We start from the raw sequence: 98,419 nt of genomic DNA, 5'->3' as shown, positions 1-98,419 counted from the left end.
ACCTTGGTGTTCTTCTCGCCTTTCTGGCCGTCTTCCTGCCCCTCACCGCCTTCGCCGCCGATCTCCCCACGCTGACCGGCCGCGTCGTCGATAACGCCGGCATTATCGACGCGGGAACCAAAGCCGCGCTCACCCAGAAACTCGCCGACTTCGAGACAAAAGGCTCCGACCAGATCGTCGTCGCCACCATCCCCAGCCTCGACGGCGAGGAGATTGAGCCTTACGCCAACCGGCTGTTCCGCTTCTGGAAGCTCGGCCAGGCCAAGGAAAACAACGGCGTGCTGCTGCTGGTGGCGCCGAACGACCGCAAGATGCGCATCGAGGTCGGCTATGGGCTGGAAGGCACGCTGACCGATTTGCACACCAAGCTGATCATCGAAAACGACATGGTGCCGGCGTTCCGCGCCGGCGATTTCTCCGGGGGCATTTCCAAGGCCGTCGACGACATGGTGATGGTGCTGGAAGGCAATCCGGAGGAATTGGAGGCGCGCGGCGAGCGCAACAAGAAGCCGCCCATCAATACCGACAATCTGTTCTTCGGCGTCTTCATCAGCATCTGGGCGATCATCTTCTTCGGCAGCATGGCTGCCTCCATCCTGCCGCCGATCTTTGGCAAAAAGCTCGGTCCCCGCCGCTATCGCTGGCTGGGCATGACATTCGAGCCGGGCCGGCGGTCGTCCAGCGGCGGGTCTTCGGGCGGGGGCGGCTGGTCGGGTTCAAGCGGTGGTGGCGGCTTTTCCGGCGGCGGCGGTTCGTCCGGCGGCGGCGGCTCCTCGGGAAGCTGGTGACGAGATGACCACACGCATCGCCAATCCCTGGCATGGCCGTTTCGCCACGATGACCGGCGCTGCCTTGCTGGTCTTGCTCGTCAGCTTCGCGGCGCTGGCGGCGGAACTGCCCGCCCTCACCGGTCGTGTCGTCGACAATGCAGGCATCATCGACGCCGCGACCGAGGCGGCGCTGACGCAGAAGCTGGCCGATTTCGAGACCAAAGGCTCCGACCAGATCGTCGTCGCGACGGTTCCCAGCCTCGACGGCGAGGAGATCGAGCCTTACGCCACCCGGCTGTTCAACGCCTGGAAGCTCGGCCAGAAGGCCAAGAACAATGGCGTGCTTCTGCTGGTGGCCGTGAACGACCGCAAGATGCGCATCGAGGTCGGCTACGGGCTGGAGGGCACACTGACCAACCAGCAGGCTACACGGATCATTGAAGATGACATGGTGCCGGCTTTCCGCGCCGGCGATTTCTCCGGCGGTATTTCCAAAGCGGTCGACGACATGATCATGGTGATCGAGGACGGTCATGGTGGTTGAGGGGAGCTGGTGACGGCATGACAGTACGCGTCTTCAATCCGCCAAAACCTGGCCGCGCAGCCGCGACGATCGGCATCGCCTTGTTGACGATGCTCGCCATGCTGTTCGTAGCCTTGGCGGCAGACCTGCCGGCACTCACCGGGCGGGTGGTCGACAATGCCGGTATTATCGACGCCGCGACCAAGGCGGCACTAACGCAGAAGCTCGCGGATTTTGAGACCAAAGGCTCCGACCAGATCGTCGTCGCCACGATCAACAGCCTGGACGGCGAGGAGATCGAACCCTACGCCAACCGGCTGTTCCGCTTTTGGAAACTCGGCCAGGCCGGCGAAAACAACGGCGTGCTTCTGCTGGTGGCCAAGAACGACCACAAGATGCGCATCGAGGTCGGCTACGGGCTGGAAGGCACGCTGACCGACCTGCACACCAAACTGATCATCGAAAATGACATGGTGCCGGCGTTCCGCGCCGGTGATTTCTCCGGCGGCATTTCCAAGGCCGTCGACGACATGGTCATGGTGCTGGAAGGCAACCCGGAAGAGCTGGAGGCGCGCGGCAAGCGCAACCCGGCCGACCACAGCACGCCCGTCGATCCTATAGTCGCGGTCTTCCTGATCCTGTGGGCGGCGATGTTCTTCGGCGGCCTGGCGATGGCCTTCCTGCCGCCGATCTTCGGCACCAAGCTGTCGCCGGGCGTGTATAAATGGCTGGGCATGACCTTTCGCTACGGCCAGGGGCCGAGCGGATCGTCCTCGGGCTCCAGCAGTTGGACAACAAGTTCGTCGTCGGGCAGCGGATGGTCATCGGGAAGTTCGGGCAGCAGCTGGGCTTCGGGCTCAAGCAGCGGCGGCGGGTTTTCTGGCGGCGGCGGTTCGTCCGGCGGTGGCGGGTCTTCAGGGAGCTGGTGAGAGAAGATGGCAACACGACCGATCAGCCCACAGGACCATGAGCGCATCGCCACCGCGATCCGCGCGGCCGAGGCCAAAACCGACGGCGAGATCTACTGCGTCGTTGCGCATGCCAGCGACGGTTATTTCTTTCCCGCCGCCTTCATGGCGACATCAGGCATGCTGATTGCCAGCCTCGCCGTCGCCTATGGGCTGGAAGCCTGGTGGCTGTCGATCCGGCTGCCGCATTTCGTCATTGTCCAACTGCTGGCACTGGCCTCGGTGTTGGTGCTTTTGTGGGCGCTGCCCGGCTTGCGCATCCATCTGGTGCCGCGCCGGCAGCGTTACCAGGCGGCACATGACAATGCGCTCAGGCAGTTCCTCGCCCGCAATGTCCACCGCACCACGGCGCGCACCGGCGTGTTGGTCTTCGTGTCGATCGCCGAGCGTTATGCCGAAGTGGTCGCCGATTCGGGCATCGACAGCAAGGTCGGCCAGCATGTCTGGGACGGCGTGGTGCGCGATCTCCTGCAGCATGCCGGCGACGACCAACTCGCCGACGGCTTCGTCAAGGCGATCGGGCAGGTCGGCGCGGTGCTGGCCGAGCATTTCCCGGTGACGTCGGGCGACGCCAATGAACTGGACGATCATCTCGTCGAGATCTGAAAAGCCTGCCTGCAAAGCTACTCAGCCGGACGCCTGACGCGGGTTTTCTGCGCTTCCGGTGCTCACGTACAAAAAGTACGCTCCGCTCCGGTTCTCGAAAACCCACGCCATTCGCCTCGGCTGAGCGCGTTATCAGGCAGGCTTTGCCCATTGTCAGCAGTGTCGCGATCGGCTGTGAGAAAGCGGTCGGCGGGCTGACCTCGACTCTTGCAAATGGCCGATCCGGGTTTATGGTTAACAAATCATGAATACGCTGAGCATCGACATCAGGAAAGCCGAACCGCGCGACGCTGGCGCCATTGCGGACGTGCACCAGCAGGCTTGGGAGGGCGCCTATTCCGGCATCATCCCGCATCGCTCGCTGACCTCCATGATCAACCGCCGCGGCGCCGACTGGTGGGCCAACGCCATCCGCCGCGCCGCCACCGTTCTGGTGGTCGAGATCGGCGGCACCATCGCCGGCTATGCCACGATCGGCAAGAACCGCGCCCGCGAGCTGAAGCAACAGGGCGAAATCTACGAACTTTACCTGCGTCCGGAATATCAAGGCATCGGGCTCGGCAGCCGGCTGTTCAAGGCGGCGCGGGCGCGGCTTGCCGACCACGGACTGAAGGGAATGGTGGTGTGGGCGCTGGAAGACAACCAGAACGCACTTTCCTTCTATGCCGGCGCGGGTGGCCGTGACGTCGCCGAAGGCGTCGAGATTTTCGAGCAGAGGGCGCTCAAGAAGGTCGCCTTCGTCTGGGAATGACCGGCCTCGGTTACAAATCATCATAAACCGTGCGCTTCCGTTAGCGCTTCGCACCAATCGCCGCATTGCACCATGCCGCGCCGCCCGCTATCGATCTTGGACATCGAGAGAGGGATTTAAGCCATGCGAATCGAAGCCATTGCCATCGGAAAGAACCCGCCCGAGGACATCAACGTCATCATCGAGGTGCCGATCGGCGGCGAGCCGATCAAGTACGAGATGGACAAGGAGGCCGGCACGCTGTTCGTCGACCGTTTCCTGCATACGTCGATGCGCTACCCCGGCAATTACGGTTTCGTGCCGCACACGCTGTCGGGCGACGGCGACCCGATCGACGTGCTGGTCTGCAACACGCGCGCGCTGGTGCCGGGCTGCGTCATCAATGTGCGACCGATCGGCGTGCTGGTGATGGAAGACAATGCCGGCCAGGACGAGAAGGTCATTGCCGTGCCGTCGCCGAAGCTGACGCTGCGCTACGAAAACGTCACCGAATACACGCAGCTGCCCGAGATCACCCGCGACCAGGTCCAGCACTTTTTCGAGCACTACAAGGATCTCGAGCCCGGCAAATGGGTCAAGATCGAAGGCTGGCACGATTCCAAATACGCCAAGAAGATGATCGTCGACGCGATCGCACGGGCGAAGGCGGCAAAGTAGCGCCGAGAGAGGCCTGCGTCTCGTTCAAGTAAGCGGCAAACGCCACCGCGAGGCACCCCCCTCTGCCCGGCAGGGCGGGGGGGGTGCCTTGCACCCACGTGGCTAGTTATCCACCCGACCAAACGCCGGCACGTTGCCGATGACGGCGTGCTTGTCCCTGCCACAGGCGAAACTCTTCGCCTCGTCCGCCAGCTTGCGCGCCTGGTCGTTGGCCTGCGGGTTGCCGGTGGCCAGCACGAGGCCGATGGTGCAGCCGTCGCGGGCTTCCATCTGGGCGACCTTGGCGACGAGCAGCACTTCGGTCGGCTTGTTCTCGTCCTCGGGATTGCTGATCAAGCGGCGGTGGATGACGGCAAAGGGAACGGCAACGTCGCCCTTGGTCTCGATGCGCCATTCGACCCTGGCGCCGGACGAGTTGAAGCCGGAAAAGCTCTCCCAGACCGAGGTCATCTCGCCGCCGGGCGGAAACCCGTAGAACAGCGATTCACGCGCATCGTCATAGGCGATCAGCACGGGATAGCCGCGATAGCCGGAGCAGGCGAGTTCGGCCCAGTCGCCGTCACCTTCCTCGGCCTGCGCATAGGTGGCGCAATCCTTTTGCGAGTCGAGGTCGGTGTAGACGCTGGATATTCCGTCGGCATGGGCGACCTGGCAGAGGCCGGCAAGGGCAAGCGAGAGCAGAAGTGCGCGCATGGCGAATAATCCCTGTGGCTATTTCGCTATCGGGCTCTGAGCCTCGCAAAAAAATATAGCGCGTACAAAGCGGAAAACGAAGCGGCTGCAACGAACGCCTGGTAGTCCATCCAGCAGATTGCGAGGAGTGACGCGCAGGCGGCAAGCAGGACGACGGGAACAAAAACATCCAGGTATAAAAATACCAAAGCGACTGCGCTTATCGACGCGATCAGAATGCGCGCCGTTTGGGTAATGCCGTGTGCCTTGCCGTCGAAATACATCCCAACATACATCGCAACCGATGCGACCAAAAACAGAAAAAGCACTCTGCGCAGAACGGCCTCCTTGACCCTGTACTCATTCAGGTCGAAGACCGTGGCAATATCCCTCTTTTCCTCGTGCGAGATCAATGCCAGGTCGCCCCGCTTGATGTAATTAATCCTGAACATTTTTTTGAGATCGTCCAAAATCGTCTGAGCAATGTTCAAGTCGTTACCTGCGATTCTGTTTTGATCGCTGACATGACAGCGATATTGCTTGCGGTTGGAATGGATCGCAAGAGGTCTATTTCTTCAAGCTCGCCTCGATCAGCAGGTCGGCGTTGCGGGCCACCGATTGCGCCGGGCCGCCGAGGCCGAAGAGCTGGCCGCTGATATAGGCGCCTTCGATCAACAGCAGCAGGCCGTCGCCGAGCGTGTCAGGGTCTTTAGCGCCCATCGCTGCGGCCATGGCGCGCAGGCGGTGGCGCAACTCCTGCTTGTTGGCCTCGCTGACGACACGCGCCGGATGGCCATGTTCGGGATATTCCACCGCCGCGTTGGTCATGCCGCAGCCGCGATAGTCCGGCCTTTGCGTGCGCTTGCCGACGCGAGTCAGAAAAGCCCTGAGCTGTGCGCGCGGGCCGCCGGGATGGGCAGCCACGGCTTCGTCGAAACGCTCCCAATACTCACGGTCATATTGCCTGAGATAGGAAGCGGCGAGCTCGTCCTTGGAGGGAAAGCTGCGGTAGAGGCTGGGCTTGGTGACGCCGGCGCGCTTGACGATCTCGTCGACGCCGATCGCCCGGATGCCGCGGCGGTAGAACAGGTCGTACGCCACGTCGAGGATTTTCTTGGCAGCCTTGGGCGGTGCGGCTGCATGACCGCCCTTGATGATCAGTTCAATATTTTTGTCCGTTGGCATCATGCGACTCGATTGACGTGTTACCGATCGGTACGTATACATGTCCTCACCCTGCAACGTACCGGTCAGTAACATGATAGCTCAATCCCGTCCCTTTGGCCAGCGCTACGCTTTCGTCGTGGTTGGCGTCATCTTCCTCTGCTTGTTGATCGCGGCCGGGCTTCGTTCCGCACCCTCGGTGATGATGCTGCCGTTGGATAAAAGCTTCGGCTGGGGGCGCGATACGGTTTCGATTGCCGCCGCGATCGGCATCTTCCTTTACGGCCTGACCGGGCCGTTTGCCGCCGCATTGATGGAGCGTATCGGCTTGCGCCGCACGCTGCTTGCCTCGCTTGTGATCATGTCGGGCTCGACCGCGCTCAGCCTGCTGATGACCGAGCCATGGCATCTGTTCCTCACCTGGGGCGTGTTTTCAGGTATCGGCTCCGGCGCGGTCGCCACCGTGCTCGGCGCCACCATCGTCAACCGCTGGTTCAAGACCAATCGCGGCTTGGTGATGGGGCTGATGTCGGCCTCCAGCGCCACCGGCCTCTTGGTGTTCCTGCCGCTGCTGGCATCGCTCGCCCAGTCGGGCGGCTGGCAGCCCGTCGCTACCGCCGTCTCGATCGCCACCGCCTGTCTTCTGCCGCTGGTCTGGCTGTTGGTTCCGGAGCGTCCCGCTTCGATCGGCATGGTGCGCTATGGCGCCGGGACCGATGACGTGCCGCCGGTATCGCCGGCATCGCAAGGCAATTTCCTGGCGCATACGCTGAACACGCTGCGCCGCGCTGCCGGCACCCGCGTCTTCTGGTATCTGTTCGCCACCTTCTTCATCTGCGGCTTCACCACCAACGGGCTGGTCGGCACGCATCTGATCTCCTTCTGCGGCGATATGGGCATCCCCGAGGTGCAGGCCGCGGGCCTGTTGTCGCTGATGGGCATTTTCGACCTGATCGGCACGACTTTGTCGGGTTGGCTCACCGACCGTTTCGACCCGCGCAAGCTGCTCGGCGTCTACTACGGCATTCGCGGCCTGGCGCTGATCTATCTGCCCTATTCCGGCTTCTCGGCGACCAGCCTGATCATCTTCGCGGTGCTCTACGGTCTCGACTGGATCGCCACCGTGCCGCCGACGCTCAGGCTCGCCAACGAGGCCTTCGGTGACCGCAGCGGCCCGATCGTGTTCGGCTGGATCGTAGCCGGCCACCAAGTCGGCGCCGCCACCGCCGCCGCCTTCGGCGGCACCATGCGCGAATTGCAGGGCAATTACGAACTGGCATTCCTGATCGCCGGCATGACGGCGATCGTGGCTGCGTGTCTGTCGCTGCTGATCAATACGAGCAGGCCGGCTTTCGATCCGGAGCCGCAAGCGGCGTAAGGCGCGGTACTAATCTCCCCCTGGTGACGCTCGATCGGTGCGGTCGGCGTAAGCCTTTGGGTCGGTGCGAAGGATCGCTATGCCTGGAATGGGCAACCGTCAGTCCGGGTAGCAAACCGTCGGAATCTTCGGCCACACCGCGCTGTCGCAGCCTGCAACCTGCTGCCTCTGCTTGAAAGAGGCGCTGACCGGGCCGGTGACCACGGGGTCGACGCCATCAGGGGCGTCGGCAAACACCTGCTCGGCCGTCCGGTCGGACGACGAAGCCGGATTGGCTTCCTTCACCGTGGCGGCCGATTGAGCGGCATTGGCCGCCAGCACGGCAGCGAATGCGACCGAAGTGATGAGGGGCCAAAATCGGTTAAGTTTGTCGGTCATGAATTTCGAACTACCCGGGCCCAGAAAGGTTCCCGCCTTGGTTAACAAAACCATCTCACACCGAGATGCTTAAGATTTGATGAGTATTTGGTGGTGCGCCTCCTCTTTCGCAATTGCGAAAAACCCTGTATGAGCCGCGCAACCGAAAGAGGCGGCGCCTTTTGGCCTGCTGCCTGCAACGCTCCCGAGACCACAAAATGAAAATTCGTAATATCGCGATCATCGCGCACGTCGACCATGGAAAAACCACCCTCGTCGACCAATTGCTGCGGCAATCCGGTTCCTTCCGCGACAATCAGCGCGTCGCCGAGCGCGCCATGGATTCCAACGACCTCGAAAAGGAACGCGGCATCACCATCCTGGCCAAGGCGACCTCGGTCGACTGGAAGGACACCCGCATCAACATCGTCGACACACCCGGCCACGCCGATTTCGGCGGTGAGGTCGAGCGCATCCTGTCGATGGTGGATTCGGCGATCGTGCTGGTCGACGCCGCCGAAGGCCCGATGCCGCAGACCAAGTTCGTCGTCGGCAAGGCGCTCAAGGTCGGCCTGAAGCCGATCGTCGTCATCAACAAGATCGACCGTCCGGACGCCCGCCACGTCGAAGTGGTCAACGAGGTGTTCGACCTGTTTGCAGCGCTTGACGCCACCGACGAGCAGCTCGACTTCCCGATCCTCTACGGTTCTGGCCGCGATGGCTGGGTCTCGGAAAATCCGGAAGGCCCGAAGGACCAGGGCCTGGCGCCGCTGTTCGACCTCGTCATCAAGCATGTGCCGGAGCCGACCGTTCATCCCGGCCCGTTCCGCATGATCGGCACCATCCTGGAGGCCAATCCCTTCCTCGGCCGCATCATTACCGGCCGTATCGAGAGCGGCACGCTGAAGTCCAACCAGGCGGTCAAGGTGCTGCACCATGACGGCACCCAGATCGAAACCGGGCGTATTTCGAAGATCCTCGCCTTCCGTGGCCTCGAGCGCCAGCCGATCGAAGAGGCGCAGGCGGGTGACATCGTCGCCATTGCCGGCCTATCCAAAGGCACCGTCGCCGACACGTTCTGCGACCTGGCGGTGACCGAGGCGTTGCATGCGCAACCGATCGATCCGCCAACGGTGACCATGTCTTTCCTGGTCAACGATAGCCCGCTGGCCGGCACTGAAGGCGACAAGGTGACCAGCCGCGTCATCCGCGACCGCCTGCTGCGCGAAGCCGAAGGCAATGTCGCGCTCAAGATCGAGGAATCGCCTGACAAGGATTCGTTCTTCGTTTCCGGCCGTGGCGAATTGCAGCTGGCCGTGCTGATCGAGACGATGCGCCGCGAAGGCTTTGAAATCGCCGTGTCGCGTCCGCGCGTCGTCATGCAGAAGGGCGAGAACGGTGAATTGCTGGAGCCGGTCGAGGAAGTCGTCATCGACGTCGACGAGGAGCATGCCGGCATCGTCGTGCAGAAGATGTCGGAGCGCAAGGCCGAGATGGTCGAGCTGCGGCCTTCGGGCGGCAACCGTCAGCGCATCGTCTTCCACGCGCCGACGCGCGGCCTGATCGGCTACCAGTCGGAACTGTTGACCGACACGCGCGGCACCGCCGTGATGAACCGGCTGTTCCACGCCTACCAGCCCTACAAGGGCGAACTGCCGGGCCGCACCAACGGCGTGTTGATCTCCAACGAACAGGGCGAGGCGGTGGCCTACGCCATGTGGAACCTCGAAGACCGCGGCCCGATGGTCATCGACCCGGGCGTCAAGGTCTATCAGGGCATGATCATCGGCATCCATAGCCGTGACAACGACCTCGAAGTGAACGTGCTGAAGGGCAAGAAGCTGACCAACATCCGCGCCGCCGGCAAGGATGAGGCGGTCAAGCTGACGCCGCCGATCCGCATGACGCTGGAGCGCGCGCTGGCCTGGATCCAGGACGACGAGCTGGTCGAGGTGACGCCTAAGACCATCCGCCTGCGCAAGCTCTATCTCGACCCGAACGAGCGCAAGCGCTTCGAGAAGTCGGCCAAGGTTGTGGGCGCGGCGTAATCGTCTGATTGTCTAGATTCAAGAGGGGCGAAGCACCGGTGCTTCGCCCCTCTTGTCATTCACCCACGGCAGCCGAAATGATGGCTTCACGATCCGGCTCGTCGGCCAGGTCAATGCGAATCGCCGTGCCGTCGCGGGCCGGCTTGTGCAAAGCCCTGGCGCCTTCGGGAACGACAACCAGCAATCGTTTCTCCTCCAGCGCCTGAAGCCTTGATCGCGAGATGCCGAGTTCGCCGGCGAGCAGACGGTCTAGCCGCAGCGATGTCGGCATTTCCAGCCCAAGCCTGATTTCAAGCGCAGTTGCGCCGCCGCCTGTGTCATCGTGCCTTCGCTTTTGAACGGCGACATCGGGAAACTCCTCGACGCGGCCGACCCGGTTTCGCAACGCCACGACATCGAAGGCATGGCGGCGGGCGAGGGCCGGATCGTTGCTTTCGAGCGCTGCCAGCAGCGCGGGTTCGATGTCGCGGCGGTTGCAGCGTTCGAAAATGCCGCAATTCCACGAATTGTCGCAGTCGATGCAGCGATAGATCAGCCAGACATCAATGCGTTTGCCATTGGCGTTGACGCGGAATTTGCCGCTGCAGCGATAGGCTTTCACGGCGCCGCAGCGGTTGCAGTGGACCAGGGGTCGAGGTGCGATTTCGGGCGCGATTGCCCAGTGGATAGCGAGATGTTGGGACAAGCCGGAAGACCTTCCAGGGTGGAAGTTCTTCAGGTCGGCAATGGCGAGATGCCCATGCGGGCACGGCGTGGCGAGAGCTAGCTATGTCGGAAATCAGCTGTCACGGGCGGCAAAGCGCGCGACAACGGTTCAGCAGTGCCAAACCGGTCTCGAACCGCCGCCTGAGGAACACGTGAAATGGAGCAGGCACCGCTTAATGCGGCGCCCTGCCAAGTGTGATCAGGGGAGTTGGCGAGACCGGCGGTTACTGAGGCAAAATGAAGCTCGAAATGAATGTCGGGACGGTTCTTCTAGCGGCAAGATGCCGAGCGGGCAAGGTTCATGGCGGTGTCTCGCCCTGCTCAGGCGAAGGCGATCTGTACCTTCATCGATTTGTTGCGGTCGCCGGCGATCTCGAAAGCCGCAACCGCCTCGTCCATTGGATAGATGCCGGTCAGCAGCGGCTTGACGTCGACGCGACGGTTGTTGATCAGATCGACGGCCAGCGCGAACTCGTCGTGGAAACGGAAGGAGCCGCGCATCTCGATTTCCTTGGCGACGATGAGATTCTGAGGCAGCGACATGTCGCCGCCAAGGCCAAGTTGCACGAGCACCCCGCGCGGCTTCAGCACATCGAGCCCGGCTCGCACCGCGCGCTCATTGCCTGAACACTCGAACATGACGTCGAAACTGCCCTTCTCGACATTGTAGCCAGCGAGCTTGTCGGCATCTGTGGCGACATTGATGGTGCGGTCGGCGCCGATCTCGTTGGCCTTGGCCAGAACCGCGTCCATGACATCGGTTACGACGATCTCACGCGCGCCGTGGACACGTGCGGCAAGGATGCTGAGCGCACCGATCGGCCCGCAGCCTGTGACCAAGACCCGCTTGCCGAGCAGCGAGCCGGCGCGGTTGACGGCATGCAGCGTTACCGCGAGCGGCTCGGCAAAGGCGGCTTCGTTGATGGAGACATGGTCGGCGATCTTGTGGCACTGCCAGGCCTCGGCGACGAGGCGCTGGCGGAAGGCGCCCTGTATATGTGGCATCGGCATGGCGCTGCCGTAGAATCGCATGTTGAGGCATTGGTTCTGCACGCCCTGCAGGCAGTACCGGCACGCATTGCAGGGCCGGCTGGGCGAAATAGCGACGCGGTCGCCGACCACGAGGCTGGAGACGCCGGCGCCAAGCGCCTTCACCGTGCCGGCGACCTCATGTCCGAGGATCATCGGCTCGCGCAGGCGCACCACGCCGAAGCCGCCATGATTGTAATAGTGCAGGTCCGAGCCGCAGATGCCGCCGGCCTCGACCGATATTTCGACCTGTCCGGCGCCAGGCGCGCCCGAATCGGTCTCTTCGATGCGCAGGTCTTTTGCGGCGTGGATGACGATTGATTTCACGGCCGCGATCCTTTCTCAAACCGCTGGCACGGGCAAGTCCGATCTCCGAAATGTGTCGCGTTCGTTGGCCCATCAGGCAGAGGGGTGCCAAATTGACGCCGATCGGATATTCTTCGCCATCCAACGCTCGAAGGCTCCGTCATGCACCTCACCTCGCTCCTGATCTTCGCCGCCGCTTTGTTCGTCGCCGCCGGTTCGCCCGGACCGTCGATCGCAGCCCTTGTTGCCCGCGTCATCTCGAAGGGCTTTCGTGACGTGTTTCCGTTCCTGCTTGCCATGTGGATCGGCGAGGCCATCTGGCTGTCGCTGGCGGTGTTCGGGCTGGCGGTCGTGGCGCAGACCTTCCATTTCGCCTTCGTCGTCGTGAAATGGATCGGCGTCGCTTACCTCGCCTACCTCGCCTTCAGGATGTGGACCGCACCTGTCGACGCAAAAGAAGGCGAGATGCCGCGCGAGGATTCGCCGGCAAAACTGTTCTTTGCCGGCATGGCGGTGACGCTCGGCAACCCCAAGATCATGATGTTCTATCTGGCGCTGCTGCCGACGATCATCGACCTCGCTTCGGTGAGTGTCATCGGCTGGGTCGAACTGACGGCGACGATGGCGGTGGTTCTGATCGCCATCGATCTCGCCTGGGTCGTCGCGGCCTCACAGGCGCGCAAGCTGCTGAAAAGCAGGCGCGCCATGAAGATCGCCAACCGAATCAGCGCCACGACGATGGCCGGCGCTGCCGGGGCCATCGCGGCGCGTTGACCTCTCCTACGAGGAGAAGGAAACTTTCACCTCGCCATGGCGTGGTATTCGTCGTTCGGCTGCATGTCGATGGCCGCCGACACGCGGTTCGACATGTTGAAGAAGGCGGCGGTCGAGGCGATGTCCCAGATGTCGCGGTTGGTGAAGCCGGCGTTGCGCAGTGCTTCCCTGTCCGCCTCGACGATCTTTGCCGGCTCTTCCGTCAGCTTGACGGCGAATTCGAGCATCGCCGTCTGTTTCGGTGAAAGATTGGCAGCGCGGAAGTTCATCACCATCATCTCGCCGAGAGCCGGATCGCCGGAGAGCTGGCGCACCGCCGCGCCATGCGCGGTCAGGCAATAATAGCAGTGATTGATCGAGGAAACGACGACCGCGATCATCTCCCGTTCGAGCTTCGACAGGCCGGATTCACCCAGCATCAGATCATTGTAGGTGTCGGTAAAGGCGCGCAGCTTCTTCTCGTCGAAGGCATAGGCAAGAAGCACGTTAGGAACCAGGCCGAGCTTTTCCTCGCATTTGGCGAAATAGGCTTTTGTCGCCTCGCTCAGTTCCGCGATACCGAGGTCAAGTGCGCTGATTTTGCCGGACATGGGGTCTTCCTCCTGGTTCACCGCCGCCTGACCGTCGAATTCCTGTAATTCTTATCGAGCCGTCAAACCTTTGTCGCCAAACAGCGGTCATCTGCTACCATAGTCGTAAAAGCATGTGACGGGAGGACGACATGGCGAGCGTGAAATCCGCAGCTAAGCCGAAGAAAACAGCCACTGCCGGGGTGAAACCCGACGGGAAGCCGGCCAGGCTCGCCGACTATCTGCTGGCCCGCGCGCCGGCCGAAGACATTGCCGCCTATGACGCCGCCGACCTCAAGCGCGCCGCCGATCTGGCGGGACGCGCGGTCGCCGCCCACAAGAAGGGTCAAAGCGTCGTCGCCGTCGATGCCGAGTCGGGCGTCTCCCGCGAGGGCCGCCCGATGACGATCATCACCGTCGTCAACGACAACATGCCGTTCCTGTTCGATTCGATCCTCGGCGAGATCACAGAAACTGCCGGCGAACCGACTTTGGTCACCCATCCGGTCATCGTCGTGCGCCACGGCAAGGCCGGCGTCGACGAGATCCTCGGCGACGGCAGCGCCCTCAAGGACGATGGCAATCACGACCGCCTGAGCGTTGTCCATGTCCATATTCCGCGCCTGACGGCGGAGCAGGCCGACGCGCTGGCCGACCGCCTGCGCAAGATGCTCAACCAGGTGCGCGCCGCCGTCAGCGACTGGAAGCCGATGCTCGCCCGTCTTGACCAAGCGATTTCCGAATTCCGCTATTCCGCCGTGCCGCTCGACAAGAAGAGCGTTGCCGAGGCCATCGCCTTCCTTGAATGGCTGCGCGACGACAATTTCACTTTCCTCGGCATGCGCGAGTTCAAATATTCCGGCGGCACGGAGAGCGGCAATCTGGAGCGCGCCGACAAGCCCGGTCTCGGCATCCTCGCCGACCCGGATGTGCTGGTGCTCCGGCGCGGCACCGAGGCGGTGACGACGACGCCCGAAATCCGCGCCTTCCTGCATGGGCCGGAGCCGCTGATCGTCACCAAGGCCAACGCCAAGTCGCTGGTGCACCGGCGCATTTATCTCGATTATATCGGCGTCAAAACCTACACCGCCAAGGGCACGCTTGCCGGCGAGTTGCGCATGGTCGGCCTGTTCACCTCGACTGCCTACACGCGCTCGGTGATGAAAATCCCGTATCTGAGGTCAAAGGCCGAGACCATCATCGCCAAGTCCGGCTTCGACCGGCACGACCATTCCGGCAAGGCGCTGATCAACGTTCTGGAGAGCTATCCGCGCGACGAACTGTTCCAGGTGCCGGTGCCGATCCTGAAGAAGCACGCCGCGGCCATTCTCGGCCTGGTCGAGCGGCCCCGGGTACGGGCGCTGGTGCGCGCCGACCAGTTCGACCGCTTCGTCTCGATCCTCGTCTTCGTGCCGCGCGACCGCTATGACAGCGTCGTGCGCGAGAAGATCGGCACCTATCTCAAGACCGTCTTCGAGGGCCGTTTGTCGGCTTACTATCCGGCTTTCCCCGAGGGCGGGCTGGCGCGTGTGCATTTCATCATCGGCCGCTCCGGCGGCAAGACGCCGAAGGTCGAGCAGGCGGTGATCGAAGCGGCGATCCGCGACATCGTGCGAACCTGGGACGACGCGCTGGCCGAAGCCGCGGAAGCCGTCGGCGGCGATCCATCGCTGAAGGCGATCGCCGCGCGTCTGCCTGAGAGCTATCGCGATTCCTTCAGCGCGGCCGTCGCGCTGAAGGATGCGGGCCGCATCGCCGGCATCAGCACCGCCAACCCGATCGCCATCGACTATTACCGCCATGCCGAGCAGAAACCGCATCAGGCAGCGCTGAAGATCTACCACCACGGCAGCCCGGTAGCGCTGTCGCGTCGCGTGCCGGTGCTGGAAAACATCGGCTTCCGCGTCATCAGCGAGCGCACCTTCGAGGTTGGCGAGGACGGCGGCGACACCGTCTTCGTCCACGACATGGAACTGGAGAACAGCTACGGCAAGCCGATCGACCTCAGCGATGGCGGCGCGCTGTTCGAGGACGCGTTCCTGTCGGTCTGGCGCGGCGACATCGACAATGACAGCTATAACGGGCTTGCCCAGACCGCCGGCCTGTGGTCGGGCGAAGTCAGCATTCTGCGCGCCTATGGCCGCTACCTGCAGCAAGCCGGTATCCCGCAGAGCCAGGATTTCATCGCGGCCGCGCTCAACCGCTATCCCGACATTGCGCGCGGCCTGCATGCGCTGTTCGACGCTCGTCTCGGCCCGACCGCCGAGACGGAAGGCGCGATCGCCGCCAAGCACCTCAAGGCCAAGATCAAGGACGCGCTGGAGGAAGTCCCTAACATTGATGACGACACGATCATCCGCCGCTATCTCAACCTGATCGAAGCCTCGTTGCGCACCAACCATTTCGTTGCGGGAACGAAGGCGCGGGGCCAGTCGCTGGCGATCAAGCTGGACTCGCAGGCGGTCGAAGGATTGCCAGCGCCGCGGCCGTGGCGCGAGATCTTCGTCTATGGTTCCGAGGTCGAAGGCGTGCATCTGCGCTTCGGCCCGGTTGCGCGCGGCGGCCTGCGCTGGTCGGACCGCGCCCAGGATTACCGCACCGAGGTGCTCGGCCTGGTCAAGGCGCAGCAGGTCAAGAACGCCGTCATCGTGCCGGTCGGCGCCAAGGGCGGCTTCTATCCGAAGAAGCTGCCGATGAGCGCCGGCCGCGACGCCATCTTCGAGGCCGGCACCTCGGCCTACAAGAATTTCGTTTCCAGCCTGCTGTCGATCACCGACAATATCGGCCTCGATGGCGTCATACCCCCAGCCGGCGTCGTCAGGCGCGATCCTGACGACCCCTACTTTGTCGTCGCCGCCGACAAGGGCACGGCAACCTTCTCCGACACCGCCAATGCCATTTCGGAGAAACACGGTTTCTGGCTCGACGATGCCTTCGCCAGCGGCGGCTCGGCCGGGTACGACCACAAGAAGATGGGCATCACCGCCAAGGGCGCCTGGGAAGCGGTCAAGCGGCATTTCCGCGAGATCAACCGCGACATCCAGGCCACCCCCTTCACCGTCGTCGGCGTCGGCGACATGTCGGGCGACGTGTTCGGCAACGGCATGCTCTTGTCGCCGCAGACCAGGCTGATCGCCGCCTTCGACCATCGCGACATCTTCATCGATCCCGATCCAGACAGAGTGGCGTCGATGGCCGAGCGCGAGCGCATGTTCGCGCTGCCGCGTTCGTCCTGGCAGGACTACGACAAGACCAAACTGTCGGAAGGCGGCGTCATCGTCTCGCGCAGCCAGAAGTCGATCACGCTGCCTGCGGCAGCGGCGGCGGCGATTGGCCTCGCCAAGACCACCGCGACCCCGGCCGAGATCATGACCGCCATCCTCAAGGCGAACGTCGACCTTCTGTGGTTCGGCGGCATCGGCACGTATTTACGGGCCTCGATCGAAACCAATGCCGAAGTCGGCGACCGCGCCAATGACGCCATCCGCATCACCGCGCTCGATGTCCGGGCCAAAGTGATCGGCGAGGGCGCCAATCTCGGCGTCACGCAGCGCGCCCGCATCGAGTTCGGTCTCGCCGGCGGCCGCTGCAATTCCGACGCCATCGACAATTCTGGCGGCGTCAACTGCTCCGACGTCGAGGTCAACATCAAGATCGCGCTGGCGTCCGCCATGCGCAAGGGATCGCTGACCCGGCCGGCGCGCAACAAGCTGCTGGCCGAGATGACCGACGAGGTCGCCGGCCTCGTGCTGTCCAACAATTACGAACAGACGCTCGCGCTCTCCATCGCCCGCAAGCGCGGCCTTGCCGACATCGCGCACCAGAGCCGGTTCATGGCGGCGCTGGAGGCTCGGGGCCTGCTCGACCGCGCTGTCGAGACGCTGCCGTCGCCGGCCGCCCTTGCCGAGCGCGAGGCGCGTGGCGAGCCGCTGACTCGGGCGGAGCTTGGCGTGCTGCTCGCCTATGCCAAGATCGTGCTGTTTTCCGACATCGTCGCCAGCGACGTGCCTGACGACGCGCATTTCGACCGCGACCTGATGGGCTATTTCCCTGACCGGATGGCGAAGAAATATGCGGCCGAGATCCATGGCCACCGGCTGCGCCGCGAAATCATCGCCCGCGTCGTCGCCAACGATCTCGTCAATCGCGGCGGACCGTCCTTCGTCAACCGGCTGCAGGAAGCCACGGGGCGCAGCGCGGCCGACGTGGTGCGCACCTTCGCCGTGGTGCGCGACGGCTTCGCGTTGCCGGCGCTCTATCGGGAGATCGATGCGCTGGACAGCCACATCGACGGCCAGGCACAGCTCGATCTCTACCAGTCCGTCAGCCGGCTTATCTTCGTGACCAGCGGCTGGTATCTGAAGAACGATGCCGGCACCGCAGCGCTCGGCCAGCGCATTGCCGAACTGCAAGAGGCGCGCATGGCGCTGGAGCCGAAGCTGCTCTCGCTGCTGCCGGCCTTCTCGCGCGAGCGGGTCGAAGAGCGGCGGCACGGCCTCTTCAAAGCCGGCGCCCCGGAAAAGCTCGCCGGGCAGCTGGCAATGGCCGATGTGGCGGGACTGATCCCGGACATCGCACTGACGGCGCGCACGGCCAATGCCGACGTCGTCGCCTCGGCCAAGGCGTTCTTCGCCGTCAGCGATGCCTTCCGCATTCCGCGCGTCGAAGAGGCGGCGCGTTCGATCACGCCGTCGGACTATTACGACCAGCTGGCGCTGTCGCGCGCCACCGACACGATCGGCGCGGCGCGGCGCGGCATCGCGGTGGCGGCTCTCGCCGGCCATGCCGGGACGGCGGATCCTGTGGCGGCCTGGCTGGAAGCCGGAGGCGAGCGCGTGGCGCGCATCCGCGAGCGGCTGCAGGCGCTGACCGAAGGCGGGGATATCACCGTGTCCAGGCTGTCGGTGGCTTCGGGGCTGATGAGCGATCTGACGGGGATGTGAACATCTCCGAAACGCCGGCGCCGCCCTCATTGCCCTGCCTGGCATTTCTCTCCGTATAGTGACGAGGAGAAAGGGCGGGCCGTAGCCTTGGCGCCCTTGTTGCAACGCTGGCGACTAGCGAAATCATCGATGAGAGCAACCCTCTCCCCGTCACTATTCGGGGAGAGGATGCTGGCAGGCAGGTGAGGGGCAGCGCGAATCTTTGGCGGTTTGCATGAGCATTCGAAACATGCAGACATGGCATCCGACAAGCGCGGTGTCCCGGGGGAATCATCATGGCGGCGGTAGAAACAGTGCAGCGGGCATCCGGGCACGGCATCTGGGGATGGATGTTCTTCGACTGGGCGGCGCAGCCGTTTTTCACCGTCGTCACCACCTTCATCTTCGGGCCTTATTTCGTCTCGCGCATGGCGAGCGATCCGGTCTCAGGCCAGGCGGCCTGGGGCTACGGCATCGCTGTTGCGGGCCTGGTCATTGCCGTGCTGTCTCCCATCCTCGGCTCGATTGCCGACCAGACCGGGCCGCGCAAGCCGTGGATTGCGTTCTTCGCCTCGATCAAGATCATCAGCCTTTGCCTGCTATGGTTCGCCGCTCCCGGCTCGAACCTTTTCCTGGTGGTGCTGTTCTTTTCTCTCGCTTCGGTCGCGGCGGAATTCTCGACCGTGTTCAACGATTCGATGATGCCGCGCCTGGTGCCGAAGAGCGAGATCGGCCACGTCTCCAACATTGCCTGGGGACTTGGTTATCTCGGCGGCATGATCGCGCTGATCTTTGTTGTCGCCTGTCTTGCGGGTTCGCCGGAGACCGGCAAGACGATCATCGGCATCGACCCGCTCTTTGGGCTCGACCCGAAACTCGGCGAGGACGCGCGCGCCACCGGGCCGCTGTCGGCCGGCTGGTATTTCCTGTTCATCCTGCCGATGTTCTTCTTTACGCCGGACGCCATCAAGGGGATTCCGATCGGGCCCGCGGTGCGCGAGGGGCTGTCGGAACTGAAGTCGACGCTGACTGAAGTGCGCCGGCGCAAAGGCATCTTCCGCTTCCTTGTCGCCCGCATGATTTATCAGGACGGCGTCAATGCGCTGCTCGCTTTGGGCGGCACCTTTGCGGCAGCGATGTTCCACTGGTCGATCACTGAGATCGGCATGTTCGGCATTATCCTCAACGTCGTCGCCATCGTCGGCTGCCTGGTTGCCGCATGGCTGGACACCGCGCTTGGCTCCAAGACCATCGTGATGATTTCGCTCGTCCTGCTCAGCATCGCCACCATCGGCATCGTTTCGACCGGGCCAGGCTACACATTGTTCGGCGCCTGGATGATGCCGGGAGCCGATAGTGGCGGCCTGTTCGGCACGGCGGCGGAAAAGGCCTACATTTTCTATGGCCTGTTAATCGGGCTGGCGTTCGGACCGGTGCAGGCGTCGTCACGCTCCTACATGGCGCGCAGCGTGACCGCAGCCGAATCCGGCCGCTATTTCGGCATCTATGCGCTGGCCGGAAGGGCCACGAGTTTCCTGGCGCCGTTCATGGTGGCGTCGATCACGCTCGCCAGCGGCTCGGCGCGGCTCGGCATGGCGGCCATCGTGCTGTTCCTGGGCGTTGGGATCGCGATATTGATCTGGACGCCGTACCCGGCGGATCAGCCGGTGGAATAGCGCCGCACTTTTCCTTCTCCCCTTGTGGGAAAAGGCAGAGGCGCTCAATGCCTGAAATGCCTCACGCCGGTAAACACCATAGCAATGCCATGCGCGTCGGCAGCGGCGATAACGTCGTCGTCGCGCATCGAGCCGCCGGGCTGGATCACCGCCGTGGCGCCGGCTTCGATGGCTGAGATCAGCCCGTCGGCGAAAGGGAAGAAAGCGTCGGAGGCGACCACCGAGCCCTTGGTCAACGGCTCCGCGAGGCCAGCTGCTTCCGCCGCGTCGAAGGCCTTGCGGGCGGCGATGCGCGAGGAATCGACGCGGCTCATCTGGCCGGCGCCGATGCCGACGGTAGCGCCGTCTTTTGCATAGACGATGGCGTTCGACTTGACGTGCTTGGCGATGCGGAAAGCGAATTTGAGGTCGGCCATCTCGGCCGCACTCGGTGCGCGCTTGGTCACCACCTTGAGCTCGAGATCGTCGACCACCGCGTTGTCGCGGCCCTGGACGAGCATGCCGCCGGCGACGGATTTCACAGTGATGCCGCCGGCGTGCGGATCGGGCAGACCGCCGGTGACCAGCAGTCGCAAATTCTTTTTGGCGGCGATGATGCGGACAGCGTCCTCCGACGCGTTCGGCGCGATGATCACCTCGGTGAAGGTTTTTACGATCTCCTGCGCCGCTTCCGCATCGAGGATGCGGTTCATGGCGACGATACCGCCAAAGGCCGAAACCGGGTCGCAGGCCAGCGCTCTCGCATAGGCAGCAGCCAGCGAAGCGTCCTCGGCGACGCCGCACGGGTTGGCGTGCTTGATGATGGCAACGGCGGCGCAGCGGTTGGGGTCGAACTCGCCCACCAGCTCGAAGGCGGCATCGGTGTCGTTGATGTTGTTGTAGGACAGCTGCTTGCCCTGCAACTGGCGAGCCGTGGCGACCCCCGGCCGCTTGTCGCCATTGACATAGAAGCCGGCGCTCTGATGCGGGTTCTCGCCATAGCGCATGACACTTTCCAGCCTGCCCCCGAAGGCGCGCCAGGTCGGATGCTCGATCTCCAGCGTTTCGGCGAACCAGCCGGAGATCGCCGCATCGTAGCTGGCGGTGCGGGCAAAGGCCTTTGCCGCCAGCTTCTGGCGGAAATCCAGCGACAGCGAGCCGATGTTCATCTCTAGCGCGTTCAGCACCGAGGCATAATCGCCGGGATCGGTGACGATGGCGACATAGGCATGGTTCTTGGCCGAGGCGCGGATCATCGCCGGGCCGCCAATGTCGATGTTCTCGACAACAGCGGCATAGTCGGCGCCGGAGCGGCGGACCTCCTCGAACGGGTAGAGATTGGAGACGAGCAGATCGATCGGCTCGATGCCGTGATCGTGCATCGCCTTGGCGTGTTCGGGATCGTCGCGCACGCCGAGCAGTGCGCCATGCACCGACGGGTGCAGCGTCTTGACGCGGCCGTCCATGATCTCGGGAAAGCCTGTCAGTTCCGAGACGTCACGCACCGCCAGCCCCGCCTCGGCGATCGCCTTTGCCGTACCTCCGGTCGAGACCAGCTCGACGCCGGCCGCGACCAGCCCTTTGGCGAAGTCGGTCAGGCCGGTCTTGTCGAAGACGGAAAGCAGGGCGCGGCGGACCGGAAGGAGGTCGGGTGCCGGAATGTTCTTGGCGGCGACGGCCATGGGCTGGCGGCCTTTCAGGGCTGATTGGAGAGCGTTGCCGGGCCGTAGCACATGAGGTCAGGAAATCAAGCCGGAAGCTCGATCAAGCCGGCGCCGGCAACGACGCTCAGCTGTTCTCGGGATAGCCGGCGATGCCGGTGCGCGTGAGCTGCCAATGCACCTCGGCGATCTCCGAGGCCTTGAAGGCGAGCACGATCTGGCGGCTGCGGCGCGGGCCGCCAAGGCCGGCGAAATAGATCGATTCCTCGACCTCCGGCACCACTTCGGTGCAGGTGAACACCCATGTGTCGGCCTGGTCGGCGGTCAGCACCAGGCGGTCATGCTCGTCCTGCAAAAGGTTGATATCAGGGTGGATGTGGAAGCGCACCACGACGAAGTCGCGGCCATTGTTGCGGATCGCCGCACCGCCCGGGCGGAGGAAGCGATCCCTGCCGGCGAGCACATTGCCCTCGCTCGACAGTTTCAGCTCGCGCTCATGCAGGAAGCCAAAGCGCTGCATATAGCCGTCATGGCGGGCGATGAAGCCTTGCGTGCCCTTCTGGTCGATGCGCTTGCAAGGCACATGCTGCGGGCCGCCGAGCAAGGGTGAGCCGAGCAGGTCGTTGACGCGCAGCGAATGGGAAAACCGCGCCGACGAGGTGTCGTTGATGGTGGCGGTCGAATGCGCCGCGGTGGCACGGGCCAGCGGCCGGAACTCGGCAGCGCCATAGGTGTCGATGCCGGCATTGACGATATAATGCTGGCGACCGGACGAGAGTTCGAAGGCCAGGCACCCGGCATGCGCGGCGTTGGACACATCGACGGCCGGCGACGGGCCGGTATCGGCAATCACCGTCACGCCGCCCATCGACAGGCGCTCATAGCCGGAATGCGGCGCGTGCAGCAGCGGCGCGCCGGCGGTGTCGTCGTGGCGCAAGATGGTGGCTATACGGTCGTGGATGGTGGCGCCCATGCCGTTGAAGCGGGCGAGGCTGCCATCCTGATGGCGGAAGAAGCGCAGCGCCGGCAGCATGCGGTCGATGGCGCCCATCAGGGCGGCCGGTGGCGTTTCGGCCTGGTTGGCATAGGTCTGACGCAGCGGCAGGAGATCGGCGAGCAATTCGAGCACCGCCATCGGGTTGCGCGAAATATGGCCGCCATCGGGAAGGATCTGGCGGTCGAGTTCTTCCGCCAGGTTGCGGGTGGCGCCGCGCAGTGCCGAGGCCGGCGCCGGCAGCGACAGCGCGGCGAAGGCAAGCGCGATACGAGCGCGCAGCCTGTCCTTGCCGTCCGGCATCTCGCGCGCCATCGAGCGGAGATAGCGGATCTGCACGGCGAGCGATTTCAGGAAGGCGCGATAGAACGGAAATTCGGCCCCTTGTAGGACAACCGAGGAGTGTTGCAACCAGGCAATGACTCGCTTGGCGGTGGTGCCGGGCTCCCAGGCTATGCCGGAAATCTGGTTGCCATGCATGGCGATCCAGTCGGAGACAAGCGCGCGTGCATTGGCGGCGGCCAGCTCGGTGCCGGCGGCGCGCATATGGCGCAGCCAGCGAAAGCCGTGCAGCGTCTTCACCCAGCCGCGATTGGCGACATCGATCTGGAATGGCGATTTGCCGCCGGTCTCGACCAGATGTCCCGACAGCGGATAGCGGCCATAGTAGATCTCGAGCGCGATCTGCGGATCGGCGAGCCTGAGGTCGGGCGGTGCAATCAGGACGCGTTCGGGCGTGCGCCCGGAATAGCGCCAGCGATAAACTGGCCCCGCGCGAAGGCGCCGGCGCGTCTTGCGCCAAAACTCCTTAGCGACAAGCGTCCACAGACGTGTCGTGCTGCCGGCAGCCAGTGCCAAAACCCCTCCTCGTCGCCTGGAGATAGAGCATGCTGTCGCCCGAAAACCGCGTCACACTTTTCGGCATCATGTTCCGGTACCCCAGCACAAGCTTATATGATTCAAGAACTTATGCGAAGTCGAATTCCGCCGACGTGAAGCGCCTCACGCTGCCGGCCACCGACCCACCCCGAAAAAAGTCAAGCGCTTCGCGGGTTTAAGCCCGGCAATCCTGCACTCACTTGCGGTTGTGGCGAGACCGAAATTCGCTGGGCGAACAGTTTTCGCGGTCGCGAAACAGACGGGAGAAATAGAAGGCGTCGTGGATGCCGACGGCGGCCGCAATGGACTCGATGGGCGAATCGGAGGCGGCCAGCATCTGTTTGGCGCGGTCGAGCCTCGTGCGCAGTTGGAAGGCCTTGGGCGACATGCCGGCTGCCCGCGCAAATCTGCGCCGCAAGGTTGCCGGCGACATCGAGAATTTCGCGGCGAAGGCATCGAGATCGACCGGGTCGCACGCGCAGCGGCGCAATTCGTCGACGATGGGCTGCATGTCGGCGGCATCCTGGAGGCTGTGGTTTCGTTGACGGCTGTTCCAATCCATTGCCTGGCGGGCAGCACGCACGACGATGCGATGCATCGTGGCGGCGGCTTCTGCCTGGCTCAGCATCGTATCGAGCGACAGCTCACCATGCAGCCTGTCGAACAGCCGCTGCATTTTGCCGAGGTCGCGCAAGGGGACGACAGGGGCGTCCTCGGCAATCAGCCGCAGCCGGGTGAAATCGCGTATCAAGGCCCCGTCGAAGAGTGCCCAGCGTTCGAGCCAGCCCGATGCGTCCGGGCCGTAGGAATGCATCCTCCCGGGAAGCAGCCAGAACAGGGCCGGCGCTTGGATCGTCTGCATGCCGGCAGTCCTGGTTTCAAGCCAGCCTTGACCGTTCTCAATCAGCACCACGGCGAATTCCGGCAATTTGCGCGCTTGGATCGCCTGCGTGACGCGATGCCGACCAATCCCTGTAACCGACAGGCCGCCGGCCGCGGCCGGTGCGGATCTGTAGAGTGCGTAAGAGAGATCGTTCATGAGCGAAAAGTCCATGGCTTCGTTCCGTCCATGGGCGAGTGTGCGAACAGTATGGCATTTCCAGCTAAGGATGGAAAATCGCAGGTGGCTGAAATGTCAAGCTCAACAGGTGGCATGCAACGACGGAGTCCTGTTGCGTCAATCGATCTGAACGCCAACGGCAAGACATTATCGATGGCGCCGAACCGGTTGGGTCATCTCGTGCCAACCGACGCCGGGATCGGCATCGATGCCATTCGAGGCCTCCTTGCCGAGCAAGGCTATGTCTGGCTGAAAGGTATGCTGCCGCGCCGCGACGTCATGGATTTTCGCGGCTGGGTGTTTTCGTATCTGGCCGACACCGGCTTGCTGCAGCCCGGGTCCGATCCCGCGCTTGGCCTGGCGGCCGGCACGTTCGACCGTCAGCTCGCCGATCGCCGGTTGATGGCGCTGGTTCGCTCCACCGCCTATGAAGGGTTCTGCGCACAGCCCCGGATGGCCCGGCTGATGGATGCGTTCGTCGGCGGGCTGTCCTATTTGCACAAGCGCAAGATCATGCGCTTCACCCAACCGGGCACCACCGTGGCGACGCCGGCGCACTACGATCTCGTCTATCTTCGCGGCGGCACCAGCCGCATCGTCACGGCCTGGATCCCGATCGGCGACGTTCCCGTCGACATGGGCGGCCTGGTCTATCTCGAGCGATCGCACGCCATCGGCCTCGACATGGAGGCCCGGTTCGCCAGGGACAATGCCGGGCTGAGCCCGCAGGAGCGCATCAGCGCCTACAACAGGAACATGAGCGAGGGCGGCTGGGTGTCGAAGGACCTGCCCGACATGGCGGAGCGGTTCGATACACGCTGGCTGATCGCGGACTTCGAGGCCGGCGATGTCGTCCTCCACTCGCCCTATATGATCCACGCCTCGACGACCAACCAGAGTGCGGAGGGGCGTATCCGGCTCTCCACCGATATCCGCTACCAGAATGTCGATGATGAGATCGATGCAAGGTGGGGGAAGCACTGGTCCTTGGACGACATGCTTTAGGGGGCGCAGCCGTTCGGGATTAGTCGAGGCATTCGCACTTCGTCATCCCAGGGCGAAGCAGGAGCGAAGCTCCGTCGCGGAGGCCCTGGGATCCATTCCGTGACCTTGGCCGTGGGTTGCAGCGGAGCAGAATTCTGCGTCGTAGCGGCGCTCATGTGTCGCGGCATGGCATCCTCGGGTCTGCGCTGCGTCGCTACGCTCCTTGCTCCGCCCGTGGATGACGAAGTCACGAAGGGCTGCGGCTCTGCCGACAAAATCCTAGGCGACACGTCGCATGCGGGCGGCGAAGAAGCCGTCCAGGCCGGAAACCCCTGGCGAACCACGGTCAAGATCGGCGGGTGTGGTGCGCAGCGTGCCTTGCGGGGTCAGGAAGGCGTCGATGCCGGCGATTTCGCCGGGCTGCAGCGGATCGTCGGCGACGGTCTTGTTGCCGGCCAGAAAGACGCGATACAGATCCTCGCCTTCGATCGGGTCCAGCGAACAGTTGGAAAAAACAATCCGGCCGCCCGGTTTGACCAAAGTGACGGCGCGGGCGAGCAGCTTTGCTTGCAGATCGGCTAGCTTTTCGACGTCGGCTACCGTCTTGGTCCATGGCACGTCCGGGTGGCGCCGAACCGTGCCGGTGGAAGAGCAGGGCGCGTCGAGCAGGACGGCGTCGAAAAGCTCCGCCGGCTGGTATTTCAGCAGATCGGCCTGCACGATCTCGGCGGACAGCCCAAGCCGTTCGAGGTTCTGCGTGAGCCGCGCCAGCCGGTTCTTCGAGGTGTCCAAGGCGGTGACTTTGGCGCCGGCAAGGATAAGCTGAGCGGTCTTGCCGCCGGGGGCGGCGCAGAGGTCGGCGACGCGTAATCCTTTGACATCGCCGAACAGCCGCGCCGGAAAACTGGCGGCGGCGTCCTGGACCCACCATGCGCCTTCGCTGAAGCCCGGCAGTTCGGTGACGGAGGCGCTGAGCTTTTCCACTCGCACCGTGCCGGTCGGCAGCACGATGCCGCCGAACTTTTCGGCCCACAATTCGGGATCGGCCTTGACCGTGAAATCGACCGGCGCCTCAACGCGATGCGCCGCCAGGATCTGTCTGGTCATCTCGGCGCCATAGGCGGCCTTCAGCCGGTCGGAGAACCATTTTGGCGCCTCGTCGGTGGCGGCAAGAGCTGCCGGCAGTTCGGTCTCCTTGGCGCGCACCAAAGTGCGCAGCACGCCATTAACGAGGCCGGAAAAGCGCTGCGTGCGTGGGTCCGACTTGGCGTGGGTCACAGCCAAATCGACGGCGGCGCTGTCGGGGATGTCGAGGAACAGGATCTGCGCCGCCGCAACATGCAGGATGTGCGACAAAGCTGTGGCGTTGGGCGGCAGCGGCTTTTCAAGGCGGCGGGCGAGGAGCCCGGCAATGGTCATGCGGTAGCGCAGCGCGGTCACCAGTATGGCGCGCACCAGGCCGCGGTCGCGCAGGTCGAGCACCTTGTATTGCGGATGGCCGTTCTCGTGGTCCGTCAGCCCGTCGAGCGGCGTTTTGGCGTCGATAACGGCGGCCAGGAGCCGCGCCGCTGCCTTGCGCGCGGCGAGGCCGGCGACGAATTCGTCCGAGCTGTTTTCGCGATCGCCTGAATGTGCGGGCCGGGATCTGGCGCCGCTCACGACCACGGACCTTTGGGTCCGGTCGGATTGCGGCCCCACGGATTGGCTTTCGGCTTGGCCGGTTTGGTCGGCTGCGTGGGGCGTGCTGCCTTACCCCACGGACCTTGCTCGGCATCGGCCGGGAATTCTTCTGTTTGCTCTGGCGTCGGCGCCTGGCGCGGCGCCGGCTGGAGGCCTGCCATGTCGCGCGCCATCGCCTGCAGCGCGGCGATGCGGTTGTCGGTGTTCGGGTGGGTCGAAAACAGGCTGTCCATGCGCTCGCCGTGAAGAGGATTGATGATGAAGAGATGCGCGGTCGCGGGATTGCGTTCGGCATCCGGGTTGCGGATGCGTTCGGCGCCGCGGGCGATCTTGTCAAGCGCCGATGCCAGCCAAAGCGGATTTCCAACGATTTCGGCGCCGCGCCGGTCGGCCTCGTATTCGCGGGTGCGGCTGACCGCCATCTGCACGATCATGGCGGCGAAGGGCGCGACAAGCATCGCCACCAGCACGCCGACAAAGCCGAACGGGTTGTTGTTGTCGCGGCTGCCGCCGAAGAAGAAGGCGAAATTGCCGAGCATCGAGATGGCGCCGGCGAGTGTCGCGACAATGGTCATGGTCAGCGTGTCGCGATGCTGGATGTGGGCCAGCTCATGCGCCATGACTGCCGCCACCTCCTCATGCGAAAGGCGCTCCAGCAGCCCGGTCGAGGCCGCGACTGCGGCGTTCTCTGGATTGCGGCCGGTGGCGAAGGCGTTCGGCTGCGGATTGTCGATCAGATAGGTCTTGGGCATCGGCAGGCCGGCCTGCTTGGCCAGCGCCCCGACGATGGCGTGGAATTCGGGTGCGTTCCTGGCATCGACCTCGACGGCGCGGTTCATCGACAGCACCATCTTGTCGGCATTCCAGTAGCTGAACAGATTGGTGCCCGCGGCGACCAGGAAGGCGATCATCATGCCGCCGGTGCCGCCGATCAGAAAACCGACGCCCATGAACAGCGCCGTCATCGCGGCCAGGAGCATGGTGGTGCGTAGCGTGCTCATCATCTGCTCCCTGTGCGGCCGTGGCGAAAAAAGGTCGATCGGGGTGAACTCATGGCTATATGATGGGAAACGCCGCCCTTCGTTTCAATCCGCCCGGACTATCGCATGACCGACCAACCCAGCAAAGCTGATGCCGACCGGGAGAAGGACCTGACGCCGGCGGCCAGCCGGGCGCTGGCTGAAGCCGAGGCGCGCCGTGAAGCGTATCGCCAGAAGGAAGCTGCGTTGCCGAAGGAAATCGGCGGCCGCGGCGGCAAGGAACCCGGCCGCTACGGCGACTGGGAAGTGAAGGGACTGGCTAGCGATTTCTAGGGGTTCAGGAACGGAAGAACTGGGGAACTGGTGAACTGAAGAGTTGAAGAAAAAGGCGCATAGCAGTCCTCCAGTCCTCCAGTCCTCCAGTCCTCCAGTCCTCCAGTTCCTCAGGCCGCGCTGCGCTGTGCCCCCAGCGTCATCCAGCCGCTGTCATCGATGGCGATGGAGACGGTTTCATAGCCGCCAATCGAGTTGTGCTGAGTCGTCATTGGATGCTGGTGAGTGGCGCTGATCACCATCACCGACGCGCCCGCTGCTTCCGCCGCCGCGATACCGGCCGGTGCGTCCTCGAAGACCAGACAGTCGCCGATATCGACGCCGAGCCGTTTTGCCGCCAGCAGGAAACAGTCGGGCGCCGGCTTGCCGTGCGACACATCCTCGGCCGCGACCACCAAGGCGGGAACCGGGATGCCGGCGGCCCGCATGCGCAGCAGCGCCAACGGGCGCGGCGCCGAGGTGACGATCGCCCAGCGCTCTGGCGGCAAAGCGTTGAGGAACGGCACGGCGCCGGCGATCGGCAGCACGCCTTCGACATCGTCCGACTCGGCCTGCAACAGCACAAACGCCTCATGAACAGGGTCGAGGCCGGGAAGCGCCAGCCTGGTGATGGTCTCGACCGCCCGCACGCGATGGATCGTCGGCAGGAAGGCTTCGACGTCGAGACCGTGCTTAAGCGCCCACGCCGCCCAGACGCGCTCGGCCGAGGCGATCGAATTGAGCACCGTGCCATCCATATCGAACAGGAACGCGGCGAATTTTCTGCCTGCAAACATCAGATTTTCCACGGGGTTAGGGATCGTTTCGGGAGGGTCGAAACATGTCGTGCGACCGTAACGTCGCCACGCCTGCCTGGGAAGCCGCGGGAGAGCCTTTTCGATAGTTCCAGGGAACCATGGTCCCGCCTCTGGCGTTTTGAGCATACTGTTTTCCACGGGATCGAAGGGGCAATCATTGTGCTGATCCGGCTCGGCTACGAAATCGCCATTGAATGCGTCGGCGCCACGCCGGTCATCTCGCTGCTTGATATCCACAGGGATCGTCAGGCCGACATCAAACGGCAGACGCGCGTGCTGACGTCGCCTTCAGTGCCGAGCAAGGTCTATCACGATCTGTTCGGCAATACCTGCCGCCGCTTCACCGCACCCGCCGGCAGTTTCCGCATTCTCTATGACGCAGCCGTCGAGGACAGCGGGGAGCCTGACGCGGTCAACACGCTGGCCAGGGAAGTGCCGGTGGCGGAACTGCCGGACGATGTGCTCGGCTACCTCCTCGGCAGCCGCTATTGCGAGACCGATCATCTGAGCAGTCTGGCCTGGCAGCTTTTCGGCCATGTTCCCTCCGGCTGGGCGCGGGTGCAGGCGATCGTCGACTATGTCCACAACCGGCTGTCCTTCGGCTATGGCTATGCGCGGTCGACGCGCACCGCAGCCCAAGCGCATGAGGAGCAGGTTGGCGTATGCCGCGACTTCGCCCATCTGGCGATCACGCTCTGCCGCTGCATGAACATCCCGGCCCGCTATGTGAACGGTTATCTCGGCGACATCGGCGTACCGGCCGACCCGGCGCCGATGGATTTTTCGGCCTGGATGGAAGTGTTCCTCGACGGCAAATGGTACACGTTCGACCCGCGTCATAATCGTCCGAGGATAGGCCGCGTCGTCATCGCGCGCGGTCGTGATGCCACGGATGTCCCGCTGCTGCACAGCTTCGGCCCGCACCAACTTTCGCTGTTCAAGGTCTGGACCTACGAGCAGGAAGGCAATCTGTTCAACCCGCCCTATCACGGCGTCGACAAGACGGTGAGCGCGCGGATGCTGGCGTGACCGGATTCTGATCCGCTTCGACACACAATCCGGAAATGGAAAAGGCCGCCGCTCCTTGACGAAGCCGGCGGCCTTCCGTGTTTCCGTCCGTGGCGCGGCCAATGGCGGCGACCGAGGTCACCCGCCGCGCTTATCGCGCCTTAACGGGAAGACTGCTTCCCGAAAGTGCAATCCGCTGAGGCCACGTTCTGGAAAACGAAATCACTCGACATCGGATCACCTCCTTTCGATTTGTTGAACACGTACAGATGATGGGGTGCGTTGCAGCAAAAAACAAGATGCCGATTTGAAATAGCTGGCGAGCCGCCTTTTGCGCCGGGTTGCGAAGAGCCGCGAGGGCGGGCAAAATCCATGCAAGGTGGATTGTCAGGACTCGGGAGGATGGCCATGGAGGCAGCCGAGAAGGCCGCGCGCATCGTGCGAACGGTGATCGAAACGCTGAAGCCGGGTTTTGCGGTCAAGCTGTGGACCGGCGAGCGGATCGGTCCCGCCACCGGGCCCGTGCTCACCATCAACGACCAGGACATCGTCTGGCAGGTGGTGAAGCGGCCATCGTTGTCGACGCTGATCGAGATGTGGATTTCCAAGACGATAGACATCGAAGACGGGACGATTTTCGATTTCTACGCACTGCCGTCGCAAGGCAAGCTCAGGACCAAGCTCAAGTCACTGCCGAAGCTGGCGATCCTGCGCGACCTGCCGGCGGTGCTCCTGTCACGCAAGCAGATGAGTGCACGCACCGATCTGTCGGGTCGCAACCCCTATGTCAGCGGGTCGAGCCAGGAGGCGATCCAGCATCACTACGACATTTCGAATGCCTTTTACCGGCTCTTCCTCGACGAGCGCATGGTCTACAGCTGCGGCTACTTTACGGATTTCGCCAATGGCATCGACCAGGCGCAGGCCGACAAGCTCGACCATATCTGCCGCAAGCTCAGGCTGAAATCGGGCGAAAAGCTGCTCGACATCGGCTGCGGCTGGGGCGCCATGCTGATCCATGCGGCCAAAAATTACGGCGTCGTCGGCCATGGCGTGTCGCTGTCGCAGGCGCAGACCGATCTCGCCCGCGAGCGCATCCGCGCCGAAGGGCTGCAGGACCGCATCACCATCGAGATCAAATCCTATGCGGAACTCAAAGGCTCCTTCGACAAGATATCGTCGATCGGCATGTTCGAGCATCTCGGCCTCGCCAACCACGCCAGCTATTTCAAGACCATCCATCGCTTGCTGAAGCCCGGCGGCATCTATCTGCACCACGCCATCACCAGGCGCAGCAAGGGCGACTTGAAGAAAACCTTGCGCAAGGGGCCGGAGTTCAAGGCGCTGCTCAAATACATTTTCCCAGGCGGCGAACTCGACACGATCGGCATGACGCTGGGCAATCTGGAGGCGCATGGCTTCCTGGTCTACGACGTCGAGAATCTGCGCGAGCACTATGCGCGCACCTGCCGGCTGTGGGCCGAGCGGCTGCAGGCTCGCTTCGACGAGGCGGTCGCCGAAGTCGGCGATGCCAAGGCACGGCTGTGGCTGCTTTATCTCACCGGCTGCTCGATCACCTTCGAGCGCGCCTCGGCGCAGATTTTTCAGACCGTCGTCACCAAACGCGCACGCGGCCCGAGCGGGCTGCCGCCGACACGGGCGGATCTGTATCGGTAGAGATAGGATTCGGGGCCGAACCCCACGCTTTCCAAGGTCTGCGATTCGCTGCCTCGCGGTAGAGGCCTACACGAACCGCATCGGCGCGCCGATCTCGACGCGGGCAGGCCTGTCCACAGTGCAATAGACGCCGAGATTATGGGCGTTGTGGCGGACCAGATTGCGCAGGATGCCGGGATCGTGGTCGAAGCCGTCCTGGCTGATGATGGTGAAGCCGCAGCGGCGGCACGGCTCCGAGACGGTCACCAGCAGGTCGCCGATGGCAAGCTTGCGGCCAATCCATTCGGTCTCGGGAAACGAGCTTTCGACCGCCGCCATGTCGATAACGATGTTGGGGCGGAAGCGGCGCGGATCGGGAATGCCTTCGGGGTGCAGCGCCTTGAGCCGCGCCAGCGATGCGGTGGTCAAGAGATGGATCGGCGCTTTGCGGTAGCGCGCCGCGGTGAGCGGGCCGGTGTAGCCGGGGGCGTTGTCCTGGCTGAACGGCCGGATCGAGGCGGCGAAGCCGAGATAGGTCGAGACGGCGCTGTCGCATTCAGCGCCCGGCGCTACCAGCCAGTCGCCGTCGGGAACGGCGATCTCCAGCTTGCGGTCCTTGCTCAGCCGGGTGCGGATGCGCGGCACCTTGTGCCACTTGGCGTCGCGGTCGGGCCGCGCGATCTCATTGTCCGAGACATCGACAAGGCCGAACAGCCGGTCGCCGTCGATGGTTTCAAGGCCGACCGAAATGGCGTCCTGGCGTTCGCCGGCAAGCGAACTTGCAGGGTAACGCCAGAGCTCCGTGACTGCGCCCAGTGCAGCCATCAAATCCCCTCAGCCCTTCTTGTTCTGGCGGTTGGCGATCAGATCATCGACCACGGCCGGATCGGCCAGTGTCGAGGTATCGCCGAGTGCGGAAAAATCGTCCTCGGCGATCTTGCGCAGGATACGGCGCATGATCTTGCCGGAGCGGGTTTTCGGCAGTCCGGGCGCGAACTGCAGCTTGTCGGGCGAGGCGATGGCGCCGATCTCCTTGCGGACATGGGCCACGAGCTCCTTGCGCAGTTCCTCGCTCGGCTCCACGCCTTTCATCAAGGTAACGTAGCTGTAGATGCCCTGGCCCTTGATGTCGTGGGCATAGCCGACGACAGCTGCTTCCGACACCTTCTCATGGCTGACGAGCGCCGATTCGACCTCGGCCGTTCCCATGCGGTGGCCGGAAACGTTGATGACGTCGTCGACGCGGCCAGTGATCCAGTAATAGCCATCGGCGTCCCGGCGACAGCCGTCTCCGGTGAAGTATTTGCCCTTGTAGGTGGAGAAATAGGTCTGCACGAAGCGGTCGTGATCGCCATAGACCGTGCGCATCTGGCCGGGCCAGGAATCGGCGATGCAGAGATTGCCGTCGGCCGCCCCTTCCAGCACCTTGCCTTCGCCGTCGACCAGCTGCGGCTCGATGCCGAAGAAGGGCCGCGTCGCCGAACCCGCCTTGAGGTCGGTGGCGCCGGGCAGCGGCGTGATCAGGATGCCGCCGGTCTCGGTCTGCCACCATGTGTCGACGATCGGCACCTTGCCGTTGCCGACGATGTTGAAATACCACTCCCAAGCTTCCGGATTGATCGGTTCGCCGACCGAGCCCAGCACGCGCAGCGACTTGCGCGAGGTCTTCTTCACCGGTTCGTCGCCGGCGCCCATCAGCGCGCGCAGTGCCGTCGGCGCGGTGTAGAAGATGTTGACCTTGTGCTTGTCGATGACTTCCCAGAAGCGCGACTGCGAGGGGTAATTCGGCACGCCCTCGAACATCAGCGTGGTGGCGCCGTTGGCGAGCGGGCCATAGACGATATAGCTGTGGCCGGTGACCCAACCGACATCGGCGGTGCACCAGTAGATATCGCCATCATGGTAGTCGAAGACATATTGGTGGGTCATCGAGACATAGACGAGATAGCCGGCGGTGGTGTGCAGCACGCCCTTCGGCTTGCCGGTCGAGCCTGAGGTATAGAGGATGAACAGCGGATCCTCGGCCTTCATCTTCTCCGGCTTGCAGTCGCCTTTCACCGTGGCGATCTCGTCATGGTACCAGATGTCGCGTCCCTGGACCCAGCCGGTCTTGCCGCCGGTGCGGCGAACGACGACCACCTTTTCGACCTTGGTGCCGGCCTTGGCGGCGATTTCGATCGCTCTGTCGGTGTTTTCCTTCAGCGGGATCGGCTTGCCGCCGCGCAGGCCTTCGTCGGCGGTGATGACGAAGGTCGACTTGCAGTCATCGATGCGGCCGGCCAGCGCGTCCGGTGAAAAGCCGCCGAAGACGATCGAGTGGATGGCGCCGATGCGGGTGCAAGCCAGCATCGCGTAGGCGGCTTCCGGGATCATCGGCATGTAGATGGTGACGCGGTCGCCCTTCCTGACGCCGTGCTTCTTCATCACATTGGCGAGCCGGCAGACATGCTCGTAAAGTTCGTTGTAGGTGACCTTCTTGTCGTCGTAGGGATTGTCGCCTTCCCAGATGATGGCGGTCTGGTTGCCGCGCTTCTTCAAGTGGCGGTCGATGCAGTTGTAGGAGACGTTGGTTTCGCCGTCCTCGAACCATTTGATCGAGACCTTGCCCTCGAAGGAGGTGTTCTTGACCTTGCTGAACGGCTTGAACCAGTCGATGCGCTTGCCGTGCTTGCCCCAGAACTTGTCCGGATTCTTCACGCTGTCAGCATACCATTTGAGGTAGGTGTCATTGTCGATCAGCGCGTTCTTCTTCCACGCCGGCTGGACGCGGTGGATCTTAACCTCGGACATGTCTTCACTTTCCTCCCAAACCACCCCGCCGGCTTGACCACAGCCAGGATCACGGCGACGCAGCCGCGAATTCGGCGGCATTATTAACAGTTCCGCGCTGACGGCAACATTAGACGTTGGATTCGCGTGGCGGGATGCCGCAGCTCCCGTTTCGGTTGTATCAGCACTCGGCAGCGGTCGCTGCTAACTGCATGTTTTCGTGCATAAAACCCGCCTGGGATCAGGAAAATCATAGACAGTTAAGGAACGGCGCGCACAATTCGGTGTTGGGAGGAATGGAGAATCAACTAGGCCAAGGGGCTGTCATGCGCGATCATTCCGAAATGGACCTGATGCTCAAGGGGTATGGCCTGACCACGGCCAAGATTCTGTACCATTTTCCCGACCACCCGCATCTGCTGCAGAGCTTCATCTGGCAGGATTACGATCTGGCGCCGAAGTTTCCGGTGCTGATCAAGTTCATCGAGTTCTGGAAGGCCAGGCTCGACGGGCCGCTGCATTCGATCAGCTACACCCACCAGAAGCTGATCGCGCCGAACGAATGGCGGAAGGTGGATGGGGAGTTCGTGCTGCACTGAGCGGCAGTATAGCTGATCTCCCCCGCAAGGGGGGAGATTGGCAGCTTCAACGTCGTGCGATCACACCGCAGGCGGGTTCAGTCGGGCGAAACCTTCCTGGCGGCGATAAGGGAAGTACGGGTAGGGCGCGGTCACTTCGCTTGCGGCGTCGAGCTTTTTGACCTGCTCCGGCGTCAACGCCCAGCCGACGGCGCCGAGGTTCTGGCGCAGCTGTTCCTCGTTGCGGGCGCCGATGATGACCGAGGACACGGTCGGGCGCCGCAACAGCCAGTTGATGGCGATCTGCGGCACGGTCTTGCCGGTCTCTTCAGCCATCGCATCAAGCGCATCCATGACCCGGTAGAGATGTTGGTCCGCGACCGGCGGGCCGAAATCGGCGGTGTCGTGCAGCCGGCTCTTTTCCGGCAGGGGCTGGCCGCGGCGGATCTTGCCGGTCAGGCGGCCCCAGCCGAGCGGGCTCCACACCAGCGCGCCGATGCCCTGGTCGATACCGAGCGGCATCAGCTCCCATTCATAGTCGCGACCGACCAGCGAGTAGTAGACCTGATGCGCGGCGTAGCGCGGATAAGCATGCTTGTCAGCTTCCGCCAGCGATTTCATCACCTGCCAGCCGGAGAAGTTGGAGACGCCGACATAGCGCAGCTTGCCGGCGCGCACGAGGTCGTCCAGCGTCGACAACACCTCCTCGATCGGCGTGCCGGCATCGAAGGCGTGCAGCTGCAACAGGTCGATGTAATCGGTGCCCATGCGCTTCAGGGCGGCGTCGACGGCTTTGATCAGCCGCGAGCGCGACGAGCCGTAGTCGGCCGGTCCGTCGCCCATCGGCAGCGAAGTCTTGGTCGAGATCAGCACCGCGTCGCGGCGGCCTTTGATGGCTTCGCCAAGCACTTCCTCGGAGGCGCCGTTCGAATAGACATCGGCGGTGTCGAACAGATTGACGCCGGCCTCGAGGCAGATGTCGATCAGCCGCCGCGCTTCCTTGGCATCGCTGTTGCCCCAGGCCCCGAACAGCGGCCCGGAGCCGCCGAAAGTGCCGGCGCCGAAAGAGAGTGCGGGCACTTTCAGGCCCGATGCGCCGAGACGTCGATAATCCATTTTATGCTCCTTGATGATGTCGAAGAAGGATTGCGCGTGATGCTCATGACTGGGCGCAGACCGGCACCCCGATTGTGGGGGCGCGATCGAGGCGCAGCGCCAGGGCAGCGACGCCAAGAGCCGCGACCGGCAGCAAAGCGGCGATCCAGGTTAGTGAGCCGAGGCCGAGGTCATGGGCAATCACCGCGCCGCCAAGCCAAGCGCCGGCGGCATTGCCGAGGTTGAAGGCGGCGATGTTGAAGGACGAGGCGAGGCTCTGGCCCGCGCCTTGCGCCTTTTCCAGCACCCACATCTGCAGCGGCGCCACGGTGGCGAAGGCGGCGGCACCAAGCAGGCCGACATAGATGACGGCCAGGATTTGGCTGTGGACGGCGAAGGTCATTGTGGCCAGCACCAACGCCAGCACCACGAGGCTGCCGAGCACCGCCGGCACCAGCCAGCGGTCGGCGACCTTGCCGCCAAGCAGATTGCCGGCGATAAGACCGCCACCGAAGACGAGCAGGATCGGCGACACGGCGGCTTCCCCAAAACCGGTGATCTCGGTGAGCAGCGGGGCGATGTAGGTGAAGACGGCGAAGACGCCGGCATAGCCGAGCACGGTGGTGGCGAGGCCGAGCAGCACCGGCGTGCGGCGCAGCACTGCGAGGTCGGCGCGCAGATTGGTCTTCTCGGGCGCTTCCTTGCTGCGCGGCACCAGAAGCAGGATGACGGCAAAGGCTGCCAAGCCGACCAGGGTTACGGCCCAGAAGGTGGCGCGCCAGCCGAAGGTCTGGCCGAGCCAAGTGCCGAAGGGCACGCCGAGGATGTTGGCGATAGTCAGGCCGGTGAACATCAGCGCGATCGCCGAGGCTTTCTTGTTGGGCGCGACCAGGCCGGTGGCGACCACCGAGCCGACGCCAAAGAAAGTGCCATGGGCAAAGGCGGTGATGATGCGGGCGCCCATCAGCGTCCAGTAGTCGGGGGCGATCGCACAGGCGAGGTTGCCGAGCGTGAAGATCGCCATAAGGGCCAGAAGGACGGTCTTGCGGGGCCAGTTGCCGGTGGCGATGGTCAAAAGCGGCGCGCCGATGACGACGCCCAACGCGTAGCCCGAAATCAACTGGCCGGCGGCCGAGATCGAGACTCCGAGATCTTTGCTGACATCGATCAGCAGCCCCATGATGACGAATTCGGTGACACCGATGCCGAAGGCGCCGGCAGCGAGGGCGTAGAGAGCAAGAGGCATGGCGGTTTCCAGTTCGAACTCGATGAACGCGACCAGACCCGCGCCCCGACCGCAGAGATCGTGTTGCCATGCCTTGTGAACCAGACTTGCCTTGGGCATATTTCCTGTGAAATAGATTCACAAATGGCCAGACCCGATATCAACCGTTCCGGCGAGATCGAAGTGTTCGTCCGCGTCGTCGAGGCGGGCAGTTTCTCGGCTGCGGCTCGTTCGCTGCGTATGACACCGTCGGCGGTGAGCAAGCTGATCGCGCGACTGGAGGCAAGGCTCGGCGCGCGGCTGGTCACGCGCTCGACGCGCAAGCTGCAGCTGACGCCGGAAGGGACGGCGTTCTATGACAGCGGGGTGCGCATCCTGGCCGATATGGCGGCGGCCGAGCGCGAGGCGGCCGTGGGTGCCGCGCCGCGCGGACGGCTGCGCGTCAACTCCTATGTGCCCTTCGGGGTGCATCGGCTGATCCCGCTGCTGCCTGATTTCCTCGAACGCTACCCCGGGATTTCGGTCGATCTGGTGCTGACCGACAGCGTCATCGATTTGATGGCTGAGCGTGCCGACGTCGCCATCCGCGCCGGGCCGCTCGGCGAGTCGCGGCTGGTGGCGCGCAAGCTCGGGCAAAGCCGGATGACAGTCGTTGCCGCACCGTCCTATCTCAAGACGCATGGCACGCCGCTGGTTCCAGCAGATCTCGACCGGCACAATCGCATGGCTTTCGGCTTTGTCCGGCATGTCGATGGCTGGTCGTTTGTCGATGCAACCGGGAACGCCGTCATGGTGCCGATCACCGGAAACACGCTGGTCGGCGATGGCGAGTCGATGCGGTTGATGGCGGTCGGCGGCGCCGGCATCGCCCGGCTGGCACACTGGCATGTGGCCGATGACATCGCGGCGGGGCGGCTGACGGCGCTGCTGGAGGATTTCAATCCGGGCGACGAGGAGCCTACCCACGCCGTCTATGTCGGCCAGGGCCGGCATTTGCCCGCACGGGTGCGGGCGTTTCTCGACTTTCTGGTCGAGAGCGTGCGGATGAGCTGAAAAGACGTTGGGGAGCCAGATGACCCCCCAAGCATCAGGCGACAGCGATGACTATTTCTTCGGGGTGAACGGCGCCGGGCGGCGACCGGCGCCCTGACGCTCCAGCATCCAGCCGGGATATTCGGCCGGCAGCGCGCTGACCTCATCCAGTTTGGCGAGATCGTCGGCGTCGAGCTTCACCTCGGCCGCGGCTAGGTTCTGCTCGAGCTGCTCCATGCGGCTGGCGCCGATGATGACGCTCATGACGAAAGGTTTGGCCAGGACATAACCGAGCGCGACCGTAGCGACGCTGACATCGTGCTTTTTGGCGATGTCGCGCATGACGGCGACGGCTGCCCAGGCGCGGTCCTCATCGACCGGCGGGAAGTTGAAGGCGGCGCGGCGGCCCTCGCCATTGCCGGGCGCGCCGGGACCGTATTTGCCCGACAGCAGGCCGCCGGCCATCGGCGACCAGACCATCAGGCCGAGCTTTTCCTCGTTGATGAGCGGCACGATCTCACGCTCGAGATCGCGGCCGGCGATCGAGTAATAGGACTGGATGGTCTCGAAGCGGGAGAACCCCTTGCGCTCGGCAATGCCCAGAGCCTTGGCGATGCGCCATGCCTGCCAGTTGGAGACGCCGACATAGCGAACCTTGCCGCTGGCAACCAGGTCATCAAGTGCCCGTAGCGTCTCGTCGATCGGCGTCACCGTATCGGTGCCGTGCAACTGATAGAGGTCGATATGGTCGAGCTGCAGCCGCTCCAGGCTGCCCTCGACCGAATCCATGATGTGGCCTCGCGAAGAGCCGCGCTCGTTCGGGCCCTGGCCCATGGCGCCATGCACCTTGGTGGCAATGACGACGTCCGAGCGCTTGACGCCGAGATCCCTGAGCGACTGGCCGAGCAGGCGCTCGGACTGGCCGAAGGAGTAGACGTCGGCGGTGTCGAAGAAATTGACGCCGGCGGCGATCGAACGGCCAACGATGTCGTTGACGCCCTTCTGGTCGAGGCTGGCGATCAGACCCCATTGGGCATTCTCGCCGGCGGCGCCGAAGGTCATTGTGCCGAGGCAGAGTTCGGAGACGAACATCCCCGTATTTCCGAGTTGATTGTAGCGCATGGTGGCAGCTCCAGAAGATTTGGTGATTACGCAAAGCAAATAGGAACGGTACGTTTCGTTTCCAGTGGTGGCGTAATCGACCGGATGCATCTGGCCCCATAGAACTCGTCAACCGTGGCGAGATGCGCGAGGCGATGTTTGTGTCGAAAATCTATCAGAATTCCACGGGTCGGATCATCGTCTCTGAGCGGCGGTTGACCTCCTCGACGAAATCGTCGTCCCATGCGGGACCGGAGAGGAGATATTCCGCAAGCGAAGGCTTTGCGCCGATCAGTTGGTCATAGTCATCAGGAGACAACACGACGGCAGCTGGCTTTCCGCGCAAGGTGATGGTTTGCGGCCCTTCTTCGCGCGCCTGTCGCACAAGCTTCGAAAGATTGTTTCGTGCGTCCCTGAGGTGCCAGTCCAAGAAGAATAGTCCTCGCTAACTCGGCCGGATGTGCTCGATACATTAGCTCGAAAAATCGGGGATCGACAGGTGTCTCGCGAAGCCGACGACTACCGGCTCCCAAAAATCGCCGAGCCGACCCGGACGCTGGTGGCGCCGAAGGCGATCGCGGTCTCGTAGTCGCCGGACATGCCCATCGACAGTTTGGCGACGCCGGCCTCCTTGCCGAGCTTTTCCAGCAGGGCGAAATGCGGGCCGGGATTCTCGTCCGCCGGCGGGATGCACATCAGGCCTTCGATGGCGAGGCCGTGGACATCGCGGCAGCGGGCAACGAAGGCAACGGCGTCGCGCGGCTCGATGCCGGCCTTTTGCGGCTCCGAGCCGGTATTGACCTGGACATAGAGTTTTGGTGCACGGCCTTGCCTAGCGATCTCCTTGGCGAGTTCGGCGGCGATCTTCTCGCGGTCGACGGTCTCGATGACGTCGGCGAGCGCGACGGCTTCCTTCGCCTTGTTCGACTGCAGCGGGCCGATCAGATGCAGCTCGATGTCGGGGAATTCAGTTTTCAGCGCCGGCCATTTGCCTTGCGCCTCCTGCACCCGGTTTTCGCCAAAGACGCGCTGGCCGGCCTCGATGACCGGGCGGATGGCGTCGGCCTCAAAAGTCTTCGACACAGCAACCAGCGTCACGGAGCCGGCGTCGCGGCCGGCCTCGCGCTCGGCGGCAGCGATCCTCGTCCTGACGGCGAAAAACTGTTCGACGGCGCTCGCCATGCCTATATCCTGCCTGTCTTTCTAGCCCTCGCCGGCTCACCGCAGTTGACGGGTCCGGCAATCCATGGTGAACACCGCCACGACATTTACCTTGGCCACCGGGCCTTGTCCGGCGGTCTGCGCCTGCTTTTAAGTGAAAATCATCCGATGGCAACCGAACGATACAATCCGCGCGCGTCAGAGCCCAAATGGCAGAAGGCCTGGGCCGAAAAGAAGCTGTTCGAAGCGCAGAACGACGACCCGAAGCCGAAATACTACGTGCTGGAGATGTTCCCCTATCCCTCGGGGAAGATCCATATCGGCCACACCCGCAACTACACGATGGGCGACGTGGTGGCGCGCTACAAGCGGGCCAAGGGTTTCAACGTGCTGCACCCTATGGGCTGGGACGCTTTCGGCATGCCGGCCGAAAATGCGGCGATGCAGAACAAGGTCCATCCCAAGGAATGGACCTACGCCAACATCGCCGCCATGCGCGAACAGCTCAAGATGATGGGCCTGTCGCTGGACTGGACGCGTGAGTTCGCCACCTGCGACGTCGACTATTACCACCGCCAGCAGATGCTGTTCCTCGATTTCGTCGAAAAGGGGCTGGTGACGCGCAAATCCTCCAAGGTCAACTGGGACCCGGAGGACATGACGGTGCTCGCCAACGAGCAGGTCATCGACGGCCGTGGCTGGCGCTCGGGCGCGCTGGTCGAACAGCGCGAGCTGACGCAGTGGTTCTTCAAGATCACCGACTACGCGCAGGACCTGCTGGACTCGCTGAATGGTCTCGGCGAGTGGCCGGAAAAGGTCAAGCTGATGCAGCAGAACTGGATCGGCCGCTCGGAAGGGCTGCTGATCCGCTGGCCGCTGGCCGCTCCGGTTGGCGATGCGAAGGAACTGGAGGTCTACACGACCAGGCCCGACACCATTTTCGGCGCGTCGTTCATGGCGGTTGCCGCCGACCATCCGCTGGCCAGGAAGGCCGCCGAGAACAATGTCGAGCTGGCCAAGTTCATCGACGAGGTCCGTCACATGGGCACCTCGGTGGCTGCGCTTGAGACGGCCGAGAAGAAAGGCTTCGACACCGGCATCCGCGTCGTCCATCCGTTCGATGACTCGTGGACGCTGCCGGTCTATGTCGCCAATTTCGTGCTGATGGAATACGGCGCCGGCGCCATATTCGGCTGCCCGTCCGGCGACCAGCGCGACCTCGACTTCGCCAACAAATACGGCCTGCCGGTGATCCCGGTGGTGATGCCCGAAGATGCCGACGCCAAGACCTTCCAGGTCACGGAAGAGGCCTATGTCGACGATGGCGTGATGATCAATTCGCGCTTTCTCGACGGCATGAAGCCGGAGCAGGCGTTCGACGAGGTCGCGAAACTGCTGGAGCAGAAGACCATCGGCGGCCGGCCGATGGCCGTGCGCAAGGTCAACTTCCGCCTGCGCGACTGGGGCATTTCGCGGCAACGTTATTGGGGTTGTCCGATCCCGATGATCCATTGCGAGGATTGCGGCGTGGTGCCGGTGCCGAAAGCCGACCTGCCGGTCAAGCTGCCCGACGACATCGAGTTCGACCGTCCCGGCAATCCGCTCGACCGTCACCCGACCTGGCGGCATGTGAAATGCCCGCAATGCGGCAAGGATGCGCGGCGTGAGACCGACACGATGGACACGTTCGTCGATTCGTCGTGGTATTTTGCGCGCTTCACCGCGCCCTGGGCCAATGAGCCGACCGAGCCGAAGGCTGCCGATGACTGGCTGGCAGTCGACCAGTATATTGGCGGCATCGAGCACGCGATCCTGCATCTGCTCTATTCGCGCTTCTTCACCCGCGCCATGCGCGCAACCGGTCATCTCGACCTCGCCGAGCCATTCAAGGGCCTGTTCACGCAAGGCATGGTGGTGCACGAGACCTACCGCGTCGGCGGTGCGTCGAACAATGGCCGCTGGCTGTCGCCAGCTGAGGTCAGGATCGAGGATGCCGGCGGCACGCGCCGCGCCATCGAGATCGCTACCGGCGAAGAGGCAGCGATCGGCTCGCTCGAAAAGATGTCGAAGTCGAAGAAGAACACGGTGAGCCCGGAAGACATCACCGACGGCTACGGCGCCGACACCGCACGCTGGTTCATGCTGTCGGATTCGCCGCCCGAGCGCGACGTCGAATGGACAGACGATGGCGCCGCCGGCGCGCATCGCTTCATCCAGCGCGTCTGGCGCCTGGTGTCGATCGCCGCCGAGACGCTCGATGGCGTCAAGCCACAGGCGGCGCAGGATGGCGAGGCCGGTGCCGTTTCCAAGGCCGCGCACAAGATCCTGAAAGCGATCGGCGAGGATATCGAGAAGCTCGGCTTCAACCGAGCCATCGCCCGCATCTACGAACTTGCCAATGCCTTGAACACGCCGCTCAACGACGTTGCCGAGGGCAAGGCCGATGCGGCGCTGAAAGGCGCCTGCCGCGAGGCGGTGGAGATCCTTGTGCATGTGGTCGCGCCGGTCATGCCGCATCTGGCCGAAGAGTGCTGGCACACGCTCGGCGGCACCGATCTGGTCGCCGAACGGCCATGGCCGGTCTACGACCCGGCGCTGGTGGTCGACAACGAGATCGTGCTGCCGGTTCAGGTCAACGGCAAGAAGCGCGGCGATTTGACAATTGCCCGCGACGCGGACCAAGGTGCGGTCGAAAAAGCGGTTCTGGCTCTCGACTTCGTGCAGAAAGCGCTGGAAGGTAAGGCGCCCCGCAAGGTGATCATCGTGCCGCAGAGGATCGTCAATGTCGTTGCCTGATTTCAAAAAGACGGGGCTTGACTTCGGAAAGACGACGCATGTGCTGCGCCGCACCGCGCTCTGCGGGCTGGTGGCCTCGATGACGCTGGTTTCGGCCTGCACTGTCAGGCCGCTCTATTCGAGCGCGCCGCTGACGGCAGGCTCGACTGTCAGCGCGTCGGCGGAGCTCGCCTCGATCGCGGTCAAGCCGGTCAAGACCCGCTATGCCCAGCAGGTCCGCAACAATCTGATCTTCGCCTTCGGCCAGGGTGCCGGCGAGACGACGGCACCGGTCTACATGCTCGATCTCGGTGTCACCGAACTGGTCGAATCGGCCGCGGTGGTGCAGATTCAGACCGACGAAGACGAGCCGACGGCAGGCACGGTGACGCTGACCGCAAACTATGTGCTGACCGATGCCAGGACCGGCGTGGTGATCGCCACCGGCAAGCGGTCGATCCCATCATCCTTCGACAAGCCGACGCAGGAGTTCGCCTCCTACCGGGCGCAGCTCGACGCCGAGAACCGCGCCGCACGCGAACTGGCTGAAATGGTGAGCCTGTCGGTCGCCCAGGACTTGGTCAGGCACGGCAAGAAGGCCTGAGCGTTTCCTAGCCTTGCCAACTCGACTTTAGCAGTCCGCAATAAAAAGGCCGGTTTCCCGGCCTTTTTGTAGCGAACCCGATCTCAGCCGATCTTCTGGCCGGTCTTGGCCCAGTCGGCAGCGAACTGATCCAGGCCCTTGTCGGTCAACGGGTGCTTGACCAGCGCCTTCAGCGTCGCGGCCGGCGCGGTAACGACATCGGCGCCGATCAGGGCTGCCTGCTTGACGTGGTTCACGGTGCGAACCGAAGCGACGAGGATCTCGGTGTCGAAATCGTAATTGTCGTAGATCTGCCGGATCTCCTGGATCAGCTCCATGCCGTCCGCGCCGGTATCGTCGACGCGGCCGACGAAGGGCGAGATGAACGAGGCGCCGGCCTTGGCCGCCAGCAGCGCCTGGTTGGCCGAGAAGCACAGCGTTACATTGACCATGCGGTTCATCTCGGTGCGGATCGTCTTGCAGGCGCGCAGGCCGTCGAGCGTCAGCGGCACCTTGATGCAGACATTGTCGGCGATCTTGGCCAGGATGTTGGCCTCGGCCATCATGTCCTTGTATTCGACCGCAACGACCTCGGCCGAAACCGGGCCCTTGACGATGTCGCAGATCTGCTTGGTGACCTCGGCGATCTTGCCGCCGGATTTCAGGATCAGCGAGGGATTGGTGGTCACGCCGTCGAGCAGCCCCAGGTCGTTCAGTTCCTTGATGTCCTTGATGTCAGCGGTGTCGACAAAAAATTTCATGGGGGTCTCCTGAAAGATTTCCATGTGCATGCCATGCACATTCGGGGTTGCCCTTTGATCTAGACCAAAGTCGGGGCAAGGTCACGCCCGATGATCGAAGATTCGCCCTTTGTCGCAGCCGCGCCGGTGCTGGTGCCGATGCCGGCCGAACGGCCCTACACCTACGCTTTGCCTGCCGGCGTGCGCGTGGTGCCGGGCTCGATCGTGCGCGTGCCGCTCGGCCCGCGCCAGGTTGCCGGCATCGTCTGGGATGGTGCGGTCGAGAATATCGACGCCAAAAAGCTGCGCCCGATCGAACAGGTCTTCGACTGCCCGCCGATCGACCGCGGCATGCGCCGCTTTGTCGACTGGCTGGCGCAGTACACGCTGTCGCCGCCCGGCATGGTGGCGCGCATGCTGTTGCGCGCGCCGGAGGCGTTCGATCCCGAACCATGGATCGAGGGCCTGCAGCGGACCCTCGTCATGCCCGACCGGATGACGGATGCCAGGACGCGCGTGCTGGAGACGGCGGAAGGGGGGCTTGCCTGGACGCGATCCGGCCTGGCGCACGCGGCGGGCGTGTCGTCGACGGTGGTCGAGGGGCTCAAGGCGCAAGGCGTGTTCGAGACAGTGATGATCCCGCCTCGACCGGTGGTCGCCGCGCCCGATCCCTCCTACGCCATGCCGGAGCTGATGCCGGACCAGGCAGACGCGGCCGCCATGCTGCGCGCCAATGTCACGGCCGCTGCTTTCAACGTCACGCTGCTCGACGGCGTCACCGGCTCGGGCAAGACGGAAGTTTATTTCGAAGCGGTGGCGGCAGCCCTGGACCAGGGCAGGCAGGTGCTGATCCTTTTGCCGGAGATCGCGCTGACGCATGCCTTCCTCGAACGCTTCCAGCAGCGCTTCGGCGCCAAGCCGGCGGAATGGCATTCCGACCTGCCGCCCCGAATGCGCGAAAAGGTCTGGCGGCAGGTGGCGGAAGGCGGCGTGCGCGTCGTTGCCGGGGCGCGTTCGGCGCTGTTCCTGCCGTTCCGCGAGCTCGGGCTGATCGTCGTCGACGAGGAGCACGACCCCGCCTACAAGCAGGAGGATCGCGTCTTCTACAATGCGCGCGACATGGCGGTGGTGCGCGGCCATATCAGCGGCTTCCCGGTGGTGCTGGCGTCGGCGACGCCATCGGTCGAAAGCCGGGTCAATGCGCAGCAGGGCCGCTACAGCAGGGCGGTGCTGTCGGCGCGCTTTGCCGAAGCCGCGCTTCCCGATCTCAAGACGATCGACCTGCGGCGCGCGCCGCCGGCCCGGGGCGGCTTTCTGTCGCCGCTGCTGATCGACCAGATGCAACGTACGCTGGAGAAGAAGGAGCAGTCGCTGCTGTTCCTCAACCGGCGCGGCTATGCGCCGCTGACGCTGTGCCGTGTCTGCGGCCACCGCTTCGGCTGCCCGGTCTGTTCGGCCTGGCTGGTTGAGCACCGCTTTCGCGGCCAACTCGTCTGCCATCATTGCGGGCACAATGAGAAGCGGCCGGAGGCTTGTCCGGAATGCGGCACGCTCGACCATCTGGTCGCCTGCGGGCCTGGCGTCGAGCGGATAGCTGAAGAAGTCGTGGCGCATTTCCCCGACGCGCGCACGATCGTCCTGTCGTCCGATTTGATGGGTGGAGTGCGCCGGCTGCGTCTGGAGCTCGAGGCCATTGCCAATGGCGAGGCCGACATCGTCATCGGCACGCAGCTGGTCGCCAAGGGCCATAACTTTCCCAACATGACGCTGGTCGGTGTCGTCGATGCCGATCTCGGCCTCGCCAATGGCGATCCGCGCGCCGCCGAACGGACCTTCCAATTGCTCAGCCAGGTGACTGGACGCGCCGGCCGCACCGGCAAGAAGAGCCTCGGCCTGCTGCAGACTTTCCAGCCGGACCATCCGGTGATGCGGGCGATCGTCTCGGGCGATCCCGAGGCCTTTTACGAACGCGAGATCACTGAGCGCGAACGGGCAGCCCTGCCGCCCTTCGGCAGGCTTGCCGGCGTCATCGTCAGTGCGGTGACGCGGGCCGAGGCCGAAGGCCACGCGCGCGGCCTGCGCCGTGCAGCACCCCAGGCCAGCGACCTGTTCGTGCTCGGCCCGGCCGAGGCGCCGCTGTCGCTGCTTGGTGGGCGCCATCGTTTCCGCTTGCTGATCCAGGGTGAAAAGCGCGCCGACATCCAAGGCTTCATCCGCACCATGCTGGCCGAAGGGCCGAAGCAGCGCGGCTCGGTTCGCGTGCAGGTCGACATCGATCCGCAGAGCTTCTTGTAAGCACAAAGGCTGACGACGCCGCCGGCTGCCCTATGCCGTTTTGTCAAGAAAGCTCAACATCTTAGCGCCCGCTAAAATACGTTCTGCTCATATGCACAGCCCCCGTCCGTTGCGGAACAATCCTGATCAAAGAACTCATGAAATAAATGTTGACTCCTTTTGTCATGAATTATAACTGGGCCTTTCCGCTCTGGCACTGGGGACCAGGGCATGGATGGGGGCAGCATGCGCAGATTTTACAGTTCACTTCTTTGGTCATCGGCTTTGGGTTGGTCGATCCTGGCAGGCGCGGCATTTGCCCAGGAAGCCGCCCCGACAGGCAAGCAGGAAGCCACGGTGCTCGACCAGATCCTGGTCACCGGCCGCAATGAAAGGTCCATTTCCAGCGTTGCCCAGTCGGTCCAGGTCGTGGAACGGCAACAGGTCGAGGAAGCCGCGCAGGAAAATATCGACGCCGCGACCCTGATCAGCCGCATCGTCCCCGGCTACGCGCCACGCAACCAGACCATTTCCGGCGCTTCGGAAACCTTCCGCGGGCGCAGTCTTCTCATCATGGTCGACGGTGTGCCGCGCAACACACCGCTGCGGGACGTCTCACGCATCCTGTCGATGATCGACCTGAATTCGGTCGAGCGCATCGAAGTCATCAATGGCGCGTCCAGCCTTTATGGCGCCGGCGCCACCGGCGGCACGATCAACTTCATCACCAAGCGCGGCGACAGCGACAAGCCGAAGGTGACGGTGCGCACCGGCGTCACCGCCTTCACCGAAAACCCCGGCAAGTCGGCCGGGCCAAGCACCAGTGTCTCGGTCGAGGGCAAGAAAGGCGATTTCGACTATTTCTTCTCGGCGTCCGGTGATCTGTCGCGCCGCACCTATGACGGCCACGGCAACGAGATGGCTTCCGACGCCATGCTTGGGCAAGGCGGCGGCGACCGCACCGGCACGGGCAATCTCTTCGGCGTGGCCGGCTACCAGTTCGATTCCAGGCGCTTCGAGGCCAGCGTCGACTGGACCTATGCTAACCAGAAGCCGGACTGGTTCACCGATTACACGACCAATCCCGTCTCCCCGGATTTCGGCGATCCCTATGAAGGCAAGCCGCTGAAGGAAGATTCGAAATATCTGACCGCCAAATACACCGACAGCGACTTCGCGCTCGGAAACCTCGAGGTCAAGGCGTTCTACAACGACATCTTCAAGCAGTCGCCCTTTACCAAATTCTCGGCCGTCAACAGCCAGGTGTATTTACCGACGAACCCGACGCGGCCGGTGATCCTGCCGCCGGGTACGGACCCGACCGCCGACTTCAACCAGACGGCGCTGCAATCGCGGCGCAGCGGCGTCAACCTGACCGTCAACACGCCGATGGACTTTATCACTCAGGGCAGCACACTGACCTGGGGCGCCGACTACGTTTTCGATGCCACCGATCAGCAGCTGACCAACGGCCAGGACGCCATCTCGCCCACGACCCAGAACTCGGTTGCCTTGTTTGCGCAGGGCGAAATTTCGGTAACGGATCGCTTTCGCATCAGCGGCGGCGCGCGCTACGACCAGTTTTATCTCAACGTTGAAGACTTCACCCGGCCTGCCGCTGCCGTTCTGCTAGGCCGGAACATTATCGGCCTGCCGGCGATCCAGGTGACCGGCGGCTCGTTCGACTACGACGCCGTCACCTTCAACGCCGGCGCCGTCTACGATCTGACCGAAAGGATGCAGCTTTTCGGCAATTTCTCGCAAGGCTACAGCCTGACCGACATTGGCGGCTTCACCCGCCGGGCCGGGTTGAACTCCAACGCCGAAACCTGCGACGCCTATGGCACCGCCATCCGGCCGCTGCTGCCATGCACCAACGCGCCGGATTACGCGATCAGCTATGCCGATATCGCGCCTGAACCCCAGCTGGTGAACACCTGGGAAGCCGGTCTGCGCGGCGATTGGGGCGACTATCGCGGCGGCGTCAGCACCTATCTGTCGACCTCGGACAACGGCGTCAGCTACGACATCGTCAACAACCGGGTATCGCAGCAGAAGGAACGTATCTGGGGCGTCGAAGCCAATCTCGAGGCAGACCTCAGCGGCATGTTCACGCTGGGCGGATCGGTCGGCTATGTCGAAGGCAAATACGACGCGGATCGCGACGGCCACATCGAAGCGAACGAGTATCTGCCGAACAACCGTGTCCCCTCGACCTACAAGGGCCTGGTCTATCTCACCACCCGTTTCGAGAACGAGCTGACCCTGCGCAGCGAGTTGGAGCTGTTTTCCGGACGCGACCGCATCGCCACCCAGGAACTGGACGGTGCAGCACTGGTCAATCTCGCCGTCTCGAAGACGTTCGGCAATGAAAGCGTGCTGAACCTTGCCGTGCGCAATGTGTTCGACACCTACTACATCAACCCTTCCGCATCGGCGACCCGCGGCGCCGACGTTCCGGGTCTGGGACGTTCGGTTGCGTTGTCCTACCAGATCACATTCTGAGGGGCGGCGGTGGCGGTGTCTCTCCAACGAAACGGTGCATTAGTCTCGCTGCTGGCAGAAGCGCCAGCCGATCCGGCGGATGGCGCGCGCTATATCGAGGCGCTCGGCCGCCTTTCGCAGGAACGGGAGCCGTTCGTGCTCCTGGTCGATATCCGCATCGAGATCGCGCTGAGCGACGCCCAGCGCAAGGCGCAAAACCTCTGGTACAAGGCGGAACGCGAGCAGCTCGAAAAAGCCTGCCGCGCCTGTGCGCTGGTGCGCCCCGCCGCCGACGAGAACATGCAGCGCGTCTGGCAAAGCCTGTTCGGCTTTCCAGTGCTCGTCACCCGCAGCCGGGCGGAGGCCGGCGCCTTCCTGAACGGTTACGCACCGAAGGACTATGACGAATGAGCGCCGACGCAGACAGGCTGGCGCCTGCTGGGCTTTCGCGCTTGCGGCTTTTCGTCGTCCTGGCCTGTCTCTATCTGGCGCAGGCCGTCCCGAGCTATCTGTTTGCCGCGGCGATCCCGCCGATCCTGCGTGAGCAAGGCGTGTCGCGCACCGCCATCGGCATGATGGCGCTGCTGATGCTGCCGCTGGTGCTGAAATTCCTGTGGGCGCCGCTGGTCGATCGCTTTCGGCCAGTGGTCCGCGCCCATCGCGCCGGCTGGGTCATCATCACCCAGATCGGCGTCATCGCCGGCATCGCGGCCATGCTTTGGATCGAGCCGACGGATGTCGCCGGTATCTTTGCCGTCGGCCTTGTCGTGAGCCTGTTGATGTCGACCCAGGACATCGCCACCGACGGCTACGCGGCCAAATATCTCGACCCGAAGGACAGGCCGATCGGCAATGCGATCCAGGGCGGCGCCGTCGCGCTCGGCGTCGTTCTCGGCGGCACGCTCGGCCTGTTGGCTTATCATCATGCCGGCTGGCAAACCATGGTGGCCATGGTGGCCGCGTTGTCCATCATCCCGCTGGTCGCCGCCTTCGCCATGCGCGAGACCGATCCCGTCGCCAGCGCGCCGCAGGCGGCCATCGACCGCCCCTCGATCCTGCGCTTTCTGCGCCGGCCGGAGGCACGCCAGATCCTGTGGATCGCGCTCATCTACCGCGCCAGCGAGGGGCTGGTGAAGTCGATGGAAGGCTCCTATCTCGTCGATGCCGGCGTGCCGCTCGATATCATCGGTTATCTCTCGGGCGGTGCCGCGCTCACCGTCGGGCTCGGCGGCTCGGCGCTGGCGGCGTGGCTGCTGCACAACAGGGGCGCCCCCTCGGTGCTCGGCCTGCTCGGCGCGCTGCGAACCATCTGCTTCCTGATCTTCGCGCTGCACGCTTTCGGCGCTATCGCCGGCTTCTGGCCGATCTTCGGCGCCTCGTTCCTGCAGACGCTGGTGCGCTACATGGAGATCGTGGCGCTCTACAGCCTGTTCATGTCCGTCACGTCGTCGGACCAACCCGGCACCGATTTCACCATCCTGTCCTGCGCCCAGCTCATCGTCTACCTCGTCGGCTCCATGCTTGCCGGCCGCCTTGCCGACATGCTCGGCTACTCCGCGTTGTTCACCCTGGCGACAGTGCTGTCGGGCATCGCCGTGGTGGCGACCTATCGCATGCTGAATGCCCATTTCGCCGATGCCGCAAAGACCCAGCCAGGAACGCCGATGCCGCTGCCGGAGGTCGCCGAATGAGCGCGGGTTCGCTAGTGCTTATGAACCATGGCTGCAAGACCGGCGGCGGCCAGAGCCAGCGCCGCGCAGCCGGCCAGCGGCGCAAAGGGCCAGAGCGTGAAGGCGAAGCCGCCGGCCAATGCGCCGATGCTCTGGCCGAGCACATGGGTGCTGGTGAGCCAGCCGGCCGCCGCGCCCTGCTCGCCGGGCTCCAGGCGCTTCATCAGCCAGGCGGTGTAGCCGGGTGTAGCCAGGGCAATGCCGGCCGCTGCCACCACCAGAGACGCTGCCGAGGCAACATGGCTGGCCGTGACGGCCAGCGCCGTCATGCCGACGCAAACCATGAGACAGCCGACGATGACGCTGTTGCGCTCCGCCAGCCGCAGGCGCGCCATGAGCAGTCCCTGGACCAGAACCATGACGACGGCGACCAGCATCAGGGCCAGGCCGGTCAACGTCGTGGCCTGCGTCGCACCAAGGCCAAAACGCTGCTGGGTCATCGGGCCGAGCATCATCTGCACCTGTCCGAAGCCGAGCGTCAGGCACAAGCCCATCGCCAGGCAAGGCAGAGCGCGGCGATCGAAGGGCGATATTCCACGGCCGACGTCGGCCGCCCTGCCGTCGGTCCGTCCGCCGGCTTCCCCTTTGCCCCGCGCGAGCCACAGCAACAGCGGGCTGAACAGGAACAGGATGGGCGGCAGCAGCGGCGACAGGACGGCAGCCGTTGCCGCCAGCGCGCCGGCCAGCCGCCCCATGCTGACGCCGGCGCCAAGCAGTCCCAGCGCGGCCTGTCGCCTGTCATCGGCAGCCGAGCGGCTGGCCCAGACCTGCGCCGTCGGCATGACGCCGGACGCGGCAAAACCGTACACGGTTCGCGAAAGCATCAGCAAAGCGATGCCCAGCGCGGCTCCCGTGCCGGCCATCAGCAGAATGGCGAACACCGCCTGGCCGGCCAGCATGGCGAGGCCGAGCAAGCGCAGCAGCCTGGCATGGCCAAGCCGCTCGCCCATGCGACCCCACAGCGGCGAGCCGACCAGAAAGGCCGCCGCGCCGACAGCAGTTGCCGCGCCGATGGCAAACGTGTCGAGCCTCAGCCGCTCCATCACCAGGGGAACGAGCGATACGAAGGCCGACTGGCCGAAGCCGATTGCCGAGACCGCGGTTGCCAGGCGGCGCAGAAGCGAAGATCGATTATTCATACGGGTCGTCACAAGACCAAGCTTATTTCTTGTTTAGAATAGATAATCAACAGAAATGTTTAAAGACGACAACGTATAAATGCAATGCATGCAGTTACTGGGATTTATGGGGGATGCACATGGAACAAGTAAAACCAGAATCTTCCTCTGCATTAAGCCCGTTACTCAATGCGTTGCTGCGGGAATGGGATAGCTGGGAATTCGTCGACGCCAGCCAAACCGGGCTGTTTCGGCCGCAGGCAGCCGTGCTGCGTCTGAATTTCCCTGCCTCGCGCGCGGCGGTGCTCGTCGAGGCGCGGCATCGCTCGAAGGTTGGTTACCACGATTTAGCGATGCCGCTCTGGCGCCTCGATATTAGTAACGAGGGGGCTGATGGCGAAGCGACCGAGATCGACCTTTTCAGCCTTTTGGCGCTGATCCTGGCGGATCCCGACATTGCCGGCCGGGCGACAGCGAAAAGCCGACTGACCTTCCTGCGCCGCAGCCTGGCCAGCATCGCCGCAATCGCTGACGCGACTGCGGCGCGTGGATCGTCGCGGCCCTTCTCCGAAGGCGATCCTGATTTCATCGATGCCGAAAGCGCCCTGCGCTTCGGCCATGCCGTGCATCCGGCGCCGATGAGTCGCGAAGAGTTCACGCACACGGATTCCGCGCGCTTCGGGCATGAATACTGCAATGCGTTCAAACTGCGCTGGTGGGCCGTCGACCCGACCATCCTCACTGGAGGCAGCGTCGAGCCGCTAGATGTCACCGAGATGGTCCGCGGGCTTGCCGCCAGCGATCCGCAGCTGCTTGCTCGGGCTGGCAAGCAACAGGGCAAGGTTCTCGTTCCGATGCATCCGTGGCAGGCCGTACGGCTCATGCTGGAAGACCGCGTCGAGCGCCTGTTTCGCGCCGGTCGTATCGTCGATGTTGGGCTCGGCGGACCAGCGTGGCGGGCCACGACCTCGCTGCGCACGGTTCATTCGTCTGAAGCCGAGTGGATGCTGAAATTCTCGCTCAGCCTGCGCCTGACCAATTCCAGGCGCATCGTCGAGGAGCATGAGTGCCGGCGCGGCCTTTCGGTGCACCGGCTGGTCAAGGGCAAGCTCGGCTATGCCTTGCAGCGGCGCTGCCCGACCATGACGGTGCTGGGTGAGCCCGCCTGGTTCGGCCTGCGTGACGAAGACGGCCGGCTGATGACGGATACCATCGTCTCGTTTCGCGAAAATCCGTTTCGCGGCACGGGCAATCCGCCGGCTGCCGTTCTCGGCGCGCTTTGCGAGCGCCATCCTGGCCGTACCGAAAGCCATCTGTCCGACCTGGTCCACCGTATCGCCCGCGACGAGAAGCGACCTGTCGAGGAAACGGCGCGTTTGTGGTTCGAGCGTTTCCTTCATGCCGCCATCGAGCCGTTTATCGTTGCCTTCTCGGAATTCGGCCTGCTGTTCGGCGCCCATCAGCAGAACCTCGTCGTCGGTCTTTCCGGAGGCTGGCCGAATGCGCTCTATTTTCGCGACTGCCAGGGCACCGGTTATGTCGAGGAATTCCTGCCCAGGCTGCGCGAATTCGTGCCCGAGGCCGGTCAGGCGGGCGATCATGTCTTCCCAGCGGAAGCGGCCGCGAAGCTGTTCGGCTACTATCTGGTCGTCAATGGCGCTTTCGCCGCCGTCGCAGCCCTTGCCGCCGCTGGCCTCACCAACGAAGACGATCTGCTGGCGATATTCCGCCGCTCGCTCGAGCGGCTGGCCGCCACGCCGATGGCTGACCGGTCCTGCGTCGACTATTTGCTCAACGCGCCGACGCTCGCCGCCAAGGGCAATTTCCTGATCGCGCTGCGCGACATCAATGAGAACACCGAAGTGCCCGACCCGCTGGCCGGTTACGTCGAGCTTCCGAACCCCCTGCATGTGAGAGAATACGCATGAACATCGAGGCTGCGAAAAACCGGTCACCCGCCACCGTCGCCGGCAACGAAGGATGGCAGCATCTGGCCTCGGCCGCGGAGCCGCTCGCCATTTGTGCCGGCGATGGCCATGTCAGCCTGGTCAACGCTGAGGGAACAGCGGTGGGACAGGCCCGCATCTCCGACGCGGATGGCCGCCTGCTCATCGACGATGTCGCGTTTATTGGCGGCCGCCTCGACCAACCGCAAATCCTGGCAGGTCTCGTCGACGCCGCGCTGCGCCTGCATCCTTCCTTCGACTGCGCCTTCCTGCCGGCGGCCAAGACGCTGTGGCCAGTTTCGGCGCTGGCCACCGAGACGGTTCCGGGTGGACCGGAACGCGCCGTCATCCATCGCTCGGTCCTGCGCCAGCTGCCGCTGCTGTGGCGCAGCCAGGCCTCGCATGTCACCTATCCGGCATTGATGACCGCTATCGGCCCGCAAGACCGGCTGCCGCCATTGCGCCAACCGCGCCCCTGCGGCCCGATGTACGAACGCTGGATTGCCGAGCTCGGTCTCACCGTGTCGTTGCGTCCGATCGATCGCCGGACCGATCTCGACCTCTTCCATCGCTGGATGAACGATGGCCGTGTCGCCTTCTTCTGGGAACTTGCCCAGAGCCATGAAGAGCTCGACAAATATCTCGCCGAGCAGGAGAGCGATCCGCATATTTTCGGCGTCATCGCCAGCTTCGACGGCGAGCCGACCGGCTATTTCGAGTTCTACTGGGCCAAGGAGGACCGGCTCGGGCCTTATTACGAGCCGCTCGACTGGGATCGCGGCTGGCATGGGCTGATCGGCAATACGCGCCATCTCGGCCGGCCGAAGACGCTGGCTCTGTTCCGTTCCGTCACCCACTATCTGTTCCTCGACGAGCCGCGCACGCAGCGCATCGTCGGCGAGCCACGCGCCGCGCACCAGAAGATGCTGAGCTATTGCGCCGACGCCGCCTACGACAAGGTCAAGGAGTTCGACTTCCCGCACAAGCGCGCGGCGCTGGTCTGCTGCGAACGCGAGCGCTTCTTCCGCGAGGTGCCGCTGTGACGGTGCAGCAACCGATTGCCAAAGCGGAGGAGGCGACACGCTGGGCTGCGATCAACCGCGACGCCGTCGCCAAGGCCATTTCCGAACTGACCTTCGAGGAGTGCCTGTCGCCGCGCGAGCTTTCGCCTGGCCGATGGGAGCTGACGCCCGGCCCCGGCGTGACCTATCGCTTTGCCGCGACGCGGCGCCTGTGGGGCCAGATCGCCGTCCGTCCGGAGACGCTGACCCGCGACGCCGGCATCGAGCTGCCGGTCGACGATGCGGTCGCCTTCTTCGCCGACGCGCGCGAGACGCTCGGCATGTCGCCGGCAACATTCTGCACCTATGCGAAGGAGCTTTACAACACGCTGATGGCCGACATGCGGATCGCCAAGGCGCGCGGCAATCGACCGGCCGCCGATCTAGCCGCGCTGCCGGATACCGAGTTGCAGGCATTGCTCGACGGCCATCCGAAGGCCCCTGCCAACAAGGGACGGCTCGGCTGGGGACGGGACGACTTCGAGCGCTACGCGCCAGAATCGGCTGCCGCATTCCAGCTCTTCTGGCTTGCCGCCGCCAGCGATCGCTGCCTGCTGGCGCTTGACCGCGGGCTCGACGAAGAGGCGCTGCTGCAGGCCGCACTCGGCGACTACGAGCGCGCAAGGCTCGAAGCGGCTTTCAGCGCCGCCGGGATCTCGCGATCGACGCACAGGCTGCTGCCGGTCCACCCCTGGCAGTGGCAGGCGATGATCGCCTCGCAATATGGTGGCGAGATCGCTGCCGGCCGGCTGGTGCCGCTCGGTCCGTTCGGCGACGCGTTCCTGCCCCTGCAGTCGCTGCGCACTCTTGCCAATGTGGCACGGCCCGAGGCGCTGCACGTCAAGCTGCCGCTGACCGTCCTCAACACCTCAGCGTGGCGCGGCGTGCCGGGCAAATACATGGCGATCGGCGCCGATCTGTCGCGCTGGCTGGCCACGGTGGCGGCCGCGGACCCGGTGCTCAAGGACGTCAAGGTCTTGCAGGAAGTCGCCGGCGCCTTCTATCCGCATCCGCACTACGCCGGCGTTGAAGGCGCGCCCTATCAATTTTGCGAGATGCTGGGCGCCATATGGCGCGAAAGCCCCGAAAAGGATCTGACAGCGGGCCAGCGGCCGATGATGATGGGCGCCCTGCCGCAGCGCGACGCGCATGGCAGGCCGATCGCCAGCGCCCTGATGGAGCAATCCGGCCTTGGTCCGGAGGCATGGCTCGATCGCCTGTTCTCCACGGCCTTCGTGCCGCTCTACCACTTCATGTGCCGTTACGGCGTCGGCTTCATCGCCCATGGCCAGAACGTCACCATCATCCTCGACGGAGCGACGCCTCTCGGCGTGGCGGTCAAGGATTTTCAGGGCGACCTCGACCTCGTCGACCAGCCGTTTCCCGAACTGGCCGGCCTCGACCCCAAAATCCTGTCGACGCTGAAGCGCCGGCCGCCGGCACATCTTCTCCAGCATTTGCAGACGGGACACATCGTCAGCGTTCTGCGCTTCCTTTCCGAGGCGCTGGCCGCCTATGACCGCTTCGACGAGAGGACTTTCTACGCCATCCTGGCCGCCGCCATCCGGCGCTACCAGGCGCAGAACCCGGAGCTGTCGGAACGGTTCGCGCTCTTCGATCTGTTTGCTCCGAAGATCCCACGCATCGCCATCAACAAGGTGCGCTTCGCCATCGGCTACGGCGACAGCGGCGAACGCCCTCTGCCCGACCTTGGCACACCGCTCGACAATCCGCTTAACCCCGAGTCAGCCCGGCGATCTCCCATCAGCCCAGCCAGCTCCATAAGGAGTTCGCCATGACCCATACGCTTGACCTCGCAGGCATCGGCATCGGGCCGTTCAATCTCAGCCTCGCCGCCCATCTCGATGCGGTGGACGGCGTCGAAGCGCGCTTCTTCGATCGGGCGACGCGGCTCGAATGGCACCCGGGTATGATGCTGCCGGGCGTCGAACTGCAGACATCCTTCCTCAAGGATCTCGTCACCGCGACGCATCCGACCAGCCCATGGTCGTTCATGTCCTATCTGGTCGCGCAGAAGCGGTTCTATGAATTCCTCAACGCGGATTTCTCAGCCATCCCGCGGCCGGAATTCGCCCGCTATCTCGGATGGGTCGGCGAGAACTTGTCTTCGCTGCGCTTCGCCAGCGCCGTCGACCGGATCGACTTCGACGGAACGAATTTCAGGCTGCGTATCGGCCGCGAGCAGGTGAACGCGCGCAATCTCGCCATTGCCGTCGGGCTGGTGCCCAACATCCCCGCCTGGGCGCGGGGGGCGGCCTCCGATCAATGCTTCCACAACGCCCAGGCCGCCAACCGCCTCGATCGCCTGAGCGGACAGCGTGTCGCCGTGATCGGCGGTGGCCAGAGCGGCGCCGAAGTGCTTCTGCATCTGATCTCCTCCGACCGCTTCGCCGGCCGCGAAATCGAGTGGATCTCGATGCGGCCGAATTTCCTGCCACTGGACGACTCGCCTTTCACCGACGAACTCTTCACGCCGGGCTATGTCGAAAGCTTCCATCGGCTGCCGCAAGGGCGGCGTGAGACGATCCTGGAACAGCAACTGCTTGCCGGTGACGGCGCATCGACGAGCACACTGAAGGCGATCTATCGCCAGCTTTACACGCTGCGGCACCTCTCGGAGGAAACGACGGCGGTCAACATGACGCCGCACCGCGAAGTGCTGAACGTGACGCGGGAAGGCAGCGAATACCGGCTGATCATGCGCAACGGCTTCGACGGCGCCATCGAGACGCGCACCGTCGATGCGGTGGTTCTGGCCACCGGCTATGCCTTTGCCATTCCTGATTGCATGGCGCCGCTCATGAACAGGATCGCGCCGGACGAGCGCGGTCATTACAGGCTCAACGCCAGCTTCGAGGTCGAATGGGACGGGCCCGACGACCGCCGGATCTACGCGCTCAATGCCGGCCGGCTCAGCCATGGCATAGCCGAGCCGCAGCTCAGCCTGATGGCTTGGCGCAGCGCCAAGATCGTCAATTCGATGCTCGGGCGGGCACAGTTCGATCTCGATCTGCCCGGTCCGCCGGTTGCCTGGAGTTCAAGGCACACGACACAAAGCCTGCATCATCTCGGCGCCAATGCGAGGATGACCGAATCGGGCGCGCGGTGATGTTTGTGGAGGCGGGCCGAAGAGCGTGGTACGGCGCGCGTTAAGATTGACATCGACCCGTAAAGCTTTTCTGTGAGAGAGATCGTTCGGTCCTGCTGGAGGCTCAGCGCATGAAAACCCTTGGCCTCATCGGCGGCATGAGCTGGGAATCGACGGCGATCTATTATCGCCTGCTCAACGAGATCGTGCGCGAGCGGCTGAGCGGGCTGCATTCGGCAAAGCTGTTGCTCTATTCCTTCGACTTCGCCGAAATCGCCGACCGGCAGCATCATGGCGACTGGGACAGTGCGGGCGTGCTGCTGTCGGATGCGGCGCGCAAGCTGGAGGCGGGCGGCGCAGAGGGGCTTTTGATCTGCACCAACACCATGCACAAGCTCGCCGACCGGGTGCAGGCGGCGGTGTCGATCCCGCTTATCCACATTGCCGACGCCACGGCCGTCGCGGTCAAGGGCGCCGGCGTCAAGCGGCCGGCGCTGCTGGCGACCCGCTTCACCATGGAGCAGGATTTCTACAAGGGCCGGCTGACGGAGAAATACGGGCTGCAGCCCGTGGTGCCGAACCAGGCCGGGCGCGACATGGTGCACCAGGTAATCTACGACGAGCTCTGCCGGGGCATCGTCAGCGCGGCATCGAAGGCGGCCTATATCGACGAGGTCGCCCGTCTGCGGCGCGATGAGAAGATCGATGGCGTCATCATGGGCTGCACCGAGATCACCATGTTGATTGGCGAGCGCGATTTCGACATTCCGGTGTTCGACACCACGCGCATCCATGCCGAGGCGGCGGTCGCATTCATGCTGCCCTGAAGGGCCAAAACAGGGATCAGGGCTGGGCGGCCACGGCGACATTGCCGCTGCCGACAACTTTCAGCTTCCATCGATCTGCTTCCGTGCCGGCCAGATTGAGGTGCCTGGTCAGGAAATAAGGGCGATCGGTGTTGGGGCCTTTGGCTGGGCAAAACCGGTCCTGCAGATAGGAGGGAGGCGTCGCCTGATAATACAGGTTGGCCACGATGCTGGCCGGACGCGCGCGCGGGCTAAACAGCCTTCCGCTCCTTCACGAATTGCGTGCCAAAACTGCCGCGCGCTTGACTTCTTTTTGCAGCGACATTCAATACATCCGGCATTGCTGTGAGGGGATGAAAGCAAGATGGAATTTGCGTTTCCGTGGCCGACCAGCCAGGGCGAATGGCTGGCTTGGTCCAGCGCCGTCGTCACCTTGGCGCTCGGTCTGCTGTTTTTCCTCGCGCCAGGGCTGGCATTTCGGATTCTGCGGCTGCAGGTCCGGCCCGAAAGGGGAGCGGCAATCGCGGAAGGGCGCGGCCGCATGTCGGGCTTCTATCTCGGCGTCAGCCTGTGCTGCATTCTGTTGGCGCAGCCGTGGCTCTATATGGCACTCGGCTTTTCCTGGCTGTTCACCGCTTTTGGCCGTTTGCTGTCGATGATGTCGGACGGCGCCAACACGCCTTTCAACTGGGCGTCGATCGTCGTCGAACTCGTCCTGGCCGCGTTGCCGCTCGCCTTCGTCTTCGGCTTTCTGCCCTGAATCGGCAGCCAATCCAAAGGCTTCGGTTGAACTCTACGGCCGGATGCGACAATAGTGCCCGAAAAGCATGCGGAACGACGCATTGCGGTCTTAAAATGCCTGTGCTAGACGGCAATCGACTTTCGGCCGGGGATAGCGGAAGCCGCGCCTCCGTGCTTGGAAAAACTTAGTAAGGTCAAAGATTTAGCCAGAGTTTTTGCTCGCGCCAACAATCTGCGGCCCCTCAGACAAGAGAAAAGACGGTCCGTGGCTCAATCGTCATCGCCAATCTCGGGTGTCGCAGAACGCTACGCGGGTTCGCTGTTCGAACTTGCGCGGCAGTCGAATTCGGTGGCCAAGGTCGAAGCCGACCTCAACAGTTTCGCCAAGATGCTGGATGACAGCGCCGACCTGACGCGCCTCATCAACAGCCCGGTGTTCTCCAGCGAGGACCAGGCCAAGGCAATCGCGTCGATCGCCGACAAAGCCGGCATCACTGGCCTGACCGGCAATTTCCTGCGCGTCGTCGCCCGCAACCGCCGGCTCTTCGCGGTGCCCGGCATGATCAAGGCATTTCGCCGGATCTCTGCCGAACAGCGCGGTGAGACATCAGCCGAGGTCACTTCGGCGCATGAACTGACGGCTGCCCAGCAGACGGAACTCAAGGCCGCGCTGAAAAGCGTCGCCGGCAAGGACGTGGCCATCACTGTTACCGTCGATCCGTCGCTGCTCGGCGGGCTGGTGGTCAAGATGGGCTCGCGCCAGATCGATACGTCGCTCAAAACCAAACTCAATTCGCTCAAGCTTGCACTGAAAGAGGTCGGCTGATGGACATCCGCGCCGCGGAAATTTCCGCAATTCTCAAAGACCAGATCAAGAATTTCGGCAAGGAGGCCGAGGTCTCCGAAGTCGGCCAGGTGCTGTCCGTGGGTGACGGTATCGCTCGCGTCTACGGCCTCGACAATGTCCAGGCCGGCGAAATGGTCGAGTTCCCCGGCGGCATCCGCGGCATGGCGCTCAACCTCGAAGCCGACAATGTCGGCGTCGTCATCTTCGGCGCCGACCGCGACATTAAGGAAGGCGACATCGTCAAGCGCACCGGCGCCATCGTCGATACGCCTGTCGGCATGGGCCTGCTCGGCCGCGTCGTCGACGCGCTCGGCAATCCGATCGACGGCAAGGGCCCGATCAAGGCGACCGAACGCAAGCGCGTGGACGTCAAGGCGCCAGGCATCATCCCGCGCAAGTCGGTCAACGAGCCGATGTCGACCGGCCTCAAGGCCATCGATGCATTGATCCCGGTCGGTCGCGGCCAGCGCGAGCTGGTCATCGGCGATCGCCAGACCGGCAAAACCGCGATCATCCTCGACACGATGCTCAACCAGAAGGCCGTGCACGACAACGGACCGGAAAAGGAAAAGCTCTACTGCGTCTACGTCGCCATCGGGCAGAAGCGCTCGACGGTCGCGCAGTTCGTGAAGGTTCTCGAAGAGCGCGGCGCGCTTGAATATTCGATCATCGTCGCCGCCACCGCTTCCGATCCGGCGCCGATGCAGTTCCTGGCTCCGTTCACCGGCGCCACCATGGGCGAATATTTCCGCGACAACGGCATGCATGCGCTGATCAGCTATGACGATCTGTCGAAGCAGGCCGTCGCCTATCGCCAGATGTCGCTCTTGCTGCGCCGCCCGCCGGGTCGCGAAGCCTATCCGGGCGACGTGTTCTACCTGCATTCGCGCCTGCTCGAGCGCGCCGCCAAGCTCAACGACGATCTGGGCGGCGGTTCGCTGACCGCGCTGCCGATCATCGAGACGCAGGCCAACGACGTGTCGGCCTACATCCCGACCAACGTGATCTCGATCACCGACGGCCAGATCTTCCTCGAAACCAACCTGTTCTTCCAGGGCATCCGTCCGGCGGTCAACGTCGGCCTGTCGGTGTCGCGCGTTGGTTCGTCGGCGCAAATCAAGGCGATGAAGCAGGTCGCCGGCTCGATCAAGGGAGAGCTGGCGCAGTACCGCGAAATGGCTGCGTTCGCGCAGTTCGGCTCCGATCTCGACGCCGCCACGCAGCGCCTGCTCAACCGCGGCTCGCGCCTGACCGAACTGTTGAAGCAGCCGCAGTTCTCGCCGCTCAAGGTCGAGGAGCAGGTCACGGTGATCTTCGCCGGCGTCAACGGCTATCTCGACAAGCTGGCGCTGAACCAGGTCGGCAAGTTCGAGCATGGTCTGCTCAGCCATATGCGCTCGGCCGGCAAGGACGTGCTGGACGGCATCCGCAAGGAAAAGGCGCTGTCGGACGATCTGCGCGCCAAGCTGAAGGCCGAGATCGACGCCTTCGCCAAGACCTTCGCTTGAGAAGAAGCCGGACGCTCGGGATCAGGTTTGAAGCATGCCTTCATTAAAAGACCTTCGTAACCGTATCGCCTCGGTCAAGGCGACGCAGAAGATCACCAAGGCGATGCAGATGGTCGCCGCGGCGAAGCTGCGCCGCGCGCAGGAAGCGGCGGAAGCGGCGCGTCCCTATTCCGAGCGGATGGGTGCGGTGCTGGCCAATATCACGCAGGCGATCGGCGGCGGCGGCGATGCCCCGGCACTGATGACCGGCACCGGCAAGGACGATGTGCATCTGCTCGTCGTCTGCACCGCCGAGCGCGGCCTTTGCGGCGGCTTCAACTCGCAGATTGCACGTCTGGCCCGCGACCATATCCGCCGGCTGCTGGCCGACGGCAAGCAGGTCAAGATCATCTGCGTCGGCAAGAAGGGTTTCGACATTCTGCGCCGAGACTATGCCTCGCTCATTATCGACCGCGTCGACCTGCGCGATGTCAAGAAGCTCGGCTTCGTCAATGCCGATGCCATCGCCCGTAAGATCATCCATCTGTTCGGCGAAGGCGGCTTCGATATCTGCACGCTGTTTTATTCGCAGTTCAAGTCGGTGATCAGCCAGATTCCGACCGCGCAGCAGATCATTCCTGCCGGCGTGGCCTCCGCTCCCGCCGAAGCGACCGCGGGTGGCAATGCCGTCTACGAATACGAGCCGGAGCCGGGCGAGATCCTCACCGACCTCATTCCGCGCAACATCTCGGTCCAGGTCTTCCGCGCGCTGCTCGAAAACGCAGCCGGCGAGATGGGCGCCAAAATGAGCGCCATGGACAATGCAACGCGCAATGCCGGCGACATGATCAACAAACTGTCGATCACCTATAACCGCCAGCGGCAGGCGCAGATCACCAAGGAACTGATCGAAATCATTTCGGGCGCCGAAGCGCTCTAGGCGCGACCGCCAGGAGGTCATCGACCTTCTGATGGAGCGTGAGAAACAAAGGACGAGAAGGGTAAAGACGATGGCGAAAGCAGCGACCCCCGCGAAGACGGCCCCCAAGGCGGCCGCAAAGGCTCCGGCAGCAGCGGCGAAGGCCGCTCCGGCCAAGAAGGCGGCCGCGCCCGCCAAGGCCGCGGCTCCGGCAGTGAAGACGACGAGCGTTGCCGTCAAGAAGACCGGCGCCATCGGCAAGGTTCGCCAGGTCATCGGCGCCGTCGTCGACGTGCAGTTCGGCGATCATCTGCCGGCCATTTTGAACGCCATCGAAACCTCCAATGTCGGCAACCGCCTGGTGCTCGAAGTTGCCCAGCATCTGGGCGAAAACACCGTGCGCTGTATCGCCATGGATTCCACCGAAGGCCTGGTTCGCGGCCAGGACGTCTATGACACCGGCGCGCCGATCACCGTTCCGGTCGGCCCGGGCATGCTCGGCCGCATCATCAACGTCATCGGCGAGCCGGTCGACGAAGAAGGCCCGGTCGACGGCATCGAGATGCGCGCCATCCACCAGCCGGCGCCTACCTATGTCGAACAGTCGACGGAAGCGCAGATCCTGATCACCGGCATCAAGGTGCTCGACCTTCTGGCGCCCTACGCCCGCGGAGGCAAGATCGGCCTGTTCGGCGGCGCCGGCGTCGGCAAGACGGTTCTGATCCAGGAGCTGATCAACAACGTCGCCAAGGCGCATGGCGGCTTCTCGGTCTTCGCCGGCGTCGGCGAGCGCACCCGCGAGGGCAACGATCTTTATCACGAGTTCATCGAGTCCGGCGTCAACAAGAAGGGCGGCGGCGAAGGCTCCAAGGCGGCACTGGTCTATGGCCAGATGAACGAGCCGCCGGGCGCGCGTGCCCGCGTCGGCCTGACCGGCCTGACGGTCGCCGAATATTTCCGCGACCAGGGCCAGGACGTGCTGTTCTTCGTCGACAACATCTTCCGCTTCACGCAGGCCGGTTCTGAAGTGTCGGCGCTGCTCGGCCGTATTCCTTCGGCCGTGGGTTACCAACCAACGCTGGCCACCGACATGGGTGCGCTGCAGGAACGCATCACCACAACGACCAAGGGTTCGATCACTTCGGTGCAGGCGATCTACGTGCCGGCCGACGATTTGACCGACCCGGCGCCTGCGACCTCGTTCGCCCACCTGGACGCGACGACCGTGCTCAACCGCGCGATCTCGGAAAAGGGCATCTACCCCGCCGTCGATCCGCTCGACTCGACCTCGCGCATGCTCGATCCGCTGGTCGTCGGCGAGGAGCACTATGCCGTCGCCCGCCAGGTGCAGTCGATCCTCCAGCGCTATAAGTCGCTGCAGGACATTATCGCCATCCTTGGCATGGATGAGCTGTCGGAAGAGGACAAGCAGACGGTGGCCCGCGCCCGCAAGATCGAGCGCTTCCTGTCGCAGCCGTTCTTCGTCGCCGAAGTGTTTACGGGTGCGCCGGGCAAGCTGGTCGACCTCGCCGACACAATCAAGGGCTTCAAGGGCCTCTGCAACGGCGACTACGATCACCTGCCGGAAGCCGCCTTCTACATGGTCGGCGGCATCGACGAAGCGGTCGAGAAGGCTCAGCGCCTGGCGGCTGAAGCAGCGTAATCAAGGCAATAGGGAGTAGTCAGTAGTCAGTAGTGAATAGCGGCCGGGTGATCAGGACAGCTGTCCTCTCCCTACTCCCTACTCACTATTCCCTACTCACTAAATTGACATGGCTGAAGCTTTCAAGTTCGAACTGGTCTCGCCGGAGCGCCTCCTGGTTTCCGAGCAGGTCGAGTCCGTCGTCATTCCAGGCGCCGAAGGTGAAATGACAGTCATGGCGCACCATGCGCCAGTCATGACCACGATCAAGCCGGGCGTCGTCACGCTGAAGACCGCCGGCGGCAAGGAAGAACGCTATGTGGTGTTCGGCGGCTTTGCCGACATCGTCCCTGCCGGCTGCACGCTGCTCGCCGAATCGGCGGTCGCCGTCGGCGATATCGACCGCGCCGATCTCGCCCGCCGCATCCAGGAAGCCAAGGAAGACGCCGCCGACGCCAAGGACGACCAGAGCCGCAGCAAGGCGGAGCAGTTCCTTAGCCAGCTTACCACGCTCGAAGGCGCGCTGCTGCCGGCGTAAGCCGCAGAATGATTGGACGTGATCCGAGGGGTAATGGTCGGGCAAAGGTATGAAACAGGCCGGGCTTAAGCCCGGCTTTTTGTATCCAGGCGACGTCAGGTCACCTGGTCTTTCCCGGTACACCCAGTGCCGCGAGCGCGAGCGCCACCCCGCCTTGCAGGATATGCTCGCGATGGGCGGCAACCAGTTCGATCAGCGTCTGGCGCTCGGGGCTGCCGCTGGCGAAGCCGGCGAGGTCAAACACCGTCACCACCCGTTCCAGCGTCGGCTGCGCTCCGAGCGCCGCCAACGCGGCGTCGAGCGGATCGGTAAAGTGGGCTTTCGGCAGGTCCTTGCCGCGCGCCTCGCAGGCGGCGATCCAGGCGGCGATCACCAGCGTCAGATGCTCCGGGACCAGGCCGGCCTGGATGCACTCGATGGCGGTAGCGACAATGCGCTGCGGCAATTTCTGGCTGCCGTCATTGGCGATCTGCGCGGTGCGGTGGGCCAGCGCGGTGTTGGAGAAACGTTCGGCAAGTTCGGCCGTATAGGCTGACGTGTCGAGCCCGGCATCCGCAGGCAATGTCGGGATGGCCTCGGCCCAGAGCCGGTCGACGAACGCGCGGATCGCGGGATCCGCGAAGGCGCGGTCGACGGTGACGTGGCCGCTGAGCAGGCCGATATAGGCGATGCCCGAATGGGCGCCGTTGAGCAGCCGAAGCTTCATGTCCTCGAACGGCCGGACATCCTCGACCATGGTGACGCCGAATTTCTCCCAGGCCGGGCGGCCGGCTGGAAACCTGTTTTCGATCACCCATTGCCGGAACGGTTCGGTCATCACCGGCCAGGCGTCCTCGAGGCCGAGTTCGACCGCGATGCGCGCCCGGTCGGCATTGGTGGTTGCCGGCACGATGCGGTCGACCATGCTCGATGGGAATGCAACGTCATCGGCTATATGACCGGCGAGGGCAGCGTCGCCTGAAGCAGCAGCGCCGGCATCGCGCAGTTTTGCAAACCCGACCAGCAGCCGGTGCAGCGTGGCGCCATTGGCCGGCAGGTTGTCGCAGCAAAGCACGGTGAAGGGCGGCGTGCCGGCGGCCCGGCGTCGCACCAGCGCTTCCGCCAGGAATCCATGCGCTGTCCTGGGAGATCCGGGATTGCCCAGATCGTGGACGATATCGGGGTGGTTTTCGTCGAGGCTGCCGTCGGGGGCCCTGAGATAGGCCTTTTCGGTGATGGTCAGGGTGACGATCCGGGTGCGCGGATCGGTCAGCGCGGCGAGCACCGCGCCGGGGTCTTCCGGCGCGACCAGCATCGACTGGATCGAGCCGATAATGTGCAGCGCTTCACCATCGCTGCCGCGCACCGCCAGCGTGTAGAGCCCGTCCTGCGGCGTCAGCGCATCGCGCGTGTCGGGGCTGCGCAGCGAGACGCCGACAATGCCCCAGCCGGTGTCGCCGGCCGCCAGGCAGTCATCGACATAGGCGGCCTGATGGGCACGGTGGAAGGCTCCAACGCCGAGATGGACGATGCCTGGGGCGACACTGGCGCGATCGTAGGCGGGGACCGCGACCGAGGCCGGCAAGGATTGCACTGTTGCGTTGGAAAGGCGTCTGCTGGTCATGGCGCGGCTTGTCGCTGGATGGTGTTCGGGCGAATCTGCTAGCGGCGTAACATCCGCTCTTCCGCCGCACAATGACCTGACGTCGCCTAAAAGTCATCATACAACAATCCGATTTTTGTATGTTGACATTATTTCTTTCCAACCCTACCGATATCGCCCTTGGGAGGAACGACGTGGCGGGACTGACCGATCCGGATCTACTTTTTGCCGCCGAAGGGCGCGCGCTATCGATCGCGCGCGATCTCCATGCCGGCATCAAGGACCTGCCGATCATCAGCCCGCACGGCCACACCGATCCGCGTTGGTATGCGCTCAACGAGCCATTCCCCGATCCGGCGCAATTGCTGGTGGTGCCCGACCACTACATTTTCCGCATGCTGTTCAGCCAGGGCGTGCGGCTGGAAGATCTCGGCGTCTCGACCCTCGACGGCTCGCCGGTAGAGACCGATCCCAGGGCGATCTGGCGGCGCTTCGCCGAGCACTATTACCTCTTCCGCGGCACGCCGACGCGGTTGTGGCTCGACCATGTGCTCGAGCATCTGTTCGGCATCGAAGAGCCGCTCAACGCCAGCACCGCTAGCCGCCATTACGACACCATCGCGGCGCTTTTGCAGCGCGACGATTATCGCCCACGCGCGCTGTTCGAGCGCTTCAACATCGAGGTCATCGCGACGACCGAGGGCGCACTCGACGACCTCCAATGGCACAAGACGATCCGCGACAGCGGCTGGCAGGGCCGCGTCGTCACTGCCTACAGGCCAGATGCTGTCGTCGATCCCGACTTCGAAGGATTTTCGGCCAATCTCGATCGTCTGGGCGAGATCACCGGCTGCGACACCGGCACATGGGCCGGCTATCTCGACGCGCACCGCCAGCGCCGCGCCTTCTTCAAAAGCTTCGGCGCAACCTCGTCGGATCATGGCCATCCGACGGCCGAGACCGCCAATCTTTCCGATGCGGCGGCGGAAGAGCTGTTCAACCGCATCCGCCGCGGCTCGGACGACGAGCGCGAGCGCAAGCTGTTTCGCGCCCAGATGCTGACAGAGATGGCCAAGATGAGCCGCGACGACGGGCTGGTAATGCAGATCCATCCCGGCTCATGGCGCAACCATTCGCCTGGTGTTTTCCAGAGATTCGGCCGCGACAAGGGTTTCGATATCCCTACCCGCACCGACTATGTCGCGGCGCTCAAACCCTTGCTCGACTGCGTCGGGCTGGAGCGCGACCTCTCCATCATCCTGTTCACGCTCGACGAGACCAGCTACGCGCGTGAACTGGCGCCGCTTGCCGGCGTCTATCCGGCGCTGAAGCTCGGGCCGGCCTGGTGGTTCCACGACAGTCCGGAAGGCATGCGCCGGTTCCGCGAGATGACCACCGAGACCGCCGGCTTCTACAACACCGTCGGCTTCAACGATGACACCCGTGCCTTTCCGTCGATTCCCGCCCGTCACGATGTGGCGCGCCGGGTTGACTGCGCCTTTCTCGCCCGTCTCGTCGCCGAGCACCGGCTGCGTGAGGACGAGGCGCATGAGCTGGCGCGGGAGCTTGCCTACACGCTTGCCAAGAAGGCGTACCGGCTGTGAGCCGGGCGCGTGGAATTTTAAAAGGGAGGAAGACAGTCATGTTGCATTTTTCAAAACTGGTGGCAGCCACATTCGCCTTCGGCTCGCTGATGATCGGCGTTGCCGGCGCCCAGACCGTACTGCGCTCGGCCGACACCCATCCGGACGGGTATCCGACTGTCGAGGCGGTCAAATATCTCGGCGAGCTCATCAAGGAGCGCACCGCCGGCCGCTATTCGGTCGAGGTCTATCATTCGGCGCAGCTCGGCGAGGAAAAGGACACGATCGAGCAGACGCAGACCGGTGTCATCGATCTGAACCGCGTCTCGATGGGTCCGTTCAACGGCATCGTGCCGGAAACCGCGGTGCCGTCGCTGCCCTACATGTTCCGTTCGGTCGAGCACATGCGCCATGTCATGGACGGGCCGATCGGCGACGAGATCCTCAAGGCCTTCGAGACGCATGATCTGGTCGGCCTTGCCTTCTACGATTCCGGCGCCCGTTCCTTCTACAACACCAAGAAGGACATCACCTCGATCGCCGATCTGAAAGGCATGAAGTTCCGCGTCATCCAGTCCGACGTGTTCGTCGATATGGTCAACGCGCTTGGCGCAAATGCCACGCCGATGGCGTATGGCGAGGTCTATTCGGCGCTCGAAACCGGTGTCATCGACGGCGCCGAGAACAACTGGCCCAGCTTCGAATCCGCCAAGCACTACGAAGTCGCCAAGCACTATACCGTCGACCAGCACCAGATCGTGCCGGAAGTGCTGGTGATGTCGAAATCGAGCTGGGACAGACTGACGCCGGAAGACCAGGCGATCGTCAAGCAGGCGGCCAAGGACAGCGTCGTCAAGATGCGCGAATTGTGGGACGCGCAGGAGAAGAAGTCGCGAGAGATCGTCGAGAAGGCCGGCGTCAAGGTCAGCGAGATCGACAAGCAGCCGCTGATCGATGCGATGAAGCCGGTCTACGACAAGTATCTGAAGACGCCGGAGCTCAAGGAGCTCGCGACGCGCATCCAGGCGACCAAGTGATTTTCTGGCGGGGCGGCATGGCGCCGCCCCGCCAATCGCTTTTAGGCGACGGAAAGACCGGGAGGATCGGATGACTGCGGGAACGGCCAGGAGCGGAGCGCCACCGCGCTTCAGTGCGGTGCTTTCGAAGATTTGCGACGGTGCGCTCTATCTCGCGGGCATCGGGATGGTCGCCATGACTGCGCTTGTTGCCTACCAGGTGTTTTCCCGCTTCGTGCTCAACGCGTCACCGAGCTGGACCGAAGTCACCGCCATCATGCTGATGAACTGGTTCATTTTCCTGGGCGCTGCCGTCGGCGTGCGCGAGAATTACCATATGGGCTTCGACGTGCTGCTCTATATCCTGCCCAAGGGCAGCAAATGGGCGCTGCGCACCCTGTCCGACCTGATCGCGTTGGGCTTCGGCTTCGGCATGGTCTGGTACGGCTGCAAGCTGGTCGGGCTGACCTGGCGGACCATCATCCCGGCGCTCGAGCTTCCCGGCGGTTTTGACTATCTGCCGCTGGTTGCCGGCGGCTTTCTGATCTGCCTGTTCTCGGCCGAACGCATCGTGCTGCGCTGGTCCGGCGCCGACATCGACAAGGATATCAATCTCGAAGAAGTTCCGGAAATGCCGGCCGTGCAGGAGGCCTAGATGGAACTCTGGATCCTGTTCGGCGTCTTCACGCTTTTGATGTTTGCCGGCACGCCGATCGCCTTTTGCCTGGGTGCGGCGTCCTTCGCCACCGTGCTTTATCTCGGCCTGCCGCCCCTGGTGGTGTTCCAGCAATTGAAGTCGGGCATGTCGGCGTTCTCGCTGATGGCGATCCCGTTCTTCATCTTTGCGGGCGATCTGATGGTGCGCGGCGGCATCGCGCAGCGCATCGTTTCCTTTGCCGGCTCGCTGGTCGGTCATGTCCGCGGTGGGCTCGGTCAGGTCAACATCATCGCCGCGACGTTGTTCGGCGGCATTTCCGGCTCGGCTGTGGCGGAAGCCGCTGCCGTCGGCGGGCTGATGATCCCGCAGATGAAAGCGCGCGGCTACGGCGCCGACTATGCCGTCAACGTCACCTCGATGGCGGCGCTGATCGCGCTGCTTCTGCCGCCGTCGCAGAACATGATCATCTATTCGATCGCCGGCGGCGGCAAGATTTCGATCGCCGACCTGTTCACCGCCGGTATCCTGCCTGGTCTGCTGTTCGCCGCTTCGCTGATGGTCACCGCCTATTTCGTCGCCCGCAGCCGCGGCTACCCGGTCGAGGCTTTTCCCGGCTTCTCGCGTGTCGGCCAGCTGGCGGTCATCGCCATCCCCGGACTTCTGCTCATCGGGATCATCTTCGGCGGCGTTCGCTCGGGCATTTTCACGGCGACGGAAAGCTCCTGCATCGCCATCATCTACGCTTTGCTGGTCACCGTCTTCGTCTACCGGTCGATGGCCTGGGGCGATTTCGTCCATGCCACAAAGGGCGCGGTGCGCACGACCTCGATGGTGCTGCTGATCATCGGCACGGCGGCCTCGTTCAGCTGGCTGATGGCCTATCTAAAAGTGCCGGTGCTGCTGATCGCAGGCATGAACGCCATCTCCACCGATCCGCTGGTGGTGCTGCTTCTGCTCAACGTCCTGATGCTGCTGCTCGGTACCTTCATGGACATGGGGCCGATGATCATCATCTGCACGCCGATCTTCCTGCCGCTGGTCACCCATTACGGCGTCGACCCCGTGCATTTCGGCGTCATCACCATCCTCAATCTCGGCATTGGGCTCAACACGCCACCGGTCGGCACGGTGCAGTTCGTCGCCTGTGCCGTCGGCAAGATTACGGTCTGGGAAGCGATGCGCTCGATCTGGCCGTTCTATGGCGCGGGCATCGTGGTCCTGGGGCTGGTCACCTATATTCCGGCGATTTCGCTCTGGTTGCCGAGCGTGTTCAAATAGGGCGTCTTCAAATAGACGTCTTCAAACAGGGGTGCGATATGGCATCGGATAGCGCTGTTGATCTCAGGGTCGAGAGAAAACCCAAACTGTCGGAGACCGTCGTCGCAGCGATCCGCAAGCAGCTGCAGGCGGGCGAGATCCTGCCCGGCTACAAATTGCCGACCGAAGGACAACTGACCGAGACCTTCGGCGTCAGCCGCACCGTCATCCGCGAAGCGCTGGCCAAGCTCGCCGCCGACGGGCTGGTCGAGGCGCGCCAGGGCGCAGGCGTGTTCGTCACCGAGCACATCTCAACGATGTTCGGCGCGCTCGCCGCCGACATGGGCAGCAAGGATTCCATCGCGCTCAATGTGCTCGAAGTGCGCCTGGCCGTCGAAATCGAATCGGCCGGGCTCGCCGCCATTCGCCGCAACGCCGCGCAGGAAGCGGCGATCCAGGAAGCCTTCTTCGAGTTCGAACGGCTGCTGCTCAACAGCGAGCCGACCGGCCCGGCCGATCTCGCGTTCCACCGTGCGATCGCCAGCGCCACCAACAACCCGTTCTATGTCGAGATGCTCGATGTGCTGGGCCGCCGCGCCATTCCTTGCGACGTGACCTCGCCCTGGTCGACGGAACTTGTGCAATCCGACAGCTATCAGCGCGGGCTGCAGCGCGAGCATCTGGTGATCCTGAATGCGATCACGTCAGGCGACGCCGAAGCCGCGCGCGAGGCGATGCGCACCCATCTCACCGCCAGCCAAGAGCGCTACCGCGAGCGGCTGCACGCCCGCCAGGTCTACTACGCCGACTCGGTCAAGGCGTCGGCAACCAAATAGCCATTCATTCAGCTGGAGCAGCAATGACTCAAAGTCACCCGCATACCGATTTCACCTCGCGTTTCGCCATCGACCCGGTCGCCGCTGCTTCCATGGGCACCGACGAACTGCGTCACAACTTCCATATTGACGACCTGTTCCAGCCGGGACGCGTCAGCCTGACCTACACCCACTATGACCGCATGATCGTCGGCGGCGCCGTGCCGGCGGCAGCGCCGCTGCCGCTGGAAGCGATCAAGCCGACGGGCACCAAGAATTTTCTCGACCGCCGCGAGCTGATCATCGTCAATATCGGCGGCGCCGGCTCGGTGACGGCAAATGGCGAGACCCACCAGTTGCAGGCGCGCGACATGCTCTATCTCGGCATGGGCAGCACCGACGTTTCGTTCGCATCGGCCGATGAGGGCGCACTGGCCAAATTCTATCTGCTCGGCGCGCCTGCGCATCACACCCATCCCAACCGGCTGATCCGCATTGGCGATGCCAAGCGCCTCGATCTCGGCAGCAAGGAAACCTGCAACGAACGCTCCATCTTCCAGTTCATCCATGCCGATGGCGTCAAGACCTGCCAACTGGTGGTCGGTATGACCCAACTGGCGCCGGGCTCGGTGTGGAACACCATGCCTTGCCATGTGCATGACCGGCGCATGGAGGCCTATCTCTATTTCGACCTGCCGGAGACGGCGCGCGTCTTCCATTTCATGGGCGAGCCGGACGAAACGCGGCATCTGGTGATGGCCAACGAGGAGGCGGTGCTGTCGCCGGGTTGGTCTATCCATTCCGGGGTCGGCACCTCGAACTATGCCTTCATCTGGGCGATGGCCGGCGACAATGTCGACTACACCGATGTCGACCCGGTGCCGCTGGGTGAATTGCGTTGAGCGGCCCTTCCTCCTTCAGCCTGGCCGGCAAGCGTATCCTGGTCACCGGCGCGAACACCGGCATCGGCCAAGGCATCGCCGTCTCGATCGCGCGCGCCGGCGGCACCGTCATAGGTGTCGGCCGCTCGGCGATGGACGACACGGAAAGACAAGTCACGGAAGCCGGTGGCCAGTTCGAGGCGGTGCGATGCGATCTCGCCGATCATGTTGCCGCCAAGGCCATGCTCGACCAGGTGTGGGAGAAGACCGGCCCGATCGACGGGCTGGTCAACAATGCCGGCATCATCCGCCGCGCCGATGCGGTCGATTTCTCCGAGGCCGACTGGGACGACGTCATCGACGTCAATCTGAAGACGCTGTTCTTTCTCAGCCAGGGTTTTGCCAGGCGCGTGCTGACCGACCCGAGGCGGCGCGGCAAGATCGTCAACATCGCCTCGGTGCTGAGTTTCCAGGGCGGCATCCGCGTCGCGTCCTATACCGCGTCGAAACATGGCGCGCTCGGCGTGACCCGGCTGCTCGCCTGCGAATGGGCGGCCAAGGACATCAACGTCAACGCCATTGCTCCCGGCTATATCGAAACCAACAACACCGAGGCTCTGCGCGCCGATCCCGACCGGAGTGCGGCTATATTGGCGCGCATCCCGGCCCGGCGCTGGGGCGGACCGGAAGACATAGGCGACGCCGCTGTCTTCCTGCTGGCCCCCGCATCCGACTATATGCACGGCGCCGTGATCCCGGTGGATGGCGGCTGGCTGGCGCGATGAGGAAACAGTCATGATCGAGCATAAGATTTTTGCCCAACCCGGCGAGAGCGCGTGGACGCCGACGCCGGACGGCAACAGACGCCGCGTTCTCGTCTCCACCGATGAGCTGATGATGGTCGAGTTCGGCTTCGACAAGGGGGGCGTCGGCGCACTGCATTCGCACCCGCATGTCCAGGCCAGCTATGTCGCCGAAGGCCGCTTTGAGGTGACCATCGACGGCCGCATCGAAACAATCGAGACCGGCGGCAGCTTCATCGTGCCGTCCAATCTGGTGCACGGCGTCAAGGCGCTGGAGGCCGGGCGCCTGGTCGACAGCTTTACCCCGCACCGCGCCGATTTCCTGGCCTGAACCTTTTTCGGCAATTCCAGAAACAGGAAACCCGCGCCTACTGGGGAGGCGCGGGCTGTTGCCTGTGCGCTCGTGGCGCAGCGGTACTCGAAACATCGCCGCAGGGTTGGACGGTGCCGCAACATGGTGAAGATAGGTTTAACGATGCCAACCAGGTCGATCGCCGGTGGGGTGTTGCTGCTGCTTGTTGTGGTCACGCAGGGGCTGCGCTAATCGTTCTGTCCCGCCGCTGCTTCGGGCGGCCGATCGAAACATCAGTGATGCAGATATCGACGACGAGCGTGCCGACGCACGATCCCAAACGGCGCGTCCTCAAGGACGTGTTCGGCTTCGACGATTTCCGTCCCGGACAGGCCGCGGTGATGGAGGCGCTGCTTGCCGGCCGTCATGTGCTGGCCGTCATGCCGACGGGTGCCGGCAAGTCGCTCTGCTATCAGGTCCCGGCGCTGGTCAAGGGCGGGCTGACCATCGTCGTTTCACCGCTGGTGGCGCTGATGCAGGACCAGGTTGCCGCACTGCGCCTTGCCGGCGTCGCCGCCGATACGATCAACTCCTCGATCGACCGTGACGCCAATGTCGCGGCATGGCGCCGCGTTGCGTCCGGGCAGACGCGGCTGCTCTACCTCGCGCCGGAACGGCTGATGACCGAGCGGATGCTGGATGCGCTTGCCAGGCTCGATGTCAGCCTGATCGCCATCGACGAGGCGCATTGCATTTCGCAGTGGGGGCCGGCGTTCCGGCGCGAATATGAAGACCTGTCGCAGCTGCGTGGCATCTTTCCCGACGTACCGATCATTGCGGTGACGGCGACGGCGGACGAGACGACGCGGGCAGACATCGAGAGACGGCTGTTTGGCGGGCGTGTCGAAACGCAGGTGCTTGGCTTCGACCGGCCCAACATCAAGCTTGCCATCGAGCCCAAGCAGGACAGCAAGCGGCAGTTGTTCAATTTCATCGGGCGCCATCAGGGGCGCAGCGGCATCGTCTATTGCCTGTCGCGCAAGAAGACCGAAGAGATGGCGGCGTTTCTCGAAAAGAACGGCGTGACCGCGCTCGCCTATCACGCCGGGATGAGCAAGGAGGCGCGCGATGCGAATCAAAACGCCTTCATGACGCTGTCGGGCGTCGTCATGGTGGCGACCATCGCCTTCGGCATGGGCATCGACAAACCCGACGTCGCCTATGTCTTCCACACCGACCTGCCGGGCAGCCTCGAAGCCTATTACCAGGAAATCGGCCGCGCCGGTCGTGACGGGCGGGCGGCGGAGGCGCATATGCTTTACGGGCTCGGCGACATCCGCATGCGCCGCATGTTCATCGACGACGAGGACGCCGCTGTCGAGCACAAGCGCCGTTCGCATGGCCGGCTCGAGACGCTGATCGGCTATTGCGAGACGGCCGAGTGCCGCCGCCAGGTGCTGCTCGGTTATTTCGGTGAAGAGGCGGTCCCTTGCGGCAATTGCGACAATTGCCTGGAACAGGCGCCGCGCGCCGACGGCACCGCCGAGGCGCGCCTCATCCTGGCGGCGGTGGCGCAGAGCGGCGAGCGCTTCGGCGCCGGCCATGTCATCGACATCCTGATCGGCCACGAGACTGAAAAGATCGCGGCAAGGGGGCATCACAGGCTGGCAGCCTTCGGCAATGGCGCCCCGCACAAGAAGGATTTTTGGCAATCTATGATTCGCCAGCTGGTCGCGAACGGTTTCCTGATGCCGGACCCGGCCGGCCATGGCGGGTTGGCCATCGCGGACAAGGGCCACGCACTCGGCCGGGGCGAGGTGCCGTTCCAGTATCGGGTCGAGATGCGCACGCGCGCCGCGCGCCGCGCGGCTCGTGCCGGGCAGAGCCCCCAGAGCGAAAATGTCGATGCGTCGCTGCTCGCGGCGCTCAAGACGGTGCGGCTGCGGCTGGCCAAGGAACGCCAAGTGCCAGCCTATGTGGTGTTTTCGGATCGTACACTGATCGACATGGCCGAGCGTCGTCCGCAAGACCTCGACGATTTCGCCGGGGTCAACGGCGTAGGTGCGGCCAAGCTCAAGGAGTTCGGCAAGGTTTTTCTGAGCGCCATTGCCGAACATCAAGCTGGCGGGTGACTACGCGTTGCGGCTCGCCTGCATCCGATCTGGCAAATGGATTTCGGCGATCAATCCGCCGCCGCTTCGGTTTTTCAGCTCCAGCCTGCCTTCGATAGCAAGCGACAATTGATAGGCGATTGCCAGGCCTAATCCGGCGCCTCCGCTGCCCCGGTTTCGCGATTGCTCGAGGCGGAAGAACGGTTGCAGGACCGCTTCGAGCTGGTCTTGCGGAATGCCGGGGCCGCGATCGAGCACACTTATGACGACGTGGTCTCCAAGCCCTTTTGCCACCAGGACTTCCGCCTTGCCGGCAAACTTCAGCGCATTGTCGACGAGGTTGGTGAGGATGCGCCGCAGCGCTTGCGGGCGCGTCACCACCGCGGCATCGATTTCCGCACCGGCCGACACGGCCTTGCCGGTGTCCTGGTAGTCGTACACCAGGCTTTCGACGAAGGAGCCGAGGTCGATCCGCGACGGCTTTTCGAGGCTGCCGCGGGCACTGCGGGCATAGGCCACGCCCTCATGCACGAGGTTCTCGATCTCGGCCAGATCGTGCATCAGCTTCTCTTTCCCCGGCGTCTCGTCCGACAGTTCGGCGCGCAGCTTCATGCGCGTGATCGGCGTCTGCAGATCATGGGAGATCGCGGCAAGGATCTGCATGCGCTCTTCGAGGTGCTCGGCAATGCGCTCGCGCATCGAATTGAAGGCGGTCGCCGCATGCGCGACTTCCAGAGGCCCTGATTCGCTCAAGCGCGGCGTGGGCTTACCCGGATCGAGTGTGTCGGCGGCGTTGGCCAGATCGACCAGCGGACGGATGACCAGACGGACGGCGAACCAGCTGCACAGCACGAGCAAAAGCAGCTGCGCCACCAGCACATAGGGCAGCCATCGCGCCAGCGGCATCAGCGAGGGGTGGACATCGATGGTCAGCGGTGCGCCATCGCTTAGCGTCAAATGCGCCTGAAGACGGTTTCCGTCAGCGGGAATGGCCTCGACCCTCACTAGGAAACGCGGGCCGGCTGCAGCGCTTATGGTCGCGCCTATCAACGGGCCTCTGCCGGTCAGCTCGGGCACGCCCGGCACTCCCGGTCCCAACACATAGCGATAGGTGTTCCGGTCGAGCAGCGGCAGCCATTGCGCCCGTTCCGCCGCGGGAACGCGGTCGAGGATGGCGATCGCAGCCTTCACATCCCTGTCCAGCGTATCGGTCATGATCGTCTGGGCCGAGGCGAAGCGCTCTGCGATCAGGAGCACAAAGGAAAGACCCTGCGCCACGATCAGGCCGGCGAGCAGGATCAGGAACAGCCGGGAGCGCAATGTGCGCGGCCAGGGCCGGAAGCGCTGCAATGTCGCCATCTGGCTCAACCCGGCTCGCTGATTTCGACAGGCATCGACAGCACATAGCCTTCGCTGCGAACCGTCTTGATGTAGGCCGGTTCGCGCGCATCGTCGCGCAGGCGCTGGCGCAGGCGGCTGACCAGCAGGTCGATGGAGCGGTCGAAGATCTCCGCTTCGCGCCCCTGCGTCAGGTTGAGCAGCTGGTCGCGGTTCAGGACACGCTGCGGATGGTCGACGAAGACGCAGAGCAGCCGGTATTCGGCGCCGCTGAGTGCGATCGCGGTGCCATCCTCGTCGAGAAGGTGACGTGCCACCGTGTCGAGACGCCACGCACCGAATTTCAGCAGACGCCCGGTCTCCGTCACCTGGAGATTTGGCGGCAGCATGCGGGTTCGCCGCAGCACCGCGTTGATGCGGGCCAGAAGCTCGCGCGCGGCGAAAGGTTTCACCAGATAGTCATCCGCGCCCAGCTCCAGGCCGATGATCCGGTCTGTTTCGTCGTTGCGGGCGGTCAGCATCAGGATAGGCGTTGCCTTGTGCTTGCCGGCGCGCAATTGCCGGCACAGAACGAGGCCGTCATCGCCGGGCATCATCACATCGAGGATGATGAGGTCGACGGAATCAGTATCGAGGAAGGCGCGCATCTGCCGGCCGTCCGGCACGGCGGTGGCGCGCAGGCCGTTCTTCTTGAGGTAGCCCGAGACCAGCTCGCGGATTTCGCGATCGTCATCGACGATCAGGATGTGATCGACATGATCCATCGTGGATGCTTCCTGTCTTCTTCGCCTGATGTCACCTGTACATTTTCCCTGGGGAAAGTGCATCAAGCGCCGCCGGCAGTGTATCCGCGAGACGCGATAAGCTGCCGGCTGCGATGCCGTTGTTTTTGCCAGTTGGCTAGACCAGCTCGATGGTGACGCCGATATTACCACGCGTGGCCTTGGAGTAGGGGCAAGTCTGATGCGCCCCTTCCACCACAGCGCGGGCAGTCTCCCGATCCACACCGGGAAGGCTGACATTGAGACGAGCCTGGAGCAGATAGCCACCCTCCGATGTCGCGAGGTCGACTTCGGCATCGACGGCGACATCGGACGGCAAGGCGACATTCATCTTGCGTGCCGCCAGGCCCATGGCGCCGATGAAGCAGGCCGACCAGCCGGCGGCAAACAGCTGCTCCGGATTGGTGCCGGCGCCGGTACCGGGCGGTGAAAGCTTGATGTCGAGGTGGCCGTCCGAGCTGCGGGATGCACCGTCGCGGCCGCCCGTGGTGTGGGTCTTGCCGGTGTAGAGAACTTTTTCGATCGTGGTCATGGGGATCATTTCCTTGAGGGAGGATAGCGTTGCGTCGAAGGCCAGGAGGCCCGCGATATCCGCATAAGAGGCGCACGACGTATCCCGAATGTGTGCTGATCGGCTGGAAATGTATCTCAGTGTCCGGGTGCCGGATTGCTACTTCAGCTTTCAATTTCGGCGCATGGGAACACATGCGAGATACACCGGGGCCATCCTTTCCAGCCGGTATCAAATCAGTAGGAGAAACCATGACCGACGAAATCAACCACGACCGCCGCCGCTTCTTCGGTACGGCGGCCCTAACCCTCGCCGCCGCCGGCCTGGCCGGCTCGGCCGGCGCACTGGCCAGTACGGCAAAGGCGGCGACCCTGCCCACGCCGGGGGCGAATACGACCTTCGCCGCGCTGAAGCAGATCAAGGCCGGCGTCCTCGATATCGGCTATGCCGAGGCTGGTCCGGCCGATGGGTCGCCGGTCATTCTCCTGCATGGCTGGCCCTATGATATCTACGCCTTTGTCGAAGTCGCGCCGCTGCTGGCGTCGGCGGGCTACCGGGTGATCGTGCCCTATCTTCGCGGCTATGGCACGACGCGCTTCCTGTCAGCTGAAACGATGCGAAACGGCCAGCAATCGGTGGTCGCCCAGGACATTGTAGCCCTGATGGATGTGCTCGGTATCCCCAAGGCTATCCTTGCCGGTTTCGACTGGGGCGCGCGTTGCGCCTGCATCATTGCGGCGCTGTGGCCGGAGCGTGCAAAGGCGCTGGTCTCGGTGAGCGGCCATCTCGTCAGCAACATCAAGACCGGCAAGGTGCCGCTGCCGCCGAGCGCCGAGCATGACTGGTGGTACCAGTTCTATTTCGCCACCGAGCGCGGCGCGGCCGGCTACGACAAATACCGGCATGATTTCGCCAAGCTGATCTGGCAGACGGCGTCACCGAAATGGAATTTTGACGACACCACTTTCGACCGCAGCGCCGCGGCCTTCGACAATCCTGACCATGTCGCCATCGTCATTCACAATTACCGCTGGCGCGGCGGGCTGGCGGCGGGCGATCCGCAATATAATGAGCTCGAAAACCGGCTTGCCGCTGGCCCCATCATTGGCGTGCCGACAATCACGCTGGAGGGCGACGCCAATGGCGCGCCGCACCTTAACCCAAAGGCCTATCGCAACAAGTTCTCGGGCAAATATGAGCATCGGACGATCGCGGGCGGCATCGGCCACAATCTGCCGCAGGAAGCGCCGCAGGCTTTCGCCCAGGCCGTCATCGACGTCGACAGCTATTGATCCTGTCGCTGGAAACGAAACGGGCGGCCAGTGGCCCTCCGTTTGTGGGAAGACACGAAGCGCCTCCTAGACAGTTCTGGTGAAGGGTTTCACAGAGGCGGCCGTAGATACAGCTAATATGCCCGAATTCAGCGAAGGCAATAGACCGCCATTCGTATTGCGTTCGCTGAGCTTCGGGCGACGTTTACAGCTTGCATGAAACGAACGGGGCGCGCCGAATTTTCGGCGCCCGTCTGGCTATGGGAGCAGGGCATGGACGAGAACCATCTGGCGATGTCGTTCACCGAGTTTCGTTCGCGCTACAGCCTCTAAGGGCAAGGTAATCAAGGCGATCGGATCGCCGCCTCAGGCGGCATCGCGTTCGGCCTGCGCAGTCAGGTCCGGCTCCCGGCGGCTGTATTGGCGCGGCGAACAGCCCATGACGCGCTTGAATGCCGTGCTGAATGCGCTTTCGGATTCGTAGCCGAGCGCCAGCGCGATGACGGAAACCGGATCGCCGGAATGCATCAGCCTGTCGCCGGCCAGCATCATGCGCCAGCGCGTCAGATAATCCAGGGGTGAGGCCCCGACCGTCTGCTTGAATCTGAGCGCAAAAGTCGATCGCGACATGCCGGCGCGCCCCGCCAGTTGCTGCAATGTCCAGCCATGCGCCGGGTCCTCGTGCATGGCGCCGATCGCCGCGCCGATCTGCCTGTCGGTCAGCGCGAACAGCCAGCCGACATTGCCTTGCGCCGTCATATGCAGGCGCAAGGCCTCGATCAGGATCATGTGGGCGAGGTGCTCGACGATGAGAAAGCCGCCGGGACGCCGCTGGCGCAATTCCTGCATCATCCGCTCCACCGGCCAGCGCAGCGCCGAATGGTCGCTCTCGGCGCGGATGTGGACGATGGGCGGCAGCATCCGCAACAGGATGCCGGCATGGTCGCCGGACAGCGTGAAGCGACTGCTGACGAGGAGGAAATCGCCGCCGCCATTATGGACAGTGATGCCGCCGGTGCGTGCCGGTGAAAAGATCGTTCGGGCATCGACCGTCGTCAGGCCGAGATCGCTGGCAAGCCGGAAAGGGCGGCCGCGCGGCAACAGGAAACAGTCGCCCACGTCCAGCCGCACCGCGTCAGGGACGCCCTCGACCGACAGCCAGCATCGGCCGGACACCACGGCGCCGCATTTGATGGCGGCCTGCTGGTCAGGAAACTGGATCGCCCAGTCGCCACCGGTTTCCAGCCCAGCCGACAGGTAATTGCGCGGCTTCAGTAGCGACAGCACGTCTGACAGCGGATCCATGAGCGTTCTCGGACGATTGCGAAGATATCTCGGATTTTACAGTATAGATCGTATGATCGCAACCTTCTATCTCCTTCGGCAACGGGCTGCCTGTACGGCCTTCGCCGAAAACCAAGGAGAAATGATCATGCGTGTGTTCGTTACCGGGGCTACCGGTTTTGTCGGTTCGGCTGTTGTGCGGGAATTGCTCGGGGCGGGCCATCAGGTGCTTGGCCTCGCGCGGTCGGAAGCAGGTGCGGAGTCGATCGTGGCCGCGGGCGCCGAGGCGCATCGCGGCGATATCGAGGATTTCGAGAGCCTGCGCAGCGGCGCTGCCCAATCGGATGGCGTCATCCACACGGCCTTCAACCACGACTTTTCGAGATTCGCCGCCAGTTGCGCAGTTGACCAGCGCGCCATCGAAACGCTCGGCGCGGCGCTCGAGGGTTCCGAGCGGCCGCTGCTTGTCACCTCCGGACTCGCCGGTTTTGCTCAGGGAAGGCCGGCAACCGAAGACGACAAACCTGCGCCTCCATCGCTCTCCATGCCGCGCGCTTCGGAAGCAACGGCCGTGGCGCTCGCAGCGCGCGGGGTGCGCGCATCGACGGTGCGGCTGGCGCCGACCGTCCATGGCGAGGGCGATCACGGTTTCGTGCCGATGCTGATTGCCATTGCGCGTGAAAAGGGCGTCTCGGCCTATGTCGGCGACGGCGCAAATCGCTGGGCGGCGGTGCACCGGTTCGACGCCGCCACCCTGTACAGGCTGGCGCTGGAGAAGGGGGCGGGCGGCGTCAGCTATCATGCGGTTGCCGAACAGGGCGTGGCGAGCAAAGAGATCGCCGAGATCATCGGCCGCCGGCTCGGCCTGCCGGTCGTTTCCATAGGCCCTGAGGACGCGGCTGCGCATTTCGGCTTTCTCGGGCATTTCATCGGCAGGGACTTGTCGGCGTCAAGTGAGCAGACCCGCACTGCGCTGGGATGGCAGCCGACCGGGCCGGGGCTCATCGCCGATCTCGATCGTGCCCGCTATTTCGAGGCCTGATCAGGCCGGCCAGTCGCGTTGCATTGCACGACCGACAGCCTGGCGATCAGCGGCAGTGCCAGCAACACGGCCAGACGCAGCCCGCCGAGCGGGCAGCACCGTCGTGCTGCTGGAACCGCCGCCACATGTGTATGGCGGCAAGCACAACGAACACGGCGTAGAGGCCGCCCGCCGCCGGGACGACCTGCTCGCCCGTCGCCGGAAAGCCGGCGAAGGCATGGCCTCGTCATGGCAGACCTACCTTGTTACGGGGATGCGCGCGCGATTCCCGCGCCTAGTTAGAAATCGCCCTTCCTCACCTTGCCGTAAACGATATTCCGGTTCGAGCCATAGTAGACTTTCGCGTCGAAAGGACTCCCGCCGAGGGCGGCATTGATGATGTCCCACATATCGTCGGCCGAACGTAGGATGAGCGGCCAATCCATGAAAGTCTCCATGTAACCATCCGTCGTTATCTCGTCGCTGAAATTGGCAAACAGGAATTCGCCACCGGGCTTGACGAGTTCCATGGCTCTTTGAAGCAGGCGGACGCCGATGGCACGCGGCAGGTAATCGTAAAGCCCCGATGCGTAGACGAGATCGAATGTGCCAAGGGCGTAGGCGCGGCGCAGGATGCCGCGTACGGAACCCTGGACTGCCTCGACTGCCGTGCCGGCAAAGTCGTGGTTCACCGTGGCTACGCTGACGGGGTCCTGATCCAGGCCGATCCAACGCTGCAGTTTATGCCTGGCCAACGCGTCGGAGCGTTCGGCTTCCCTGAGGTGGCCGCAGGCAATCGCCAGCACCTCAGCCTTTTCCACACTGCTGGCCGTCTCGTCCACGGTCCTGGCCAGAATATCCCGCCGCTCGCGCCCCGCCACCGAACTGGCAGCTTCACTGGTGTACGCATAGATTTGCCGACCAAGTAAGGTCGACGAGGCCACGATCTCGTCGGCGATCGGATGCTTGTAGTAAATATCCAGCAGGCCTGCATCGCCCGAATACCCGCGCGGTTTTTCGACCGACCACCGCGTGAACGGGTCCTGGAGCAAATATTCCGCGACCCGATGCTGCTGAGCCAAAGGAACGAGTTTCTGCCAAACCGCGGTAGCAACCTGCCGGCGGAGCTTGTGGAGTCGCCCCGCCAAACGATGGACGACGGGGGCGGCCGGTTTGTTTCGCGCAAAGGCTTGATGAGCAAGGTCCAGTATCAGGGCGAGCTGGGCCGTGCTGTCCCTCAACTCGTCGGAGTCAGCCGCCTCTTCGGAGGTCGCAACATGTTTCTTCATCAGCCTAGTGGTGACCAGGCTGTATTGGTCGAGCTGCAGTTTTGGCTTGATAGGCATGCCGTTTACTCTCCGGTTTACCGCCCCGGTCCCCGGCCAGCAGCATAGGTGCGTCGCTGACCGATGCTAACAATTTTAATAAAATTTTAATAAAATTTTAGTCGATGGAGCGGCCATCAATTCTGCAAAACTGGCTAAATCCGAACCACCCGTTTACCCTCGGTTAGCGACATCTGACTTTTCCTGCGGACAGGGGCGTCTTCATTCCCCGACCGCAGGCGACGTCGGCTGTTGCATTCGCTACTGCAGATCGCGGAGGAGCGTTGCGATGCAACTGAGCGAGGACGTTGCCCACAAGGTGGCGGCAGCGATTGGACGTCCGCGGTGGCATTCCGCCGATCCGGAACTGCTGGCACTGTTCCTGCAGAAGGATGCCGATGAGAATCGGAGTCTTGTGCGATGGGGTATTGCGGCTGCTGTATTCAGCTATGTGGCCTATGGCCTCTTCGATTGGTTTCTTTTTCCGGATATCGCCGGCCGGCTTGTTTTGACCCGCGTTACCCTAGGGATCACTTCCCTGGCACTTGTCGAATTTGTCGCCCGACGGGGCTTTGCCCTTGCCACCTTGCACCTTGTAGCAGCGCTGGCGATTGTATCCGGTGCGCTTGGGTGGCTCGTCTCCGCTGTTGGTACAGAGCATCAGGATGCCCTCTCCCATTTCATGGTTTTTGGCACCGTGTTCATCCTGGGTGCGAATCTGTTCTTCAACTTCCGTTTTTGGCTTTCAGCCCTTGCCTCCGCGACGGTCGCCGCAAGCTTTGTGTACGCCGCGATGTTCTCCCTTCAGGCCGACATCGCCGGTCGGGTCGTGTTGTCGGCCTATTTCGTGAACTGCCTCGTCTTGTCGCTTTATCTTTCGTGGCGGCTGAGCCTGGAGCGTTACCAGACCTTCCTGCACGCGCTTCGGGCACAGTTCCAGGAGCAGGCTGCTATCAAGAAGGGGCAGAAGCTAACCGAAATCGCCGACACCGATCCGCTCACGGGAATGAAAAACCGCAGGGCGATCATTCGAGAATTCTCGGAGCTGCGCGAAGACTGGGCCGCGGACGACGACGAGATAGGCCTCATTCTGATCGACGTCGACTACTTCAAAAGGTTCAATGACGGACTTGGTCATCAGGCCGGCGACGATTGCCTGATCAAACTCGCCCATGTCCTTTCCGAGATGGCGGCTGCCAACAACGCCATCGCGGCCCGCTATGGCGGAGAAGAATTCGTCATTCTCTGCAAGGTCACCGGGCGGGCTCACCTTCATGAGATAACGAAGAAATTCTGTCGCGCTGTAGAGGATTTGGATATTTACCACCCTGATCGGGGCGACAAGCTCAACATCGTCACGATCAGTGCCGGGGCGTCGTTGACGCGCGCCGATCAGAGCATAGAGCTTAGAATCCTGCTGCAGGAAGCTGACCGCGCACTCTACGCGTCCAAGTTTGCCGGTCGGGCTACGTTCACGATTTACGACCCGCACGCCACCAGCCAGGATCGCTCCGGCGAAAATCTTTCAGAACTGCTGAAGCTGGCAATTTCCAACCAGCTCGTTTCTGTCGCCTACCAGCCAATTCGCGATCTGGCGTCCGGACGCGTGCTGGGGCACGAGAGTCTGATGCGGCTATGCGACTTCGACGGCACCATGATCAGTCCGTCCGTATTCATACCCGTTGCCGAGCAGACCGGAGCGATCGTGGAACTGGGTACGTGGCTGATCGATCGAGCCTGCGGTGACATGGCGGAATACGGATTGGGCTCGGTCGTGACGGTGAACGTATCCGTTCTTCAGCTCAAAGCTCCCAACTTTTCACTCCGGATCACCGAAATCCTTGGCAGGCACGGCCTTGCGCCACAGAAACTGGCCATCGAAATCACCGAAGGCAGTGACATCTTTCTGGAGGCGCAAGCGGTCAGAAACGTGGAGCGGTTGCGAAAACTGGGCGTTCAGATCTGGCTGGACGACTTCGGAACGGGATTTGCCGGCCTGACATGGCTGCGCCGTTTCAAGTTCGACGTGGTCAAGATCGATCGCAGCTTCCTCCACGACTGCCAGACGTCTCGTGGCTTGAGCCTTTTGCGGGACATGGTCGGACTGCTTCGCAATCTTGGCCATGTCGTGCTCGCCGAGGGCGTCGAAACGGAGGAGCAGTACATATTGCTGCAGCGCCTGGGGGTAAATTTGATGCAGGGCTTCCTCACCGGGCATCCAGTCCCGATCGAAGAGGTAAACCAAATGAGGCAAGGCCTTGTTGCCTAGCGGCAGCCTCTACGCTGAAGCTTCGGAGGGCATCCTGCTTCGTTCCGGTCCCCTACGCTACTTCGTAGCTTCGGGCGACACTCCTACGCCCAGATGCGGTTCCGGGTGGCGGAGAGGGAGGGATTCGAACCCCCGATGGGCTTGCACCCATGCCGCATTTCGAGTGCGGTGCATTCGACCACTCTGCCACCTCTCCGCGGTCATGGTCGGCCGTTGCCGGCGCGGCGCACTAGATAACGGCTGGGCGGGCAGGTTACAAGGCCAAATCCACGGGGAAATTCAGCTTCCTGTGCGGGCTTTGCCGGGAGGGCTGCGCCGCGGCCACGTCGGCAGATAGGCCAACCGGTCTCGACCGGAGGGATCGGGCGCGGCAAGGAGGCCGCATGGCCAAGGATTCCGCCCGTTTGCCTTGACTCGTACCGAACCTTCGGTTAGGGGAAGCGCGCAATCGGCGTGGAGGGTTCTTCCACGCCGCTTGTTTTTCGAACCCGCAGACTGACAAAAAGACGGCCGAACCGCGTGACGCGGCTCATCGAGGCCGACCGAACAGCGAAAGGCAAAAAATGTTCGCAGTCATTAAAACGGGCGGTAAGCAGTATCGCGTTGCCGCCAACGATCTCCTGAAGATCGAGAAGCTCGAAGCCAATGTCGGCGATATCGTCGAAATCGGCAGCGTCCTCGCCCATGGCGAAGGCGAAAATGTCACCTTCGGCGCCCCGTTCGTCGATGGCGCTCTGGTCACGGCGGAAGTCGTCGAGCAGGGCAAGAACCGCACCGTCATCGCTTTCAAGAAGCGCCGCCGGCAGAATTCGCGCCGCAAGATCGGCCACCGCCAGCTTCTGACCACCGTGCGGATCGCCGAGATCCTGCTGGGTGGCGCCAAGCCTTCCAAGAAGGCCTCAGCCAAGGTGGAAGCCAAGGAAGTCAAGGCTGACGTAGCGCCCGAGGCGAAGGCCGAGGCCGCGCCGAAGGAAGCCAAGGCGAAGAACGAAGCCAAAGCCGAGGCTGCTCCGAAGGATGAAGCCAAGACGGAGACCGCCGTCGCCGCGCCGCTGTTCAAGGCGCCGAAGGGCGAGCCGGACGATTTGGCCGTGATCAAGGGCATCGGCCCGGTTGCCGCCGGCCAGCTGCACGAGCAGGGCATCACCACCTTCGCCCAGCTTGCCAAGCTGTCGGACAAGGACGTGGCCAAGATCGACGCGCACATGCCCTTCAGCACCGACCAGATCAACGACTGGCGCGAGCAGGCCAAGGAACTGGCGAAGAAGTAAAACGAACCGGCGACAAGGTCGCCGGATCGGACTTGAAACGGAACGCGAACGCGTTCATAAGACCATTCAAGCGCCCCAGGGCGCATCGGAGTTAGTTAGATGGCACACAAGAAAGCTGGCGGCTCGTCGCGCAACGGTCGCGACTCGCATTCCAAGCGTCTGGGCGTGAAGAAGTTCGGCGGCGAAGCCGTCATCCCGGGCAACATCATCATCCGTCAACGCGGCACCACCTGGCATCCCGGCGTCAATGTCGGCATGGGCACGGACCACACCCTTTTTGCGCTCGAGACCGGCGCAGTCACCTTCAACAAAAAAGCCAACGGCCGAACCTACGTATCGGTCAACCCGATTACCAAAGCCGCGGAGTAGCCGGTTCCGCACTATAAAACCGGCGCCCATCTCGGGAACCGGTGTCTGGCCAAACCATTGAATGGAGCCAGGAAAAGGATCAGGGGAGATGGGTTTTCCATCTCCCCTTTTTTCTTGCCTGGAGGACGTCGAATGGTTGCCGAAGCGGAAGACACCGAAGACGAAAGTTACGCGATAGATTGCCCGGTGCTGGCCACGGAGCGGCTGGTGATGCGCGCCCCGTGCGAAGCCGACATCGCGCAACTGGTCGAGCTTGCCGACAACCGTCACGTCGCCGAGATGCTGGCCCGCATGCCGCACCCCTATGGCGAGGCCGAGGCACGCGCCTTCCTGGCTATGACGAGATCGCGCCGGGCCGGCATCGCCTATGCGCTGACGCTGGCCAGTACCGACATTTTCGTCGGCTGCGCCGGCCTCAACATGACCGACCGCGGGCTGGAGCTCGGCTACTGGATCGGCGAGCCCTACTGGAAGCGCGGCTATGCGACGGAGGCCGCGCACGCGTTGGTCGACCTCGCCTTCCAACGGACCTCGATCCAGGTGCTGCAGGCTTCGACGCGGGTGATCAATCCGGCCTCGCGCCGCGTCATCCACAAATGCGGCTTCCAGTATGCCGGCCAGGGCATGCTGAACTCGATCGTCGCCGGCCAGGTGCCGGTCGAGCGGTACCGGCTGGACAGAAAGACCTGGATCAGTCTTCGAAACTGGGTGCATTTCTAGGTGTTTTGATATTCAGGTGAGGCCGGCCTGCAAACGCGGGTTTATGCGCTTCCGGTGCACGTACTTAAGTACGCTCCGCTCCGGTTCTCGAAAACCAGTGTTTTCGGCTCGGCCTGACCTGAATCTCAACACACCTAGCGCGTGCCTCCAAACGACAGGTTTGGCAACGTTGGTTGTGGATCGGACTCAACTCAGCCCATCTCGACCCAAATCGGGAGATGGTCCGAGCCGACCGCTTCACGGTCGACCCACAGGCGCTTCAGCGATCCGGCGAGCGAGGCCGAGGTGAAGATGTAGTCGATGCGTTTGTGGCGGCTTGTGTCTTCGGGTCGCGTGGGATCGACCCAGGTGACGACGTCTGGTGTGTTCAGGCGCTGGGCGACGTCGACGGCGAGATCGGCGGTCAGCGGCATGCCGAATTCATGGTCCGGGCGGCCGACGAGTTCGACATATTCGGGCGAGCCGGGCAGCATGTTGAAGTCGCCCATGACTATGAAGGCTTCGGGATAGGGCAGGTCCGGCAGGCCGATCTCGGGAATGCCGGAGAGGCCGCCGCCCTCGAAGGCATAGTTCAACAGGCGCTGGCGCAGGAAACGGATCTGGCTGGCGCGTTCAACCGGACTGCGATGGTCGAGATGCGTGGAATAGAAGCGGATGAAGCCGAGCGGGGTCTCGACCAGCGCCTCGAGCGCGCCGCGCTGGAAGTTCATCGCCTCAAGGCTGCGGCTGCGCGGCAAAAGCAGATTGCGCGACAGATGGATCGGCGTCTTCGACAGCACCATGTTGCCGAGCTGGAAAGTGGTGGTGATGGCGCGGCCGGCCTCCAGGCGCGAGCCGACATTGACCTCGAAATTGCTACCGTAGGCGGCAAAATATTCGGGCAGCGCCTCGCCGATCTCGGCGACCATGTCGCGGTTGCCGTTCCTCGGATTGTTGCGGGTCACTTCCTGCAGCGCGATCACGTCGGCGCCGCGAACCGCCGCGGTGATGCGGCCGAGATCGTAGCGGCCATCCAGACCGATACCGTACTGGATGTTGTAGCTTACAACCTTCATTCCCGCGCCCCTCAAGCTCCGTCCGCGAACACTGCTACCGCGTCCCCGGCAAAAGGGCATCCGGCGCTTTAGTCGCAAAACGGCCTCGCCCTTGGCCGCGCCTTGGTTTAGAGCAAGGCGCAAGATCTAAAGCAAAGCCGCAAGGCCAACAGAAACTGCGTAGTCCAATGAAATTTCTCGATCAAGCCAAGGTTTATATCCGCTCCGGCGACGGTGGCGCCGGCTCTGTGTCGTTCCGGCGCGAAAAATTCATCGAGTTCGGCGGCCCGGATGGCGGCGACGGCGGCCGCGGCGGCGATGTCTGGCTGGAAGCGGTCAATGGGCTGAACACGCTGATCGACTATCGCTACCAGCAGCACTTCAAGGCCAAGACCGGTGTCCACGGCATGGGCCGCAACATGACCGGCGCCAAGGGCGCCGATGTGACGCTCAAGGTGCCGGCCGGAACCCAGGTGTTTGCCGAGGACAATGAGACGCTGATCTGCGACCTGACCGTGGTCGGCCAGCGCTTCCTGCTGGCCAAGGGCGGCAATGGCGGTTTCGGCAACCAGCATTTCAAGACCTCGACCAACCAGGCGCCTCGCCGCGCCAATCCGGGCCAGCCCGGCGAAGAGATGAATGTCTGGCTGCGGCTGAAGCTGATTGCCGACGCCGGCCTGGTCGGGCTGCCAAATGCCGGCAAGTCGACTTTTCTGGCAACCGTCACCGCAGCCAAGCCAAAGATCGCCGACTACCCCTTCACCACGCTGCATCCAGGTCTCGGCGTTGCCCGCATCGATGCGCGCGAATTCGTCATCGCCGACATTCCGGGCCTCATCGAGGGCGCGCATGAGGGTGTCGGCATCGGCGACCGGTTCCTCGGCCATGTCGAGCGCACGCGTGTGCTTTTGCACCTGGTCTCGGCGCAGGAGGAAAATCCTGGAAAGGCCTACAAGACCGTGCGCGCCGAGCTGGATGCCTATGGCAATGGGCTGATCGAGAAGGTCGAGATCGTGGCGCTGAGCCAGGTCGATATCCTTGACGCCGATGAGCGCAAGAAGAAGGTTGCGTCGCTCAAACGCGCTGCCGGCCGCGCGCCGATGCTGCTGTCGGCGGCCACCGGCGAGGGCGTCGAAGCGGTGCTGCGGGCGCTGATGGCGGTTGTCGGCGAAGCGCGCGACAGGGCTGCCGCTCCCGTCGAGACCCGCTGGGACCGATAGCGATGACGGCGCAGTCGCTGACAAAATACCGGCGCATCACGGTCAAGATCGGTTCGGCCTTGCTGGTCGACCGCACCAGCGGCCTGAAGCGCGACTGGCTGGCTTCGCTTGCCGAGGATATTGCAGTGCTGGCCAATGGCGGCGCCGAGATCCTGGTCGTGTCGTCCGGCGCCATTGCGCTCGGCCGGACCATTCTCGGTCTCGGCAAACGGGCATTGAAGCTGGAAGAAAGCCAGGCGGCTGCGGCCGTCGGCCAGATCGCGCTGGCCGGCGCGTGGTCGGATGCGCTGGGCAAGGGCTCGCTGAAATCGGGCCAGATCCTGCTGACGCTCGGCGACACCGAGGAGCGCCGACGCTATCTGAATGCGCGGGCGACGATCTCGACACTGCTCAAGATGAAGGCGGTGCCGGTCATCAATGAGAACGACACGGTGGCGACGTCCGAAATCCGCTATGGCGACAATGACCGGCTGGCGGCACGCGTGGCGACCATGATGGGCGCCGACCTGCTGGTGCTGCTCTCCGACATTGACGGGCTCTATACGGCGCCGCCGGCGCGCGATCCCGCTGCGAAATTCATTCCGGTGGTCGACCGCATCACGCCCGATATCGAGGCTATGGCCGGGGCGGCCGCATCAGAACTGTCGCGCGGCGGCATGCGCACCAAGCTCGATGCCGGCAAGATCGCCACCGCCGCCGGCACCGCCATGATCATCACCTCGGGCACCAGGCTGTCGCCACTGATGGCGATCGAGCGTGGCGAGCGCGCCACCTTCTTCAGGCCGAGCGCCAATCCGGTGAAAGGCTACAAGACCTGGATCGCCGGCCAGCTCGAACCGGCCGGGCGGCTCACCGTCGACGCCGGCGCCATCGGTGCGCTGCTGTCCGGCAAATCTTTGCTGCCGGCCGGCGTCAGGCTGGTCAGCGGCAATTTCTCGCGCGGTGACACGGTGGCCATCCTGTCGCCGGAAGGGCGCGAGATCGCGCGCGGGCTTGTTGCCTACGATGCCGCCGATGCCGTAAGGATCGCAGGCCTGAAGACAGCGGAGATCGAAACCGTGCTCGGCTACGAGGCGCGCTCGGCGATGATCCACCGCGACGATCTGGTGGTGAGCGATCCGGGTGACCAGATACGGGCTGCCGGCCAGGTATGGCCGGGGGCGAGGTAAGCGGAGGATGAGACATGCTGAAGTTGCATGAACAATCCGGGGATGACACCGTCGCGCTGATGGCTGATATCGGCCGCCGCGCCCGCGCGGCCGCCCGACCGTTGGCGATTGCGACCGCCGCCGCCAAGGATGCCGCACTTCTCGCCATGGCCGACGCGATCATCGCGCGCCAGCAGCAGATTCTCGATGCCAACGCCATCGATGTCTCTAACGGACACGAATCGGGCTTGTCCGGCTCCTTCATGGACCGGTTGAAGCTCGATCCGGCGCGCACCCGTGCCATGGCGGATGGCATCCGTGAAATCGCCGAGCTCAGGGACCCGGTCGGCGATGTGATTGCCGCCTGGGATCGCCCCAACGGCCTGCAGATCGAGCGCGTGCGCACGCCGCTCGGCGTTGTCGGCGTCATTTATGAAAGCCGGCCGAATGTGACGGCGGATGCCGGCGCGCTCTGCCTCAAGGCCGGCAATCCGGTGATCCTGCGCGGCGGCTCGGACTCGCTCAATTCGTCCGCCGCCATTCATGCCTGCCTGGTCGAGGGGCTGAAGGCCGCCGGCCTGCCGGAAGACGCCATTCAGCTGGTGCCGACCACCGACCGCGCCGCCGTCGGCGAGATGCTGAAAGGGCTTGGCGGCAATCTCGACGTCATCATTCCGCGGGGCGGCAAGAGCCTGGTCGGGCGCGTGCAGAGCGAGGCGCGGGTGCCGGTCTTTGCCCATCTTGAAGGCATCTGCCATCTCTACATCGACCGCTCGGCCGATCTCGACATGGCGGTCAGGATCGCCGTCAACGCCAAGATGCGGCGCACCGGTGTCTGTGGCGCTGCAGAGACTTTGCTGGTCGACCGCGCGGTGGCCTCCACACATCTGGTGCCGATCCTCGACGCGCTACGCGCCGCCGGCTGCGAGATCCATGCCGATCAGGAAGTGATGAAGCTGTTCTTCGACGCCAAGCCGGCGACCGATGCCGACTGGGTGACCGAATATCTCGACGCCGTCATCGCGGTAAAACTGGTCGACGGGATTGCCGGCGCCATCGACCATATCGAGACGTTCTCCTCACACCACACAGAGGCGATCATCGCCGAGGATACCAAAGCGGTCGAGCGGTTCTTCAACGAGATCGACTCGGCGATCCTTTTGCACAATGCCTCGACGCAGTTCGCCGATGGCGGCGAATTCGGCATGGGCGCCGAGATCGGCATCGCCACCGGCAAGATGCACGCGCGCGGACCGGTTGGTGTCGAGCAGCTGACCTCGTTCAAATACCGCGTGCGCGGGTCGGGACAGGTGAGGCCTTGAATCATTCGCGTCAGGGCTTGAGGCATTGAGCCCAGACACCCCCCTCTGTCCTGCCGGACATCTCCCCCGCAAGGGGGGAGATCAGGTTTTTCTTCCGCTTTCGCCAATCACTAACGTTGCAAGAAAAGTGCCTTTGCCGAAGCTGCTGATCTCCCCCCTTGCGGGGGAGATGCCCGGTGGGGCAGAGGGGGGTGCCTAGCACCATGCTGTCGTCCCTTCAGCCCGCCATCCCCTCGCACTACCTCCGTATGCCGCATGCCGAGAAAGGCCTCGCCGTCGGTCTGTTCGGCGGATCGTTCAACCCGCCGCATGCCGGCCATGCGCTGGTGGCGGAAATTGCCTTGCGGCGCCTCGCGCTCGACCAATTGTGGTGGATAGTGACGCCTGGCAATCCGCTGAAGAGCACCAGGGAACTGGCGCCGCTGAGCGACCGGCTGCTCCAGTCGGAGCAGATCGCCAAGAACCCGAAGATCAAGGTCACCGCCTTCGAGGCGGCGTATCATATTCGCTTCACCGCCGACACGCTGGCGCTGGTCAAGGCACGCAATCCCGGCGTCGACTTCGTCTGGATCATGGGCGCCGACTCACTCCGCGATTTCCACCGTTGGCAGCGCTGGCGCCAGATCGTCATGACCTTCCCCATCGCGGTCATCGACCGCCCGGGCGCGACGCTGTCCTTCCTGTCCTCGGTCGTGGCCAAGACCTTCGACTATGCCCGCGTCGACGAGGGTGACGCGCCCCGGCTCGCCCGCATGAAGGCGCCGGCCTGGACTTTTATTCACGGCCCGCGTTCGTCGCTGTCATCGAGTGCTATTCGCAAGCAAGCCAAGGGGTAACTCGTAAGGCCAGATCGCCGATGTCGCTTTTACGGCGGCCTTTCGCGATCCGCTGGGCGATGCTGCGCTGGATATGGCCAATTCAGTGAACCAGACCGACATCGACCACAATCATGGCGCCCCGCCGGCGCCCGTGATCGCCATTGCCAGCGTAATCGTGTCGATGGCGCTGATTGCGGTCGGGAATGGGTTGATGTTCGCCTATATCCCGGTCCGGCTTGGCGTCGAGCGCTTCGATCCGACCTGGGCCGGGCTGATCATCACCGGCCTTTCCGCCGGCGGCCTTGCCGGCTGCATCCTGACCGGGCCGCTGGTGCGCCGCGTCGGGCATGCCCGGGCCTTCATGGTGCTGTCGGCGTTGATTGCGCTGTCCAATGCTGCCATTGGCGCCGGCACCTACCCGCTGCTGTGGATCGCCGCGCGCGCGCTTTACGGTTTTGCCATATGCGGCCTGTTCATCGTCGCCCAGAGCTGGCTCAACGATGCCGTCGCAAACGCCATTCGCGGCCGGGTGATGGCGGTGTTTTACGTCGCCTATGTCGCCGGACTTGGCGTCGGCTATGCCCTGCTGGCAGCGGTCGACATCGCGACGGCGCAGGCGCCGCTGATCGGCATTGCCTTCACCGCAGTGTCGATCCTGCCGGTCGGCATGACGCGGTTGGCTCAACCGCCGCCACCTCGCGCAGCCTCCGTGGCGCTCGGTCGCGCCTGGCGGATCTCGCCGGTCGGCGTGGCCGGCATGCTGGCCGTCGGCGGCCTGTCGATGGCGATCGCCGGGTTCGCACCGATCCATGCCACGGCCAAGGGCTACAGCCAGGCCGATGTGGCGCTGCTTTTGTCGGCGATGCCCGTCGGCACGCTGATCCTGCAGATACCGCTCGGCTGGATTTCCGACCGTACCGATCGCCGTTACGTGCTGGCCGGCGCTGCGGCACTGGCCATCGTCGCCGGTATTCTGGCTGTCGGCTTTGACGGTGGCGCTCTGGCGGTGCTGGTGGTGATCTATGTGATCTGGGACGGCGCTTCGGAATCGATCTATTCGCTGGCCAGCGCACACGCCGCCGATCGCGCCGGCAAGGACGACATGGTGGCGCTGTCGAGTTCGCTGCTGTTTGCGTGGTCGCTGTCGGGCTTCATCGTGCCGGGCATCGTGACGGCCCTGTCGGCCGTCTATGGAACGCAGGCCTTCATCTATGTGGCGATCATGATCGCCACCGTGTTCTGCCTGTTCGTGCTGTGGCGAGTGGCGACGACGCAGGCCGTACCCGCCACGGCGACCGGCAGTTTCGCGCCGATGTCGGCGCAGGCGCCGTTGCCGGTGGAGTTCGCCTACGCCCCGGAAGATCAGCGCTGAACGGTTTCACTGGTGGCGGCAGTTTCCTGTCGGGCCTCCGGCGGAGGTGCGGGAACCGAAATGGCTTCCGCGTCGAAGGCCTGCTTGACGCGTTTGGTGAGATCGATCTGGGTGGCGAAGAAATCCGCCGCCGTGGTCCAGTAGCGCAAGGTGATGGCGACGCTGGCATCGCCTACGGTGGCTACGAAGGCGATCGGGGCCGGCTCTCGCTTGACGCGGCGCTCGCTGCCGGCGACGCCGAGCATGGTTTTCTGCGCCAGGTCGATGTCGTTCCAGGAGCCGATGGTCAGCGTGACATCGCCGCGGCGCACACCATTGCGGGTATAATTGCGCACCGGCTGGTTCCACAGCGTCGAATTGGGCGCCAGCACATAGACGCCGTCTGTCGTGCGGAGCTTGGTGGCGAACAGGCCGATTTCCTCGACGGTGCCGGAAATGGCGCCGACCTCGACATATTCGCCGATGCGGAATGGCCTGAGCGCCAGAAGCATGATGCCTGCGGCGATGTTCTGCAGCGTGCCTTGCAGCGCCAGGCCGATGGCCAGCCCGATGGCGCCGATGGCGGCGATGATCGAAGCCGTCTGCACGCCGAACTGACCGAGCACCATAATGACGACGAGGATCAGGATGGCGTAGCGCACGATCTTCGAGAAGAAATGGCGCAGCGTCGCGTCGAAACCATGGATATGGCCGAGGCCGGCTGAGATCGATCGTTCTGCGAGCCCGGCGACGAGATAGCCGACGACCAGCAGGATGATGGCGCCGATGGCGGAGAAGGAATAGGAAACGATCAGCGTGCTGAGTTGCGCAAGGCCAGCCTGCACGGTGAGAAGCGTGTTCTGGGGGTCGATTGGCATCAGGAAAAATCCGTTTGGGGGGTGTGTCGATAACCCCTGCCGCGGCCATGGGTTCCGATTTTTCTCAAGGCTCCGGAACCGGAAGACGTGCACTGCGTTCGCGGTGGCAGGGCCTCCCGTCTTGAAACTGCAAGGGAACTCTGCCTATCTATGGGGTGTCACCTGATTTCGTGGGTGATTTGGTTGTTCTTGCTGCGAAAGGAAATACACTGAGAACAGCATTGCGGAAGAAGGCTGACGTCATGCCTTCGCCGGCCAGGATCAGCGTAGATGACGCCGTGTCCCGTGCCATCAAGACAGTCCTTGCCAGTCTGGAAGACTCCAAGGCCGAAAATATTGTCTCAATCGACATTCAGCGGAAATCGAGCCTCGGCGACTATATGGTCATCGCGTCGGGCCGGTCACACCGTCATGTCTCGGCTGTCGCCGACCACCTGCTCAAGGCGCTCAAGGATGCCGGTCTCGGCACGGCGCGCGTCGAGGGGCTGTCCGGCGCCGACTGGGTCCTGATCGATTCAGGCGACATCATCGTCCATGTCTTCCGCCCAGAAGTCCGCGAATTCTACAATCTTGAAAAGATGTGGCAGGCGCCGGACCTTGAGGAAGAGACCTTGCACTGAGCTCCGTCTCATGTCGTAACCATCCGGGTGCGACATGGATTGAAAGCTCGCCGAGGCAGGGATGAAGATAGCAGTTCATGCCGTGGGCCGGATGAAGGCCGGCCCCGAGAGAGAACTCGCCGACCGCTATTTCGAGCGTTTCGCCAAGAGCGGCCCGGCGATCGGGTTCGAATTCTCTGGTGTCGCCGAGATCGCCGAGGGACGAGCCCAGAACGCCAATGAGCGCCGCCGCGAGGAAGGCCAGAAGCTGCAGGCACAGCTGCAGCCGGGCACGGCGCTGTTCCTGCTCGACGAACGCGGCAAAAACCTGTCCTCAGACGATTTCGCCAGCCGTATCGGCCAGCTGCGCGATGGCGGACGCAAGGCGTTGGTCATCGCCATTGGCGGCGCCGACGGGCACGACCAGTCGATTCGCGATCAGGCTGAGCTGATAGTCTCGTTCGGCGCGGCGACCTGGCCGCACCAACTGGTGCGCGTCATGCTGGGCGAGCAGCTCTATCGGGCGGCAACGATTCTTTCGGGACATCCCTACCACCGTTCCTAAATCAGTGGGTCGAGGATCAATCGTCCGGATTTCCGCCCCAATGCGCGGCTGTTTTGTGCTAGGCTTCGGTTCGATCATGGTTGATGGTTCGTTAACGAAGCCACGCATAGAGTCGGGCTTCAATGGCTGACAACGGGAAATCACGAACGGGCTTTCGGCACGCGCGCTGCGGCATCGCTGCAGCGGTGGTTTTGCTGTCGCTCGGGCTTGCGCGGGCCGAAAATACGCTGGACGTGGCGCCCGACCCCGATCTGAGCCGTGCCGAATATGAGAAGGTGTCGGCCGAGATCACGCTGTCGTCCGAACGGCTGGCCAAGCTCGCCGCCGACATTGCTTCGGTCAAGAAGGACCATGCCTCGATCACCGCGGCGCTTATCCAGTCGGCGATGACCGAGCAGAAGCTCGGCCAGGACATCGAGGATATCGGCGCCAGGCTCGAAGGACTGAAGGGCGAGGAACAGAAGATCCGTGTCTCGCTGGCGGCGCGGCGCGACGTGCTGGCCGAGGTGCTGGGGGCGCTGCAGCGCATGGGGCTCAATCCGCCGCCGGCGATCCTGGTCAAGCCGGAAGACGCACTGTCGTCGGTGCGCAGCGCCATCCTGCTCGGCGCAGTGGTGCCCGAACTGCGCCAGCAGACCGACAAATTGCTGGCCGACCTCAGGGAACAGACCCGGGTGA

The 98,419-nt window shown here is 63.7% G+C and carries 87 protein-coding genes, 1 tRNA gene and 1 pseudogene; 57 read left to right on the top strand and 32 right to left on the bottom strand.

What is annotated here, in order from left to right:
- Nucleotides 1–23: 23 nt before the first annotated feature.
- The 6 genes and pseudogenes from NKI61_RS08060 (at nucleotide 24) to ppa (ending at nucleotide 4,275) form a co-directional block, all read left to right on the top strand.
- Complete coding sequence (locus tag NKI61_RS08060; protein WP_352514915.1) at nucleotides 24–788, top strand: TPM domain-containing protein; 765 nt, start codon at nucleotides 24–26, stop codon at nucleotides 786–788.
- Between the two features lie 49 nt (nucleotides 789–837).
- Nucleotides 838–1,296: pseudogene (locus NKI61_RS08055) on the top strand (TPM domain-containing protein); the annotation flags it as partial.
- Nucleotides 1,297–1,331: 35 nt separating this feature from the next.
- On the top strand, nucleotides 1,332–2,222 hold the full coding sequence (locus NKI61_RS08050; protein ID WP_352839134.1) for a TPM domain-containing protein: 891 nt from the start codon (nucleotides 1,332–1,334) through the stop codon (nucleotides 2,220–2,222).
- A gap of 6 nt (nucleotides 2,223–2,228) precedes the next feature.
- Entirely contained in the window at nucleotides 2,229–2,867 is a 639-nt protein-coding gene (locus tag NKI61_RS08045) for a TPM domain-containing protein (protein ID WP_023726102.1), read from the top strand.
- 244 nt (nucleotides 2,868–3,111) lie between these two features.
- Nucleotides 3,112–3,618: a GNAT family N-acetyltransferase gene (locus tag NKI61_RS08040; RefSeq protein ID WP_023668622.1), complete on the top strand. Its 507-nt coding sequence runs from the start codon at nucleotides 3,112–3,114 to the stop codon at nucleotides 3,616–3,618.
- A gap of 123 nt (nucleotides 3,619–3,741) precedes the next feature.
- Nucleotides 3,742–4,275, top strand: coding sequence for an inorganic diphosphatase (gene ppa, locus NKI61_RS08035; protein WP_023668623.1), 534 nt, complete (start codon nucleotides 3,742–3,744; stop codon nucleotides 4,273–4,275).
- 102 nt (nucleotides 4,276–4,377) lie between these two features.
- Here the strand turns inward: ppa and NKI61_RS08030 are convergent, their stop codons facing one another.
- The 3 genes from NKI61_RS08030 to NKI61_RS08020 all read right to left on the bottom strand — a co-directional run bounded on the left by NKI61_RS08030 (nucleotide 4,378) and on the right by NKI61_RS08020 (nucleotide 6,132).
- Nucleotides 4,378–4,968, bottom strand: coding sequence for a hypothetical protein (locus NKI61_RS08030; RefSeq protein WP_352839133.1), 591 nt, complete (start codon nucleotides 4,966–4,968; stop codon nucleotides 4,378–4,380).
- 26 nt (nucleotides 4,969–4,994) lie between these two features.
- Nucleotides 4,995–5,438: a hypothetical protein gene (locus NKI61_RS08025; RefSeq protein WP_352839132.1), complete on the bottom strand. Its 444-nt coding sequence runs from the start codon at nucleotides 5,436–5,438 to the stop codon at nucleotides 4,995–4,997.
- Nucleotides 5,439–5,514: 76 nt separating this feature from the next.
- Nucleotides 5,515–6,132, bottom strand: coding sequence for a TetR/AcrR family transcriptional regulator (locus NKI61_RS08020; RefSeq protein ID WP_352839131.1), 618 nt, complete (start codon nucleotides 6,130–6,132; stop codon nucleotides 5,515–5,517).
- Nucleotides 6,133–6,205: 73 nt separating this feature from the next.
- Here NKI61_RS08020 and NKI61_RS08015 point away from each other — a divergent pair, with 73 nt between their 5' ends.
- On the top strand, nucleotides 6,206–7,489 hold the full coding sequence (locus NKI61_RS08015; RefSeq protein ID WP_027050546.1) for an MFS transporter: 1,284 nt from the start codon (nucleotides 6,206–6,208) through the stop codon (nucleotides 7,487–7,489).
- 99 nt (nucleotides 7,490–7,588) lie between these two features.
- Here the strand turns inward: NKI61_RS08015 and NKI61_RS08010 are convergent, their stop codons facing one another.
- The gene (locus NKI61_RS08010) at nucleotides 7,589–7,921 is read right to left on the bottom strand and encodes a hypothetical protein (protein ID WP_352839130.1); all 333 of its coding nucleotides are present in this window, start codon (nucleotides 7,919–7,921) and stop codon (nucleotides 7,589–7,591) included.
- Between the two features lie 143 nt (nucleotides 7,922–8,064).
- Between NKI61_RS08010 and typA the strand changes: the two genes are divergently transcribed.
- Nucleotides 8,065–9,894, top strand: coding sequence for a translational GTPase TypA (gene typA / locus NKI61_RS08005; RefSeq protein ID WP_023681424.1), 1,830 nt, complete (start codon nucleotides 8,065–8,067; stop codon nucleotides 9,892–9,894).
- Between the two features lie 55 nt (nucleotides 9,895–9,949).
- On the opposite strand, the gene NKI61_RS08000 is transcribed toward typA, so the two are convergent.
- Both NKI61_RS08000 and NKI61_RS07995 read right to left on the bottom strand, forming a co-directional pair.
- On the bottom strand, nucleotides 9,950–10,579 hold the full coding sequence (locus NKI61_RS08000) for a DUF1062 domain-containing protein (RefSeq protein WP_352839129.1): 630 nt from the start codon (nucleotides 10,577–10,579) through the stop codon (nucleotides 9,950–9,952).
- A gap of 341 nt (nucleotides 10,580–10,920) precedes the next feature.
- Entirely contained in the window at nucleotides 10,921–11,955 is a 1,035-nt protein-coding gene (locus tag NKI61_RS07995; protein ID WP_352459945.1) for an L-idonate 5-dehydrogenase, read from the bottom strand.
- A 141-nt stretch (nucleotides 11,956–12,096) separates the two neighbouring features.
- Between NKI61_RS07995 and NKI61_RS07990 the strand changes: the two genes are divergently transcribed.
- Nucleotides 12,097–12,708 (top strand): LysE family translocator, encoded by a 612-nt coding sequence (locus NKI61_RS07990; RefSeq protein WP_352459944.1) that lies wholly within the window; start codon nucleotides 12,097–12,099, stop codon nucleotides 12,706–12,708.
- A 26-nt stretch (nucleotides 12,709–12,734) separates the two neighbouring features.
- Here the strand turns inward: NKI61_RS07990 and NKI61_RS07985 are convergent, their stop codons facing one another.
- The gene (locus NKI61_RS07985) at nucleotides 12,735–13,298 is read right to left on the bottom strand and encodes a peroxidase-related enzyme (RefSeq protein WP_352839128.1); all 564 of its coding nucleotides are present in this window, start codon (nucleotides 13,296–13,298) and stop codon (nucleotides 12,735–12,737) included.
- 131 nt (nucleotides 13,299–13,429) lie between these two features.
- Between NKI61_RS07985 and NKI61_RS07980 the strand changes: the two genes are divergently transcribed.
- Complete coding sequence (locus NKI61_RS07980) at nucleotides 13,430–18,220, top strand: NAD-glutamate dehydrogenase (RefSeq protein WP_352839127.1); 4,791 nt, start codon at nucleotides 13,430–13,432, stop codon at nucleotides 18,218–18,220.
- A 275-nt stretch (nucleotides 18,221–18,495) separates the two neighbouring features.
- Complete coding sequence (locus NKI61_RS07975) at nucleotides 18,496–19,875, top strand: MFS transporter (RefSeq protein WP_023750353.1); 1,380 nt, start codon at nucleotides 18,496–18,498, stop codon at nucleotides 19,873–19,875.
- 44 nt (nucleotides 19,876–19,919) lie between these two features.
- Here NKI61_RS07975 and purH read toward each other — a convergent pair whose 3' ends face one another.
- The 3 genes from purH to NKI61_RS07960 form a co-directional block, all read right to left on the bottom strand.
- Nucleotides 19,920–21,536 (bottom strand): bifunctional phosphoribosylaminoimidazolecarboxamide formyltransferase/IMP cyclohydrolase, encoded by a 1,617-nt coding sequence (gene purH / locus NKI61_RS07970; protein WP_352839126.1) that lies wholly within the window; start codon nucleotides 21,534–21,536, stop codon nucleotides 19,920–19,922.
- A gap of 106 nt (nucleotides 21,537–21,642) precedes the next feature.
- The gene (locus tag NKI61_RS07965) at nucleotides 21,643–23,367 is read right to left on the bottom strand and encodes a heparinase II/III family protein (protein WP_023693200.1); all 1,725 of its coding nucleotides are present in this window, start codon (nucleotides 23,365–23,367) and stop codon (nucleotides 21,643–21,645) included.
- Nucleotides 23,368–23,584: 217 nt separating this feature from the next.
- Nucleotides 23,585–24,442 (bottom strand): helix-turn-helix transcriptional regulator, encoded by an 858-nt coding sequence (locus NKI61_RS07960; protein WP_488473620.1) that lies wholly within the window; start codon nucleotides 24,440–24,442, stop codon nucleotides 23,585–23,587.
- A 159-nt stretch (nucleotides 24,443–24,601) separates the two neighbouring features.
- Here NKI61_RS07960 and NKI61_RS07955 point away from each other — a divergent pair, with 159 nt between their 5' ends.
- The gene (locus NKI61_RS07955; protein ID WP_502898705.1) at nucleotides 24,602–25,453 is read left to right on the top strand and encodes a phytanoyl-CoA dioxygenase family protein; all 852 of its coding nucleotides are present in this window, start codon (nucleotides 24,602–24,604) and stop codon (nucleotides 25,451–25,453) included.
- 258 nt (nucleotides 25,454–25,711) lie between these two features.
- Here the strand turns inward: NKI61_RS07955 and NKI61_RS07950 are convergent, their stop codons facing one another.
- The gene (locus tag NKI61_RS07950; protein WP_352839124.1) at nucleotides 25,712–27,097 is read right to left on the bottom strand and encodes an RsmB/NOP family class I SAM-dependent RNA methyltransferase; all 1,386 of its coding nucleotides are present in this window, start codon (nucleotides 27,095–27,097) and stop codon (nucleotides 25,712–25,714) included.
- Nucleotides 27,088–28,113, bottom strand: coding sequence for a zinc metalloprotease HtpX (htpX, locus tag NKI61_RS07945; RefSeq protein WP_023747330.1), 1,026 nt, complete (start codon nucleotides 28,111–28,113; stop codon nucleotides 27,088–27,090). Before htpX ends, NKI61_RS07950 begins: the two co-directional genes overlap by 10 nt.
- A gap of 105 nt (nucleotides 28,114–28,218) precedes the next feature.
- Between htpX and NKI61_RS07940 the strand changes: the two genes are divergently transcribed.
- Nucleotides 28,219–28,425 carry a DUF1674 domain-containing protein gene (locus NKI61_RS07940; RefSeq protein ID WP_023688862.1) on the top strand — a complete coding sequence of 69 codons (207 nt, stop codon included), beginning with the start codon at nucleotides 28,219–28,221 and terminating at the stop codon, nucleotides 28,423–28,425.
- Nucleotides 28,426–28,535: 110 nt separating this feature from the next.
- On the opposite strand, the gene NKI61_RS07935 is transcribed toward NKI61_RS07940, so the two are convergent.
- Complete coding sequence (locus NKI61_RS07935) at nucleotides 28,536–29,201, bottom strand: HAD-IA family hydrolase (protein ID WP_352839123.1); 666 nt, start codon at nucleotides 29,199–29,201, stop codon at nucleotides 28,536–28,538.
- Nucleotides 29,202–29,381: 180 nt separating this feature from the next.
- Between NKI61_RS07935 and NKI61_RS07930 the strand changes: the two genes are divergently transcribed.
- Together NKI61_RS07930 and NKI61_RS07925 are read left to right on the top strand one after the other, a co-directional pair.
- Nucleotides 29,382–30,251: a transglutaminase-like domain-containing protein gene (locus NKI61_RS07930; RefSeq protein WP_023693194.1), complete on the top strand. Its 870-nt coding sequence runs from the start codon at nucleotides 29,382–29,384 to the stop codon at nucleotides 30,249–30,251.
- Between the two features lie 387 nt (nucleotides 30,252–30,638).
- On the top strand, nucleotides 30,639–31,907 hold the full coding sequence (locus NKI61_RS07925) for a class I SAM-dependent methyltransferase (RefSeq protein ID WP_023747329.1): 1,269 nt from the start codon (nucleotides 30,639–30,641) through the stop codon (nucleotides 31,905–31,907).
- Between the two features lie 66 nt (nucleotides 31,908–31,973).
- Here NKI61_RS07925 and NKI61_RS07920 read toward each other — a convergent pair whose 3' ends face one another.
- Nucleotides 31,974–32,711, bottom strand: a complete 738-nt coding sequence (locus tag NKI61_RS07920) for an MOSC domain-containing protein (RefSeq protein WP_023698245.1) — start codon at nucleotides 32,709–32,711, stop codon at nucleotides 31,974–31,976.
- 9 nt (nucleotides 32,712–32,720) lie between these two features.
- Complete coding sequence (acs, locus tag NKI61_RS07915; RefSeq protein WP_352839122.1) at nucleotides 32,721–34,676, bottom strand: acetate--CoA ligase; 1,956 nt, start codon at nucleotides 34,674–34,676, stop codon at nucleotides 32,721–32,723.
- Between the two features lie 305 nt (nucleotides 34,677–34,981).
- On the opposite strand from acs, the gene NKI61_RS07910 reads away from it, so the two are divergent.
- On the top strand, nucleotides 34,982–35,254 hold the full coding sequence (locus tag NKI61_RS07910) for an usg protein (protein WP_023668649.1): 273 nt from the start codon (nucleotides 34,982–34,984) through the stop codon (nucleotides 35,252–35,254).
- 60 nt (nucleotides 35,255–35,314) lie between these two features.
- On the opposite strand, the gene NKI61_RS07905 is transcribed toward NKI61_RS07910, so the two are convergent.
- Nucleotides 35,315–36,349: an aldo/keto reductase gene (locus NKI61_RS07905; protein WP_352839121.1), complete on the bottom strand. Its 1,035-nt coding sequence runs from the start codon at nucleotides 36,347–36,349 to the stop codon at nucleotides 35,315–35,317.
- A 43-nt stretch (nucleotides 36,350–36,392) separates the two neighbouring features.
- Nucleotides 36,393–37,574 carry an MFS transporter gene (locus NKI61_RS07900; RefSeq protein ID WP_286458483.1) on the bottom strand — a complete coding sequence of 394 codons (1,182 nt, stop codon included), beginning with the start codon at nucleotides 37,572–37,574 and terminating at the stop codon, nucleotides 36,393–36,395.
- 123 nt (nucleotides 37,575–37,697) lie between these two features.
- Between NKI61_RS07900 and NKI61_RS07895 the strand changes: the two genes are divergently transcribed.
- On the top strand, nucleotides 37,698–38,606 hold the full coding sequence (locus NKI61_RS07895; RefSeq protein WP_023700207.1) for a LysR family transcriptional regulator: 909 nt from the start codon (nucleotides 37,698–37,700) through the stop codon (nucleotides 38,604–38,606).
- Between the two features lie 51 nt (nucleotides 38,607–38,657).
- Here NKI61_RS07895 and NKI61_RS07890 read toward each other — a convergent pair whose 3' ends face one another.
- From NKI61_RS07890 to NKI61_RS07880, 3 genes are all read right to left on the bottom strand, one after another.
- Nucleotides 38,658–39,707 carry an aldo/keto reductase gene (locus tag NKI61_RS07890; protein WP_023700208.1) on the bottom strand — a complete coding sequence of 350 codons (1,050 nt, stop codon included), beginning with the start codon at nucleotides 39,705–39,707 and terminating at the stop codon, nucleotides 38,658–38,660.
- Between the two features lie 154 nt (nucleotides 39,708–39,861).
- Entirely contained in the window at nucleotides 39,862–40,116 is a 255-nt protein-coding gene (locus tag NKI61_RS07885) for a type II toxin-antitoxin system Phd/YefM family antitoxin (RefSeq protein WP_023700209.1), read from the bottom strand.
- Between the two features lie 89 nt (nucleotides 40,117–40,205).
- Nucleotides 40,206–40,868: a YggS family pyridoxal phosphate-dependent enzyme gene (locus NKI61_RS07880; protein ID WP_023700210.1), complete on the bottom strand. Its 663-nt coding sequence runs from the start codon at nucleotides 40,866–40,868 to the stop codon at nucleotides 40,206–40,208.
- A gap of 147 nt (nucleotides 40,869–41,015) precedes the next feature.
- Between NKI61_RS07880 and leuS the strand changes: the two genes are divergently transcribed.
- Nucleotides 41,016–43,643, top strand: coding sequence for a leucine--tRNA ligase (leuS, locus tag NKI61_RS07875; protein WP_352839120.1), 2,628 nt, complete (start codon nucleotides 41,016–41,018; stop codon nucleotides 43,641–43,643).
- Nucleotides 43,630–44,226: an LPS assembly lipoprotein LptE gene (locus tag NKI61_RS07870; RefSeq protein WP_023698237.1), complete on the top strand. Its 597-nt coding sequence runs from the start codon at nucleotides 43,630–43,632 to the stop codon at nucleotides 44,224–44,226. The genes leuS and NKI61_RS07870 overlap by 14 nt, the downstream gene beginning before the upstream one ends.
- An 83-nt stretch (nucleotides 44,227–44,309) precedes the next feature.
- On the opposite strand, the gene fsa is transcribed toward NKI61_RS07870, so the two are convergent.
- Nucleotides 44,310–44,966 carry a fructose-6-phosphate aldolase gene (fsa, locus tag NKI61_RS07865; protein ID WP_023688874.1) on the bottom strand — a complete coding sequence of 219 codons (657 nt, stop codon included), beginning with the start codon at nucleotides 44,964–44,966 and terminating at the stop codon, nucleotides 44,310–44,312.
- A gap of 90 nt (nucleotides 44,967–45,056) precedes the next feature.
- On the opposite strand from fsa, the gene NKI61_RS07860 reads away from it, so the two are divergent.
- The 4 genes from NKI61_RS07860 to NKI61_RS07845 all read left to right on the top strand — a co-directional run bounded on the left by NKI61_RS07860 (nucleotide 45,057) and on the right by NKI61_RS07845 (nucleotide 51,394).
- Entirely contained in the window at nucleotides 45,057–47,240 is a 2,184-nt protein-coding gene (locus tag NKI61_RS07860; protein WP_023732964.1) for a primosomal protein N', read from the top strand.
- 225 nt (nucleotides 47,241–47,465) lie between these two features.
- A complete protein-coding gene (locus tag NKI61_RS07855) occupies nucleotides 47,466–49,724 on the top strand; it encodes a TonB-dependent receptor (protein WP_023732965.1) in 2,259 nt (752 codons plus the stop codon).
- A gap of 15 nt (nucleotides 49,725–49,739) precedes the next feature.
- Nucleotides 49,740–50,114 carry a hypothetical protein gene (locus NKI61_RS07850; RefSeq protein WP_156937164.1) on the top strand — a complete coding sequence of 125 codons (375 nt, stop codon included), beginning with the start codon at nucleotides 49,740–49,742 and terminating at the stop codon, nucleotides 50,112–50,114.
- Nucleotides 50,111–51,394 carry a RhtX/FptX family siderophore transporter gene (locus tag NKI61_RS07845; RefSeq protein ID WP_352839119.1) on the top strand — a complete coding sequence of 428 codons (1,284 nt, stop codon included), beginning with the start codon at nucleotides 50,111–50,113 and terminating at the stop codon, nucleotides 51,392–51,394. The genes NKI61_RS07850 and NKI61_RS07845 overlap by 4 nt, the downstream gene beginning before the upstream one ends.
- Nucleotides 51,395–51,405: 11 nt before the next feature.
- On the opposite strand, the gene NKI61_RS07840 is transcribed toward NKI61_RS07845, so the two are convergent.
- Complete coding sequence (locus NKI61_RS07840; RefSeq protein WP_352839118.1) at nucleotides 51,406–52,572, bottom strand: MFS transporter; 1,167 nt, start codon at nucleotides 52,570–52,572, stop codon at nucleotides 51,406–51,408.
- A gap of 119 nt (nucleotides 52,573–52,691) precedes the next feature.
- On the opposite strand from NKI61_RS07840, the gene NKI61_RS07835 reads away from it, so the two are divergent.
- The 5 genes from NKI61_RS07835 to NKI61_RS07815 all read left to right on the top strand — a co-directional run bounded on the left by NKI61_RS07835 (nucleotide 52,692) and on the right by NKI61_RS07815 (nucleotide 59,494).
- A complete protein-coding gene (locus NKI61_RS07835) occupies nucleotides 52,692–54,479 on the top strand; it encodes an IucA/IucC family protein (RefSeq protein ID WP_352839117.1) in 1,788 nt (595 codons plus the stop codon).
- Nucleotides 54,476–55,540: a GNAT family N-acetyltransferase gene (locus tag NKI61_RS07830; RefSeq protein WP_352839116.1), complete on the top strand. Its 1,065-nt coding sequence runs from the start codon at nucleotides 54,476–54,478 to the stop codon at nucleotides 55,538–55,540. Before NKI61_RS07835 ends, NKI61_RS07830 begins: the two co-directional genes overlap by 4 nt.
- Nucleotides 55,537–57,357, top strand: coding sequence for an IucA/IucC family protein (locus NKI61_RS07825; protein WP_352839115.1), 1,821 nt, complete (start codon nucleotides 55,537–55,539; stop codon nucleotides 57,355–57,357). The genes NKI61_RS07830 and NKI61_RS07825 overlap by 4 nt, the downstream gene beginning before the upstream one ends.
- Nucleotides 57,354–58,688: a lysine N(6)-hydroxylase/L-ornithine N(5)-oxygenase family protein gene (locus NKI61_RS07820; protein WP_023747313.1), complete on the top strand. Its 1,335-nt coding sequence runs from the start codon at nucleotides 57,354–57,356 to the stop codon at nucleotides 58,686–58,688. The genes NKI61_RS07825 and NKI61_RS07820 overlap by 4 nt, the downstream gene beginning before the upstream one ends.
- Nucleotides 58,689–58,798: 110 nt before the next feature.
- Nucleotides 58,799–59,494 (top strand): aspartate/glutamate racemase family protein, encoded by a 696-nt coding sequence (locus NKI61_RS07815; RefSeq protein ID WP_023747312.1) that lies wholly within the window; start codon nucleotides 58,799–58,801, stop codon nucleotides 59,492–59,494.
- Nucleotides 59,495–59,510: 16 nt separating this feature from the next.
- Here NKI61_RS07815 and NKI61_RS07810 read toward each other — a convergent pair whose 3' ends face one another.
- Complete coding sequence (locus tag NKI61_RS07810) at nucleotides 59,511–59,699, bottom strand: hypothetical protein (protein ID WP_352839114.1); 189 nt, start codon at nucleotides 59,697–59,699, stop codon at nucleotides 59,511–59,513.
- A gap of 138 nt (nucleotides 59,700–59,837) precedes the next feature.
- Between NKI61_RS07810 and NKI61_RS07805 the strand changes: the two genes are divergently transcribed.
- The 6 genes from NKI61_RS07805 (at nucleotide 59,838) to NKI61_RS07780 (ending at nucleotide 65,647) form a co-directional block, all read left to right on the top strand.
- Complete coding sequence (locus tag NKI61_RS07805; protein ID WP_023736848.1) at nucleotides 59,838–60,233, top strand: AGROH133_08824 family phage infection protein; 396 nt, start codon at nucleotides 59,838–59,840, stop codon at nucleotides 60,231–60,233.
- 246 nt (nucleotides 60,234–60,479) lie between these two features.
- Nucleotides 60,480–61,040 (top strand): F0F1 ATP synthase subunit delta, encoded by a 561-nt coding sequence (locus NKI61_RS07800; protein WP_023732973.1) that lies wholly within the window; start codon nucleotides 60,480–60,482, stop codon nucleotides 61,038–61,040.
- A complete protein-coding gene (gene atpA / locus NKI61_RS07795) occupies nucleotides 61,040–62,569 on the top strand; it encodes a F0F1 ATP synthase subunit alpha (RefSeq protein WP_023684101.1) in 1,530 nt (509 codons plus the stop codon). The genes NKI61_RS07800 and atpA overlap by 1 nt, the downstream gene beginning before the upstream one ends.
- 34 nt (nucleotides 62,570–62,603) lie before the next feature.
- On the top strand, nucleotides 62,604–63,488 hold the full coding sequence (locus NKI61_RS07790) for a F0F1 ATP synthase subunit gamma (RefSeq protein ID WP_023668672.1): 885 nt from the start codon (nucleotides 62,604–62,606) through the stop codon (nucleotides 63,486–63,488).
- Between the two features lie 70 nt (nucleotides 63,489–63,558).
- Nucleotides 63,559–65,130 (top strand): F0F1 ATP synthase subunit beta, encoded by a 1,572-nt coding sequence (gene atpD / locus NKI61_RS07785; protein WP_023698224.1) that lies wholly within the window; start codon nucleotides 63,559–63,561, stop codon nucleotides 65,128–65,130.
- A 109-nt stretch (nucleotides 65,131–65,239) separates the two neighbouring features.
- Entirely contained in the window at nucleotides 65,240–65,647 is a 408-nt protein-coding gene (locus NKI61_RS07780) for a F0F1 ATP synthase subunit epsilon (RefSeq protein ID WP_023668674.1), read from the top strand.
- Nucleotides 65,648–65,747: 100 nt separating this feature from the next.
- Here the strand turns inward: NKI61_RS07780 and NKI61_RS07775 are convergent, their stop codons facing one another.
- Nucleotides 65,748–67,250, bottom strand: a complete 1,503-nt coding sequence (locus NKI61_RS07775; protein WP_352839113.1) for a mannitol dehydrogenase family protein — start codon at nucleotides 67,248–67,250, stop codon at nucleotides 65,748–65,750.
- A gap of 173 nt (nucleotides 67,251–67,423) precedes the next feature.
- Between NKI61_RS07775 and uxaC the strand changes: the two genes are divergently transcribed.
- The 9 genes from uxaC to recQ all read left to right on the top strand — a co-directional run bounded on the left by uxaC (nucleotide 67,424) and on the right by recQ (nucleotide 76,666).
- A complete protein-coding gene (gene uxaC, locus NKI61_RS07770) occupies nucleotides 67,424–68,833 on the top strand; it encodes a glucuronate isomerase (RefSeq protein WP_352839112.1) in 1,410 nt (469 codons plus the stop codon).
- Nucleotides 68,834–68,871: 38 nt separating this feature from the next.
- Nucleotides 68,872–69,849 carry a TRAP transporter substrate-binding protein gene (locus NKI61_RS07765; RefSeq protein WP_352654313.1) on the top strand — a complete coding sequence of 326 codons (978 nt, stop codon included), beginning with the start codon at nucleotides 68,872–68,874 and terminating at the stop codon, nucleotides 69,847–69,849.
- Nucleotides 69,850–69,919: 70 nt separating this feature from the next.
- Nucleotides 69,920–70,483: a TRAP transporter small permease gene (locus NKI61_RS07760; RefSeq protein WP_502899868.1), complete on the top strand. Its 564-nt coding sequence runs from the start codon at nucleotides 69,920–69,922 to the stop codon at nucleotides 70,481–70,483.
- Nucleotides 70,484–71,764, top strand: coding sequence for a TRAP transporter large permease (locus NKI61_RS07755; protein WP_023684106.1), 1,281 nt, complete (start codon nucleotides 70,484–70,486; stop codon nucleotides 71,762–71,764).
- Nucleotides 71,765–71,802: 38 nt separating this feature from the next.
- Nucleotides 71,803–72,579, top strand: a complete 777-nt coding sequence (locus tag NKI61_RS07750) for a FadR/GntR family transcriptional regulator (protein ID WP_352654315.1) — start codon at nucleotides 71,803–71,805, stop codon at nucleotides 72,577–72,579.
- 23 nt (nucleotides 72,580–72,602) lie between these two features.
- Nucleotides 72,603–73,460 (top strand): 5-dehydro-4-deoxy-D-glucuronate isomerase, encoded by an 858-nt coding sequence (kduI, locus tag NKI61_RS07745; RefSeq protein ID WP_352654317.1) that lies wholly within the window; start codon nucleotides 72,603–72,605, stop codon nucleotides 73,458–73,460.
- On the top strand, nucleotides 73,457–74,224 hold the full coding sequence (kduD, locus tag NKI61_RS07740) for a 2-dehydro-3-deoxy-D-gluconate 5-dehydrogenase KduD (protein WP_352654319.1): 768 nt from the start codon (nucleotides 73,457–73,459) through the stop codon (nucleotides 74,222–74,224). Before kduI ends, kduD begins: the two co-directional genes overlap by 4 nt.
- A gap of 10 nt (nucleotides 74,225–74,234) precedes the next feature.
- Nucleotides 74,235–74,573 (top strand): cupin domain-containing protein, encoded by a 339-nt coding sequence (locus tag NKI61_RS07735; protein ID WP_352459913.1) that lies wholly within the window; start codon nucleotides 74,235–74,237, stop codon nucleotides 74,571–74,573.
- A 260-nt stretch (nucleotides 74,574–74,833) separates the two neighbouring features.
- Nucleotides 74,834–76,666: a DNA helicase RecQ gene (recQ, locus tag NKI61_RS07730; protein ID WP_352654392.1), complete on the top strand. Its 1,833-nt coding sequence runs from the start codon at nucleotides 74,834–74,836 to the stop codon at nucleotides 76,664–76,666.
- Here the strand turns inward: recQ and NKI61_RS07725 are convergent, their stop codons facing one another.
- From NKI61_RS07725 to NKI61_RS07715, 3 genes are all read right to left on the bottom strand, one after another.
- Nucleotides 76,667–78,013, bottom strand: a complete 1,347-nt coding sequence (locus NKI61_RS07725) for an ATP-binding protein (protein WP_502899867.1) — start codon at nucleotides 78,011–78,013, stop codon at nucleotides 76,667–76,669.
- On the bottom strand, nucleotides 78,010–78,747 hold the full coding sequence (locus NKI61_RS07720) for a response regulator (protein ID WP_352839110.1): 738 nt from the start codon (nucleotides 78,745–78,747) through the stop codon (nucleotides 78,010–78,012). The genes NKI61_RS07725 and NKI61_RS07720 overlap by 4 nt, the downstream gene beginning before the upstream one ends.
- Nucleotides 78,748–78,883: 136 nt before the next feature.
- Complete coding sequence (locus tag NKI61_RS07715; RefSeq protein ID WP_023715919.1) at nucleotides 78,884–79,297, bottom strand: organic hydroperoxide resistance protein; 414 nt, start codon at nucleotides 79,295–79,297, stop codon at nucleotides 78,884–78,886.
- Between the two features lie 230 nt (nucleotides 79,298–79,527).
- Here NKI61_RS07715 and NKI61_RS07710 point away from each other — a divergent pair, with 230 nt between their 5' ends.
- On the top strand, nucleotides 79,528–80,568 hold the full coding sequence (locus tag NKI61_RS07710) for an alpha/beta fold hydrolase (RefSeq protein WP_352839109.1): 1,041 nt from the start codon (nucleotides 79,528–79,530) through the stop codon (nucleotides 80,566–80,568).
- A 345-nt stretch (nucleotides 80,569–80,913) separates the two neighbouring features.
- Here NKI61_RS07710 and NKI61_RS07705 read toward each other — a convergent pair whose 3' ends face one another.
- On the bottom strand, nucleotides 80,914–81,852 hold the full coding sequence (locus NKI61_RS07705) for an AraC family transcriptional regulator (RefSeq protein ID WP_352654327.1): 939 nt from the start codon (nucleotides 81,850–81,852) through the stop codon (nucleotides 80,914–80,916).
- Between the two features lie 127 nt (nucleotides 81,853–81,979).
- Between NKI61_RS07705 and NKI61_RS07700 the strand changes: the two genes are divergently transcribed.
- Entirely contained in the window at nucleotides 81,980–82,873 is an 894-nt protein-coding gene (locus tag NKI61_RS07700; protein WP_352654329.1) for an SDR family oxidoreductase, read from the top strand.
- A gap of 278 nt (nucleotides 82,874–83,151) precedes the next feature.
- Here the strand turns inward: NKI61_RS07700 and NKI61_RS07695 are convergent, their stop codons facing one another.
- On the bottom strand, nucleotides 83,152–84,198 hold the full coding sequence (locus NKI61_RS07695; RefSeq protein WP_352537819.1) for a class I SAM-dependent methyltransferase: 1,047 nt from the start codon (nucleotides 84,196–84,198) through the stop codon (nucleotides 83,152–83,154).
- Between the two features lie 268 nt (nucleotides 84,199–84,466).
- On the opposite strand from NKI61_RS07695, the gene NKI61_RS07690 reads away from it, so the two are divergent.
- A complete protein-coding gene (locus NKI61_RS07690; RefSeq protein ID WP_352839108.1) occupies nucleotides 84,467–86,446 on the top strand; it encodes a putative bifunctional diguanylate cyclase/phosphodiesterase in 1,980 nt (659 codons plus the stop codon).
- 106 nt (nucleotides 86,447–86,552) lie between these two features.
- On the opposite strand, the gene NKI61_RS07685 is transcribed toward NKI61_RS07690, so the two are convergent.
- A tRNA-Ser gene (locus NKI61_RS07685) sits at nucleotides 86,553–86,642 on the bottom strand.
- Nucleotides 86,643–87,009: 367 nt separating this feature from the next.
- On the opposite strand from NKI61_RS07685, the gene NKI61_RS07680 reads away from it, so the two are divergent.
- From NKI61_RS07680 to NKI61_RS07670, 3 genes are all read left to right on the top strand, one after another.
- Nucleotides 87,010–87,717: a 50S ribosomal protein L21 gene (locus NKI61_RS07680; RefSeq protein ID WP_023704931.1), complete on the top strand. Its 708-nt coding sequence runs from the start codon at nucleotides 87,010–87,012 to the stop codon at nucleotides 87,715–87,717.
- A gap of 99 nt (nucleotides 87,718–87,816) precedes the next feature.
- A complete protein-coding gene (gene rpmA / locus NKI61_RS07675; RefSeq protein WP_015315190.1) occupies nucleotides 87,817–88,086 on the top strand; it encodes a 50S ribosomal protein L27 in 270 nt (89 codons plus the stop codon).
- A 132-nt stretch (nucleotides 88,087–88,218) separates the two neighbouring features.
- The gene (locus NKI61_RS07670) at nucleotides 88,219–88,806 is read left to right on the top strand and encodes a GNAT family N-acetyltransferase (protein WP_023700237.1); all 588 of its coding nucleotides are present in this window, start codon (nucleotides 88,219–88,221) and stop codon (nucleotides 88,804–88,806) included.
- A 191-nt stretch (nucleotides 88,807–88,997) separates the two neighbouring features.
- Here NKI61_RS07670 and NKI61_RS07665 read toward each other — a convergent pair whose 3' ends face one another.
- Nucleotides 88,998–89,861, bottom strand: a complete 864-nt coding sequence (locus tag NKI61_RS07665) for an endonuclease/exonuclease/phosphatase family protein (protein WP_023728671.1) — start codon at nucleotides 89,859–89,861, stop codon at nucleotides 88,998–89,000.
- 167 nt (nucleotides 89,862–90,028) lie between these two features.
- On the opposite strand from NKI61_RS07665, the gene obgE reads away from it, so the two are divergent.
- The 5 genes from obgE (at nucleotide 90,029) to NKI61_RS07640 (ending at nucleotide 95,720) form a co-directional block, all read left to right on the top strand.
- Nucleotides 90,029–91,060, top strand: coding sequence for a GTPase ObgE (gene obgE / locus NKI61_RS07660; protein ID WP_023668691.1), 1,032 nt, complete (start codon nucleotides 90,029–90,031; stop codon nucleotides 91,058–91,060).
- Between the two features lie 2 nt (nucleotides 91,061–91,062).
- Nucleotides 91,063–92,229, top strand: coding sequence for a glutamate 5-kinase (gene proB, locus NKI61_RS07655; RefSeq protein ID WP_352839107.1), 1,167 nt, complete (start codon nucleotides 91,063–91,065; stop codon nucleotides 92,227–92,229).
- 14 nt (nucleotides 92,230–92,243) lie between these two features.
- Nucleotides 92,244–93,530, top strand: coding sequence for a glutamate-5-semialdehyde dehydrogenase (locus NKI61_RS07650; RefSeq protein ID WP_023712013.1), 1,287 nt, complete (start codon nucleotides 92,244–92,246; stop codon nucleotides 93,528–93,530).
- A gap of 203 nt (nucleotides 93,531–93,733) precedes the next feature.
- Nucleotides 93,734–94,366, top strand: coding sequence for a nicotinate-nucleotide adenylyltransferase (locus NKI61_RS07645; protein WP_023822432.1), 633 nt, complete (start codon nucleotides 93,734–93,736; stop codon nucleotides 94,364–94,366).
- Between the two features lie 85 nt (nucleotides 94,367–94,451).
- Complete coding sequence (locus tag NKI61_RS07640; protein ID WP_502899866.1) at nucleotides 94,452–95,720, top strand: MFS transporter; 1,269 nt, start codon at nucleotides 94,452–94,454, stop codon at nucleotides 95,718–95,720.
- Here the strand turns inward: NKI61_RS07640 and NKI61_RS07635 are convergent.
- Nucleotides 95,711–96,577: a mechanosensitive ion channel family protein gene (locus tag NKI61_RS07635; protein ID WP_352839105.1), complete on the bottom strand. Its 867-nt coding sequence runs from the start codon at nucleotides 96,575–96,577 to the stop codon at nucleotides 95,711–95,713. The two genes, NKI61_RS07640 and NKI61_RS07635, sit on opposite strands and share 10 nt — an antisense overlap.
- A 242-nt stretch (nucleotides 96,578–96,819) precedes the next feature.
- Between NKI61_RS07635 and rsfS the strand changes: the two genes are divergently transcribed.
- The 3 genes from rsfS to NKI61_RS07620 all read left to right on the top strand — a co-directional run.
- Nucleotides 96,820–97,197 (top strand): ribosome silencing factor, encoded by a 378-nt coding sequence (gene rsfS / locus NKI61_RS07630; RefSeq protein ID WP_023668698.1) that lies wholly within the window; start codon nucleotides 96,820–96,822, stop codon nucleotides 97,195–97,197.
- 61 nt (nucleotides 97,198–97,258) lie between these two features.
- Nucleotides 97,259–97,741 (top strand): 23S rRNA (pseudouridine(1915)-N(3))-methyltransferase RlmH, encoded by a 483-nt coding sequence (gene rlmH, locus NKI61_RS07625; protein ID WP_023684125.1) that lies wholly within the window; start codon nucleotides 97,259–97,261, stop codon nucleotides 97,739–97,741.
- Between the two features lie 122 nt (nucleotides 97,742–97,863).
- A partial coding sequence (locus NKI61_RS07620) for a murein hydrolase activator EnvC family protein (protein WP_502899864.1) occupies nucleotides 97,864–98,419 on the top strand: 556 nt, incomplete at its 3' end.

This window comes from Mesorhizobium sp. M0514 (assembly GCF_040321145.1).
GTDB lineage: Bacteria > Pseudomonadota > Alphaproteobacteria > Rhizobiales > Rhizobiaceae > Mesorhizobium.
This window is presented reverse-complemented; position numbering and strand designations above follow the sequence as displayed.

Excerpts from the sequence above, each read along its gene's own strand:
- NKI61_RS08050 (WP_352839134.1), top strand. The coding sequence starts at position 1,332 with ATGACAGTACGCGTCTTCAATCCGCCAAAACCTGGCCGCGCAGCCGCG.
- NKI61_RS08045 (WP_023726102.1), top strand. The coding sequence starts at position 2,229 with ATGGCAACACGACCGATCAGCCCACAGGACCATGAGCGCATCGCCACC.
- NKI61_RS08040 (WP_023668622.1), top strand. The coding sequence starts at position 3,112 with ATGAATACGCTGAGCATCGACATCAGGAAAGCCGAACCGCGCGACGCT.
- ppa (WP_023668623.1), top strand. The coding sequence starts at position 3,742 with ATGCGAATCGAAGCCATTGCCATCGGAAAGAACCCGCCCGAGGACATC.
- NKI61_RS08030 (WP_352839133.1), bottom strand. The coding sequence starts at position 4,968 with ATGCGCGCACTTCTGCTCTCGCTTGCCCTTGCCGGCCTCTGCCAGGTC.
- NKI61_RS08020 (WP_352839131.1), bottom strand. The coding sequence starts at position 6,132 with ATGCCAACGGACAAAAATATTGAACTGATCATCAAGGGCGGTCATGCA.
- NKI61_RS08015 (WP_027050546.1), top strand. The coding sequence starts at position 6,206 with ATGATAGCTCAATCCCGTCCCTTTGGCCAGCGCTACGCTTTCGTCGTG.
- NKI61_RS08010 (WP_352839130.1), bottom strand. The coding sequence starts at position 7,921 with ATGGTTTTGTTAACCAAGGCGGGAACCTTTCTGGGCCCGGGTAGTTCG.
- typA (WP_023681424.1), top strand. The coding sequence starts at position 8,065 with ATGAAAATTCGTAATATCGCGATCATCGCGCACGTCGACCATGGAAAA.
- NKI61_RS07990 (WP_352459944.1), top strand. The coding sequence starts at position 12,097 with ATGCACCTCACCTCGCTCCTGATCTTCGCCGCCGCTTTGTTCGTCGCC.
- NKI61_RS07985 (WP_352839128.1), bottom strand. The coding sequence starts at position 13,298 with ATGTCCGGCAAAATCAGCGCACTTGACCTCGGTATCGCGGAACTGAGC.
- NKI61_RS07980 (WP_352839127.1), top strand. The coding sequence starts at position 13,430 with ATGGCGAGCGTGAAATCCGCAGCTAAGCCGAAGAAAACAGCCACTGCC.
- NKI61_RS07975 (WP_023750353.1), top strand. The coding sequence starts at position 18,496 with ATGGCGGCGGTAGAAACAGTGCAGCGGGCATCCGGGCACGGCATCTGG.
- purH (WP_352839126.1), bottom strand. The coding sequence starts at position 21,536 with ATGGCCGTCGCCGCCAAGAACATTCCGGCACCCGACCTCCTTCCGGTC.
- NKI61_RS07960 (WP_488473620.1), bottom strand. The coding sequence starts at position 24,442 with ATGGACTTTTCGCTCATGAACGATCTCTCTTACGCACTCTACAGATCC.
- NKI61_RS07955 (WP_502898705.1), top strand. The coding sequence starts at position 24,602 with ATGGCGCCGAACCGGTTGGGTCATCTCGTGCCAACCGACGCCGGGATC.
- htpX (WP_023747330.1), bottom strand. The coding sequence starts at position 28,113 with ATGAGCACGCTACGCACCACCATGCTCCTGGCCGCGATGACGGCGCTG.
- NKI61_RS07940 (WP_023688862.1), top strand. The coding sequence starts at position 28,219 with ATGACCGACCAACCCAGCAAAGCTGATGCCGACCGGGAGAAGGACCTG.
- NKI61_RS07935 (WP_352839123.1), bottom strand. The coding sequence starts at position 29,201 with ATGTTTGCAGGCAGAAAATTCGCCGCGTTCCTGTTCGATATGGATGGC.
- NKI61_RS07925 (WP_023747329.1), top strand. The coding sequence starts at position 30,639 with ATGGAGGCAGCCGAGAAGGCCGCGCGCATCGTGCGAACGGTGATCGAA.
- NKI61_RS07920 (WP_023698245.1), bottom strand. The coding sequence starts at position 32,711 with ATGGCTGCACTGGGCGCAGTCACGGAGCTCTGGCGTTACCCTGCAAGT.
- acs (WP_352839122.1), bottom strand. The coding sequence starts at position 34,676 with ATGTCCGAGGTTAAGATCCACCGCGTCCAGCCGGCGTGGAAGAAGAAC.
- NKI61_RS07910 (WP_023668649.1), top strand. The coding sequence starts at position 34,982 with ATGCGCGATCATTCCGAAATGGACCTGATGCTCAAGGGGTATGGCCTG.
- NKI61_RS07905 (WP_352839121.1), bottom strand. The coding sequence starts at position 36,349 with ATGGATTATCGACGTCTCGGCGCATCGGGCCTGAAAGTGCCCGCACTC.
- NKI61_RS07900 (WP_286458483.1), bottom strand. The coding sequence starts at position 37,574 with ATGCCTCTTGCTCTCTACGCCCTCGCTGCCGGCGCCTTCGGCATCGGT.
- NKI61_RS07895 (WP_023700207.1), top strand. The coding sequence starts at position 37,698 with ATGGCCAGACCCGATATCAACCGTTCCGGCGAGATCGAAGTGTTCGTC.
- NKI61_RS07890 (WP_023700208.1), bottom strand. The coding sequence starts at position 39,707 with ATGCGCTACAATCAACTCGGAAATACGGGGATGTTCGTCTCCGAACTC.
- NKI61_RS07880 (WP_023700210.1), bottom strand. The coding sequence starts at position 40,868 with ATGGCGAGCGCCGTCGAACAGTTTTTCGCCGTCAGGACGAGGATCGCT.
- leuS (WP_352839120.1), top strand. The coding sequence starts at position 41,016 with ATGGCAACCGAACGATACAATCCGCGCGCGTCAGAGCCCAAATGGCAG.
- NKI61_RS07870 (WP_023698237.1), top strand. The coding sequence starts at position 43,630 with ATGTCGTTGCCTGATTTCAAAAAGACGGGGCTTGACTTCGGAAAGACG.
- fsa (WP_023688874.1), bottom strand. The coding sequence starts at position 44,966 with ATGAAATTTTTTGTCGACACCGCTGACATCAAGGACATCAAGGAACTG.
- NKI61_RS07860 (WP_023732964.1), top strand. The coding sequence starts at position 45,057 with ATGATCGAAGATTCGCCCTTTGTCGCAGCCGCGCCGGTGCTGGTGCCG.
- NKI61_RS07855 (WP_023732965.1), top strand. The coding sequence starts at position 47,466 with ATGCGCAGATTTTACAGTTCACTTCTTTGGTCATCGGCTTTGGGTTGG.
- NKI61_RS07845 (WP_352839119.1), top strand. The coding sequence starts at position 50,111 with ATGAGCGCCGACGCAGACAGGCTGGCGCCTGCTGGGCTTTCGCGCTTG.
- NKI61_RS07840 (WP_352839118.1), bottom strand. The coding sequence starts at position 52,572 with ATGAATAATCGATCTTCGCTTCTGCGCCGCCTGGCAACCGCGGTCTCG.
- NKI61_RS07835 (WP_352839117.1), top strand. The coding sequence starts at position 52,692 with ATGGAACAAGTAAAACCAGAATCTTCCTCTGCATTAAGCCCGTTACTC.
- NKI61_RS07830 (WP_352839116.1), top strand. The coding sequence starts at position 54,476 with ATGAACATCGAGGCTGCGAAAAACCGGTCACCCGCCACCGTCGCCGGC.
- NKI61_RS07820 (WP_023747313.1), top strand. The coding sequence starts at position 57,354 with ATGACCCATACGCTTGACCTCGCAGGCATCGGCATCGGGCCGTTCAAT.
- NKI61_RS07815 (WP_023747312.1), top strand. The coding sequence starts at position 58,799 with ATGAAAACCCTTGGCCTCATCGGCGGCATGAGCTGGGAATCGACGGCG.
- NKI61_RS07805 (WP_023736848.1), top strand. The coding sequence starts at position 59,838 with ATGGAATTTGCGTTTCCGTGGCCGACCAGCCAGGGCGAATGGCTGGCT.
- atpA (WP_023684101.1), top strand. The coding sequence starts at position 61,040 with ATGGACATCCGCGCCGCGGAAATTTCCGCAATTCTCAAAGACCAGATC.
- NKI61_RS07790 (WP_023668672.1), top strand. The coding sequence starts at position 62,604 with ATGCCTTCATTAAAAGACCTTCGTAACCGTATCGCCTCGGTCAAGGCG.
- atpD (WP_023698224.1), top strand. The coding sequence starts at position 63,559 with ATGGCGAAAGCAGCGACCCCCGCGAAGACGGCCCCCAAGGCGGCCGCA.
- NKI61_RS07780 (WP_023668674.1), top strand. The coding sequence starts at position 65,240 with ATGGCTGAAGCTTTCAAGTTCGAACTGGTCTCGCCGGAGCGCCTCCTG.
- NKI61_RS07775 (WP_352839113.1), bottom strand. The coding sequence starts at position 67,250 with ATGACCAGCAGACGCCTTTCCAACGCAACAGTGCAATCCTTGCCGGCC.
- NKI61_RS07765 (WP_352654313.1), top strand. The coding sequence starts at position 68,872 with ATGTTGCATTTTTCAAAACTGGTGGCAGCCACATTCGCCTTCGGCTCG.
- NKI61_RS07760 (WP_502899868.1), top strand. The coding sequence starts at position 69,920 with ATGACTGCGGGAACGGCCAGGAGCGGAGCGCCACCGCGCTTCAGTGCG.
- NKI61_RS07755 (WP_023684106.1), top strand. The coding sequence starts at position 70,484 with ATGGAACTCTGGATCCTGTTCGGCGTCTTCACGCTTTTGATGTTTGCC.
- NKI61_RS07750 (WP_352654315.1), top strand. The coding sequence starts at position 71,803 with ATGGCATCGGATAGCGCTGTTGATCTCAGGGTCGAGAGAAAACCCAAA.
- kduI (WP_352654317.1), top strand. The coding sequence starts at position 72,603 with ATGACTCAAAGTCACCCGCATACCGATTTCACCTCGCGTTTCGCCATC.
- NKI61_RS07735 (WP_352459913.1), top strand. The coding sequence starts at position 74,235 with ATGATCGAGCATAAGATTTTTGCCCAACCCGGCGAGAGCGCGTGGACG.
- recQ (WP_352654392.1), top strand. The coding sequence starts at position 74,834 with ATGCAGATATCGACGACGAGCGTGCCGACGCACGATCCCAAACGGCGC.
- NKI61_RS07720 (WP_352839110.1), bottom strand. The coding sequence starts at position 78,747 with ATGGATCATGTCGATCACATCCTGATCGTCGATGACGATCGCGAAATC.
- NKI61_RS07715 (WP_023715919.1), bottom strand. The coding sequence starts at position 79,297 with ATGACCACGATCGAAAAAGTTCTCTACACCGGCAAGACCCACACCACG.
- NKI61_RS07710 (WP_352839109.1), top strand. The coding sequence starts at position 79,528 with ATGACCGACGAAATCAACCACGACCGCCGCCGCTTCTTCGGTACGGCG.
- NKI61_RS07705 (WP_352654327.1), bottom strand. The coding sequence starts at position 81,852 with ATGGATCCGCTGTCAGACGTGCTGTCGCTACTGAAGCCGCGCAATTAC.
- NKI61_RS07700 (WP_352654329.1), top strand. The coding sequence starts at position 81,980 with ATGCGTGTGTTCGTTACCGGGGCTACCGGTTTTGTCGGTTCGGCTGTT.
- NKI61_RS07695 (WP_352537819.1), bottom strand. The coding sequence starts at position 84,198 with ATGCCTATCAAGCCAAAACTGCAGCTCGACCAATACAGCCTGGTCACC.
- NKI61_RS07690 (WP_352839108.1), top strand. The coding sequence starts at position 84,467 with ATGCAACTGAGCGAGGACGTTGCCCACAAGGTGGCGGCAGCGATTGGA.
- NKI61_RS07680 (WP_023704931.1), top strand. The coding sequence starts at position 87,010 with ATGTTCGCAGTCATTAAAACGGGCGGTAAGCAGTATCGCGTTGCCGCC.
- rpmA (WP_015315190.1), top strand. The coding sequence starts at position 87,817 with ATGGCACACAAGAAAGCTGGCGGCTCGTCGCGCAACGGTCGCGACTCG.
- NKI61_RS07670 (WP_023700237.1), top strand. The coding sequence starts at position 88,219 with ATGGTTGCCGAAGCGGAAGACACCGAAGACGAAAGTTACGCGATAGAT.
- NKI61_RS07665 (WP_023728671.1), bottom strand. The coding sequence starts at position 89,861 with ATGAAGGTTGTAAGCTACAACATCCAGTACGGTATCGGTCTGGATGGC.
- obgE (WP_023668691.1), top strand. The coding sequence starts at position 90,029 with ATGAAATTTCTCGATCAAGCCAAGGTTTATATCCGCTCCGGCGACGGT.
- proB (WP_352839107.1), top strand. The coding sequence starts at position 91,063 with ATGACGGCGCAGTCGCTGACAAAATACCGGCGCATCACGGTCAAGATC.
- NKI61_RS07650 (WP_023712013.1), top strand. The coding sequence starts at position 92,244 with ATGCTGAAGTTGCATGAACAATCCGGGGATGACACCGTCGCGCTGATG.
- NKI61_RS07645 (WP_023822432.1), top strand. The coding sequence starts at position 93,734 with ATGCTGTCGTCCCTTCAGCCCGCCATCCCCTCGCACTACCTCCGTATG.
- NKI61_RS07635 (WP_352839105.1), bottom strand. The coding sequence starts at position 96,577 with ATGCCAATCGACCCCCAGAACACGCTTCTCACCGTGCAGGCTGGCCTT.
- rsfS (WP_023668698.1), top strand. The coding sequence starts at position 96,820 with ATGCCTTCGCCGGCCAGGATCAGCGTAGATGACGCCGTGTCCCGTGCC.
- rlmH (WP_023684125.1), top strand. The coding sequence starts at position 97,259 with ATGAAGATAGCAGTTCATGCCGTGGGCCGGATGAAGGCCGGCCCCGAG.